General features: G+C 61.0%; 78 protein-coding genes and 7 pseudogenes. 47 read left to right on the plus strand and 38 right to left on the minus strand.

Translation table 11 applies throughout. From position 1 onward, the window contains the following. The 4 genes and pseudogenes from NKI17_RS26850 to NKI17_RS26865 form a co-directional block, all read right to left on the minus strand. Window positions 1–331: pseudogene (locus tag NKI17_RS26850) on the minus strand (molybdate ABC transporter permease subunit); the annotation flags it as partial. Window positions 332–343: 12 nt separating this feature from the next. After that, a complete protein-coding gene (locus NKI17_RS26855) occupies window positions 344–1,372 on the minus strand; it encodes a sulfate ABC transporter substrate-binding protein (protein ID WP_352907027.1) in 1,029 nt (342 codons plus the stop codon). Window positions 1,373–1,615: 243 nt separating this feature from the next. Then, on the minus strand, window positions 1,616–1,723 hold the full coding sequence (locus tag NKI17_RS26860) for a M15 family metallopeptidase (RefSeq protein ID WP_023722474.1): 108 nt from the start codon (window positions 1,721–1,723) through the stop codon (window positions 1,616–1,618). A gap of 29 nt (window positions 1,724–1,752) precedes the next feature. Further along, complete coding sequence (locus tag NKI17_RS26865; RefSeq protein WP_352579813.1) at window positions 1,753–1,977, minus strand: M15 family metallopeptidase domain-containing protein; 225 nt, start codon at window positions 1,975–1,977, stop codon at window positions 1,753–1,755. A 434-nt stretch (window positions 1,978–2,411) separates the two neighbouring features. On the opposite strand from NKI17_RS26865, the gene NKI17_RS26870 reads away from it, so the two are divergent. Then, window positions 2,412–2,723 carry a methyltransferase domain-containing protein gene (locus NKI17_RS26870; RefSeq protein WP_352797495.1) on the plus strand — a complete coding sequence of 104 codons (312 nt, stop codon included), beginning with the start codon at window positions 2,412–2,414 and terminating at the stop codon, window positions 2,721–2,723. A gap of 270 nt (window positions 2,724–2,993) precedes the next feature. On the opposite strand, the gene NKI17_RS26875 is transcribed toward NKI17_RS26870, so the two are convergent. The 3 genes from NKI17_RS26875 to NKI17_RS26885 all read right to left on the minus strand — a co-directional run bounded on the left by NKI17_RS26875 (window position 2,994) and on the right by NKI17_RS26885 (window position 7,769). Next, complete coding sequence (locus NKI17_RS26875) at window positions 2,994–3,938, minus strand: NAD(P)-dependent oxidoreductase (protein ID WP_352457236.1); 945 nt, start codon at window positions 3,936–3,938, stop codon at window positions 2,994–2,996. 55 nt (window positions 3,939–3,993) lie between these two features. Continuing rightward, on the minus strand, window positions 3,994–5,766 hold the full coding sequence (locus NKI17_RS26880) for an adenylate/guanylate cyclase domain-containing protein (RefSeq protein ID WP_352797492.1): 1,773 nt from the start codon (window positions 5,764–5,766) through the stop codon (window positions 3,994–3,996). Between the two features lie 563 nt (window positions 5,767–6,329). Then, window positions 6,330–7,769 carry a LuxR C-terminal-related transcriptional regulator gene (locus tag NKI17_RS26885; RefSeq protein ID WP_352725060.1) on the minus strand — a complete coding sequence of 480 codons (1,440 nt, stop codon included), beginning with the start codon at window positions 7,767–7,769 and terminating at the stop codon, window positions 6,330–6,332. A gap of 195 nt (window positions 7,770–7,964) precedes the next feature. On the opposite strand from NKI17_RS26885, the gene NKI17_RS26890 reads away from it, so the two are divergent. Beyond that, the gene (locus NKI17_RS26890; RefSeq protein WP_352797488.1) at window positions 7,965–8,255 is read left to right on the plus strand and encodes a hypothetical protein; all 291 of its coding nucleotides are present in this window, start codon (window positions 7,965–7,967) and stop codon (window positions 8,253–8,255) included. A gap of 187 nt (window positions 8,256–8,442) precedes the next feature. Here NKI17_RS26890 and NKI17_RS26895 read toward each other — a convergent pair whose 3' ends face one another. From NKI17_RS26895 to NKI17_RS26905, 3 genes and pseudogenes are all read right to left on the minus strand, one after another. After that, complete coding sequence (locus tag NKI17_RS26895; protein WP_352725063.1) at window positions 8,443–8,709, minus strand: hypothetical protein; 267 nt, start codon at window positions 8,707–8,709, stop codon at window positions 8,443–8,445. Between the two features lie 475 nt (window positions 8,710–9,184). Then, window positions 9,185–9,889 (minus strand): annotated as a pseudogene (locus tag NKI17_RS26900) (IS6 family transposase). 52 nt (window positions 9,890–9,941) lie between these two features. Beyond that, a complete protein-coding gene (locus NKI17_RS26905; protein WP_352725065.1) occupies window positions 9,942–10,838 on the minus strand; it encodes a LysR family transcriptional regulator in 897 nt (298 codons plus the stop codon). Between the two features lie 79 nt (window positions 10,839–10,917). Between NKI17_RS26905 and NKI17_RS26910 the strand changes: the two genes are divergently transcribed. The 5 genes from NKI17_RS26910 (at window position 10,918) to NKI17_RS26930 (ending at window position 16,270) form a co-directional block, all read left to right on the plus strand. Then, window positions 10,918–12,132 carry a trans-sulfuration enzyme family protein gene (locus NKI17_RS26910; protein ID WP_352725067.1) on the plus strand — a complete coding sequence of 405 codons (1,215 nt, stop codon included), beginning with the start codon at window positions 10,918–10,920 and terminating at the stop codon, window positions 12,130–12,132. Between the two features lie 28 nt (window positions 12,133–12,160). Beyond that, window positions 12,161–13,195: a transporter substrate-binding domain-containing protein gene (locus NKI17_RS26915; protein WP_352797486.1), complete on the plus strand. Its 1,035-nt coding sequence runs from the start codon at window positions 12,161–12,163 to the stop codon at window positions 13,193–13,195. A 70-nt stretch (window positions 13,196–13,265) separates the two neighbouring features. Further along, the gene (locus NKI17_RS26920; protein ID WP_352725071.1) at window positions 13,266–14,381 is read left to right on the plus strand and encodes an amino acid ABC transporter permease; all 1,116 of its coding nucleotides are present in this window, start codon (window positions 13,266–13,268) and stop codon (window positions 14,379–14,381) included. Window positions 14,382–14,384: 3 nt separating this feature from the next. Then, window positions 14,385–15,476: an amino acid ABC transporter permease gene (locus NKI17_RS26925; RefSeq protein ID WP_352907028.1), complete on the plus strand. Its 1,092-nt coding sequence runs from the start codon at window positions 14,385–14,387 to the stop codon at window positions 15,474–15,476. Window positions 15,477–15,520: 44 nt separating this feature from the next. Then, window positions 15,521–16,270 (plus strand): amino acid ABC transporter ATP-binding protein, encoded by a 750-nt coding sequence (locus NKI17_RS26930; RefSeq protein ID WP_502894626.1) that lies wholly within the window; start codon window positions 15,521–15,523, stop codon window positions 16,268–16,270. Window positions 16,271–16,318: 48 nt separating this feature from the next. Here NKI17_RS26930 and NKI17_RS26935 read toward each other — a convergent pair whose 3' ends face one another. After that, window positions 16,319–16,657 carry a hypothetical protein gene (locus NKI17_RS26935; protein WP_352453299.1) on the minus strand — a complete coding sequence of 113 codons (339 nt, stop codon included), beginning with the start codon at window positions 16,655–16,657 and terminating at the stop codon, window positions 16,319–16,321. 157 nt (window positions 16,658–16,814) lie between these two features. Between NKI17_RS26935 and NKI17_RS26940 the strand changes: the two genes are divergently transcribed. Then, complete coding sequence (locus NKI17_RS26940) at window positions 16,815–18,260, plus strand: hypothetical protein (RefSeq protein WP_352907029.1); 1,446 nt, start codon at window positions 16,815–16,817, stop codon at window positions 18,258–18,260. 151 nt (window positions 18,261–18,411) lie between these two features. Here the strand turns inward: NKI17_RS26940 and NKI17_RS37060 are convergent, their stop codons facing one another. The 8 genes from NKI17_RS37060 to NKI17_RS26980 all read right to left on the minus strand — a co-directional run bounded on the left by NKI17_RS37060 (window position 18,412) and on the right by NKI17_RS26980 (window position 26,033). Continuing rightward, window positions 18,412–18,741 carry a TetR/AcrR family transcriptional regulator C-terminal domain-containing protein gene (locus NKI17_RS37060; protein WP_502894623.1) on the minus strand — a complete coding sequence of 110 codons (330 nt, stop codon included), beginning with the start codon at window positions 18,739–18,741 and terminating at the stop codon, window positions 18,412–18,414. Beyond that, on the minus strand, window positions 18,738–19,070 hold the full coding sequence (locus tag NKI17_RS26950; RefSeq protein WP_352725077.1) for a hypothetical protein: 333 nt from the start codon (window positions 19,068–19,070) through the stop codon (window positions 18,738–18,740). The genes NKI17_RS37060 and NKI17_RS26950 overlap by 4 nt, the downstream gene beginning before the upstream one ends. Window positions 19,071–19,373: 303 nt before the next feature. Then, on the minus strand, window positions 19,374–20,360 hold the full coding sequence (locus NKI17_RS26955) for an ABC transporter ATP-binding protein (protein WP_352453304.1): 987 nt from the start codon (window positions 20,358–20,360) through the stop codon (window positions 19,374–19,376). Next, window positions 20,360–21,358, minus strand: a complete 999-nt coding sequence (locus NKI17_RS26960) for an ABC transporter ATP-binding protein (protein WP_352797478.1) — start codon at window positions 21,356–21,358, stop codon at window positions 20,360–20,362. Before NKI17_RS26960 ends, NKI17_RS26955 begins: the two co-directional genes overlap by 1 nt. Next, window positions 21,355–22,248, minus strand: coding sequence for an ABC transporter permease (locus NKI17_RS26965; protein ID WP_023680719.1), 894 nt, complete (start codon window positions 22,246–22,248; stop codon window positions 21,355–21,357). Before NKI17_RS26965 ends, NKI17_RS26960 begins: the two co-directional genes overlap by 4 nt. Before the next feature lie 2 nt (window positions 22,249–22,250). Then, the gene (locus tag NKI17_RS26970; RefSeq protein ID WP_352692764.1) at window positions 22,251–23,186 is read right to left on the minus strand and encodes an ABC transporter permease; all 936 of its coding nucleotides are present in this window, start codon (window positions 23,184–23,186) and stop codon (window positions 22,251–22,253) included. A 9-nt stretch (window positions 23,187–23,195) separates the two neighbouring features. Continuing rightward, window positions 23,196–24,794, minus strand: a complete 1,599-nt coding sequence (locus tag NKI17_RS26975) for an ABC transporter substrate-binding protein (protein ID WP_352757299.1) — start codon at window positions 24,792–24,794, stop codon at window positions 23,196–23,198. Between the two features lie 24 nt (window positions 24,795–24,818). After that, a complete protein-coding gene (locus NKI17_RS26980; RefSeq protein ID WP_352692766.1) occupies window positions 24,819–26,033 on the minus strand; it encodes a trans-sulfuration enzyme family protein in 1,215 nt (404 codons plus the stop codon). A 100-nt stretch (window positions 26,034–26,133) separates the two neighbouring features. On the opposite strand from NKI17_RS26980, the gene NKI17_RS26985 reads away from it, so the two are divergent. After that, entirely contained in the window at window positions 26,134–27,036 is a 903-nt protein-coding gene (locus NKI17_RS26985) for a LysR substrate-binding domain-containing protein (RefSeq protein WP_352692767.1), read from the plus strand. A gap of 57 nt (window positions 27,037–27,093) precedes the next feature. On the opposite strand, the gene NKI17_RS26990 is transcribed toward NKI17_RS26985, so the two are convergent. Both NKI17_RS26990 and NKI17_RS26995 read right to left on the minus strand, forming a co-directional pair. Then, a complete protein-coding gene (locus NKI17_RS26990; protein ID WP_352725085.1) occupies window positions 27,094–28,287 on the minus strand; it encodes a recombinase family protein in 1,194 nt (397 codons plus the stop codon). Beyond that, window positions 28,244–28,768 (minus strand): recombinase family protein, encoded by a 525-nt coding sequence (locus NKI17_RS26995; RefSeq protein WP_352692769.1) that lies wholly within the window; start codon window positions 28,766–28,768, stop codon window positions 28,244–28,246. The genes NKI17_RS26990 and NKI17_RS26995 overlap by 44 nt, the downstream gene beginning before the upstream one ends. A gap of 444 nt (window positions 28,769–29,212) precedes the next feature. On the opposite strand from NKI17_RS26995, the gene NKI17_RS27000 reads away from it, so the two are divergent. Next, window positions 29,213–29,641, plus strand: a complete 429-nt coding sequence (locus tag NKI17_RS27000; protein WP_352725086.1) for a putative toxin-antitoxin system toxin component, PIN family — start codon at window positions 29,213–29,215, stop codon at window positions 29,639–29,641. Continuing rightward, a complete protein-coding gene (locus tag NKI17_RS27005; RefSeq protein WP_352474558.1) occupies window positions 29,638–29,889 on the plus strand; it encodes a toxin-antitoxin system HicB family antitoxin in 252 nt (83 codons plus the stop codon). The genes NKI17_RS27000 and NKI17_RS27005 overlap by 4 nt, the downstream gene beginning before the upstream one ends. 197 nt (window positions 29,890–30,086) lie before the next feature. On the opposite strand, the pseudogene NKI17_RS37065 reads toward NKI17_RS27005, so the two are convergent. The 3 genes and pseudogenes from NKI17_RS37065 to NKI17_RS27015 form a co-directional block, all read right to left on the minus strand. Further along, a pseudogene (locus tag NKI17_RS37065) lies at window positions 30,087–30,245 on the minus strand (Y4oE-related protein); the annotation flags it as partial. Between the two features lie 40 nt (window positions 30,246–30,285). Then, a complete protein-coding gene (locus NKI17_RS27010; protein ID WP_352453311.1) occupies window positions 30,286–30,489 on the minus strand; it encodes a hypothetical protein in 204 nt (67 codons plus the stop codon). 22 nt (window positions 30,490–30,511) lie between these two features. Continuing rightward, entirely contained in the window at window positions 30,512–31,096 is a 585-nt protein-coding gene (locus NKI17_RS27015) for a hypothetical protein (RefSeq protein ID WP_352725088.1), read from the minus strand. Between the two features lie 277 nt (window positions 31,097–31,373). Between NKI17_RS27015 and NKI17_RS27020 the strand changes: the two are divergent. Then, window positions 31,374–31,609 (plus strand): annotated as a pseudogene (locus tag NKI17_RS27020) (helix-turn-helix domain-containing protein). A 339-nt stretch (window positions 31,610–31,948) separates the two neighbouring features. Here the strand turns inward: NKI17_RS27020 and NKI17_RS27025 are convergent. Further along, window positions 31,949–32,665, minus strand: a complete 717-nt coding sequence (locus NKI17_RS27025; protein WP_502894625.1) for a pentapeptide repeat-containing protein — start codon at window positions 32,663–32,665, stop codon at window positions 31,949–31,951. 1,024 nt (window positions 32,666–33,689) lie between these two features. On the opposite strand from NKI17_RS27025, the gene NKI17_RS27030 reads away from it, so the two are divergent. From NKI17_RS27030 to NKI17_RS27050, 5 genes are all read left to right on the plus strand, one after another. Then, a complete protein-coding gene (locus NKI17_RS27030) occupies window positions 33,690–33,902 on the plus strand; it encodes a DUF982 domain-containing protein (protein ID WP_352797476.1) in 213 nt (70 codons plus the stop codon). A gap of 265 nt (window positions 33,903–34,167) precedes the next feature. Then, window positions 34,168–34,440 (plus strand): hypothetical protein, encoded by a 273-nt coding sequence (locus NKI17_RS27035; RefSeq protein ID WP_352692775.1) that lies wholly within the window; start codon window positions 34,168–34,170, stop codon window positions 34,438–34,440. 25 nt (window positions 34,441–34,465) lie between these two features. Beyond that, complete coding sequence (locus NKI17_RS27040; protein WP_352797474.1) at window positions 34,466–34,675, plus strand: hypothetical protein; 210 nt, start codon at window positions 34,466–34,468, stop codon at window positions 34,673–34,675. Between the two features lie 837 nt (window positions 34,676–35,512). Continuing rightward, window positions 35,513–37,789: a hybrid sensor histidine kinase/response regulator gene (locus tag NKI17_RS27045; RefSeq protein WP_352692777.1), complete on the plus strand. Its 2,277-nt coding sequence runs from the start codon at window positions 35,513–35,515 to the stop codon at window positions 37,787–37,789. A 657-nt stretch (window positions 37,790–38,446) separates the two neighbouring features. After that, complete coding sequence (locus NKI17_RS27050; protein WP_352907030.1) at window positions 38,447–39,106, plus strand: cysteine hydrolase family protein; 660 nt, start codon at window positions 38,447–38,449, stop codon at window positions 39,104–39,106. A gap of 131 nt (window positions 39,107–39,237) precedes the next feature. Here NKI17_RS27050 and NKI17_RS27055 read toward each other — a convergent pair whose 3' ends face one another. Then, entirely contained in the window at window positions 39,238–39,354 is a 117-nt protein-coding gene (locus NKI17_RS27055; RefSeq protein ID WP_352692850.1) for an SH3 domain-containing protein, read from the minus strand. A 1,927-nt stretch (window positions 39,355–41,281) separates the two neighbouring features. Between NKI17_RS27055 and NKI17_RS27070 the strand changes: the two genes are divergently transcribed. The 3 genes and pseudogenes from NKI17_RS27070 (at window position 41,282) to NKI17_RS27080 (ending at window position 44,497) form a co-directional block, all read left to right on the plus strand. Then, window positions 41,282–43,027, plus strand: a complete 1,746-nt coding sequence (locus NKI17_RS27070; protein WP_352692781.1) for an adenylate/guanylate cyclase domain-containing protein — start codon at window positions 41,282–41,284, stop codon at window positions 43,025–43,027. Between the two features lie 727 nt (window positions 43,028–43,754). After that, window positions 43,755–43,916 (plus strand): annotated as a pseudogene (locus tag NKI17_RS27075) (hypothetical protein); the annotation flags it as partial. 146 nt (window positions 43,917–44,062) lie between these two features. Beyond that, window positions 44,063–44,497 (plus strand): ParB/RepB/Spo0J family partition protein, encoded by a 435-nt coding sequence (locus tag NKI17_RS27080; protein ID WP_352692856.1) that lies wholly within the window; start codon window positions 44,063–44,065, stop codon window positions 44,495–44,497. Between the two features lie 65 nt (window positions 44,498–44,562). Here the strand turns inward: NKI17_RS27080 and NKI17_RS27085 are convergent, their stop codons facing one another. The 7 genes from NKI17_RS27085 to NKI17_RS27115 all read right to left on the minus strand — a co-directional run bounded on the left by NKI17_RS27085 (window position 44,563) and on the right by NKI17_RS27115 (window position 51,463). Next, complete coding sequence (locus NKI17_RS27085; protein ID WP_352907034.1) at window positions 44,563–45,237, minus strand: protein-L-isoaspartate(D-aspartate) O-methyltransferase; 675 nt, start codon at window positions 45,235–45,237, stop codon at window positions 44,563–44,565. 135 nt (window positions 45,238–45,372) lie between these two features. Further along, entirely contained in the window at window positions 45,373–45,957 is a 585-nt protein-coding gene (locus NKI17_RS27090; protein ID WP_352725093.1) for a class I SAM-dependent methyltransferase, read from the minus strand. 75 nt (window positions 45,958–46,032) lie between these two features. Next, a complete protein-coding gene (locus NKI17_RS27095; protein WP_352453096.1) occupies window positions 46,033–46,881 on the minus strand; it encodes a sugar phosphate isomerase/epimerase family protein in 849 nt (282 codons plus the stop codon). Between the two features lie 5 nt (window positions 46,882–46,886). Then, window positions 46,887–47,882 carry an ABC transporter permease gene (locus tag NKI17_RS27100; RefSeq protein ID WP_352725095.1) on the minus strand — a complete coding sequence of 332 codons (996 nt, stop codon included), beginning with the start codon at window positions 47,880–47,882 and terminating at the stop codon, window positions 46,887–46,889. Then, window positions 47,879–48,880 (minus strand): ABC transporter permease, encoded by a 1,002-nt coding sequence (locus tag NKI17_RS27105; RefSeq protein WP_352692789.1) that lies wholly within the window; start codon window positions 48,878–48,880, stop codon window positions 47,879–47,881. Before NKI17_RS27105 ends, NKI17_RS27100 begins: the two co-directional genes overlap by 4 nt. Then, window positions 48,873–50,387, minus strand: a complete 1,515-nt coding sequence (locus tag NKI17_RS27110; protein WP_352692791.1) for a sugar ABC transporter ATP-binding protein — start codon at window positions 50,385–50,387, stop codon at window positions 48,873–48,875. The genes NKI17_RS27105 and NKI17_RS27110 overlap by 8 nt, the downstream gene beginning before the upstream one ends. 86 nt (window positions 50,388–50,473) lie before the next feature. Further along, window positions 50,474–51,463, minus strand: a complete 990-nt coding sequence (locus NKI17_RS27115) for an autoinducer 2 ABC transporter substrate-binding protein (RefSeq protein ID WP_352692793.1) — start codon at window positions 51,461–51,463, stop codon at window positions 50,474–50,476. A 161-nt stretch (window positions 51,464–51,624) separates the two neighbouring features. Between NKI17_RS27115 and NKI17_RS27120 the strand changes: the two genes are divergently transcribed. The 3 genes from NKI17_RS27120 (at window position 51,625) to NKI17_RS27130 (ending at window position 55,364) form a co-directional block, all read left to right on the plus strand. Further along, a complete protein-coding gene (locus tag NKI17_RS27120) occupies window positions 51,625–52,683 on the plus strand; it encodes a LacI family DNA-binding transcriptional regulator (protein WP_352692795.1) in 1,059 nt (352 codons plus the stop codon). Between the two features lie 1,672 nt (window positions 52,684–54,355). Further along, the gene (locus tag NKI17_RS27125) at window positions 54,356–54,712 is read left to right on the plus strand and encodes an ABC transporter permease family protein (protein ID WP_352692797.1); all 357 of its coding nucleotides are present in this window, start codon (window positions 54,356–54,358) and stop codon (window positions 54,710–54,712) included. A gap of 127 nt (window positions 54,713–54,839) precedes the next feature. Next, window positions 54,840–55,364, plus strand: coding sequence for a Ros/MucR family transcriptional regulator (locus NKI17_RS27130; protein WP_352692799.1), 525 nt, complete (start codon window positions 54,840–54,842; stop codon window positions 55,362–55,364). 91 nt (window positions 55,365–55,455) lie between these two features. On the opposite strand, the pseudogene NKI17_RS27135 reads toward NKI17_RS27130, so the two are convergent. Together NKI17_RS27135 and tssH are read right to left on the minus strand one after the other, a co-directional pair. Continuing rightward, window positions 55,456–55,638: pseudogene (locus NKI17_RS27135) on the minus strand (DUF736 domain-containing protein); the annotation flags it as partial. 661 nt (window positions 55,639–56,299) lie between these two features. Further along, a complete protein-coding gene (tssH, locus tag NKI17_RS27140) occupies window positions 56,300–59,050 on the minus strand; it encodes a type VI secretion system ATPase TssH (RefSeq protein ID WP_352907031.1) in 2,751 nt (916 codons plus the stop codon). A gap of 67 nt (window positions 59,051–59,117) precedes the next feature. On the opposite strand from tssH, the gene NKI17_RS27145 reads away from it, so the two are divergent. The 18 genes from NKI17_RS27145 to NKI17_RS27230 are packed head-to-tail and all read left to right on the plus strand — an operon-like array spanning window position 59,118 to window position 79,534. Next, window positions 59,118–59,339, plus strand: coding sequence for a hypothetical protein (locus NKI17_RS27145; RefSeq protein ID WP_352692803.1), 222 nt, complete (start codon window positions 59,118–59,120; stop codon window positions 59,337–59,339). Window positions 59,340–59,386: 47 nt separating this feature from the next. Then, the gene (gene tssA / locus NKI17_RS27150) at window positions 59,387–60,565 is read left to right on the plus strand and encodes a type VI secretion system protein TssA (protein ID WP_352692805.1); all 1,179 of its coding nucleotides are present in this window, start codon (window positions 59,387–59,389) and stop codon (window positions 60,563–60,565) included. A gap of 6 nt (window positions 60,566–60,571) precedes the next feature. Then, window positions 60,572–61,108: a type VI secretion system contractile sheath small subunit gene (gene tssB, locus NKI17_RS27155; protein ID WP_352452817.1), complete on the plus strand. Its 537-nt coding sequence runs from the start codon at window positions 60,572–60,574 to the stop codon at window positions 61,106–61,108. Window positions 61,109–61,110: 2 nt separating this feature from the next. Further along, the gene (tssC, locus tag NKI17_RS27160) at window positions 61,111–62,613 is read left to right on the plus strand and encodes a type VI secretion system contractile sheath large subunit (protein WP_023720342.1); all 1,503 of its coding nucleotides are present in this window, start codon (window positions 61,111–61,113) and stop codon (window positions 62,611–62,613) included. A gap of 46 nt (window positions 62,614–62,659) precedes the next feature. Then, entirely contained in the window at window positions 62,660–63,121 is a 462-nt protein-coding gene (locus NKI17_RS27165) for an Hcp family type VI secretion system effector (RefSeq protein WP_023678576.1), read from the plus strand. After that, window positions 63,108–63,863: a type VI secretion system baseplate subunit TssE gene (gene tssE / locus NKI17_RS27170; RefSeq protein ID WP_352692808.1), complete on the plus strand. Its 756-nt coding sequence runs from the start codon at window positions 63,108–63,110 to the stop codon at window positions 63,861–63,863. Before NKI17_RS27165 ends, tssE begins: the two co-directional genes overlap by 14 nt. Window position 63,864: 1 nt before the next feature. Continuing rightward, window positions 63,865–65,739, plus strand: a complete 1,875-nt coding sequence (gene tssF, locus NKI17_RS27175; protein ID WP_352692810.1) for a type VI secretion system baseplate subunit TssF — start codon at window positions 63,865–63,867, stop codon at window positions 65,737–65,739. Further along, window positions 65,703–66,764: a type VI secretion system baseplate subunit TssG gene (tssG, locus tag NKI17_RS27180; RefSeq protein WP_352692812.1), complete on the plus strand. Its 1,062-nt coding sequence runs from the start codon at window positions 65,703–65,705 to the stop codon at window positions 66,762–66,764. Before tssF ends, tssG begins: the two co-directional genes overlap by 37 nt. Next, the gene (gene tagH / locus NKI17_RS27185) at window positions 66,761–68,236 is read left to right on the plus strand and encodes a type VI secretion system-associated FHA domain protein TagH (protein WP_352692814.1); all 1,476 of its coding nucleotides are present in this window, start codon (window positions 66,761–66,763) and stop codon (window positions 68,234–68,236) included. The genes tssG and tagH (NKI17_RS27185) overlap by 4 nt, the downstream gene beginning before the upstream one ends. A gap of 3 nt (window positions 68,237–68,239) precedes the next feature. After that, on the plus strand, window positions 68,240–68,695 hold the full coding sequence (gene tssJ, locus NKI17_RS27190) for a type VI secretion system lipoprotein TssJ (RefSeq protein ID WP_352692816.1): 456 nt from the start codon (window positions 68,240–68,242) through the stop codon (window positions 68,693–68,695). A gap of 39 nt (window positions 68,696–68,734) precedes the next feature. Then, window positions 68,735–70,069 (plus strand): type VI secretion system baseplate subunit TssK, encoded by a 1,335-nt coding sequence (tssK, locus tag NKI17_RS27195; RefSeq protein WP_352725099.1) that lies wholly within the window; start codon window positions 68,735–68,737, stop codon window positions 70,067–70,069. A 4-nt stretch (window positions 70,070–70,073) separates the two neighbouring features. After that, window positions 70,074–71,396 (plus strand): type IVB secretion system protein IcmH/DotU, encoded by a 1,323-nt coding sequence (icmH, locus tag NKI17_RS27200; RefSeq protein WP_352725101.1) that lies wholly within the window; start codon window positions 70,074–70,076, stop codon window positions 71,394–71,396. Window position 71,397: 1 nt separating this feature from the next. Continuing rightward, window positions 71,398–74,934 carry a type VI secretion system membrane subunit TssM gene (gene tssM, locus NKI17_RS27205; RefSeq protein WP_352725103.1) on the plus strand — a complete coding sequence of 1,179 codons (3,537 nt, stop codon included), beginning with the start codon at window positions 71,398–71,400 and terminating at the stop codon, window positions 74,932–74,934. After that, on the plus strand, window positions 74,931–75,458 hold the full coding sequence (tagF, locus tag NKI17_RS27210) for a type VI secretion system-associated protein TagF (RefSeq protein ID WP_352725104.1): 528 nt from the start codon (window positions 74,931–74,933) through the stop codon (window positions 75,456–75,458). Before tssM (NKI17_RS27205) ends, tagF begins: the two co-directional genes overlap by 4 nt. Next, window positions 75,458–76,561 (plus strand): DUF2169 family type VI secretion system accessory protein, encoded by a 1,104-nt coding sequence (locus NKI17_RS27215; RefSeq protein WP_352725106.1) that lies wholly within the window; start codon window positions 75,458–75,460, stop codon window positions 76,559–76,561. The genes tagF and NKI17_RS27215 overlap by 1 nt, the downstream gene beginning before the upstream one ends. Next, window positions 76,558–77,583, plus strand: coding sequence for a beta-ketoacyl synthase N-terminal-like domain-containing protein (locus tag NKI17_RS27220; protein ID WP_352725107.1), 1,026 nt, complete (start codon window positions 76,558–76,560; stop codon window positions 77,581–77,583). Before NKI17_RS27215 ends, NKI17_RS27220 begins: the two co-directional genes overlap by 4 nt. Further along, window positions 77,580–78,698 (plus strand): DUF4150 domain-containing protein, encoded by a 1,119-nt coding sequence (locus tag NKI17_RS27225; RefSeq protein ID WP_352692830.1) that lies wholly within the window; start codon window positions 77,580–77,582, stop codon window positions 78,696–78,698. The genes NKI17_RS27220 and NKI17_RS27225 overlap by 4 nt, the downstream gene beginning before the upstream one ends. Beyond that, the gene (locus NKI17_RS27230; protein WP_352692832.1) at window positions 78,695–79,534 is read left to right on the plus strand and encodes a hypothetical protein; all 840 of its coding nucleotides are present in this window, start codon (window positions 78,695–78,697) and stop codon (window positions 79,532–79,534) included. Before NKI17_RS27225 ends, NKI17_RS27230 begins: the two co-directional genes overlap by 4 nt. Here the strand turns inward: NKI17_RS27230 and NKI17_RS27235 are convergent. From NKI17_RS27235 to NKI17_RS27245, 3 genes are read right to left on the minus strand one after another with little or no spacing between them, the layout of a single operon-like run. Then, a complete protein-coding gene (locus NKI17_RS27235) occupies window positions 79,504–79,896 on the minus strand; it encodes a hypothetical protein (protein ID WP_352692834.1) in 393 nt (130 codons plus the stop codon). The genes NKI17_RS27230 and NKI17_RS27235 overlap by 31 nt on opposite strands. After that, complete coding sequence (locus NKI17_RS27240) at window positions 79,896–80,321, minus strand: DUF6484 domain-containing protein (protein WP_352692836.1); 426 nt, start codon at window positions 80,319–80,321, stop codon at window positions 79,896–79,898. The genes NKI17_RS27235 and NKI17_RS27240 overlap by 1 nt, the downstream gene beginning before the upstream one ends. A gap of 12 nt (window positions 80,322–80,333) precedes the next feature. Further along, window positions 80,334–82,664: a type VI secretion system Vgr family protein gene (locus NKI17_RS27245; RefSeq protein ID WP_352692837.1), complete on the minus strand. Its 2,331-nt coding sequence runs from the start codon at window positions 82,662–82,664 to the stop codon at window positions 80,334–80,336. 242 nt (window positions 82,665–82,906) lie between these two features. Here NKI17_RS27245 and NKI17_RS27250 point away from each other — a divergent pair. The 6 genes and pseudogenes from NKI17_RS27250 to NKI17_RS27275 form a co-directional block, all read left to right on the plus strand. Next, a pseudogene (locus NKI17_RS27250) lies at window positions 82,907–83,128 on the plus strand (FHA domain-containing protein); the annotation flags it as partial. Between the two features lie 144 nt (window positions 83,129–83,272). Then, the gene (gene tagH, locus NKI17_RS27255; protein WP_352725139.1) at window positions 83,273–83,962 is read left to right on the plus strand and encodes a type VI secretion system-associated FHA domain protein TagH; all 690 of its coding nucleotides are present in this window, start codon (window positions 83,273–83,275) and stop codon (window positions 83,960–83,962) included. Window positions 83,963–84,251: 289 nt separating this feature from the next. Continuing rightward, window positions 84,252–85,760 carry a type VI secretion system protein TssL, long form gene (tssL, locus tag NKI17_RS27260; protein ID WP_352797468.1) on the plus strand — a complete coding sequence of 503 codons (1,509 nt, stop codon included), beginning with the start codon at window positions 84,252–84,254 and terminating at the stop codon, window positions 85,758–85,760. A gap of 22 nt (window positions 85,761–85,782) precedes the next feature. Next, window positions 85,783–89,346 carry a type VI secretion system membrane subunit TssM gene (tssM, locus tag NKI17_RS27265; RefSeq protein WP_352907032.1) on the plus strand — a complete coding sequence of 1,188 codons (3,564 nt, stop codon included), beginning with the start codon at window positions 85,783–85,785 and terminating at the stop codon, window positions 89,344–89,346. 173 nt (window positions 89,347–89,519) lie between these two features. Then, window positions 89,520–90,293 carry a PP2C family protein-serine/threonine phosphatase gene (locus NKI17_RS27270; RefSeq protein WP_352725110.1) on the plus strand — a complete coding sequence of 258 codons (774 nt, stop codon included), beginning with the start codon at window positions 89,520–89,522 and terminating at the stop codon, window positions 90,291–90,293. Between the two features lie 5 nt (window positions 90,294–90,298). After that, window positions 90,299–91,464, plus strand: a 1,166-nt coding sequence (locus tag NKI17_RS27275; RefSeq protein ID WP_352907033.1) for a serine/threonine-protein kinase, incomplete at its 3' end; no start/stop codon positions are given.

Here is a 91,464-nt window from a genome sequence, read left to right on the forward strand (position 1 = left end):
GGCAGGTCGACCATGGCATCGGCGATGCGGCGGCCTGGAAAGCTGTAGCGCACCAGCACCCACGCGACGATCGTGCCGAAGACGACGTTGACGGCGGCGGCAACGAAGGCGGTACCGAAGCTGATTTCAAGCGCGTTGATGGTACGGCGATCGGTGACGATCGCCCAGAAATCGGTCCAGCCGAGCGCCGCCGATCGCCAGACCAACCCTGAGAGGGGGATGAGGATGATGGCGTGAGGTAGGCAAGCGAGAAGCCGAGCGTCAATCCGAAACCCGGAATGACGCTCGGCTGCCTGAATCGCCACCTCGCCTTGGCGGGTGTCGTCCTGATCTAGATTTTATCTTACTGCGCTGGCTTGTAGATCTGGTCGAATATACCACCGTCGCCGAAATGGTAAGGCTGCGCCTTCGTCCATCCGCCGAAAATTGGATCGTCGATGCTGATCCGCTTGATTTCCGGCAGTTTGGCGAAATCCTCCGCAGGCACCAGGTCGGGCTTCGCCGGACGGTAGTGGTTCTTGGCGATGATCGTCTGGCCTTCCTTGGAATAGAGATAGCCCAGATAGGCTTCGGCAACTTTGCGTGTGCCCTTGGCATCGACATTGGCGTCGACAACGGCGACCGGCGGTTCGGCGAGGATCGAGGTCGGCGGGATGACGATTTCGAACTGATCGGCGCCGAACTCGTCCAGCGCCAGATAGGCCTCGTTTTCCCAGGCGATCAGCACGTCGCCAAGGCCCTTTTGCGCGAAGGTCACGGTAGAGCCACGCGCGCCGGTGTCAAGCACCGGAACATGGGAATAGAGGTTGCCGACGAATTCCTTGGTCTTGGCTTCATCGCCGCCATCGTTGGTGTTGGCCCAGGCCCAGGCCGCGAGGTAGGCCCACCGGCCACCACCGGAGGTCTTGGGATTCGGCGTGATCACCTGGACGCTGTCCTTTGTGAGATCGCCAAAATCGTGAATGCCCTTCGGGTTGCCCTTGCGGACGAGGAGGACGATGGTCGAGGTATAAGGAGCCGAATTGTTCTCGAACTTCGTCCGCCAGTCGGGATTGATCTTCTTCGTTTTCGAGACGATCGCGTCGATGTCGCCTTGCAGCCCCAGCGTCACCACGTCGGCGTCGAGGCCGTCGATCACGGCGCGAGCCTGCGCGCCCGACCCGCCATGCGACTGCTGGACGGTGACGGTCTCGCCCGTCTCGCCCTCCCAGTGAGCGGCGAAGGCCTCGTCGAATTGCTTGTAGAGCTCACGCGTCGGGTCATAGGACACGTTGAGAATGGTGGTGTCGGCAAACGCGAAACCGAGCGTGCCGAACTGGACAGATGTGGCGACCAGCGCGCCGAGCAGTTTCCTGAAATGAGGTTTGGTCATTTCCGCCTCCGTTGAACTCGCGCCAAATCTACCGAATTGATAGAATTTAGATGCATTCAATGTTGCCTTTTTTGGCCTACTGAAGCAATTTTTCGCCTATTTTACTCTAAAGGAGGAATGTTTTTCCTCACACAGCGTGACTCGGGGTCCTGGGCTCCCGGAGGCGATAATTAGAAACCGCCAGCCCTTCGGCAATGGCCGCGCAGGGGCAACGAGGGTTTCATCCCACGGTGGCCGGCGGAGCTACTCGGCGCCGACGGGAAAGTTGAAGCGTTCTCTTGGAAACGGCTCGTTTTCCAGCGTGAAATGCCACCATTCGCGCGCATAATTGTTGAAGCCGCCGGCGCGCATCGCCTCGACAAGTCTTTCGCGGTTTGCCGCTACTTCACTGGCGAGCGGTCGGTGAGCCGTTTCGCTCGCCGGGTCGAACACTCGAAGCCAGTGCCGAAATCGAGCATATCGACATCGGTCGCGCCGCAGGCCGGTTTCGGCGCGCTCTTGTGGTCGGTCCGCGCGATCGCGACCTCGACTGTCGAGCCGCGCGAATGGGTGGACAGTTCGCCGATATAGCCCTTGGCGATGAGATCCTTGGCGCTTGATGTCACGATGGCTGCCCGTATTGACGTCCGCTGCACTCACCAAGGACGACCCCAATTGGACTGCGCATATTACGCACGCATGGCAACACTGCGCCGCGGTTGCTAGGGGGGTCAAGCAGAGTTGAATGGCGAAAGATTGAGGGTCCAATCGTGATGCGGCGGCGCCCAAATTTGCGACAGCGCGCCAACGGGCAAAGACGACCCCGAGCGGAAGTTCGTTCGTCGAGGGCGAATTCACGCCCATGACCCGAACCCACCCTTCCCGGGGCGATTTGGCGGCCCGAAAGCTGACCTTTAGCGGAACCGGCGGTCGTGACCCTGAAGCGACATTCGCATTGAGGTGGACAGCGAGTCTCGTTGACTGGCTGCCGCATCGGCGCATAGTCGTCGACCAGCACGATGCCCCATTTGGGGAACAGTCGTATGAGGGGAGGCAGGCCATGGAAGTCGCCGGTGGCGCTGGTGCCGACGTTCACGTCCCGTATATTCTCGTCCATTCCGATCGCGAGATCAGGCGTCTCAGCCATCAGGCGGGCATCATTAACCCGATCACGCGAAGAATCTTGCTCTCTGCGGGCATGAGCCCCGGGATGCGCGTGCTCGACGTGGGCTGTGGCGCGGGTGACGTTACATTCCTGGTTTCCGAGATGGTTGGCAGCGGAGGTCAGGTCATTGGCGCAGATCGGGCTCCAGCGGCCCTGGCGGCGGCGGAGCGGCGTGCCACTGGGCGGCTGCCTCTCACGAACGACTAAGGCGCATGTCCGCTCTTGGCGCGATCGAGGCGATGCGGACTTCGCCTACTCAGCAGCCGCCAGTGCGGGTCAAACGGCTTGGTTGGGTGGTTCTCTGCCGTCTGTCTCGTCGAGCGGAACGAGCAGGCAGCGCCATTAACGGACTAAGAGTGGATTCTTAGCCCGCACTTAGGGTCCGTACAGAAATTTTCGAATCGATTAGGTTTATTAGGCCGCGGCAATTGGCCGAATCCCGTCAAGGAACTGAAGCAGTTATTGCCATACGGGCCCTTAGTAGCCCCGCTCAAGATTTACGAGATTGGTGATGTCATTGCCCAACTTGATCTGCTCGCACAGACCTGCCACCTGCGCTATGCCCGAATCGACCCAATAGCTTGCCACATGTGGTGTGATGGTCACCTTCGGATGGGCCCATAGCGGACTCGCCTGGTCGAGCGGTTCCGAGGTAAAAACATCGAGGCAGGCGCCTGACAGTTGCCCAGCGTCAATGGCGTGCAGAAGTGCAGCCTCGTCGACGTGTGCTCCGCGTCCGACATTAACGAGGTAGGCGCCGCGCTTCATCAGACGGAAAGTTTCGGAATTAAGTATTCCTCGAGTTTCGGTGGTCAGCGGCAGCGCGCACACGACGAAGTCTCGTTCAGCCAAGGCCTCCTTAAGCGCTGGGGCACCAGCGTAACAGGCCACATCGGCGATTTGCTTAGGGTTGCGGGACCATGCCGCCGTGCGATATCCCAGCTCGGCGAAGAGTCGCGCGGCCCATCCACCGATACGCCCAGCCCCAAGGATAACGATGCGGGTCTCGCTGGTCTTCCGTGGCGCGATCGGGCGCCATCTCTTCTGGGTCTGTTGGAGAGCATATTCAACGACATGGCGTTGCCGGCACAGTACTCTGAGAACAATGTACTGCACAACCTCAGAGGCAAGTTCGCGGGTCGCCAAACGTACGACGCCAACGCCCGCAGGCAGCTCACCCAGTTGCAAGCCGTCTATGCCCGCGCCGAGATAGGCAACTGCACGCAATCGCGTCATACCTTCAAAAAACCTGCGCGGCGTACCCTTATCGATCAGCACCAAGTCAATGTCGCCGGGATCGCCGTGATGGGGCCATAACCGGAAGTCGAGGCCCGAAACGCGCGCCTTGAGAGATCGCGCCCACTCCCCCGCGTCGATATAGTCGGGGTAGTCATTCACCATCAGTAAAGTGAGTGCTTTCACCACTACCTCCTAAACACTCTGTTCGACGTACATCAGCCGGAATGGATCGAAGCGGCTATCCGGGCACGCCAGCCATGCGCATCGCCTCTGCGAAGTGATCACGATCTTCTTGACGACGGAATGGGTTGTTGTCGAGCAGAAGCTGGATGCATCCTTTGGCTGCTTGCTCAACGCCCCCCGGCCTTGCTTTCAGCCTCGCTACTGCTTTTTCCGCCCATAGCTTTGCCTCGGCAAGCCTATCAAGCTTGGCAAGTATAGCTGCGCCGAAAAAAGTCGAATCGATAAAGTAGTCGGGGACTCTGATCCGCGCGGCTAGGGCCTCGGGATACCGCCTTGCGGTAAATAGGGCAGTCGCCTGAAAGGCGATATACCAATCGGGGTATCGTGGATTGAGACGCATTGCCGCTTCGCCGCAGGCAACCGCCTTTTCCCCTTCTCCATACATTGCGAGCATGTAGCTGGCATTGGCGAGGCTGTCGGCATCGTTAGGGTTGAACATGATGGCGCGATCCACATGTTTCTTCATGCGCTCATAGTCGCCCCGATAGAGGCAAGGCCATGCCAGCGCGATGTGGGCTTGATAATCGGCTTCATCGAGCGCGAGGGCCCGTTTGGCGCAATCAAAGGCCATGTCATAAGCGCCTCTACCTTCTGCCGCAATTAGCAAATCAAGCGCTTCCATCTGGTAGGTCACCGCTAAACCGGAATAGGCGCGCGAAAAGCTTGGGTCTGTGGCAGCAGCCTTTTCGAAGTGTTGGCGCGCTTCAAGATTGTTCTGACCCACCGTCCACAAGAGATGTTTGCCGCGCAACCAATGGTCATAGGCGATGAGGTTTTCAGGGTGCTTACGCTTAGCGCGTTCCAAGGAATCGTCTTCGAGGCCCACGGCCAGCATGCCCACGATCCTCTGGGTTATCTCGTCCTGAACCGCAAACATATCGGCAATTTCTCGATCATAGCGCTCCGCCCAGATGTGGCTGCCGGTCTCAGCGTCGATGAGCTGCGCGGTTATGCGCAGACGATTCCCGGCGCGACGAACGCTTCCCTCGAGTACATAGGTCACGCCCAAGTCGCGCGCCACGTCGGGGATCTTCATCGTCCGTCCCTTGTAGGTGAACGAGGAATTGCGGGCGATGACGGACAGCGACCGAAAGCGCGAAAGTTCGGTAATGATGTCCTCTGTGATGCCGTCGGAGAAGTACTCCTGCTCTGGATCGCCGCTCATATTGACAAACGGCAAGACGGCGACCCACGGCTTATCGGGTAGCGACAGTGCGCGACGCACCAAGGCAGAGGTATCGGCTGGGCGCACTCGGCAAACGCGCACCAGCTGCTCGATGTTCTTCAGCGCCTGCTCGCCCATATCCTCGAACTGCAGATCGAGCCGGTTGCCCAGGTGGTCACGCACTGTGCCCGACACCGCTATGCCACCGGCCGGGGCGACGCTCTCAAGCCTAGCCGCAATGTTCACTCCGTCTCCGAAGATGTCCTCGCCCTCGACGATGACATCGCCCAGGTTGACCCCGATCCGCAGTCGGATCGCGCGGTCCTCTGGCATGTCGGCGTTGCGCGCCTCCAGCCGCCGCTGGATGTCGACCGCACAGGCAACGGCGTTAACAACGCTGGGGAACTCAGCCAGAACCCCATCGCCGGTCGCCTTGAAAATCCTACCCATGTGTTCGGCGATCTTTGGATCGACCAGCTCGGCTCGCAGCGCCCTCAGCGTAGTCAGCGTGCCCATCTCGTCATGGCCCATGAGCCGGCTGTAACCGACCACATCGGCAGCGAGTATGGCGGCCAAACGGCGCTGCACGGCGCTCTCGACCACGCTCGGACTCCTCCCACGTGTGACGGCTCCGCTTTGGAGCCCAACCAACTACACAATACCAGCGCCTTATGTCAGGGCAATCGGGCGCTCGGATATGACGCCTCCCATCGGCAAGCCATTAGAAGCTACGACACGTACGGGCGGAATGACAGCTTTGGGTCATGGCCGTGAATTGACCCGGAGCAAGCGAGCTTCTGCTTAGGGTCGACTCCGGCCAGTGCGTGAAGGTCGGCTTAGGAGGCGCGACTCGAATGGCGCGAAATGGCGCGTCCCGCTGGTTCGAACATCCGCCCTCGAGAACGCCCTAAATGAGCGTCAAACGACTTGGTTGGGTGTTTTTTGCCTTCCCTCTCGCCGATTGGAACGAGAAAGGAGCGCCAAATCCTGACGTACAGACGAACGGTCGATAAGGTCGCGATCCTGACCCACATTTCCAGTGCTTCTTCAGGCGGCCTTCAGAACTGTCTTTCTGACGAGTGCGATTTTGCACTCATCGATGAAAGCTGGCAAGAAATGGAGCGCAATCCAAGAACTGGCTCCGGCCGCAAGCGCTAGCGGAGAAGCTATCTCAATCCGGCCCGCCGTGCACCTTCGCGGATGGCGACAAGCGCGGGAGGATTGGTGACCGGATAGGTTCTGATGAACCCCTCGACGGTAAAGCCGGGGAATTCGCTCGCCAATCGGGCGGCGATCTTCGCGGCCTGTGGTACTTCGTCGAGCATCGCATGTCCCATCGACTGGAACAACAGGGTGGCCGGCGAATCGGGCGGGCTCTGCTGGAACGCCACGACGCTCTCCCGGTAGCGCCCGACCACGAAATTCGTGCGACCAAGCATGCTGAAGTACCAGAGCGGAGCTAGCGGGTTGAGACGTAGAGCCCTCTGGATCAACACGCAGCCCTGCTGCGGATCACCTGTCACCAGTGCTCGGCTTCCGGCAATCATCGCCAGCGTATCGGCATCGTTTGGAGCGGCGGCCAAAGCGCGATCGAGTTCCTCGGCAGCGGCTCCCAAGTCGCCTCGCGCCGCGCGAATGTCGGCCATGCCCTGACGGGCCATGCTGTCTCCCGGATCGAGCAAAAGAGCTTGTTCCATGCACGAGTACCAGCGTTCCAGCGAGACGGATGGATTACTCGCGTACCAGGCTTCGACGGCGTAAGAAAATCCCAACGTCAACCAGGCTCGCGCCAGCCCCGGATCGAGTTCGACTGCGCGCGACAAGAGACGGATTGCTTCCACGTTCGAGGTGCGGGTGAACACATTGTGCTGTTCGACGCCGAGCAGATAGTAGTCATAGGCACCCAGGCTGGCGGGCGGCTTGCGCCGGATGACATCCCGTCCAAGGTGGGCAAGCTTGCCGCAGCAGCTGACAAGGACATTGACGACGTTCTCGGTGACCATGTCTTGCGTAGCAAACAGATTGTCGGCCGATTGATCGTATCGCGCCGCCCAAAGATCGGCACCACTCCTCACATCGACAAGCTGCACCGAAATGCGGAACTGCTCGCCGGTAGCCTGAAGGCTCCCTTCGAGCAAATAGTCGGCATTCAACTCCCGACCGATGGAGCGCAGATCATCGCGCCTTCCCTTGAACATCAGCATCGTCTGGCGGGCAATCACCGCAAGGGCGGAGTAACGCGCGAGATCGACAATAATATCGGCGGACAAACCGTCGGCCAGCCTTCCCCAACGCTCGTCCGAGCTCAAATTTTCAAAGGGCAGGACCGCGATGACCGGTGGCCCGGAGCCGCCGGGCGACAGACCCTCGAAACGAGCTTGTCCGGACTCTTGCCGGCTCTCACTCGAGAGCAGGCTTGCCAACGCCACTTTGCTGCTAACGCCAAGCTTTCGATAGACCACCGACAGATGGGTTCGAACGGTGGTCGGCGCGATGAACAGCGTCTCGCCGATCTCACGATAGGTCATGCCTTCGGCGAATTTCGCAGCGACCACCCGCTCCCGGTCCGAAAGCCCGGTCAGAGGATTGCCGACTGCGTCAAGCATTGCGTCATTCCGATCCGCGGCGCGTATGGTCGGGAACGTACCGATTTCGCGACACAGCGAAAATACTACAGATGCGACACCAAAAACACTCCATCTGTACGATCCCGCCAAGTCGTTGCCGCTCCTAGCATCCACGGATCCACAACACGTTGCCCGGTTCACTGTCCAGGCCAGGCAAAATGTCAGGAGGCATCCATGAGAAAGTCATCCGCAGTCGCCGGCATGCTGGTGCTGGCTCTTTCGACCGCGCCAAGTCTCTCCGGCGAAACGACGCCAGTGGGAACGCCAATCTCCATAGAAGCGGTAAGGCTTGCCAGCGACCGCGTCTATTCCGATCTCTTGCGCCGTGCCTTTGCGAATGGCTGGCGATACCCACCCGAGCAAATCAAGAGCGGCTTCAAGCGGCATTTCGAGGAAACGAGGCTGCAACTGATCGATCAGGGCTACATCATCGTGCCCGATGTATCGGAAAGTGCTTCGCAGTGACGTTTCTCCGGATCGGGTCTTTGATCACGGCGTGCCTTCATCGGTAATCGCACCCCGCGGCCTTCGTTACTCGTCTTTAGCTGGCGCTGCCGCCAATCCGCCGGACGCGGAGCGAGCGAATGCCACGATTGCCGTCAATCCGTGATGTAGTCGACTATGGCGGCCAGGCGCGCGGCGACGACCGCGCTCATACTGGTCTGTCCCAAAGAGCCGTGCGTGTGATGGCGAGCAAAACGAGATCGAAGATGTGCCGGCGGATGATCTCACGGGCTTCCGCAGAACCGTTGAGTGGATGCTTTTCGAGTGTGCAGAGGTAGCCGCGTAGCAATTGCAGCGCCTCGGATACCCCTGGCGCGCGCTGCATGACCGCACAGTCGAGCCCGGCGCCAAGACACCACTCCATCTGGCAAAACGCCAGGGGCAACGCGAAGTTGCCGACTATCTCATGTCGCACGGCGTCGTCTTGCCAACACCGGCCCCGATCTCAACGAAGTTGGCTTCTGCCGATGTCGAGAAAGGCCGGACCTACGTCACCCGCGCGTGTGACCGTTGCCACAATGCCGAGCCACTGGGAGGGAACAAAACGGGACCGAACTTGTGGAGCGTCGTCGGCCGCGATAAGGCATCCATGGCAAAAATGCGTTACTCCGACGCTTTGCTCGGCTGGGAAGGCGTGTGGAGGTAAGAGGACCTGAACAGATATCTCTTCGGGCCCATGCTCACCACGCCGGGCGTTAAGATGGAGATACCTGGTGTCTCGGACGAGACCGAACGGGTCGACCTGATCGCGTACTTGCGCACACTCGGTGACAAGCCGATGCCGCCACCCTGAAACGATGATCTCTTGCACAAGTACTGCTGCGGACCTGCGTCGGCGGTGATGTCACATAGACGGAGATGGGCTGTGGTTGTGACTTTTGGGAATGATTTCAGGCGATCACGCCGGCAGCAGGTTTCCATTGCGCCATGGCATTCAGGCGGTGAAGATGGATCTGAAAGGGGGCGCGTTTTGAACGGGGCGGGACGAAGAGATTGCGGGCTGCAGAGAAGGTCGAGACGAAACGCTGGAGGCTCCCCGGTGATCGAAAACCTTGCATCATCCGCTCTCGTTTTCGCAGTGGCACATGCGAATTCTCCGCTCTGTTGTTCAAGCCCTTGTGCGACCGGTGCTCGATGTCCATCATGACCTGACGCCGCGCTGCTCCATAGGAGCCGAGCTTGTCGGTGATCATGCGCTTGAGCACCTGGCCCTGCTTCTTCAACAGCCGTATCAGCAAGCGCTTGGCGGCCTTGGTGTTGCGCCGGGTCTGGACGATCTCGTCGAACACATAGCCGTCCTGGTCGACGGCGCGCCATAACCAATGCTTCTTGCCGGCGATCGTGATGGCGACTTCGTCGAGGTGCCAGATATCATTTCAACTGGGCTGCTTGCGGCGCAGGTGCCGGGCGTAGTCCGGCCCGAACTTCCTGCCCCAGCGACGGATCGTCTCGTAGGAAACGACGATGCCGCGCTCGAGCAGCATTTCTTCGACATGACGCAGGCTCAGCGGAAATCGATAATACAGCCACAGCGCGTGGGCAATGATCTCGGGTGGGAACCGATGCCGTTTGTAGCTGATCTGCGAAGTGTTCATCCCCCGCATCTATCGCAGCGATCCCTGACACGCAGTTGCCGTGACAACGCCCCTATGCCTCGCTCGATAGCATATTGCGAGCGGCATAGAGTTCGCCAATGAAGTCGGTGATCAAGGTCGAATTGATGCCGTCCGGCGGGCGCAGGAGTAGCGCGCGGAAATTGACGGCTGGCTCGAATGGCCTGGCCAAAATACCGCCGATCATGCCGTCCGCAATGACGGAGGGATTGACCAAGCCGATTCCCATGCCCTTCGCTGCAAGGATAGCGATGGTCAGGCCGTAGGGCGTTTCGATCAGGATGCGCGGTCGCACCCCATGCGCGGCCAGGATCTTGTCCATCGCGAGCCGCGCCGTATCTTCCGGCGACAATGCCAGGAAGGCCTCGTCGGCGAGATCGGCCGGTGTGATTATCTGCTTCCGCGCCAGCCGGTGGTTCTTCGGCATCACGCAGACGGCGCGCGGTGTGGTGAAGACGCTGTGCAGCACGCCGCTGGTGTCGACCTCGTCGGCCGCGAGCCCGATATCGAAACTGCCAGAGGCGACCAGGTCGCGCACGATATTGGAGGTGCGGACCTGATAGCTGATTCGCACCTGCGGATGCCGGTGCGAGAACGCTACGATGGCGCGCGGCACCAGCCCATGCCCGAGTGCCGACAGGGAGGCGACGCGGATGGTACCGGTGCCGACCTCCTTGATCTGGGCCGCCCGCAGCTTCAGCCGGTCGAGCCCGACCAGGTTGGCTTTCACCTCGGCATGGAACAACTCCCCTTCGCGTGTCGGCACCAGCCTGCCACGAATGCGGTCGAAAAGCCTGAAGCCGAGCTCGGCCTCTAGCTTGGCTAGCGAACGGCTGATGGCCGGCTGCGAGGTGTCGAGCAGCGCGGCCGCCGCGCCGGCGCCGCGCGTGATCATGATCGCGTTGAAGACATCGATGTCGCGCAGGTTCATAGTCAGCCCATATCAAAAGCGAATTAACTTTATCGCTGCGGTCATAGATGGCAATGGGTGAGCCGGCTAAGCTGCGCCTATGAACCGACGCGATGACACTTCACATGTCCATCCTCCCAAGCGCTCCGAGGAACCGTTCCAGGCGGTGGCGATGCCGGTCGAGCGAGCCTCGACCGTGGTCTTTGACGATCTGGAATCGTTCGAGCTTCGCGTCGAGCGTCTGTACGACGGGTTCAGCTACGGACTTTACGGCACACCGACCAGCCGGCAGCTCGAAGATCATATCGCCGTGTTGGAATGCGGATCGCGGGCTCTCGTCCTCCCGTCGGGCATGGCGGCCATGACGCTGGCGACCATGGCTGTCTGCCGTGGCGGCGAAAGCGTTCTGATCCCGGAGACGCTCTATGGCCCGGCGCGCGACATGGCCGAGCGTTTTCTCGGCCCACTCGGGATCGAGGCGGTTTCCTACGATCCACGGCTGGACGCAAGTATCGCGGCCATGATCGACGGCAGAACGCGGCTGGTCTGGGCAGAATCGCCTGGCTCAGCCACCTTCGAAGTTCAGGATGTGCCAGCCATCACGGCCGCGGCCCACAAGGCCGGCGCGCTCGTTGCGGCCGACAACACCTGGGCCTCGCATCTGCTGTTCAAGCCGCTCGCTCATGGCGTCGACATCTCGATGCAGGCGCTTTCCAAACACGCCGGCGGCCACGGCGACCTCTTGATGGGCTCGCTCGCAGTGCATGACCATGCCCTGTTCCGGCGCCTGAAGGATACAGCGCGTTTCCTTGGCTATGGCGTCTCGCCCGAGGATTGCGCGCTGTGCGAGCGTGGCCTGATGACCATGCCGGTGCGCATGCGTCATGCCGACGCCACCGCGCGGAAGATCCTCGCCTGGCTATCGGAACGCCAGGAAGTCGCGCAGATCTTGCATCCCGCGGAGCCTGGCCATCCCGGCCACGCGGTCTGGAAGCGTGACTTCGCCGGATCGGCGGGCGTGTTCTCCTTCGTGCTGCGGCCGGAACTGGCGCCACTGCAATCCGATGTCCTGCGCAGCCTGCGGCTGTTCAGGCTCGGCGCAAGCTGGGGCGGCGTGCATTCGCTGATTGCCGTCAGCGATCCGCGCAAAGGGCGCGCCAGCCTCGATTGGCTGAAGCCCGGCCCGGTCTGGCGCCTGTCGATCGGCCTTGAGGCGCTCGAAGATCTTCTGGCCGACCTTTCCCAGGCCTTCGAACTCTTTGCTGAAGCCCGGCGCAACGGAACCGCCGCGGCCGACGTCAACGCCGCAGAATGACGACAACTCAACGACAAGGGGAATGATTATGAAACATCAAGGTCTGAAATGGCTCACGGGTCTGGCGATAGGATTGGCCAGCCTGACTTCGGGCGCCGTGGACGCCAGCGCGCAGGCGGTTATCAACCAGATCAAGGAACGCGGCTATGTCAGCTGCGGCGCCAGCCAGGGCGTGCCCGGTCTCTCCCGGCCCGACGAGAAGGGGTATTATCGCGGCTTCGATTCCGATATCTGCCGCACTTTCGCGGTCGCCATCCTCGGCGACAAGGAGAAGATCCGTTACGTGCCGCTTAACGCAGGCCAGCGTTTTCCTGCGCTGCAGACCGGAGAGATCGACGTTCTGTCGCGCACATCCACCATCACCTACAGTCGCGATACGGTTGTCCGCTTCGTCTGGATCAATCTCTACGACACGGACGGCATGCTCGTGCGCAAGGCCGACAATATTACCGAGCCCAAACTGCTGGACGGAAAGACCGTTTGCCTGCAAGGCGGTGGCAGCCTGACCGAGAAAGCGATCGAGGAAACCGAGGAAGAGTTCGGGATCGCGATGGAGAAAGTCTATTACGACTCGACCATTCAGGCGCGCGACGCCTTCTTTGGCGGCCGCTGCGATTCATACGTCACCGACGGCACTGCGGCAGCCGGACAGCGTGCTTCGGTGGCCAAGAACCCCGACGACTACGACATCATCAAGGTCGGCAAAGCCGCCGAACCCAATGGCGTCGCGGTCGCCCGCGGCGACGATCAACTCTTCGACGTCGTGCGCTGGACATTGAATGCCCTGTTCTGGGCCGAGGCCAACGGCATCACCTCGCAGAACATCGATGAAAAGCTTGTGTCGGGCAGTCCGGAAGTCAAACGGGTGCTCGGCGAGGAACCCGGCTTCGGCAAGCCGCTCGGATTGGACGATAAGTGGGCCTACAACGTCATCAAGCAAATGGGCAACTACGCCGAGATCTGGGACCGCAATCTCGGCAAGGACAGCCCGCTAAAGGTCGAACGCGGTCTGAACGCGTTGTGGAAGGACGGGGGCCTCAACTATCCTTTCCCCTGGGATTGAGCCGCATGATGGAGGGGAACGGGCCCGGCGCTCCCCTTCCCTGCCAACGCCGCGAACCCTCGAGGTCAACATGCTGAGCGATGCCAAGACCAGATCGATCATCATCCAGTGTGCCCTGGCAGCCGCGGTTGCCGCTTTCGCTGCCCTGCTCGTCAGCACGACCTTCGCCAATCTGAGGGCCCGCGGCATCCCGATCGGCTTCGATTTCCTGACCATGCCATCCAGGATCGTCATCTCCGAAGCGATCCTCACCTATAAGTCGCGGGACCCGTATTACTGGGCGATCGTGACCGGGCTCGCCAATACGGTCTTCATCTCCGCGCTCGTCATCGTCTTTTCATCCGCGCTCGGCCTCGTCGTCGGCATCACCCGGCTGAGCAGCAATCCCCTGGCGGCGGGCACCTGCCGCGTATGGGTGGAGGTTGCACGCAATTCACCGCCGATCGTGCTTCTGATCTTTCTCTACTCGCTGTGGTGGAAGGTGCTGCCGCCGGTCGGCGAAGCGCTCAATCCGCTGCCAGGCGTTTACGCCTCCATGCGCGGCTTTGTGGTGCCGGCAGTCAGCATGGACGTCGCCGCCGCGGGATTGCTCGTCATTGCTCTCGCCCTGGCACTGGCGGCCGCTGGCTGGGCGGCGGCGCGACGAGGATGGTTGCCGCCGCTGACCGCGCCGGCGATCCTCGCGGTTGGCATTGCCGGGCTCTGGCTTGCCGATGCGAAGTTCTCCGTCGACTGGCCGACCTTCACTGGGTCGAACTTCAAAGGCGGCAAGGACCTGACGCCCGAACTCAGCACCATCCTCATCGGGCTGACCATCTACACCACCGGCTTCGTCGCCGAGATCGTGCGTGGCGGCGTGCTTTCGGTCGGCCGCGGTCAGTGGGATGCAGGTCATTCGCTCGGCCTGCCACGCGGCAAAATATTGCGTCTGATCATCATCCCGCAGATGCTGCGGGTGATCGTCCCGCCGCTCAACAGCCAATACATCAACGTCGTCAAGAATTCGACGCTGGCGATCGCGGTCGGCTATCCGGACTTCCTTGCGGTGATGAACACCATCATCAGCAAGTCCAGCCATTCGATCGAGGGCGTCTTCATCATCCTCGGCGTCTATCTCGCCCTCAACCTGAGCCTGTCGAGCGCGGCCAATTGGTACAACCGTCGCATCGCCATCGTGGAGCGCTGAACCATGAAGGCCCTGTCTCTTTCCCTTCCGGCCGAGCCAATGCCAGGACAGATCCGCTTCGGCGCCTTGCGGCGGTCAGCCATGCTCCTGTTCGGCACGCCGCTCAATGCCGTCCTGACGCTGTTGTTCGGCGTTCTGCTCGTCGCCACGGTACCGCCGATGCTGCGCTGGCTAATAATCGACGCCGTGCTGTTCGACCCCAATCCAGGCGCCTGCCGGGTTGCCACCGGAGCCTGCTGGAGCTTCATCTACGCCAAGTCCGGGCAGTTGCTGTTCGGCATCTATCCGCTCGACGAGCGCTGGCGCCCGGCGATCGTCTGCCTGCTCATCCTGGCGCTGCTTGCCTGGTCGGTGCGGCCCGCCAGTTGGGCCCTGCGGCTGCTGGCGCTCTGGGTGGCAGCGTTCGTGCTGATCTTCTGGCTGATGGGCGGCGGCATCGGCCTGACCGAGGTTCCGACCTCGTCCTGGGGCGGCCTGCCGGTGACGCTCATCCTCACCGTCGTTGCCATCGGCGTCGCCTTCCCGGTCGGCATTCTCTTGGCGCTGGCCAGGCGCTCGACTATGCCAGCGATACGCATCGGCGCCGTGGTCCTGATAGAATCGGTGCGCGGACTACCGCTGCTGTCCATCCTGTTCGTGGCGTCGATCATGATGCCGCTGTTCCTGCCCGAGGCCCTGTTGCCCGACAAATTCGTGCGCGCGCTGGTCGCGCTCACCATCTTCGCCGCGGCTTATCTCGCCGAGGTGATCCGCGGCGGCCTGCAGGCCATCCCGAATGGCCAGTACGAGGCTGCGGCAGCGCTCGGCCTGCCCTTCTGGCGCACGCAATATCTCGTCATCCTGCCGCAGGCGATCCGGATGGCGATCCCGGCGCTGGCCAACACCATCATCGTCATGATCAAGAACACCAGCCTTGTCCTGGTCGTCGGTCTCTTCGACCTGATCAGCTCCGGAAAAGCGGCGCTGGCTGACCCGGACTGGCCGTCGCCGGCGGCCGAGACATTCCTGTTCATCGGCGCGCTCTTCTTCGCGCTCTCCTTCTCGTTCGCCCGCTTCGCCGACTTCCTGGAGCGGCGCGGCCCGACCGCCCACTAGGAAATGCCTTGATGTTATTGTCCGCCCCAACGCGCGTTCCGTCCATGCCCGATCCCAGCGCTCCGCCCGCTATCCAAATGACCGGCATGAATAAGTGGTACGGAAACTTCCATGTGCTGAAGAATATCAACCTGACCGTCCATCGCGGCGAGAAGCTGGTGATCTGCGGTCCGTCCGGCTCGGGCAAGTCGACGATGATCCGCTGCATCAACCGGCTGGAGGAGCATCAGCAGGGGCAGATCGTCGTCGAAGGCGTCGAACTCAGCAACGATTTGAAGCAGATCGACGTAATCCGCAGTGACATCGGCATGGTGTTCCAGCACTTCAACCTGTTCCCGCATTTGACCATTCTGGAAAACCTGACACTGGCGCCGATCTGGGTGCGCAGGATCCGGCGCGGGCAAGCCGAGCAGACCGCCATGCACTATCTGGAGCGGGTGAAGATCCCGGACCAGGCGCATAAATATCCCGGCCAGTTGTCCGGCGGCCAGCAGCAGCGCGTCGCCATCGCCCGTGCGCTCTGTATGAGCCCGAAGATCATGCTCTTCGACGAACCGACCTCCGCTCTCGATGCTGAAATGGTCAAGGAAGTGCTCGACACCATGGTCGCGCTGGCTGGGGATGGCATGACCATGCTGTGTGTCACGCACGAGATGGGATTTGCCCGCCAGGTCGCCGACCGCGTCGTCTTCATGGACCAGGGCGAGATCGTCGAGATGAACACGCCCTCCGAATTCTTCTCGCATCCGCGTCACCAGCGCAGCAAACTGTTTCTTGCCCAGATCCTGAACTAGCGAACCTCTCCCGCCAGCCCATGCGCCGGCCGGATGGGCAGACGCAAATCAGAAATCCATCCGGGGCCTGGTCAGCGCGCAGCGACCTGCCAGACCGCGACGCCGGCCCAGGATCAGGCCGGCGACGCCTTCGATGCTGCGCGAGATAATGTCGAACAAGCGCGGCCGACTCTCGAAGGAATACACCAGGCGTTCGCGAAACAGGATCGACAGCGCCGCGAGTTCCGGCCATTGGTAGATGTTCGGCCCACAACTTCTGCACGTCGACGATCCGGGCGCCTGGCGGTGGGCGCTCCGGTCCTGTTTCGAAGATAATGCGCCGCCGGCCGGCGCAGGCACAGCTGCCACGTATTGCAGCAGACGGCAGAGGACGAGAACGTCGTCCACAACGCAACTCTCGACTCGAAGTCGTAGCTGCATCATATGGCCTGTTCACCAAGCGGGCTTGGGGGCTAGCACGAAGTCGGGCACCCACTTTGGCACCTCCACTTGCGCGAGCAGTAGTCCGCTTTCCTTCGCAAATGCCATGTGGCAAGACGGATGGATGGTGGCGGACAGCGAACATAAAAGCATCTCTGCGAGAGCGTTGGGCATCGCATTATCAGCTGCTGCCCTCGTGCCGCATTTCACAACCCCAGCCTTTGCCCATGCTTCCGAGCGCGGCTATGTCATGCTCCTGCCGACCGGATATTATGTCGTGGGCGGGGCGGTGGCCGTAGCCGCGAGTTTTCTGGTTCTGGCTGTCCTCCCGCCCAGGCTGCTCGAACGCATTTCGGCATCCCGCCTGCCAATTGGTCAATTCGGCGACGCCGCGCGCATTTGGATCAGCACGCTCGCCTTCGCGGTTCTCGCCATACTCGTGGCGGCGGGAATTCTCGGCAGCCGAGATCCGCTGTCGAATCCACTTCCGCTAACGGTGTGGACGCTGGTCTGGGTCGGACTGACATTGCTTCAGGGCGTATTCGGCAATGTTTGGTCGTGGACAAACCCGTGGTACGGGCCGTGGCGCATTTTCTCCAGCGTCTTCCCGGCATTCCGCGATCGCACAATGCCACAAGGACTGGCTTACTGGCCGGCGTTGATTTTGTTTGCAAGCTTCGCCTGGTTCGAGCTGATCTATCCGGCGCCCGAAGATCCGGCGCGGCTTGCGTTCGCTCTCATGGCCTACTGGCTCTCGACCTTCGTCTGCATGATCATCTTCGGCTACGAAGGCTGGAGCCGGCGCGGCGAGTTTCTGTCCGCGTTCTTCCGCATGGTGTCACACTTCGCCATCGTCGAAACGACGCCGGACCACCCAAGCGGGGGGCGCGCCCTCTCACTCTGCTGGCCTGGAGCGAAATTGTGGAGCGCGCAAGCCTTACCGGCGAGCGGTATGCTCTTTCTGTTGCTGACGTTGAGCTCGGTGTCCTTCGACGGTCTGTCGAAGACCTTCTCTTGGCTGGGCGCGAATGGTGTCAATCCGCTCGAATTTCCGGGGCGCTCGGCATTAGTTGGAATCAACAGCGCCGGTCTTGTGCTGATGTTTATCGCACTTGTCGCGGTGTTCTTCGCCGCAGTGTTTGTCGGTGAGCGGTTGGCCGGGAGCATCTCTTTCGGAAAAGCGGTCGGGCTCCTTGTCTGGTCGATCGTCCCGATCGCGCTCGCCTATCATTTTTCCCACTATCTGACGGCCCTCCTGGTGAACGGCCAGAATGCGCTCGTCGCTATTTCGGATCCGTTTGATCGGGGATGGAACCTATTCGGCACGGCGCACATGAATGTCGGGGCGGGAGTGATCATGGGCTCCGATGCAGCGTGGATCATCTGGAACTTTCAGGCGGCGGCGATCATCGGCGGCCATATACTTGCCGTTCTGGTCGCGCATGGGCTGGCGTTCCGTTTGCATCCGGCGCGCAGCCGCGCGGCGCTCAGCCAATTTCCGCTGACCGTTTTTATGGTCGGATATACGGTTTTCGGGCTGTGGCTGCTGTCCACGCCGACGGCCGTCTGACGGCCGCAAGCCACGTATCGGAGGCGTTGGTCGACAGACCTCACGGCGGTGTATCGCGACCTCAAGGACATGCGTCGAACAAAGCCGGTGGTTGGTGAATTGGCAACGCCGGCAGCACAACTGACTGCTTCACAGTTCTTCGGCCTGATATCTAAGCCGACGGGACGCCCTCGGTGGCCAGACGCCGGAAGATCTGGTCGACTTGTTGCGGCGGCAATTTGGCGCCGCCGTCGAGCCACCAGATCAGCACCGACAGAAAGGCACCCACGACGAACTGGACGATCAGTTCGTTCGGCACGACATCGAGGCGCGGAAACTCCTCGATGTAGCTCATGCCGTCGACAAGCATCTGGCCCCATTCCGGCGTCGGCGGTGCAACGCCCAGGCCGAGAAAGCTGAGCGTCGCGATGGCCAGCACGAGGGCGCCGGCATCGGCGCTGGCGGGGTCCTCACCCCGAAACGCGAAGATGAGGATCGTCAAAAGGTGCCGATCAGCCCCAGCCCGGCCATCCACCAGATGTGCCAGATCAGGGCGAAACCAATGACGACGGCAAAGAAGGCGTTGACGACCCCGACTGGACTGTTCTTCGGTACTTCGATCGGCTCGTACGGGCGCGGTGGCACCGGTTGAGCTTGCTGTGCGTTGGCGCGTTGCTTCGCGACCCAGTAGCTGTCGCGCTCGGCCACATGCGGCAAGACGGCAAAGTTCCAAGCCGGCGGCGGCGAGGCCGTGGACCATTCCAGTGTGCGACCGTCCCAGGGACCGCCGGTGACACGAAGCATCTCGCGGTCGCGGATCGAAACAACCAACTGCACGATCTGGCAGACGATGCCGCCCAGAATGATAACGGCTTATTCGACCACTCGCAACCAGTTTGACCTGCCAACCATGTCTCACGAGCAATGGCAGGCACTTAAGCCAACGCTACAAGAAGCGGAATAATAACCGGCAAGAGGTTCCTCTCGGCCCGCCTGAGTAACCAGGGCTGCCGACAGAGCGCTTTCCCACTCACTGCCGGCCCGGTACCGGAAGGAAGGAGCGCAAATCTCTGCTTCGCCACCAGAATGCGCAACGCATCAGGTCCCGCACGCTCAGCTAGATCTGACGTTTAATCATGCGGCCGAGACCCGCTTCGCGAATAGGTCGCCGGCGAACCTGCACGCCGCCTTGTGCATTGAGCTTACTTCTTGCGACACAGGCTCAGCCTCCGCACAAGCTTCCACTGAAAGGGGACACCGCGTCCTGAAGAAACAGCCGGAGGGCGGATTCGTCGGACTTGGGATTTCGCCCGTGATCAACGGAGGGTTGCGCCGACGTTCGGTGGCAGGATCAGCCTCGGGGACAGACGCGAGAAGGAGTTGGGTGTAGGGATGGCTCGGATTCCGGTAGACCTCTTCCGAGCTACCGCTTTCCACCACCTTGCCGAGATACATCACGTAGACCCGGCTCGCCGCCTGCCGGACAAGCGCGAGGTCATGCGCGATGAAGAGGCAGGACACGCCGAGCTTCTCTCTGAGGTCGAGGAATAGGTTCATGACCTGCGCCCGTATAGACAAGTCTAGCGCGCTGACCGGTTCGTCGCAGATTAAAACCCGCGGCTCTACGGCCAGCGAGCGCGCGATCGCGATGCGTTGCCTCTGGCCGCCTGAGAGTTCACGGGTGAATCTGTCCCGGACCGTCGTCGCCAGACCGACTTGGTTGAGGAGCTCAGCGATCCTCCCCTCGCGTTCCGTTTGCGAACGCAAACCTGCAATTATGAGGGCTTCGTTTATGGCTTCGCCCACAGTTTGGCGATCATTCAGCGATGCATAGGGGTCCTGGAACACGTACTGAACTGCCCGACGCGCTTCCCGCAGACGGCGTCCACTCAAGGAGCCGAGGTCGATGCCATCAAAAACGACACGTCCGGATTGGGGTTTTTCCAAGCCGACGATCGAACGGCCGAGCGTGGACTTGCCGCAGCCAGACTCCCCCACCAAGCCGACGATCTCGCCTTGATTGAGGTGGATTGAGACGTCGTTTACCGCTTTGATCGTTTGGCCACGTTTGGCGCTTGGAAAGCTGGTGACCAGATGCTCGACTTCGAGTACCGCGCTCATTATGCGCACTCCTTCGCCCGAATATTCAGAACGGGACAGGCGGCTGACACACCCGGAACTGCCGTCGGCAAGAACGGCGGTCGCCGCTCGCCGCAGGCATCCACAGCGCATCCGCAGCGGGGCATGAAAGCGCACCCTGTGATCGGCGCGCCAAGGATGGGCGGAACGCCCGGCAATCCACGGAAACGCGATCCGATTGCGTCCTGTTTCCTCGGAATTGCCTCGATGAGGCCCATCGTATAGGGATGCTGCGGCTGAGAGAGTACACGCTCGGTCGGTCCGGTTTCGACGTGGCGCCCCGCGTACATCACCATTACGCGGTCGGCCGCGCCCGCCACGACACCCATGTCATGCGTGATCAAGATCATGGCCATGTCCATTCTGGACTGGATTTCCTTCAGCAGTCGGAGGATTTGCGCCTGGACCGTCACGTCGAGCGCGGTGGTCGGCTCGTCGGCTACGAGAAGTGTCGGCTCGGCGGCAATGGCGATTGCGATCATGACACGCTGTCGGAGACCGCCCGAAAGCTCATGGGGATACTGCTTGAGGCGTATTTCGGGGTCGGACATCCCGACCATCTTGATAAGTTCAAGCGCCCGGGTTTCCGCAGCTCTTGCGGTCATGCCGAGGTGAAGCTCGGCTACTTCGGCTATCTGCCGTCCGACCCGGCGGGCGGGATTGAGCGCGCTCATCGGGTCCTGGAAAATGAAGCCAATGGATTTTCCGCGCAGGCTGCGAAGCGTTTCATTGTCCGATCCGACGAGCTGGCGGCTGTCGAACAAAATGGTGCCCGATATATCCGCCTGGACGCCCACGGGCATCAGGCCGAGAGGCGCAAAGCAGGTGACCGTTTTGCCGCTACCGCTTTCTCCCACAATCGCGAGGGTCTCTCGGCGGCTCAGTTCATAGGCTACTCCGTCGACTGGGCGGACCACGGTATGCGCCGTCAGCAGGTCTATGGTCAGATCTTTGACGCGGAGTATCGGTTCAGAACTCATGGCCGTGCCTCCTTGGCCCAGAATGCGGTTACCCGGCGGCGGGCCGCGAGCATCCGGGAGGTCAGCGGCTTCGGAACTCTGTTGAGGGCGACCGCTTCACCGAGGATGTTGAATCCGATGACAGCTAAAGTCAGGGTCAGTCCCGGCAGGATGACCTGGCGCGGATCGGACTCGAGATATGGAAGCGCGTCGACCAACATCTGTCCCCATTCAGGCGTCGGCGGCTGGATGCCCAGCCCGAGGAAGCTCAACGTTGCGATTGCGAGCGCGACTGCTCCGGCGTCGGCCGTGGCATATACGAGCACCGCCCCGATCGTCGTGGGAAGAAGATGGACAAAGTAAATGCGAACGGGACTTGCGCCCAATACTCTTAGGGCCTCCATGTGGGGCTTGTTCATGGTGTTGACAGCCACGGCCCGGCTAATGCGGGCGCTACCCGGCCACCAGGCGAGCGCGAGCGCGAGGATCATGTTCCAGTAGCTGACTCCGGCAATGCCGATCACCGCAAGTGAGACGATGAGGCTGGGGATTGCCTGGCCGACGTCAACGATGCGCATCAGCAGTTCGTCCGTCCAGCCCCGCCGGTATCCGGCAATCGTGCCGATGGCGATGCCGATGGCGTGCGCGCACACAAGGACGAGACAGACTCCGACCAGCGACGTCCGAGCCGCCACAATCAACCTGCTCAATGTATCGCGCCCGAGATGGTCGACTCCGAAGGGATGGGCGAGCGTCGGGCCCTGGCCAGCGATCAGCAGGTCTTGCGCATTGGGATCATGTGGCGCGATGTAGGGTGCGAGCAGTCCCAACAGAACGAACGCGCCGATAGTAAATACCGCCGAGCGCGGGAAGGCGCCAATGGCCTTCAGGAGTGGTCTGACTGGCTGCATGTTCAGCTCCTTTGAAGTCTAAGGCGCGGATCGGTCAGCGTAATGCAGATGTCGACCACGACGTTCAGGATGATGAAGAACGTGATGAAGACCAGAAGGCAGGCCTGCACGACCATGAAGTCGCGGAATCTCACCCCGGTCAGGAAGAGGTCGCCGATGCCCTGCCAAGCGAACAGAGGTTCGACAACGACCGCGCCCACGACCATCGTCCCGATCTGCGTTCCCAAGGCGTTCAAGTACGTCGGCGCGATGTTCGGGATCGCGTCGCGAACCAGAATACTCGTCCTTGACAGTCCTTTGCTCATGGCCGTTAGGACATAGGGTTTGGCCATCGCCGCCTCGAAGCCAACTCGGACGACGCGGCTCAGAACTGCTGCGGGAAGAAATCCCAGAGTGAGCCATGGAAGCACCCAACTGACGGGTCCGGCAAACCCGAAGGTCGGAAAGACGTGCCACGTGACCGAAAAGGCGTAGACCAGCAGTGCTCCGACGAAGAAGGACGGAGTCGAAGCGCCCAGAAGAGCGCTCCCTCGGGTGACCACGTCTGGCGCCCTATGTGCCCAGAGCGCGCCTACGAAGCCGACGAACAGGCTCAGCAAGAAAGCCACGACCGCTCCGCCCGCAACGAGGGTGGCGGTCGCGGCAAGGCGGCTCTTGAGGGACGCGCCGACCGCCTCGCCCGTCTTGTAGGAAATGCCGAAGTCGCCGTGGATCGCTCCGTTCAGCCAGAAGCCGTAGCGTTCGAGAAGCGGCTTGTTGAGCCCCAATTCCTCCTCGACCTTGGCGATATCGGCTTTGGTGGCCGTCGGCGTCCGCAGCTCGGCGATGAGTATCGCCACGTTGCCCGGAGCGGATACCACGAGCGCGAAGCATAGAACGGACGCCAGAAACAGCAACAAGACTGCGTTGCGGGCCCTTTTAGCGATGAAGGCGAACACGGCCGTATCCTACTCCGCCAGTGTGATATTCTCGTAGGGCATGTCGTACTCGGTCGCGGGGCTCTGGAAGCCCTTCACCCGAGCGGCATGCGCCCATATGCCCGGAACGAAGAGCAGCGGCGCGATGGCGTCGTTGTCGTGCAGCCAGTCATAGACCTTCTGTAGAGCTGCTTCCATCTCGCCTTCGGGCGCGGACATCGCGGCGAGCACCAACGGATCGAGGTGCTCGGGGTCGATGAAGAGCTTGCCGTCCACGCCGTTGTCATAGGTGGATAGGAACAGGCCCACCACAGTCCCGAAAGGTTCGTATGGCGCGCCGAACGTCTGGAAGAAAGCGAGATCGAACTTGCGCTCCGGAATGTCGCTGTGCCGCGACGCATGATCCACCGAGCGGATCGTGAGCGTGACGCCAATCTCCTGGAGCTCGGACTGGATCACTTCCGCGACGGATCGGGACCCCGGTACTTGCTCCTCGCTAACGACCAGTTCAATGGCAAGGTCCTTGCCGTCCTTCTGCCTGACAGGCCCCCCGACCCAGCCTGCCTCCTCGAGCAGCGACTTTGCGGTCTCGGTATCCCGCCTAGGCACATCGAAGCGCTTCCCCGAATACGGAACGGTTTCGGAGAACAGGTTGCCAGTGGAGGTCGCCAGACCGCGGTAAAGCACTTGCGAGATCGCAGCCCGGTCGATGCCGAGGTTGATCGCCTTGCGGACTTTCGGGTCCCTCAGCGCTTCGACGCGGGAAGTGTTGAAGGCCATAATCATTGTGGTGGTGCCGGGATGGATGACGACGTCGATGCCCGCTCCCTTCAGCGTCTCTGCTTCCGTTGCGGTCAAAGGCGACACAAACGCTCCGCCGATCAGATCCACGTCGCCCGCGCGCAACGCTGCCATGCGGCCGCGCGAGTCCGGAAGGACTTTTACCTCAAGATATTTGAAAGAGGGTTTGTCACCCCAGTAGGCGTCGAAGCGCTCGAAGGCACTGCCCTCATTCCCGGCAGTCGCTTGATGCCACGGTCCCGTGCCGACGGGTGCCTTATAGCTACCGTCCCCAGAGACCGACTTGGGGCTGAGGAGCCTGACTGGCCGGACGTAAGCGAACTCCTGGAGCAGGCCGAGGACCGGTTCCTTGAACCGGACGTTGACGTGATCGTCGTCGACGATGTCCGTTCCGGCGTAAAGCCGGGACGAATTCATCCAGTTGTTCGCTTCGAGTCCGATCCACCTCTTCAGGTTCCATTCCACCGCCGCGGCGTCGAACGGAGTGCCGTCGTGGAAAGTCACGCCCTTGCGCAACGTGAGCTTAAGCAGCCTGCCCCCGTCTTCGACCGACCATTCGGTCGCCAGCCCTGGCTCGATCTTACCGTCATGGCCGTATTTAACCAGCGGCTCGAAAACGAGGTCCTGAACGCCCCACAGGCCGGTGTATTTGTGAGGATTGATATCCCCGGCGGGCTTGGCGATCGCGATGCGAAGCGTGTCCTTAACCTCTGATGCCGCAACGATTGACGGCAGGATGGAGGATAGCGCCGAAACTCCCAGCAGTTTTGAGACGTCCGCCAGCAAGGAGCGCCTATCTATTCGCATGAATTCGTTGTTGTTGTTCATTGTCATTCCCCTTTTTGTGTTCACTCACAGCATTGATTGCCGGATGTTTTCTTTGCCGAACCGCTCGTCGTCGATCCGTGCTTGGATTTGGGCCAACATTTTCTCGAGATCGGCCATGAGATCGTCGTGCGATTCCAACCCCACGCTGAACCGCAGAAGGAGGTCCTGCCCACTCCAGGTCGTCGCGGAGCGGTTGCTCTTCACGGGCATGGGGGCAACGAGGCTGCGTGTCCCACCCCACGAGGCGCCGATGGCGAACGTCTCTAGCGTATTGAGCGCCTCCGGCACGTGCGGCAGTGCTTCGGGAACCAATTCCACGCTGAACACTCCGCTCGCGCCGAGGAAGTCGCGCTTCCAGAATTCGTGCCCGGGACAAGACGGCAGGGCGGGGTAGAGCACACGCTCGACGGCTGGGTGGCCGCGGAACCAGTTGATCATCGCCGTCGCGCCGTCGTGCGCGTGTTTCATTCGCACGCCAAGAGTCTCCATGCCCCGCAACACCAAAGAGGCGTCGTCGGGGGAAACACCGATCCCGGCGCGCCCCATAGTCGCCTTGAGCGCGTTGAAAAGCTGCTCGGAAGCCACCGTGATCGACCCCATCAGCACGTCGGAATGGCCCGAGATATATTTGGTGAGCGCTTCGGTCACGATGTCGGCCCCATGTACGAGGGGCTTGAAGTTAAGAGGGGTCGCCCAGGTGTTGTCGAATCCGACGAGCGCGCCGTGCCGATGCGCGATCTCGGCAATCCGCGGCAGATCCTGGACTTCCATGGTCGTCGAACCGGGGGACTCGCACCACACCAGTTTCGTGTTCCCGTCGATCCGACGTTCGAGCCCCTCGGGCGAAGTGGGATCGTAGTACTCCGCTCGGACGCCAAACTTTGCCAGATCGGTGTTCACAAAATCACGGACCGGGGGATAGGCCGTGTCCGCCACCAGTACCTTGTCTCCGGCATTGAGGACGGCGAGCATTGCGATTGCGTTTGCGGCCTGGCCCGATGGCGCGAGAAGCGTCCGGTGACCCTGCTCGAGCTGAGTGATCTTTTGCTCCAGTGTACGCGTCGTCGGGGTGCCGTAGAGGCCGTAGGAATAGCCGTCAGGCCCTCGCTGGCCGCGAGTGGCGTAGGCTGCGGCATCCGCGAATACGATCGTCGAAGCCCGATGGACGGCTGCACCCAGAGCCTCGAAGCCGTCTGTTTTGACTTTGGGGGTCACAACGCATTGGGTGAGATCGTTCATGCTTGCTCCTCATGTGTTCGAGACAGTTACAGCATGACAAAACCTATTCCGTCCAATATCAAGATCGGGATGTGCTATTCTCTCAGGTTATAGGTGCGCCATGAATCTTCGCCAGATCGAGGTCTTCCACGCCGTGATGACGATTGGAACCGCCTCACGCGCCGCGGAGATACTACGCATCTCACAACCTGCGGTGAGCAAGGCCGTCCAAGAACTGGAGCGCGACATCGGTTTCGCGCTCTTCCACCGCATCAAAGGACGGATGTCGCCGACGGCAGAAGGCAACCTGTTTTTCAGGGAAGTGGAGACCTCATTCTCCGGCCTCATCCATTTGAAAGGGGCCGCGGCGCGGATTCGCGACTTCGGTTCGGGGGAAATCCGGATCGCAAGTCTCTCCGCATTAAGTACGAATGTAATGCCAAAGGCATTAAAGGCATTTCAACACCGTCACCCTGACGTTGCGATCACCTTTCAGGCAAGGCTATCCTCGGAAGTCAAAGAACTCGTCGCCTCCGGCCAGTTCGACGTCGGCCTGGCGGCGGACGAGATCGATCTTGCGGGCGTCGAAGCCCACCCATTCCGGAACTACCGGGTCGCGATCGCCATGCCCAAGGGCCATCCGCTAGAGGGGAGGGAAGTGATCCGTCCCGCCGATCTCCATGGGCAGGCCTTCATCGCGTTGGCTCCGGAGGACACTACGAGACGGGAAGCAGAGGCCATCTTCGCTGATCACGGCATCAAGCCCAAAGTGGTTCTAGAAACCCCCTATTCCACCACCATCTGCTCGATGGTCAATGCGGGGCTTGGATGCGGAATGGTCAATCCTTTGACTGCCCTTCCCTATCTCAACGGAAACCTCAGCCTCCGTCCATTTCTCCCGGGAATCTCCTTCCGAACCCTTCTGTTGTTGCCACCCAACCGACGTCCATCGAGAGTAGTTAGCGAGTTTATCGAGCAGCTGATGCGTATCGCATTGGAAATTGATGGGGCTGTCCAAACTTGACTTCACTTTCGTGAACGTCGGCTTCTGGGCCCCATGCCGTCACCCGCCAGGCCGCAATTAGGATAGCGCGCCTCGCTCAGCCGCAGCAGCGAAATTGGAACTGGGAGTTCGATGAGTGTGGGGAAGGCGGTAGCGCTCTCCCGCTGCCATCACTGCAGCGCTAGGCGCTGTTCCTGGTTTACGATTTGGCAGGTTGAGAAGCTCCGCCAGTGCACCGCGAACTTTCAGCTCAACCTGTCCCCTACCCTCCATCGGAATGATCTCGATCCCTGTGACCAGTGAGCGGATGATCCTCGCCGCCTCGTGCCGCTCACACTCGTCGGATTGCAACGCGTCCTGGAGCTCGGATACTTGCCGACGGTAAATCGTTACCGCAGCCGGATGAAACTCCACAATGCTTTCCGCGGCCGCCATCGCCTGAAGCTCTCGGGCTAGATTCTCCTTTTCGCGCTCGAGGTCCAGTAGCTTCGATTTCATGCTGGTCGTCGCGACACCGTCAGCGATGGCATCGACGATGTTAGCGATCTGCCTGTCGATGCCGGCATGCCGCCTTTCGACTTCCCTTTGCCGCTCGCGGTTCATGGCGTTCAGTCGCTTATGCTCAGCATGATATTCAGCAAGGAAGCCCGCAATGGCATCTGGCGCCAGCAAGCGCCGCTGGATGCCTTCCAGCACACGCTTCTCACGCTCGCCAACACGGATCGTCCTGTTATTGGCACAAGTGCCTTTCTCACGGTGCGCGGCACAAGCAAGCTGGTCTCTGTTCTTCACCGTATACGAAGCGCCACAGCAGCCGCACCGCACAAGCCCCGAGAACATGTGCTTCGGCCGTCGGCGGTGATGGAGTTTCATGCCTCCATAAAGCTTCTTGCGGACTTGCACCGCATCCCACAGCTCATCGTCGATGATACGCAGATGCGGTACTTCGACGACCTGCCAAGTTTCCGGCAGATTCGGCCGCGAGATGCGCTTCCCAGTCTCGGGATCCTTGCGCATTTGAAGACGATTGAAGACGAGCAGCCCGATATAGGCTTCGTTGTAGAGAAAGCCGCTTCTCCGCTTGAGATTGCCATTGATGGTCGAGGCGCCCCACGCACCCCCAAAGGGTGATGGGATACCTTCCTTGTTGAGGCTTCCAGCTATCGTACGTGCCGATTGACCAGCCGCGAACTCCCGAAAAATCCGACGCACGACCTTGGCTTGATCCTCATCGATCTCGCGCCGACCGCGGATCGGTTCGCCGCGTTTCATCGAGCTTTTTGACCACGCGATAGCCGTAGGAGAGGCCGCCGGCGTTGTAGCCGTTCAATATGCGGCCGCTTTGGCCCCGCCTGATCTTGGCGGCAAGATCGCGCAGGAACAACGCGTTCATAGTTCCTTTGAGGCCCACGTGCAGTTCGTCTACGGCACCCTCAGAGAGAGTGACGATCCTGACACCGGCAAAGCGCAGTCGCTTGAAGAGGCCGGCTACGTCTTCCTGGTCGCGTGACAGGCGATCGAGTGCCTCGGCTAGAACGATCTCGAATTGCCCGCTTTGAGCATCGGCTAGAAGCCGCTGGATGTCTGGTCGACGGATGATGCTTGCACCGGATACGGCGGCGTCGGCATAGGTCCCAACGACAGTCCACCTCTCCCTGGCCGCGCGCTCTCGGCAAAGCCGCAGCTGATCCTCGATAGAGGCTTCGCGCTGGTTATCGGATGAGTAACGAGCGTACAGCGCGACACGGGTCATGAACCGCTCCTCTTCCTCTCGTTGCTATTGTCCGCCGCCGTCCCCATCCTCCCCTTCTGACGGTGTTTTCTCAAGAGGATGAACTTTGTTGCCGTTGGCCGCCTGCAATTCCTCGAATGCTCCCGAGCAACCCGCCGACCCAACAAGCGGGCGATCGACAGGACGGCTCGTTCAGCCATGTCTCGTGCCGACATGTCAGCCCTGTAGTCGTGGCTTGCACTGTCGTTCCCAGGTTTGGCCTCGTCCACCATGGCATGCCCGCTCTTCTGTGTAGATCGAGGGCATTGAGCGGCGTGATGGATCAGCAAGACAAGTTCAGTTGTCGCGCCGTCGTAGTGTGGCGTGCAAATACTTAAGCGCTGCGATTTGGAATACCGAAGGCAGACTAAATTGCCAAAAGCTCGGCCCCCTTGCAATATCGCACGCGATATCCAATATGTCTGCATGAGACTGCTTCTCGATACGGCGACCATGGTGGCTGGGATCCGAAGTGACGCTGGCGCCTCGCGCCAACTGTTGGTCGCAGCTTTGGAACGCCGGCTGACGCTCATCGCTTCGGTGACGTTGATGATCGAGTACCAGGCGGTGATGACAAGGCCCGAGCACCTTGGGGCCTCCGGCCTGTCGGCCGAGGATGTGAACGCGTTGCTAGATGCCGTGGCGGCCGTCGCCGAGCCGGTTCGCCTTCTCTTCCTCTGGCGACCCGCCGTGCGCGACCCGGACGACGACATGGTGCTGGAAGCTGCGGTAAACGGACGGGCGGACGCTATAGTGACGTTCAACCTACGCGACTTCGGCAAAGTGGCCGAGCGCTTCGGTATCTTGGTCCTGTCGCCGGGCGAGGCGCTGAGACGATTGGAGGGAAAGACATGAGGAGAAGCAATTTCGCGCTGCGGCTTCAGCTCTCGCTTCTCGATGAGGCGCGCAAGGTGGCGGAGAGCGAGGGCGTGCCGCTCAACCAGTTCATTAACGTGGCAGTCGCCGAGAAGCTTTCGGCGCTGCGCACGGAAAGCTACTTTCAGGAACGCGCTGCCCGTGCCGACATCCCCAAGGCGCTGCACATCCTGAAGCGGGCCGGCAAAGGGAAGGCGCCAATCAAGGGCGACGAACTGCCGGAGTAACCCAGCCTGAGGGGTGGAGCGGTATCGTTCGTATCGCAGCCTTGCCTGCGTCCGAAGCGGCCGCCGGGCCGAAGACTGCCAGTCAAGGCTGGCGCAGCACGCGCCACAGCGATGCGGCTCTGGCCTTGACGGGCTGGCTTCGGTCCGGCGTTCTCTCGACAAGCGGGCAGTTCTCTTGCCGGACATAATCTCCCCATCTATCGGGAAGAGTCTGGACGAGCCTTGCCGGACGCTGCTTCCGCCACGGCATTGGGCGAACCCGCTTGAAGATGGGCGAATACCCGAAACCAGAATCGATACTCCTGTGTCCGCCCGTCGCAACGCGCCGACACGGCGCCCCAGGCGATTGCGGTTGCGGCTGTCTTTCCTCACAGGGCTGTCGCTGCCTCTGCAGCTTCAGGCCACGGTCCATTTGTGCACGGCGGCATCGCGGTTGAAGGCATCCAGCAGATCGGGATCGCTCACCGCCGGATGGTGAGATGCCGCAAGAGTGCTCTGTGCTGGCAATTCCTGGCGGTTGAAGGGTGACGTGAGGCAGACGCTTCGCGCAAGTTGAGGGGTTCTCGGCTGAAGCCGGAAGTTGGGTTGGATGGGCTTCATAGCTCGCCTCCTTCTTCGTCTTTCAGGCGCGGAAACAGCAGCCAGCCCGCCGCTTGCCGAGCTTGCGACGCTGCTCGCCGCGAATGAACTGTTCCGGCATCGTCTGCTCGGCGATGAGCACCAGATCGCTGAGCGCCGAGCGGATTTGCGGCCAAGGGAACACGGAGCATTCCTCCCAGGCTTCGCCCTCGCGCAACACGGCATCGAGCTTGCCTGCCACACCGGCGAGAGTCGTAGCGGGGGTCGTTGAGAACGCTTCCAGCAGATCCTGTGCCCGGTCGCCAGCCTCGCACTCGGCCTTGAGCGCGGCGGTGTAACCAGCCTCCTCGGCAGCTGCATCCCAGCGAGCCTGATGTGCCGCAAAATCAGCTTCGGCCTTCTCGCGGAGAGCTGCCATATCCGGCCCCTCGCCGAGCACTTCATTGAGCGCCTCGATCGAGTGGACCGCCACGTCCTCACCCTCGGGCACGCAGACGGTCGCACAAGGAAAGCCGACGCTCGAGACAAGCCTCGCCTCCAGGCGCTGCTGCTTGCGGCAAAGCCGCTCGGTCAGCTTGTGGGCGGTCTCCCATTCCCGCCAAAGCGCCAGCGCAGGGTCGGGGAGCATACTCGTTGCCGCTGTGTTGCCGACAAGCGCACTTTTCTCAAGCACCAAAGCGGTGGACGTGATCATCCCTCCCGCAAGCACTCGCCTGCGGGTGACGAAAGCCAGAGTCATGCTATTGTCGGAATCAGCCACGATCCGAGCTCCTATCAGCTTGGGTTGTGGTCAGGCTGCTGAGGGTGGTTGCACACCAACAGCAGCCGCTTTCAAGCGAAAAAATCGTATCAGCGGTACGATATTGAAAAAGCGGCTACAACAAGAATCGTATCACGGTTACGAAATGAATGCAGTTCAGTGCAAAATGGCACGTGTCGCGTTGGGCTGGGGAACTCGAGAGTTAGCCCTAAAGGCAAACGTATCTCCCGATACCATCGCGCGGTTGGAAAGAGGCGAACAGCTAAAGAATTCAACCCTCGCCGAAATTCGTGCAGTTTCGAAGCGGCCGGGATCGAATTCATTCCAGAGAACGGTGGCGGCGCTGGTGTTCGCTTGTCACAGCGTTCCGCTGGCGAATGACAATCGGCTTTTTTGAGCCGCCGCACATGTGCGGCTAGCGGCCCAAATGGGCGCTTCAGCGCCAACAGGCGAACCAAGACGTACGTCCGCAATGGGCCTGATCCCGGACCTTCGCACCGAACTCTCACATGTCCGCTCGCGTGCTGGGTACCCTAGCAGCGGACGGTCTGCTCGGCCCCATTTCTGCCCCCTCGGACCGCGTGGGTAGTGGGAGAAATACGGCCCGATTCCATTCATCCGCTCCCGGCTGTCGCAAAAGTTATATAGCGCAAACGATGACATAGGGGTTCTCAGTTTCATCCTGTCGGGTGCAGCATTGCACAGTTCGCTTGCCGACAACTATTCCTGCTGGAATTGACAGGGCCAATCTTCAGGCCTCGTCAAGCCAGAAGGCAACTCGGTCCGGGCGTCTCCGCAAGCCATGTTGAGCTGCCACTGGGACAGACCCGCCGAATTGGAAAGATCGACGCCCTCGATACGGGTCAGAAAGAAAAAGGCGCGGTCAAAGTCTATCGGCGCGGTGAACGTCGCTCCTCGGAAGTCCGCCCGTGCGAGATTGGCAAACGAGAAGCGGCTGCCGCTGATATCGGCGTCATGGAACTGCGCACGCCCCAATTCTGCCTTTGTGAAATCAACATTGGTCAGATTGGCGCCCTGGAAATTTGAGCGCTGTATTTCCGCGCTCGCAAACACAGCGCCCTGCGCGTCCATACGGCTGAAGTCGGTCCTGTAGGCCTCGATTCTGTCGAACCGGGCGCCTTTGGCGGTCGAGTCGGCCAGGGAAGCACGCACAAGCGTTGCCTTCTCAAGATTTGCCTCAAGGAGATTGCTGTTCCTGAGGTCGGTCGAAGTGAAATCAACACCGAACAGGTTCGCCCCGCTCAGGTCCTGTCCTTCTAGCATGAGAAGCTTCTTGTCACACTCGTGCCAATTGACGCCAGGCGTCGCGGCTGCCTGGCAATTGTGAGCAGCAGTGGCGTTCTGCCAAGCAAACACCGTGCAAACCGCTAGAACCAAGCCGGATGCGCCGTAAGCTCTGGTTCGCCTCAAAGTCATTGTTGCTCGACCTCTGCTACTCGCCGACACTCAACCTTACCACATCTGCTGACACTCGAGCCACGGTGACCACCGCCGTCACAGTTAGCGCATTTCTCATATTCAAGCTTTGATGTTGATCAACCGATCAACCCGCGCGTAGGGCGCGATTTGCGAGCGCCTCCCCATATCATCGGCGGTCCAGCAGAGATTCATTTGTCACAGGCCAGGCGCTTCATTCCGCAGGTATGCTTGACTAAGCCGAGGAGAGCGGTCGTTAGGATGGCGCGGTCGCGTGCCAAGATTGGCCTCCGCTCTGGACGTTTGTGTCGCTAATGAGGAGCCTGCTCGGGTGCTGATCGCCACCGCCGGCGTCCGCTGCCGACAAGCGTGAATCCGCTTGGTTCCGCACCGATCGGTACTTCCCGACGGCGAGGTTGACCCCGCACGGGGTGCTCGTCGCGTATCCTGATTCCGCTGTCGCATGAACCCCACGACTTCGCTTAGCGAGGCCGAAGTTGATCTCTGCCATCTACCAGGTCGAACCATCAACCCCGTATATTTGTGTCGTAAGCTGACGTGCCGCGAATACCCCGTTTTCGGTAGGCGGGCTTTATGGCGGGCGCCCAACCTATTCTTGTATTTTTATTAATGTAAACAATGACTTATGGCGGTGAGGGAGGATTCGAACTCCGCGCTTGGAAGAGCGTCCTTCTCGTCTTCACCGTGCAGGCCGGTTACTCTGGGCGGCAGAGTGCCCTTCCGCGCTTCGTTTCCGATATCAGCGCCGGCAACTGACCAAGGCATAGCGGGCTCGTAACGATAAGGACGGTTCTCGCTATTTGAGGACCGCAACGGGTTGGCGAGTCTAGTCTGAGCGATCAAGCCCGCGCTCTGGACGAGGTCCCATCCTCACAGAATGTTCGCCCACCGGGCCAAACGTGACGCAACGGAACGGATGGTTCACCCGTAAGGTCTTGGGGAGATTGCGAAAGGAGACCAGCATATGACCTGCGAACGAGACGTCGGCACGTTCGAAGAGCCCGTGACCGTTTTGCTGTCCTCCGGCAAAGTCAGTGTTTCGAGCACCCGCGAAGCCGCCGAAATGCTGCTTTACCACTGGCCCATTGGAGAAACCGGGCGCCGCATCCAGGCTCGCATGGCGTGCATGAAGGTGCTCGGCGGCGGCAGCGCACCGGAGATAGCGCGCGTGGCATTTCTCAACGCCGCCAAGGAAGCGAAAATCCTGACTGCTTGACATCTCGTCAACGCGTGCCCCACCACTGTCCATCGTGCATCACTCTTGCAGCGGCCATTACATTTGTGCAAACATCGTGCGTCGATCATGCGGAGACGCCGAATGCTTGCGCGAGAAGGCTGGAGCCGCGGAGCTGCACTCTACGTCGACCCGCGAGTTGACGCGCTCTGTGGCGAATTCCACGTAGAGATCGTCCCCAAGGGCCGCTATCCGAAAGAAGGCCAGACGCGCGCCGTCGGCTCCATCCGCCGGCTGATCGACAATCATGGCGCTGAGCATGCACGGTTGGTCCTGTGTGTTCTGGCTGAGGGCCGCGGCGAACCACGCGCTCACCGAAGAAAGCAGCCTGACGGTCGTCTCTGACTTGCTGCTGGCCGGTCCGGACCTGGTGGAGCAGGGCATGGCCGCCGTGCTCGAGATTTTCGACGCGATCCCGCTCGGCGCATACATGGCGATCGTCAATGAGCTGCGCGGCCGCGTTCATCAGGGGCATGCGCTAGCTGGGATCCTTACCGGCGCCTCCGGGAGAGCTCGCTAACGCAAAGGAGACTATTCGGTCCCGGATGGCCAAGGCGGACGCCAGCGAGACTGAAAAGGGCCGGCAGGGCTTCACCAAGCGCCAGCGCAGCCGCGAGGAACTGATCGCATTCGGCAAGAGGATGCTCGCGGTCAAGGCGTCAGTGCCTCATGGCGAGTTCGGACCATGGCTGCGCGATCAGCCTATCACGTACGATTTGGCTTTGCAGGCGATGCGGCTGGCCCGCGGCTGCTGACTAGAAGCGATCGGCCGAACCAAAGAAGAGGCGCTCCCTTGTTTCGCGCCGTATCCCCATCTAGCCTGCACTATTGTCAGTTGAGGTGACGGGTATGAAACAGAATCAGGTTGGCATTCAGCGATCATTCGCAAGCAACGCATTGGCCATCGGGCTTTTTGATATCGAGCATATCTCTGGCAGGGTGCACTACAGTCTCAAATAGCGGTGCGGACGGTCGACGCCGCCGTCCGGCACCTATACGGATATTGTCGTTGTGACGGTCACCTTTTGAGATAGGCGCATGGAGCCGGCGCTTGCTGGGGATTGCTCAGGCCCGGCACGATGCTCCGCCCGACCCCCTACTCGTGCCGGGCACACTCCTCCGGCTCGTTAGTCACTGCTCTCAAGCGGCTCCCCTATCTCGAAGACGCTCCCGCGTGCTGAGCAGGCGGTTGATCAATTGACAAGCAGCGTGTGATCGTAAGGTTTCGCCAGCAGTGGTCCTCCATCGCACCAGCCTCCCGCATCGGCTGCGGCGTCCGATACCCTGACGTGAGGATCACCTTCACGCAAGGAGATCGGTGGGCGTATCCGGGCGGGCGCGTTGCGCAAGTCTATCAACTTTCGGAAGGCTCCTGAAGTCCTGGCGCTTACATCGTCGTTCCCGAAGGTCTGCATTCCGGCGTGTAACCAAACGTCGGCAACTGGCGCTCCTTGTCCTGCTGGTGCAAGCGTTTCCCCACCCCCGCACCGTACTGCGGTCGGATTCAGGCATCTTGCCGGAACTCACGATAATCGTCATCCTTGCCAGCCCGACGGCCAGCGTTCCGACCGGTCGTCACGGAGTGCCCGCCCTTGCAAGAAGACGACGCCGGAAACGCATTCCAAGAGGCGATCCTCGCTTCGGTGGTTCGCTCATCGCTCGACTGCGTGATCGTCACGGACGAAGCCGGATTGGTTGTGGAATTCAACCCGGCGGCCGAGGAGACCTTCGGCTATTCGCGCGCTGAAGCGGTCGGCAGACAGATCTCGGAGCTCATCGTCCCGCCGCATCTGCGCAAGGCGCACGCAGATGGGCTTGCGGCCTATCTTGCGGGTGGCGTCCCGCTGTTGCTTGGGCGTCGCACAGAGCAGACTGCCATGCGAGCGAACGGCACCGAGTTTCCGGTGGAACTCACGATCACCGAAGCCCGGAGCGGCAAACGTCGCTTCTTCACGGCGAGCTTGCGCGACCTGTCGCAGCGCCAGGCTGCCGACGCCGCTCTGCGTGCCAGCGAAGCCCGATTGGCGGCGTTTATGAAGCATGCTCCCGTAGGCATGTACCTGAAGGATACCGACGGTCGCTATCTGGTCGCCAATCCGGAAATGGGAAAGGTCTTCGGCCGGCCGGCCGAGAGCGCAATCGGATTAAGCGCGGCCGACATTTTCGGGCCCCAGGAAGCCGCGATGATCGCGGAAAACGATCGCCGCGTCCTGGAATCAGGACAGGCGATTGCAATTGAGGAATTCCTAAGCAACGCGGCCGACTATGCCTGGAGCCTTGTCGTCCGCTTTCCCGTTCTGGGAGCCGATCAGCAGCAGGCGCGCATCGGCGGCTTCGATATCGACATAACCGAGCAGAAGCGCGCAGCCGAGCGCCTGCAGCAAAGCGAGCGGCGCTTCCGAGACCTCACTCACTATCATCCGGTTCCGGTCGTTTTCATAGACTCGCGAACGAGGCAGCTGATTAACGCCAATCCCGCCTTCCGCGAGATCATGGGTATAGGCCCGGATGACGAGGACAGCTTCCGGCAGCACCGCTGGTTCGCCACACGGGAAGACTATCGGCGCCTCAAAACCCTGTCACGTCAGCAGCCGCGCGCCGACGGCGTGGAGGCTCAACTTCGGCGACTGGACGGCTCCGCGTTTCCCGTGTCGCTGAGTTGGCGCCACATCGAGATGGACGAGCGACCGGTGATCGTCGGCAGCATTCTTGATCTCACCGCAACCAAGGCGGCTGAAGCCGAACTGGCGCGGTCGCGTGAGGCATTGGCTCAGAGCGAGCGGCTCAACGCACTTGGTTCGCTGCTTGCCGGCGTTTCGCACGAACTCAACAACCCCTTGGCGGTCGTCGTCGCGCAGGCCCAGTTGCTGGAAGAATTTCTAGGCGGAACCGCCCACGCACAGCGGGCCGGCAAGATCAGACTCGCCGCCGAGCGCTGCGCACGCATCGTGAAGACCTTCCTGGCAATGGCGCGACAACGCCAGCCGGAGCGCCGCAGTACCAACATCAACGATCTGATCCGCGCAGTTCTCGATATCGCCGGCTACGGTTTGCGCACGGCGGGCATCGAGGTGCAATGCCGGCTCGCCGAGGGCCTGCCGCCTCTGGAAGTCGACCCTGACCAGATGCATCAGGTGTTCTACAACCTGATTGTCAACGCGCAACACGCCCTGCAGGAGATACCCGCACCGCGGCGGATCGAGATCGAAACGTCGCTTGAAGGCAATGACCTCCAGATCGTGATCGCCGACAATGGCCCCGGTGTGCCCGCCGAGATCCGGAATCGCATTTTCGATCCGTTTTTTACCACCAAGGCTCAGGGTGCCGGCACCGGGATCGGGCTCGCTTTCTCGCTCAGCGTGGTGCAGTCGCACAATGGACGGCTGGCCCTGCTTGACCGTGCGGACGGCGCGCATCTCCGGTTGCTGTTGCCGGTGGAGGCCTGCACTTCGTCAGATTCAGTCGAAGGTGTTGCGGCGCACTCGGTCGCGGGCATCGGTTGCACCGCCCTTGTGGTCGATGACGAGCGGGAGGTTGGAGAAACGATGGCAGAACTACTAGAGGCTGAAGGTTTTGCCGTCAGGATTGTCGAGGACGGCGCCGGCGCCAAGGCAGCGCTGATGAGTGCTGTTTTCGATGTGATCTTTTGCGATCTGCGGATGCCGAACATCGACGGCCCCGCCTTGTTCGACTGGGCCTGTCAGGCAACCCCGGGCATAGCGGAGCGATTCGTTTTCGTTACCGGCGACACGCTCGGCGGCGCTGCGGCGCGCTTCGTTGAACGGGCCGGTCGACCAGTTGTCGAGAAGCCGTTTTCGCGCGATTCTATCCGCCGGGCACTAAGCTCGTTGGCAGACGTTCCGCGCTAGCCAACGACCCTCTTTGCGCGCTGGCGCCTTCGGACAACACCGCAGCGTCAGCGAACACGCATCGCAGTCCAGCTTGCTCGCGCAATACCGCATAAAACCTTTTTCTTCGACACTGCGTTGGCGCATGGGCTCGGATTATATCGCGATGGAGCGTCCTCCGTCTCAATCGGGTCGACTCAAGCCGTAGCGCGAAGGTCAGGTTTGGAGAAGCGCCGGGAATGGCAGCTCCTGGCGCTACCCGGGCGGCGGGCGATTCAGCTGCTCTGAAGGCCGAGGTGAGCGTCAAAGGGCCGACTCGGGTCAGTGCTTGCCTTAGAAGTTCTCCGAACGAAGGGCAGAGAAGGGTCGGAACGTTGCCATTCGTCTCATCGATGGGAACGAGCAAGTGGCGCCAATTCCCGACCTTGGCAGTCAACGTTGCGAGTGTCGTGATCCGACCCCCAAAGCGGTCGTCACATAGTGCGGCGAGCAGGGTGAATTCTACGGCTATGTCAGGAATGCCCTGGCTGCTAACAAAGTACTGTCAGGAGCAGTGTGCGATAAGGCTTGTCGGGGCCTTCTGGGGGTGAGACGATGACGAGCTAGCCCTACGTTCGTTCCAGCGATGCAGCGAACCAGTTGCTGGCAACACAGCAAACGCATCATAGGAGGGTGATCATGGCGGACTTTCCGGTCAATCCGCTGAAGCTGGTGCTGGTCAACATTGACTTGCAGAACGTGTTCGTCGAGGGGACGCCGGCTGCGGCTCCCGATGGCCCGGAGGTGGTGGCCCGGGTCAACAAGCTCGCGGCCGTCTGTCGCCAGGCAGGCGTGCTGGTCATCCACACCGCCCACGTCATCCGGCCCGACGGTTCGAACGCGGGAGTGATGGGCGAACTTATCCCGCCTACCCACGAGGGGATGCTCGCCGAAGGCTCGTTCCCCGCCGCGTTCCACAAGGACCTGAAGATCGAGCCGAGCGACATCGTGCTGAAGAAGCCTCGCTACGGCGCCTTCCACGGCACCGACCTTGAGGTCACCTTGCGCTCGCGGGGCATCGACAGCGTGATCATCACCGGCATCGCCACCAATGTCTGCGCCGAAACCACCGCCCGCGAAGCCGCCGTGCGCGACTTCCGGGTCTTCTTTCTTAGCGACGGTACCTCCACCGCCGGTATCGATGGCGTCCCCCGGGACGTTCTGGTGCGGACGACCTGCGCAGTACTAGGCCTGGCCTTCGCCCAAGTGCTCACTGTCGATCAGATGATCGACAAGATCAAGCTGGCTTCATCGGCCGTCTCGGAGCGAGTGACGGCTCCCCACCCAACCGCGACGTAGAACGCTTCGTGGCTGTGCAGCAGAGCCGAATCCTTCGGGCGGTTCGGTCGTGTGGGGAACGGAAGCCCAGGGCTGGCACGGGGAACAGCCGCATTGCGGACAGAGCGGACGTCGGCCAGCCGATCCCGAACCTATGCCGTGCGGACCGCAAGATGGTTCTTCGGAACCCAGCCGGTCCGGCCTTCCGCGCGGCATAGAACCCTCCTCGACGCCGTCACGATCTGTCCCCGCTTACATGTGAGTTCCATGGCCGAGTAGTCTTCTCCTGCGACGTGCTTGCCGTTGATCGTTTTCACCAGGCTGTCCGGTATCCACCCTTCCTTGCCAGCCGGGCTTTTTGCCCAAAGCCAAATGTGGCCATCCCAAATATCTGGCGACCGCTCAGTTCAATCGTTTCACCGGCACTAAGAACTACCGGCGCATGATACGTCGCCGTCCAGTCTTCTGTGACCTCATATTGCATCGCCTGAGCGCTCAACCCTTCTCATCAAGGCCATATCCGTGTGGGCAGTGCTACCAAAAGTTGAGGCGGAGCAAAGGCTGCAAAGCGCTCAATCGAGCCGTTCATCATCCCGGACGCCAATGACAGCAACGGGTCAGATCGCGTCATGCGACGTTCCCAACTGGATGACGGCAAAGGGTCGAACTCGGTCGTTCAGAGTGATTTGGGTTTTGGCGGCTAGAGCGACCCGGCATGAGGTGGTCCGGACTGTGAACGAGGGTGTCGGCAGAGCGCGTCTCATAGGGGGCCACAAGCCAGTGCCCCCCCGCCGACAAACCCCGGCGGGCGGGTGCCTCGGGGACACGATGGTAGATTGCCAATGCGTTCGCGCGTGTGGCCTTAAGTCGCAAACTATTGGCTTCAGAAGCAGGACGTCGGGCTTCATTGACGGTGCTACCAACACCATATGGTGATCCATAGCCCTCCAAAACGAGACAAGCTCGCCCCGACGGGTCGCACTGCGGCCGTCAGCCGGCAATTGCTGTGAACTAGGAAACCATCATGCCTGAAAATATCAGATTAACTTCGAGAGATGTCCCCCTCATTCAGCTAGGCCTCTATCAGTGCCGCTTCCCGGTGAGCGAAGACCCGTCAGTACCCGGCGGTTATCGTTTTTGTGCTGGGCCAACTTCGCCGGATCGCGTCTACTGCGATCACCACCACCACATTGTGACCGCCGTGGACCCTCGTCGAGCCCGTTCGGGTCTTCACCTCGCTCAACGACGCGCCGCGTAAGTCTGGCTGGCGGCGGCCTCCCGGCCAGGCGCTATGCGCTCCAAGGCCTTGGCTACGTCCGTCGGCTCGGTCTGGCCCATCCTCCCTTATGCCGTCTTCGCCGATGTATCCCCCGTCGCCCGATTGAGAACGACGACTTCTCGCCGAAGCGATCGCTTCGGAATGCCGTCGTAGCCCGACCAGAAGCTCCGTGTGCTTTTGTAGAGGTCGAGGGTCCAATCCAACGTCTCCGACGGTGATCGTGACCAGGTCGCAACCCCGCAACTTGCTGTCGATCGCGAGATTGAACAGTCAATCTGGTATGCGGTGGGCATGTCGAGGGATGGATGAGTAGCAGTCAACAACGGGCGCCGATTGGCCCGTGCCGAAAAGTCCTGCCAATGCTGCTGCTTCCGCTTCGATGTCGAGCATGCGATATTGTACCTGTCTGAAGCGCGCCGCGAAAGTGGTGTCCGCTTTGGGTCATTCTTTCGCCTCCAGCAGGATTCGGTACTCGGGCGGCGCCTTCAGCAAGGAGTCGATAGCGCCACTTGCCAACCTCAGCACCTCTAAGCGCGAACGTCTGGTGTGATGCCCGATGCGCGAGTTCGTAGGGCATCTCGCTGTTACATCGCGGTGACAAAAGCACCGCCACGGTGGCATCAATCGGTTACGCAGGGCAGGAAATATCTCCGGCCTTCTGGGAGTGGCGTGTCAGCGTCTCTACAGGCTGCGTGGGCGTGTCGTCGCTTGGCTGTTAGCGCGGCGACTGGAACGCTCCACGCCTCGCAAGCGGGATAGCGAAATCTCGTGAAGGCAAGGTCGAGCTGCGTTCTGCGTTCTGAATCGTCGACGGGCGGCGACTGGGAGAGATGGATACCATGCACACGGGGAGTCAGGAAGTTGGCAGGACATGGACGCGGGGCGGCCCGCGTGCAGGCGCTTGGCTGAGTGGTGCAATGGCCACGCAGCGCCACCTCGCAGCGATCCTGGCTTGCGACGTGGTCGGCTATTCGCGCCTGACGGAGCGGGACGAGCGCGGCACGCTCGAGCGGCTGAAGACGTACCGCAAGGACCTCCTCGAACCGCTGGTCTCTGAGCACCGGGGTCGGATCGTCAAGCTCACCGGCGACGGCATGTTGTGTGAGTTCGCGAGCGTCGTCAACGCGGTGGCCTCGGCGATGGCGATCCAGCAGGCCCTGGCAGAACACGAGGCGGAGATGCCCGAGGAAGAGCGGATTCGCTTGCGCATCGGCGTCAATCTCGGCGACGTGGTCTGCGAGGAGGACGGCGACCTCTACGGCGACGGGGTCAACATCGCCGCCCGCCTCGAAAGCATCGCCGATCCCGGCACCGTGGTCGTCTCGGGCACCGCGTACGACCACCTTCAGGGCAAGCTCGACTGCGGCTTCACGCCGCTCGGCAACCTGCGCCTCAAGAACATCGAGCGGCCTGTGCGCGCCTACCGCGTCGAGAGCGACGCCAGCGCCTCGGTGGCTGCACCGCCTCCCTTGCCCGAGAAACCCTCGATCGCGGTTCTGCCTTTCACAAACATGAGCGGCGATCCCGACCAGGAATACTTCGCCGACGGGCTGGTGGAGGACATCATCACGGGATTGAGCCGGGTGAACTCCTTCTTCGTGATCGCCCGCAACTCGTCGTTCACCTACAAGGGCCGGGCGGTTGACCTGCGCCAGGTCGGGCGCGAGCTGGGCGTCCGCTACGTGCTAGAAGGCAGCATCCGCAGAGCAGGATCGCGGGTGCGCATCAGTGGGCAGTTGGTGGACGCGATCAGCGGGCACCATGTCTGGACCAACCGCTTCGAGGGCGACGTGAGCGACATCTTCGACCTGCAGGACAAAGTGACCGAGAGCGTCGTCGGCGCAGTCGAACCGAGCATCCGGCTGCAAGAGATCAAACAGGCGCGCATGAAGCCGACCGAGTACATCAGCGCCTACGACCTCTACCTTCGCGCGCTGCCGCGCTTCTACAGCATGACGCGCGAAGGCTTTGCCGACGTGCGCCGGCTCACCAACGAGGCGCTCAGCATCGACCCTGGCTTCATCCTGGCGAAGGCACTCGGCGCCTATATCCGCAGCCTATCCGTGAGCCAGTGCTGGCACGAGCCGGACGATACCCGAGTCGCCGCGCGCATGGCGCGCGAGGTACTGGCGGAAGCGCGCGACGACCCCACGAGCCTACGCTTCGCCGCGCAGGTGCTCGCCTACAGCGCGAAGGACTACGAGGTGGCGCTGGGCGCGATCGAGCGATCCCTGATGCTCAACCCCAATTCGGCGCAGGGCCATACGGGCAGCGGCTGGGTGAACGCACATTCCAGCCGCCCGCTCGTCGCCATCGAGCACTTTCACAGGGCAATGCGGCTGAGCCCGGTCGACCCCGAAAAGGGCATCGCGCTCTCCGGCATCGGGATGAGCTACCTGATGCTCGAGCGCTACGAGGAAGCGCTGGCATGGGGAGAACGTGCGCTGCACGAGATGCCTAACTACGGCTCCTCGCACCGGGTGGTGATCATGGCGCTGATCAAACTCAACCGGCTGGACGAAGCGCAGGCGGCGGCGCGGCGGCTTATGAAGGCGTTCCCGACCTACACGCTCACCCTGCAGAGACAGATCAACCCGTGGCTGGACGAGGTGTTCGCCGAGCGTTACGTCGAGGCGCTGGGCATCTCCGGCGTGCCGGAGTGATCGTCGCGGTTGCAATGCCCGGCGAGGCGACGTTCCCTTGACCCCTTCGCTTCTGGAAGGACAGTTCTCTGGCCGGCTTGTCTGAGGACTGAGCGCGTAGAGCAGCCGTGAACAGCCGGCAAGCTCTCCGTTGGGTTCGCGTCGAACTTCCGGTTTCCAGCCCACTGCGACATTCCGACAAAGGCGCTCGTCTCTCCCTTTAGGAGAGCATGACTTTTCCCGCCACCGGCGCTAGCTGCTGCCGTGGTCCCTCACGACTTGGCTGAGGTAGAGCACTGGCCAGGCGCAGCTGGTCGGGGTTGCGCAGCCTGGTCGGGTGCGGTTGAGTTCAAGGGCAAATCCGGCAACGACAACCAGCCGTCGTGACCGACGGCGCCGCGCCTGCTTCCACAGGGCGGCGGCCGCCAGCCCAGCCGGGTCAGGGTTAGTAGTGAAAAGAGGGGGGAAAGGGCGGCTCTGCCCCCTCTCCCCTGCAAGGGGAAAATCGGTCTCCCCGTCCTTCCTCCGCGCGGCCAGGGCCGCGCTCTGTGCAGGATCGACGCGGATCCACATACGCGGATCGGCGCCGACCCCCGGCTTCGCCTTCGGGCGGGTGATCCCCGTCCGATTTGTCGTCTTGCCCCCTCTCCGCCGCTGTTCCGCACGAGCTCGGGAGCAGGAGCGGGGCTCCTGCCCCTTCGGGCAGGATTTCGCTTCGCGGGAAAAAGGGAAATCAGGAGAAAGCATCATGACCGAGACCATAACCATTTCATTGAACAAGCTGGACGTAGACCCGAAGAACGTCCGCAAAACCTATAGCGCCGAGGGTATCGCGGCGCTGGCAGCGAGCAACAGGGCCGATGGCTACAGGCTGCTGCAAAACCTTGTCGTCAGGAAGGGCGACAAGAAGGGCCGCTATTTCGTGAGCGCTGGCGGGCGACGCCGCGCAGCACTCAATCTGCTGGCCGAGAAGGGAGAGATCGCGAAGGATTCCCCGTTGAATGCAAGGAGCGAGCGGGAGGGGACGCGAAGGCGACCAGTCTTGCCGAAAACGTCTTGCGCGAGGACATGCACTCGGTCGACCAGTACGAGGCGTTCCGCGATCTGGCGGACGAAGGCAAGTCGGTCCCCGACATTGCCGCACGGTTCGGCGCGGCCGAAACGATTGTGCGCCGCTGCCTTGCCCTTGGTCGCGTGTCGCCGCGCCTCTTGGAAGCCTACCGCAACGAGGACATGACCTTTGAGCAGCTTTCGGCCTTCACGATCAGCGACGATCACGAGGCGCAGGAACGGGTGTGGAATGAACTGCCGGCGTGGAACCGTTACGCGCAAAACATTCGTTCCGCGCTTGCTGGCGGGGCGTTCGGGCAAGCGACAAGAGGGTCAAATTTCCTGGGTGGGCTGGACGCCTACGAGGCGGCAGGCGGGAGCGTCAGGCGCGATCTGTTCGATGACAAGGAAGGCGAGGCGGTTTCGCCGTCGATGTCGTGAAGCTGGACGCGCTTGTCGCAGCCAAGCTTGAAAGCGCTGCCCGTCGCGGCTGTCTGCACCTTCCATTAGGCCGTTTCGAGCCGGCTGAACCGAACCGGGATGAGTTTCCGGGTCCCGAGCTGCCCTGCCGCATCCTTGTCGATGACAGTCAGAAACTGTGCTTCTTCAGATCCCAAAGGCAGAATCAGGCGTCCCCCCGGCTTGAGTTGCTTCAGTAAAGCCGGGGGGGTCTGCTCAGCCGCCGCCGTGACCAGGATCTTGTCGAATGGGGCGTGCTCGGGCCAGCCACGAGACCCGTCTCCGACACGAATGCCGACATTGGCTAAGCCGAGGCCCTGCAGGAGAGCCTTCGCATGGATTGCGAATTCCTCGATGATTTCGACGCTCCAAACTTGCCCGGCGAGTTCCGCAAGAATTGCGGTTTGATAGCCCAGGCCGGTGCCGATCTCGAGCACCGCCTCGTGCGGTTGCGGCGCAAGGAGATCGGTCATGAGAGCGACGATGAACGGCTGCGAGACGGTTTTATCGAAGCCGATCGGCAGGGGCATGTCCTGGTAGGCATAAGCTGCAACCGAGGCTGGAACGAAGAGATGCCGCGGCACTCGCCGCATCGCTGCCATCACCCGCTCATCGAGCGCCGCCTTGCCGAGTTCTTCGCTTGCAAGGTCGGTATGGATTGCAATCATCTCGACCATGTGCCTGCGTAGGACCGCGAGGTGCTCTTCGTTCATTGGCTTCATGACGGTGGGGCTTTCCTCAACCAGCTTGCTGCCGGTGAGCATTATATCCTGTTCGTCACGGTAGCGCCCGCCATCGTTTCCAGTTGCGGGTGCCCAACGGCAAGTGGAGGTGATTTGGGCGTTGCGTTTTGGTCGTTATCGACCACGGCGCGTTCGCAGAAACGAACTCAGACGAACGCACGACTGTTGAGGTGAGGGAAGATGCCGAGTGCAGCCCTCATCGGCAAGCGTTTCGATGAATTCGCCATCCGTTCCAGGCGGAACGCGGGCAACGACGTTTGAGGTGCGCCTCACAATATTGGAAAGCACCCTTCGCGCCTTGCCTGGGCCGATGTTGCGCTGCATGTGCTGATAGACGGCCAGCAGCAGGACGATATCGTATTTCGGCAGAAGGATATTGCCGAGGCGCCGGCTGCCAAGATTTAGGCGATCGAACCGGGCATGTACCGGGGAGCCCCTCAATAACATTTTTGCCGTTTCGATATGAGGTTTGGCAATGTCGATCCCATGGATCGAACTGGGTCTTAGCTTGGATATCTCATAGGCGACGACACCCATGTTGCAGCCAATATCGAGAATTTCCTTGTCGGCACAAAGTGGCAAGCGAGCCGAACAGCCAGTCGCTAATGCCCTTGAGGTCGTGGTTCCCGCCAAGGTTGTACCGGGCCGAACCTCGTTGCGGACAGAAAGACTCTCGGCGAGCACGCCGTCGAACGTCATCGCCGAGAGCTGGTTTTGCCAACGTCGAAGACGGCGATATTCGCGCCGTCCGCCTCCTGCCCGTCATGCATTGGGTCAGATCAGACCGTATTGGCGAGCCTTGTTGCGCAGGAAAGGCAAGCCATTGCCCATCACTTCGGCCTCGTCCTTCGCGACCGGCCGCCAGACGGAGAGGCCATAGGAGACTTCCGGCGGCATGTTGATGAAGCTTTCCATGGCAAGTCCGCCCTTGAAGCCGATCGCCGCGAGCGTTGCGTAGATCTCGTCCCAGGGGCAGTTGCCGGTGCCCGGGGTGCCGCGATCGCTCTCTGACAAGTGAATGTATTTCAGGTGCTCACGAGCGGCCAGAATACCATTGGCGGCCCCCTTCTCCTCGATGTTCATGTGATAGGTGTCGAGATGGACAAAGATGTTGTCGGCGCCGACTTTCTCGAGCATCCAGACGGCCTGCGCCCCGGTATTTATCAGGTGGTTCTCGTAGCGGTTCACCGCCTCGATTCCGAGCTCTATGCCGCGCGTCTTGGCGTGCTTGGCGGCGACGGTCAGCACATGCGCGATGTTGTCGTATTCCTTGTCGGTGGGTGGCACGCCGGTGCGTTCACCGATACCACCGAAAATCACACCGGAAAGCGCCAGAGCGCCCATCTCTGCAGTCTTGTCGATGGCCACTTTGAGATGTTCGATGGCGGCATCCGGCCGCACCGAGGCCCAGGCCCGCTCCGGCAAGCCAAGCGAGCAAACAGCTGGAAGATTGTGCTTTTCGAGCAAGGCGCGCGTATGCGCGGCATCGACCGCCGGCGCGTTCAGAAGCGCGATCTCGATAAAGTCCATGCCGTATTTGACGGAAGCGGCGATCGCCTTCTCTGCGCCCGCCCGGTCCCAGTTCATCGTCCACATCGAGGTGTGGACCCCAAAACCATGCATCTAACTCACCCTTTGTTTGTGTTTAGGAACTTTAGGCGCCCAGCAAGCCAGCGCAGGATCATCACGGTGATCATCAAAATGCCCCAGACCGCCGTCGCCAGATGCTGGTTGGCGCCCATCAGATTGAGTCCCGAGGACAGAAGCTGGAGCACCACGAGCGCGACGAAGACAGGGATCACGCGACCGAAGCCGCCGAACGGATTGACCCCGCCAAGAAAGCAGGCAAGCACAGTGATCAGCAGGTAGGACTCGCCGTGGCCGACACGCACCGAATTGAAGCGCGCCAGCATGATGATACCGGCGACCGCGCACATCGCACCGGACAGTGTGTAGACCAGAACCTGCACCTTGCGTGTATTAATGCCGGAGTAGCGCGTGGCCTCGATGTTGGAGCCGATCATATAGGTGTTGAAGCCTAGCTTCATGCGTGTCAGCAGGAGCTGCCAGATCAGCACACAGGTGATGAAAATGAGCAACGGAACCGGGATACCAAGAATCGAACCGTAGCCGATCGGCGCCAGGAAGCTGGGAAAGCCGGACACGTCGCCGCCATGCGTCAGGAACTCACCGAGACCGCGCAGGAAAATCATCATCGACAGCGAGACCAGGATCGGGTGAGCCTTGGTGTTGGCGATGACGAGCCCCATGATCAGTCCACTAAGTGCTCCGACCGCAAGGGCAAGGATCGCGCCAAGGACAAAGGCACCGATGCCCGCGTCGACGCCGCCCTGGCTTTGAAGGATCCAAGCGAGCGTCAGCCCGGCGATGTTGGCGGTGAAGGTGATGGCCAGGTTCAGGCCGCCGGTCAGGATCGGGAGCAGCATGGCGAGTGTGAGCAGGCCGAGCTCCGGCAGCTGGTAGGCGACGGAGCCAAAAGTGGCCCGGGAAAGGAAGTTCGGTGCGGCAATGCCGAACACGATCATGACTACCACGAACGCAGCAAGCGGACCTGCCAGTTCGGGGCCAAGCAAGTTGCGGACGCGTTCAATCACAGCCGTCATGAAGGCACCCGCCGGCTTTTCAGGAACGGCAGCAGGCGTTCGATGCTGGTGTTCGACAGGGTAATGGCGGCTAGGATGATGGTGCCGACGATCATCTTGAACGCGAAAGGCGACACGCCCATCAAATTAAGTCCGTTCTGGGTGATCGAGACCAACAGAACGCCAAGAATGCAGCCGAGCACGCTGCCTTTGCCGCCGCCAAGCCGTGCACCGCCAAGGACCACGGCTGCCAGGACGTCGAGTTCGCGCCCATATAGGGCGTTAGGCACGACTTCCTGCGCGTAATGCGCTTGGACGAGACCGGCGATGCCTGCCATCAGGCCAAGCCAGCCGAAGGCGATAAATTGCATGGCCCCAACATTGATGCCGAAGCGGCGCGCGCCTTCCGGATTGTCGCCAAAAGCGTAGAGTTGGCGACCAGTGGTCGTGCGCGTGATCAGCCCCCAGGTAGCGAATACGCACATGGCCATAATGAGCACGGGTAGGGTGATCTCCGCCCAGGTGCCGTCAGCCATCTCGCGCTCGAACAGCACCACGCGGGTGGTGAGCCAGTCCGGCAGATTGTAGATCGAAACGCCGCCTGTGAAGAACATCAGCAAGCCGAAAAAAATGTTGAAGGTCGAAATCGTGGCGACGATCGAGATGATCCTGAACCTGTGGATCAGGAAAGCATTGATGCAGCCCAACGTGACGCCCAATGCGCCAGCGATGGTGAGGCCGACAATCCAATTCCCGCCGCCGATCCAGCCAAGGACTATTGCCGTCAGATATTGCACCACGGAGGCGGCAACCGCGAAGGAGATGTCAATGCCGCCGGCAATCAGCACGACGAGCAGACCGACGGCGAAGATGATGTTGACCGAACTTGTGTTCAGGAGGTCAAACGCATTGCCGAGGGTGAAGAACCGGTCTGTCGCAAACGACAGAAAGGCGCAGATGACCGCGATCACGGCGAGCAAAGCCAGCTCTGTTGCATGAGAGCGGACAAACCTACGCATAGACCGCCTCTTCGATCGCCTGGAGGGACGTGGCGCCGGGAATATATTCGCTGACAACGCGCCCCTGAGCCATGTGCAGCACACGGTCCGCGTTGAAATAGACTTCCGGTACCTCGTCCGAGATCAGGATAATCGACAGGCCGCTGTCGGCCAGCTTGGAAACGATATTGAATATGCCGGCACGCGCGCCAACATCAACACCGACCGTCGGTCCGTCGAGGATCAGCAGTTTCGGTTGAGTGGCCAGCCATTTTGCAATGGCGACACGTTGCTGATTTCCCCCCGACAGGGTCGAAACCGCGTCTTCCTGCATTCCGATCCTAACGCCGAGATCCCTTATCCAGCTACTGACCAGGGACCTTTTGCGATCGCTCGAAATGAAACCGCCCGAAAGAACCTTGTCCAGCGAGGCAATGACAATGTTGTCGGCAATTGATTGGGGCTGAATGAGGCCGAGCGACAGCCGGTCTTCCGAAAGATAGGCGACGCCGGCGGCGATCGCGTCACGGTTGGAACCGAAGCGAACGGGCCTGCCATCCAGCACAACAGAGCCGGACCTCGGCTTGCGCATGCCGAACAAGGTCAACGCCAGCTCGGTGCGCCCTGCCCCAAGCAGGCCGGTGACGCCGAGCGTCTCGCCGCGCCGGACCGTCAATGACACATCCTCGAATTCACCGGGCCGCGACAGCCCTTTAACCTCAAGCATGACCGGGCTCGTGCTCAAATCGCGATGCAGGACGGAATAGTCGAAGGTCTTACCGGTCATCAGCTCGGTGATGCGCGATTGGGTCAGACCTTTGGTCGGATACACGCCAACCAAGGCGCCGTCGCGCAGCACCGTCACACGGCTGGAGATTTCGAGAACCTCCGCCAGGCGATGACTGACGAACACAACGGCAACGCCCGACGCCGACAGATTGCGCACAATGTCCAGCAGATAGTCGGTTTCAGATTGGGTGAGCGAGGCCGTCGGCTCGTCCATGAAGACAAGCTTCGCTTCGCCGACGAGCGCGCGCGCTATAGCTACGATCTGCCGCTGTGCGATTGGAAAATTGTGGAGTGCGAGATCGACATCGAGGGTAACACCAAGACGTTGCAAGGCGTTGGTCGCGACACGCCGCATTTCGGCATAGTTCACCAGTCGCGGCCAGCGGCCGATGACAGTCTGGAACGCGATGTTCTCGGCGACGGTCATCTCGGGGAACAGGGCGAGGTCCTGCCAGATGACCTGAATTCCGCCGGCCTGCGCCGTCACCGGTGACATATGGGCGTAGCTCTGGCCGTCATAGTCGATCTCGGCGCCGGCCTCGGGCCTGTACACGCCAGTGATGACCTTGATCAGCGTGCTCTTGCCTGAACCGTTCTCGCCGGCGAGGCAATGCACCTCGCCCGGCAGAACCTCGAAGCTGACATTCTTCAGCGCCTTGACGCCGCCAAACGTCATGTTGACATTTCGGAGCGATAGCAGCGGCCGTGACGCGGAGCCATCGGGTGCCTGATCAGCCATCGAGTTGAACCTGGATCTAATCGCGTTGACACATCCTCAGCCGGGCCGGCTCGAGGCCAGCCCGGCTGCCACAGCCTTGCGAGGCTTTACAGGCCCATCGCCGCAAGGCCGTCGACAGTGTCCTTGTTGATCGGGACCAGCTGATCGACGATGATGTTATGGTTTTCGAAGTCGGGCTTGACTGTCCCTAGCCCTTCGATCGTATCGCCATCCTTGACTTCTTTGCCCTTCATGAGCTGGTCGGCCAGCGTGACGAAAACCTCACCCGCCTGCTTCGGATTCCACATGAAGCCGCCGGAGATCGCGTCGCTCTTGATGAGCTTCTGTCCCTGCCCCGGCGAGAATGGGCCGAGCACGAATATCTGGCCCACCTTCCGGCGCTCTTCGATTGCGCGGCCAGCGCCGATCGGGCCTTGGCTGCCGAAGGCAAGGAAGCCTTTCAAGCCGGGATTGGCGGAAATCAGGTCAAGTGCAGTGCTGCGGCTCTTGTCCACATCCTCGGCGACGCCATAACGATCGCCGACAAGCTTCATGTCCGGATGGTTCTTCTTCAGATACGCGATTGCCGCATCGGCCCAGGCATTGTGCAGCGGCACCGTCAGCGAACCAACGAAGACTGCATATTCACCTTTGCCGCCCATCTTGTCCGCCAAGAGCTTGGCATGAGCCTCGCCGAAGCCGGTCGCGGACGCGAGTTCGAAATCCCAGTCGGCGCCCTTCTGGCCGGGCGATTCATGCGTGATCACGATGATGCCGGCGTCCTTCGCCTTCTGCAGGACAGGTTCAAGCACCTTCGCGTCATTCGGCACGACACCTATGACCTTGACGCCCTGTGCGATCAGATCCTCGATGGCGCGAACTTGCAGTGCCGGATCGGCACTAGTCGGGCCAACCATGAATGCGTCGACGCCGAGCTTCTGGCCGCGCTCCTTGATCCCCGCCTCCATTGCGTTGAACCAGGGAATGCCGCCGATCTTGACGACGACGCCGACTTTGCCGGCCTGCTGAGCCATGGCAGCGATTGATCCGCCAACCATAAGGGTCGCGGCGAGCGCCGCGATCATGATTTTTTTCATCTGTACTCCTCCCATAGCGTTCCCAAAGGGAACATACGTCCGCCACCGATTTGTGCTTGCACAATCGATGGTGCAAAAACTATCTTGCATCAAGATGCGCTCGTCAAGGGAGATATTGCTCCAGCGGGATATTGCTCTAAAGAGACCCTCCGGAGGGCCACATGGATCAGCAGGTCAAGAAGAAGGCGACGATCTATGATCTGTCCGTGCTATCGGGCAGTTCGCCGTCGACCGTGAGCGCGGTGCTGAATGGCACTTGGCGCAAGCGCCGCATCAAAGAAAGCACGGCGGAAACAATTCTCAGCCTCGCCGAACGCCACCAGTACACCACCAATCTGCAGGCGCGAGGCTTGCGACGGTCGCGATCGGGCCTGGTCGGCCTGATGCTGCCCATCCACGACAATCGCTACTTCTCCTCCATGGCGCAGACATTTGAGGGACATGTGCGCAGCCGCGGTCAATGCCCGGTCGTGGTCAGTGCCAGCCGCGACCCGGAAGAGGAACGGCGGACCGCGGAGACGCTGATTTCCTACTCAATCGACCAGCTCTTCATCGTCGGCGCCACCGATCCGGACGGCGTGCACGAGGTCTGCGAGGCGGCGGGACTGAGGCATGTCAACATCGACCTACCGGGAGCAAAGGCGCATTCGGTGATCAGCGACAACTATGAGGGCGCGCGGATGCTGACGGAGGCAATCATCCGCCAATTCGGCAATGATGACCCCCTGCGGCCGGACGAGCTGTTTCTGTTTGGCGGCCGCAACGACCACGCAAGCCGCGAACGCATCGCCGCTTTCCATGCGACCAAAAAGGCACTGTTGGGCGCCGACCCTGATGACGGAGTACAGTCCTCCGGCTATTCGCCCGACATAACGTTGCGTGCCTTCGAGGCATTTTGCCAACGCCGTGGCAAGCTGCCGCGCGCATTGTTCATCAATTCGTCGATCAATATGGAGGGTCTGCTGCGTTTCATGGCGGGCCGGCCGGCGGAGATGTTTAGCGAGCTTGTCGTCGGTTGCTACGACTATGACCCATTCGCCTCTTTCCTGCCCTTCCCCGTAATCATGGTGCGGCAGAATTTTGAGGCGATGATTGCGAAAGCGTTCGAACTGATCAATGAACCGCCGACGGCCCCGCAGATTTTCCTGATTGCGCCGGAGTTGATCCAACCGAGGTCCGCTTTGAAAGGGCCGCTCGACACGCTGAAGGATATAGCGTGAGCGCCCCGAGAACGGGTCTTTGCACAGCTCCCCGCACGCAGGTATCAAGACCCGAGACGTGTAGCGTCGTTATGGAAACCAGCGGCGGTTCGTACCTCACAGGGGTGCGCGGCTTTGCCTGTTCATGACGTGTGCACGGCTCTGATCTGAACCGGTCGGATGCAGCCGGCGTCGATCCCGTCGGGCAGGGCTCCGGGAACTGTCCTGTCCCTTGACAGTGGAAACCTGATTTCGGGCCAGTCCAACTGGCGGTTACTAGACGTATGGCCAACTCATGCGCCTAAGTTTGTCTACGGCTCGCGCGCACCTGGCAAGCCCGCCCACCCAAGTCCCCGCTTGGTGCAACAGCGCCCGTCCGGCCCCGCCGCACCCAACCGTGCGGCGGGCTTTTTTCCGCGGTGGAACACCGGCGCGCAGGGAAGTTCGGCAAAGGCAGCAAACCCTTCGCCTCACAGTATTGCTGCGGGATCGCTTGTCCTGTCGCCCACGTGTCGATCGACGAGGTCATATCGACCGACAACGCTCGCTAGGGCTTCCCGATGATGGGAGTCATGCTTGGTCCTTTCTCGGCAGAGAGCCGGCCACAAGCCGAAGGCGTTCATAAAGAACAGCCTCGTCGAACTCGCCGTCCGAGAAGAGTGCCATTGCGGTCATGCTCAGGCGCTCCGCTTGCTGGCTACTAACCGAGATACCGGCCTCGGCGCAGACACGATGAAAGACCACTGTTTCAACAAGGCCAAATCGCCAGGATAATATGCCACTCATTGAGACAGGCCCATGGCAGCTGCTTCGACGATCGCCTCGGTTGCTCTTCGTCGGATGCGACCAAACAAGGCGCAGCCTGCCTAATTTGCTTCAGTGCCGTTTTCATCGAAACTGTGTCGCCATACTCGGCCCTATTTAGAAATGCAGCGATGCTCCTAGAACTGGAGTCCCCTTTGCGCATTGCTCATCCAATCCATCCCCAAAGACACGCCCCGTTGGGACTATTCCCGATTGGCTTCAATTGGATGTAACAAACGTACGGTTGCTCCACCGTTGCTTAGCCGCTCAGTCCGGAATATTGGCGAAAATTTATTCGGCCTGCGTCTTAATGCGATGGCTGTATTTGGAGTGCGGGTGCATGCTACGGAGCTCTGGCCTTGGCCGGCTGTCCTTTATCGAATTCCAAATGCCCACATTGGTCGAGAAGCCACCCAGGACCTTGCAGGCCTTCAACCTCCCACACCTACGGCAAGGGTGGTCCTGTTCTAAGCGCTCGTTCGACGAACCTCGGCAGATCATCGTCGGTAGCGGGCCTACCTCTTCCGAGGCGGCGCCACGTCCTCGAGTCCAACATTTGCGAGTAGAGCGTCAGAGCCTCATAGCGAAGCCAGATGCCACGTCCGTCCAGCTCAGCGTCGTGAACAACAATGTCTCGCTATATGGGGACTATGACTTTGACGTCGCTATTGGCCTGGTCGAGACGGACGCGAACGGCGCCATCAGGTATGAAGATGGCGGCAGGCACCGTGCACGAGTTCGCTATACTATCCGGCATATGTGAGCGTAGGTGCGCGAAAATATCCCATGGAGATGCCTCTGCACCGGTCCAGTATGCTGCCGTGGTCTTCGGCGGCCTGATGGCGGGGCTGGCAGCGCGTTTCTTTCTGTCGGCCAAGCGGCGCGTTTCGTGCCGGACATGACCAACCGACGCGGCTGGCTGGCGATCATCATCGTCATCGCCGGCCTGTGGCGGCCCTACCCGATTTTGGTAGCGGCACTAGTGTTTTCCTTCCTCGATGCGCTGCAATTGCAAATCCAAGGCATCGGCATAGCCATTCCCTACCAATCTATGTTGATGATGCCCTATGTTGCGGCGATCATCGCGCTGATGATCCGTCGCTCGCGGGCCAGCGCCCCGGCCATGCTCGCGTGCCGTACGCACGGGAATAGGGCAGCGCTGTCCGAAGTCGCTGCTCGCTTTCAGTATTCCCGACCAGCACGGCTGCCGACATCGAGCGCGTCCAAGCTTGTCTGGAGGCGATGAAAGCGAAGCTTGCCGGCTTGATATTTGCGGGGAATAGGGTTTGTTGCGGAATAATGAATTATTTGCCTGCTTGGCAATAAACAGTTCATCCATTTCAACGTGCGCCATTAGACAAGAGGAAAACTCGATGACCGTTTCTCCAGACCAAAACGACCAGGCTGATCTCGTACGAATTACCGCCGACATCGTTTCCGCCTATGTTTCGAACAATCCTCTGCCGGTCGGCGAGTTGTCGAAGCTGATCGGGGACACCCATGCCGCTTTGCAAGGGGTCGGCAAGCCCGTGGCTCCGGCCGCAGTCAAACTGGAGCCCGCGGTGTCGATTAAGATATCGGTGACACCTGATTTCATCATCTGCCTGGAAGACGGGAAAAAGTTCAAATCTTTGAAGCGGCATATCAGAACGCATTACAATCTGAGCCCTGACCAATACCGTCAGAAATGGAACCTGCCCTCGGATTATCCGATGGTGGCGCCGAACTACGCGGCTACCCGCTCGGCCCTGGCGAAATCGATAGGCCTGGGGCGCAAGGCAGCAGTGCCAGCAATAGCTGCGGCAGAAAAACCAAAACGAGCTGTTCGCACCGCGGCAGCGACAACCGCAATCAAGTCGCCGGTGAGGAAGGCGCGCAAGGCACCCGTTAAAGCTTAGAGTGCTGCACCCGACGTATGTGCTAGTCAGCAGCGGACCTGAACATGGCGAAGCCCCGCCTTTTGCGGCGGTGCTCCGTTTGGGCGGATGACTCTGCGGTGGGGCGGGACCAGATGAGGGAGAACTCGCCCTCGGTCCCGGTTTCGACCAGGCTCGCATAGATCGGAGCGGGGAAGCTCGGATCATCGAGCTTGACCGAGTGATAGTCGCGGCCCGCGCGCGAGGTCTTCTTCCATGCGGCGCCGAACTCGGTAGCGCCGGCGAAGATGCGGAAGCATTTCTCATTCGACTTCGACCGGGGTGAACCTCACCGTCCTTCACGCCGAGGTGGCGGCGATCCGAAGTGACGCTGGCGCCTCGCGCCAGTTGTTGGTGGCGGCTTTGGGGCGCCGGCTGACGCTCATCGCTCCGTGCCGTTGGTGATCGGTACCAAGCGGTCAAGACAAGGCCCGAGCGCCTTGAGGCTCCCAACCTGTCCGCCGAGGATGTGAACGCGTGCTAGATAAGCGCGGGGTTCTGTCGGCAATTTGTCAGTAGGCGCGTAGAAGCCTGCTTCGATCTGGTCACGCGGCGCATCTGCGACCTCCGAAACGAACGACCTGCGGGACGTTCGATGTTCGACCTGCTGCATGGGTCCTCCAACTTTTGCGGGCCATGACGTCGCATACTCCCGGCGCAAGATAAAATCGAAGTCATCATACGAAAATTCAGCTTCCGAGGGCGAGATTGCTAAAGTCATCATGTGCCCTCTGCTATGCACCGCATCTCGCTCGCCGGTCGGCTGCGCGCTTTTCCAGCAGGCAGAACTGCGGGCGATGGCGGCGATGATTGTCCTCGGATAGCGAGCTGAGCGCGTGCAAGCCGCAGGTATCAATTAGCGGACATCAGCTCAATGCAGTAATCGGCCGAAAGGGGCCCGCCATAATTCGCCTGGCCTATTCGAAGGAATAGGTAAACCCTTGGCCTGAGGCGCCAACCGTGACCTTCGTCATCTTTTCGCCCGTGAGCGACCGGTTCAGCACGCCGCGGCTCAGTTCCGGAAGAAGCGTGTTGGTTAGGATGGCGTCAATCATTCTGCCGCCGGATTCGATCTCCGTGCAGCGGGTCTTGACCAGATCCATTACACCGTCGCCGATCACCAATTCCGCATCGTTGGTCGCGCGCAGCCGGCGAGCAATCTTGGCGAACTGATGACGGGTGATCGCTTCGATCATCGAATCCGAAAGCGGAAAGTAGGGGATGGTCACCACCCGGCCGAGAAAGGCCGCAGGGAAGACTTTCAGCAATAAGCTGCGTAATGCGGTGTCCAGTTCGTCGAGCCCTGCCCGGACCGTGCCATTCCTTGTCCGGTCCATAATCACTTCGGAGCCGACATTCGACGTAAGAAGGATCAGCGTGTTCTTGAAATCGATGCGTCTACCTTCACTGTCGTCCATCATCCCTTTGTCAAAGACCTGGAAGAAGATTTCGTGCACGTCTGGATGCGCCTTCTCGACCTCGTCGAGCAGGATCACCGAATAGGGTTTGCGTCGCACCGCCTCGGTGAGAATTCCTCCCTTGCCGTAGCCGACATAGCCGGGCGGCGCGCCCTTCAAGGTAGAGACCGTATGCGCCTCCTGGAATTCAGACATGTTGATCGAGATCAGGTTCTGCTCTCCGCCGTATAGCGTTTCGGCCAGTGCCAAGGCGGTTTCGGTCTTGCCGACGCCCGAGGGGCCGCAAAGCAGGAATACACCCACCGGCTTTTCCGGAGCGCCGAGACCGGCGCGGCTGGTCTGCACGCGCTTGGCGATCATCTCCATGGCGTGATCCTGTCCGACAACGCGCTCGGACAGAGTGGCCGCGAGCCGCAGCGCCTTCTCGGTCTGACTCGACAGCATCCGCCCCGTCGGGATGCCCGTCCAGTCCTGGACCACGGCCGCCACGGCGTTGCGGTCGACCGATGGCAGGATCAGCGGTGTTTCGCCTTGCGCCTCGGCCAGTTCGCTCATCAGTTCGCGCAGCCGAGCGAGATCGGCAGCCGGATCGGGAGGAGAAGTACCGCCTCCCGCCGCAACCTTCGTCCCGGCGTTGGACCGTTCGGTCTCCGGCAGGTCCACGCTCTCTGTCTCAGTGGCGGCCTCCTGCCCTTCCACGGCATCGAGAGGCACGCCGTCACCGCGTAGCCTGGCGCGCAGTTCGAGTATCTCGGCCACCAGCGCCTTTTCGCGCTCCCAGCGCTGTTGCGCGGCTGCTAGCGTGCGTTCGGTCTCAGCAAGCCCAGCCTCGACCCGTGCCTGCCGCTCAGCCACTTCGATGCCGATTGCAGCCTCGCGGCCGATAATGCCGCGCTCGACCTCCAGCGCCTGACGACGGCGCATGATGTCCTCGACCTCGGCCGGCGTGGCGTGCTGCGATACGGCGACACGCGCGCAGGCGGTGTCGAGAAGGCTGACCGCCTTGTCCGGCAACTGCCGCGCCGGGATGTAGCGATGCGACAGGGCGACCGCCGCGTCGATCGCCTCGTCCAATATCTGCACTTCGTGGTGCTGTTCGAGAACGCCGGCTACGCCGCGCAACATGAGGATGGCAACCGATTCCGAAGGCTCGTCGATCTTTATCACCTGGAAGCGGCGGGTCAGTGCCGGGTCTTTCTCGATGTGCTGCTTGTATTCCGACCAGGTCGTTGCCGCTATCGTGCGAAGTTCGCCGCGCGCCAGCGCCGGCTTGAGCAGATTGGCAGCGTCGCCGGTTCCGGCAGCACCACCGGCACCGATCAGGGTATGAGCTTCGTCGATGAAGAGGATGACCGGCGCTTCAGAGGATTGAACTTCGTCGATTACGGCCTTCAGCCGCTTTTCGAATTCACCCTTTACGCTAGCGCCTGCCTGCATCAATCCAACGTCGAGCATGCGCACGCTCACTCCCTGCAGTGGGGGCGGCACATCGCCTTTGGCGATGCGCAGAGCAAAACCCTCCACGACTGCGGTCTTGCCGACACCCGCCTCCCCGGTCAGGATCGGGTTGTTCTGGCGGCGCCGCATCAGTATGTCGACAATCTGCCTGATCTCCGGATCGCGGCCGACGACCGGATCAATCTTTCCGTCGCGGGCGCGCTGAGTCAGGTCGGTGGCATATTTGGCCAGTGCCGAATCCCCGCCCGGAACCCGCCGCGGCGCCTCTGCCGCGGCGACCGTAGGCGAAGCGCCGGCTTCGAGTGAGCCCTCCGTGATATCGGCGAAGCGCGCCACTACGGCGTCGGCGTCAATTTTGTCGAACTCGCCGCTGATCTTCGACAGCAGGCCTTCCAGTACCGGTGTCTTCAGGCAAGCAAGCAGAACATGTGCGCTGCGAACCTCCTCCACGCCGAATTCCAGTGTTGCCAGATTCCATGCCTCCTGGACGGCGTGGAAGATATGGTCCGAAAACTCTTCGATCGAGGTTGCGCCATAAGGCAGTTTGTCCACCGCGCGCGTCATATCGGCCGTAAGTCGGCTCGCATCCAGTCCCGCATCGGCGATCATCATTTGCACATCCGAGCGGTCGGAGAGCACGAGCTGCTCAATGAAGTGGACGAGTTCGACGTAAGGATTGCCGCGCAGCTTGGCGCTGTCGGCCGCTGCCTTGAAGGCGCGCAACCCTAGAGGATTGAGCTTGCCGACCAGTTCCTTGCGCTTGAAACTCTGCGATGACCGGCGCTGTTCCATCGAACGTGCTCCTGCACTCTGCAAGTGGATAACCTGCCACATAAGCAGCCGCTTGACAAAGTGCGGGATGAACAAAGGTTTCGATCCCCGATTATGCGGGCTCCCATCATTGGTGGAAGATCCTGCATCGCCGGCTGCAAACAACCACGAGCCTGAGATCCCAGGCACGACATTTCCGGTCCAGGGCTCGGCAATCACGCCTTTCGGATTCCACAATCAAGACAAGGCTGCATTAGCTTTTGTTAATTTTTCCGCACTCGCTGAATTGTGGAAAAGCGCAACCGTGTGATAACGTAGGGGCAGGTCGGCCTCAGGGCCGGCGACTGGGGGATCGGTGTGATCGACGTCGCACTCTGGCTTGCTCCGCTCGACGGTGAAAATCCGTCGGGAGAGGATTTGCGTAACGATCCGGCGTTTCACGAACTGGAGCGCCTGACGGAGCCCCAGGTCAAGGTTGTCCATGACGGCAACAACAGGCCGGTCTCGCAAAGCACCATTCCCGTTGACTGGCCAGCAGTGCTCACCAAGGCTGAGGAATTGCGCGCGCGTGGCCGCGACTTGCGCCTGATTGTAATTGTCACACGCGCACTGGCCAACGAGCAGGGACTGGCCGGGTTGGCGCAGGGTCTGACGCTTATTGGGCGGACGTTCGACCTGCATTGGGAAACCATGCACCCGGCGCTGCGCCCCAACACGTCGCCTCGCGAGGCCGCCTTGCGCCGCATCAACGCGCTGCTCGACCTTCAAAATGGTCAGGACGGGCTGCTGGCCAACCTGCGGCAAATGACTTTCTTTGCGCCACGCTCGATCGGGCCGATCAGCGGACGCGACCTGGAACACGCTGCGCTCGACGACCGCGTCATGCTGCAAGAAGCAGCGTCAGGATTGAATGCGGCCGAAAAGGCAGCGCTTGTCAGTGCGCACGGACAACTGTTGAATCGGGTCCGTGCCGGGTGCGCGGCACAGGCGGATCAAGCCAATGAGGAAATGCAGTCGCTCATCGCCAATGCGCGCGCGGCGGTCGCGGCACTGGAAGCCATCGAGACAGCCCTCAACGCTCGCCTTGAAGGCAGCGGCGGGACCACCGTTCCGGAATTAAAACGGTTCCTGCAGCGTTTGTTGACAACCCTCGAGCGCAACTCGGCTGCCGGCGCGATGGCGAATGGCTCGGCAAAGCCGTCCCCTTCGCTTGCAGAACCGGTAATGCCTGCCCGAAACGGTCATGGAGCCGATGCAATGGCAAGTGTGGCTGGCTGCGCGGACTCGAGCACCGGACTCCCTGACAGGATTTCATCGCGCGACGACGTGGTGAAATGCCTGGACCTCGTAGTCGCCTTTTATGACCGCACCGAACCGTCGAGCCCGATTCCCCACCTCGCCCGCCGTGTGCGCCGGATGGTGCATATGGATTTTGTAGAACTGATGGAAGATCTCGCCCCGTCGGGATTGAAGGAGTTCCGGCTTCTTGCCGGCGTTCCCGATGCCAAGAAGACGGCTCAGAAGGATGAAAGGTAGCAAGCAATGCCAGCCGAAAGCAAAGCCAAGGTCATCGAACGAAATCGCGCGCCGCGGGTGCAGATCGCCTATGACGTGGAAACCTATGGCAGTCCAACGACAATCGAGCTGCCGTTCGTCATGGCCGTCATGGCGGACCTTTCAGGCGCTTCGCAGACCAAGGAAGCGTCGAAGTCGATACTGGACCGCTCCCTTGTCGAGACCGATGCGAACCGTTTCCCGCGTTTCATGGAGGCACTTGGACCACGCGTGAAAGCCCGCGTGAAGAATACGCTGCCCCAGGCCGAAGGCGCCGAGCGGGACGAGGAGCTGGCGCTCGACCTCACCTTCACCAAGATGGGCGATTTTGCGCCGGACAAGATTGCCGAGCAGGTGCCCCAATTGGCCGAAATCCTCAAGATGCGCCGCCAACTCGAGGAACTTCTCGGCTTCATGGACGGGCGCGTCGACGCCGAAAAGCGTATTGCGCAACTGCTGAACAATGAACCGCTTCTTGGCCAGATCGCCAGCCAGGCACTGGCGGACGACAAGGCAGGGGAATGACCATGGCCGAACAGCAAAAAACCGCCGCCGTCGCCGAGGCGGAAACCATTGATCTTGGAGAATTCAGCGGACTCCTCGAGAAGGATTTCAAGGTCAAGAAGGACGACAGCGAAAAGCTGCAGCAATTGGTGCGCAATCTCGCACTTGCAGCGCAGACACGTTCCGATACCACGACCATCTCGTCGAATGCGATCAAGTCGATCAAGTCGCTGATTGCCGGAATCGACAAGATGCTTTCCGAACAGGTCAACGAGATCCTGCACGCGCCGGAAGTGCGCGAAATGGAGGGCACATGGCGTGGCCTGTGGTATCTCGTAAACAATACCGAGACGGATCAGAAGCTGAAGATCCGGGTGATGAACATCTCCAAGGAGCAGCTGGCCGACACGCTTGAGGATTATGAGGGCCAGATGTGGGATCAGAGCCCGATCTTCAAGAAAGTCTACACGGACGAGTATTCGATGCTTGGCGGCGAGCCGATCGGCTGTGTGATCGGTGCGTACGAATTCTCCAACCACCCGCGCGACGTCGGTCTGCTGCGCAACATCTCCGGCATCTGCGCCTCAGCGCACACGCCTTTTATCGCAGCTGCCTCGCCTCGCCTGTTCCGCATGGATAGCTGGCAGGAATTGCCGAATCCGCAGGACCTGCAGCAGATCGTCTCCAACCCCGCCTATGCCTCCTGGCAGTCGCTGCGCGAGAGCGAGGATGCACGCTACATCGGCCTGACCATGCCTCGCGTTCTGGCGCGGCTGCCGTATGGCACCGATACCGTTCCGGTGAAGGGCTTCACCTTCGAGGAGGAGGTGCATGGCGACCACAATAAATATGTCTGGATGAACGCTGCCTTCCCGATGGGCGTGAACATAAACCGCAGCCACAAGCTCTATGGCTGGGGTACGCAGATCCGCGGCGTCGAAAATGGCGGCACGGTCCTCAACCTGCCAGTGCACAGCTTCCCGACCGATGATGGCTCGATAGCGATGAAATGTCCGACGGAGGTCGCCATCGACGACCGGCGCGAGGCGGAGCTGGCCAAGCTCGGCCTGATGCCCATCCTGCATCGAAAAAACACCGATCTCGCCGCCTTCATTGGCGCCCATTCGCTGCAGGACGACGAGACAAGGGCGGGACGGCTGGTCGACCCCGATGCGCAGGCCAACGAGCGGCTGAGCGCCAACCTGCCCTACCTTTTCCCGGTCTCGCGCTTTGCCCACTACCTCAAGGCGATCGCGCGCGACAAGGTCGGTTCGTTCAAGGAGCGCTCCGACATGCAGATCTGGCTGACCGAATGGATCAACCGGTATGTGCTGGCCAACCCGGCGTTTGCCGATGACAAGGCGCGCGCCAAGCGCCCGCTCGCCGCCGCCGAGGTTCAGGTGGACAGCGTGGAGGGACGCCCAGGCTACTACAATGCCCGCTTCTATCTGCGCCCGCATTATCAGCTGGAGGGTATCAATGCCTCGCTCCGGCTGGTTTCGGAACTTCCGTCCGTAAAGACTTGATTTGCAGCAACAACATCTTGGTTTTTGAAAGCGGTGGAGAAAGACAATGCCCACAAATACGAAGATTGATGGCTTTCTAAAGGTTCCGGATATCAAAGGTCCAAGCACTCGTGATGGCCATGAGGACGAAATCGAAATCCATGGCGTCGATTACAAGATGATCGCACCCTATGATCCAAACTCGCTCTCGCGCCGCGGTCGTGTATCCTTGGGTATGATCAAGTTCACCAAGCATTATGACAAGTCCTCGCCCTACCTGAAAAAGGCGCTGTTCGAAAACAAGGCCCTGGACGAAGTCGTGTTTTCGGCACGGCGGACCATTGATGGCGAGACCAAGGATTACCTGGTCGTCACACTCACCGACGCCTCGATCATGGAATACGACATGTCGCAGGCCGAGGATGAGGAGGACCTGATCGAGGAAGAGGTCAGCTTTGCCTACAAGAAAATAAAGTTCGTCTACGACGACAACGACGAAATCGAAATGGATGTCTATGTCGGCAAGTGAGGCCCGGCGGCCCGGCGCGGACAAGTCGCTGGGTAGCGGCAGCTCGCGAGCAAAGCGCGAAGCCGTCCAGCCCTCTCTATGGGACCGCCTCGTAAACGATCTGCCGGGTATGACCTCCGAGATAGACGGGCTGCGCCAGGCACTGCAGGACGAGCTTGGCGCGGAGCGGCTGGACAATCTTGTTGCGGCCAGCGCGCGGCTCATCGACGCCGACGCGGAGTTGGCGGCCGACCAGAAGCGGCGTCTGCATCGCCTGGCCTTTCAGAGCCAGCACCGCGCTGAAATCGAAAGCCGCGGCGTGGTGGTGTCGGCGCGTGTGCTCAAGGAAGCCGTGCGGCGCGATGTCGAGGCTTTGTTCAATACCGAGCGCTTCGAGGCCGTTCCGCTGCTTTCCGACCTTGAAAGCGAACAGGCCACGGACAACCCACCGTCGCTCGCCGATTTTCCGGAGGTGCGTCGCAGCGTCGTCAATTACGGAGTGCCTTCCTTCTCGGGCCGTTCTTCCCGCGACTTTGATCGCGAGGCCCTTGCGCGCGAGATCCGCTCGGTGCTTGCCACCTTCGAGCCGCGTCTCAAGGACAGTGCAACAAAGGTTGCCGTAACCCTTGGCGACAAAACCGTGGGCCTGAGGATCGAGATAGATGCGGTGTTGATCATGACGCCCACGCCCGAACGTATGCGCCTGCGCACCACGATCAATCTCGATAACGGCTTGGCTCGGACCGAATTTAGGGAAGCCTGAGATGGACCGGGTCTTCGTAGAATATTACGAGGAGGAACTGACCCATATCCGCGCGCTCGCGGCAGAATTTGCCGACATGCATCCCGCGGTGGCGCGCAACCTTTCACTCGATACGGTCCCCTGTCCGGACCCTTACGTCGAGCGGCTGCTTGACGGCGTTGCTTTTTTGGCCGCGCGGACCCGACTCAAGGTCGATGCGGAACGCTCGCGTTTCTCGCGCGCCGTCCTTGATGTTCTCTATCCCGATCTTGTCACGCCGGCGCCGGCAACGGCCGTGGTGGTGTTCAAACCCGGCCAGCAGGTCCAGACAATGATTGGGGGCCATGTCGTCAAACGCAATACGCGTCTGGTTTCCAGCCTCCAGCCAGGCCTGTCGACGCGTTGCACGTTCACCACCGCCCAGGACATCACGCTGTGGCCGATTGCCATCACCTCGGTCGGCTATTTTCAGGATCGCAGCGCCTTGGCTGCAGCCGGCATCGCGCGGATCGGCGGTGTGGATGGCGAGGCGGCGCTTCGCATCACGCTGGCTCGTACCGGAAAAGGCAAGCTCGACGAACTGTCGCTCGACCGGCTTGATCTCTACTTTTCCGCGCGCACCAAGGCACCACTGCTTTTCGACGCGATTTTCGGCGCCTGCGCGGCCGTTGGTGCACGGCCGGAAGGCAAGGCCAACCCGATATCGCCGTTGCCGGTACCTGAAATGGTCGGCATCAACGATGACGAGGCGCTGATGCCTCGTACACGTCCGACCTTCGAAGGGTACCGTCTTCTGCGCGAATATTTCATGATGCCGGAGCGCTTTCATTATGCTCGGGTTTCGGGATTGCAGCCCATCGTGCGCACATGCACAGCCGAACTCGAGATAATCTTCATCTTCAGGCGTCCGGTGCCTGAAGTTGCCGATGTGACGGCGGCCGATTTTGAACTTTTCGCAACGCCGATCATCAATCTGTTCGAACGTGAGTGCAACGTCGTCGAGCTCGATCCACGCAAGACGCGGCAGGTGCTGCATGCCGACCGCACGCGAGCGCGGGACTTCGAAATCTATCGGGTTATCCGCGTCGAGGACGCCGACAGCGAGGGGAGCGACGCCGCAATCCCGGAGCTCTTCAGCCTGGGACAGAACCGCGGCAGCGGTTGGGTTTATTCCACCGAACGGCGCCCACGCCGCCCGACGGAGGAGGAACGGCGCGACGGCCTCACCCGTACTTCATACACGGGCGACGACGTTTTCCTGGCGATTTCGCGTCCCGCGGAAAGTCCTCCGAACCGGCCGCTGAAGCGCGTCGACGTCGTGGCGCTCTGCACCAACCGCGATCTGCCGATTCTTGACGACAACCCTACCTTGACTCTGGAAGCCGGCGATCCGGTCGAGACGATCCGGCTTCTCGGCGCATTGCGCCCGCCTCGCCCAGCCATCCCCGCAGCGCTGCCGGCGGGCGCGGCGGGTGAATCGCGAGCCGACAATCTCGCCTGGCGGCTTGTAGCGCAGCTCGCGCTCAACTTTCTAAGCCTTGCAAAAGAAGGTCGCGGCGTCGATCCGCTGCATGCGCTGCTTGAGCTTTACGCCGACAGGGGAGACCCGAGCCTCGCCCGCAATGTGCACTCGATCGTGCGCATCGACTCCCGGTCGGTCATCGAACGGCTGCAGATCGATGGGCCGATGTGCTTCGGACGAGGCACGGAGGTGACATTGCATGTCGATCAATCGGTTCTGGCGGGGCAGAGCACCTTGCTGCTTTCGGCCTTGCTGGCACGGCTGTTTGCCCGTCATGCCGGAATAAACGGCTTTGTGCGAACCCGCACATGGCTGCTGCAGAAGCAGGAGGATGTGCCATGGCCCATGACGCCCGGCAATCGCTACCTGATCTAGACAAGCCTGGCCGGTCCGAAGAGCTGTCGGATGCATTCGACTTCTTCGAGTTGTTGCGGCGACTCGAACGAAGAGGCGGGCTGTTCGGCTATTCCGGCCCGCCGGAGCGCGAGCCGTCGCGGCTCGGGCAGCATGTCCGTCTCAGCTTTTTCGCCAAGGACTTGGCAGAATTCCGCGAAGCGACTGACAAAGCGCCCGCTCGGGTCACGGTCGCAAACATTGGTCTGATGGGGCCTGAAGGTCCGATGCCCCTGCATTTGACGCGCTGGGTACTCGATCGCCTGTCGCAACGCTGGTTCACCGGCGCCGATGCGCAGCAGACCAGCGACACGACGTTCATGGACTTCGTCAACATTCTTCAGAACCGCATGATTGCGCTGTATTACAGGGCGTGGGCGGATGCGCATCCGGCGGTTCAGGTCGAGCGCCCGGTAGGTGGGCGCGTTCGCGCCATGCTTGAAGCCATGGCGGGAATAGGGCTTCCCGGCACCTACAACCCCGAACTGGACGCAGTGAAGCTGCGCCAGGCCGCTTCGCTTGCCAATCAGGTCGACGGCCCCGAGCGGCTGACATTGTTCCTGGCTGAGGCGTTCAAGGTGCCGGTCCAGATCAGGGAGTTCATCGCTGCCTGGATGACCATACCAGCCGCGCTCCAGACCCGCGTTGGCAAAGCCTACGCAGGGCTCGGTCGGGAAGCGACGATCGGTCCGCGCGTCTTCAACCGTCAAAGCAGGATCGAGCTCCGCGTCGGCCCGCTGGGCTATGAGGAGTTCAAGGCGTTCCTGCCGGGCGGTCAACGCCTCAAATTGTTCAAGCAAGCCGTTAGGGACATGGTCGGCGCATCGCTCGACGTCGATCTGCGCATCGTGCTGGCGCGCGATGCCGTTCCGCCGCCGCGTATTGGAACCGTGCAACTCGCCCGGACCGCGTGGCTTGCGCGGCCCGCTGAAAGGGGCGATGCTGACGACATGCGGCTGCGGACACTAGTCGGCTGGCGGCAGGAAGGGGCGGAGGTCGCGGCATGAGTCTGCTGCTGACGCTGGAGCAAGGGCCACGCACCCAGGCGGTACGGCAGACCCGGCTTGACGAGGGGGAACTGGTGATCGGCCGCAGCGCGGACGCCGGCTGGCAGATCGACGATCCCGACATGTTCGTTTCGCGCGCCCATTGCAGGATCAGCGGTGGGCGCGACGGATATTTCGTCACCGATACGTCGAGCAGCGGATTGTTCATAGACGACTCCGACAGCCCGCTCGGCGCCGGCAAGTCGACGCGTCTTCGCAATGGCATGCGGCTGAGACTGGGCGATTACATCGTGCATGTCGATCTGCAGACGTCTAGTGCCCAAGCTACAGCAGCAGCCGCAGCGCCGGTTCCGGAGCGCTCACCGCTGGCGTCTCGGGCGCCGGTCAGCATCGGCCGTGACGATTTCTTTTCAGCCGCCGTGGAAGAGGAGCCGCAGCGGCCACGTCCAGCCGAGCTGCCGAACCCGTTCGAGCAGCCGATCCCGGGTGCGTTCGAACGCGCCAATTCCAGACAGCGCAGCTCGCCTGCTTTCGACGACCCGTTCAGCCTCGATCCGATCGCAACACCAGTATCCAAAGGCACCGCAAACTATCCAGAACCAGCCAGCGCACCCAAGCAGACAGACCCATTTGGCCTCGAGTCGGTGTCGTTCCCCAACGGCGCTACGGAGCCTGCGACGGCAAAGCTGCCGGAATTCAGCGACGACTTCGGTTTTGGTCCAGCCACAGCGCCCAACCCGGGAAGCGGCGCCAGCTCAACCGGGCAGCGCGAGGGCGACGCCCAGCCACAGCAAGCGGCCAATCCCTGGGACGTGCCCGTGCGAGGGGCAGATGCCCCTCCCCCAATACGGGCAGGCGCAGCCGCCAGCCCAGCCCGCCAGCCGCCTGCGAGGCAGCACGCCGACATGGCGCTTCGCACCGCATTCCTGCGCGGTATGGGTGTCGCGGAAGCCGATTTTCCCGGGCGCGACGCCGTCGCCGAGATGGAAAAGTTCGGCCGCGAATACCGGCTTATGATGGAAGGATTGATGCAGCTGCTGCGCAAGCGTGCCGAAGAAAAGGGAAATGCCCGCGTTGCCCAGACAATGGTCGGAGCCTCCGAGGTCAATCCACTCAAGTTTCTGCCCACGGTCGACGACTCAATCGTGATGCTTATCGCCGAACGCAGCCCCGGATTTCTCGCCGGCGAAGCGGCTATCGCGGATGCGGTTCGCGATCTGGCACAGCATCACGTGCGCGCCTGGCGCGGCGTGCAGGCTGCCTTGCGGCGGATGGTCGACCGTTTTGAGCCGGCAGCCATCGAAGAAGAGCTGAAATCGAGTTCCGCGATCGGCACGCTGTTGTCGGGCGGGCGCGGCGCCAGGCTGTGGGAGCTCTACCAGAAACGCCATCGTGAAATCGCCGAGAGCGCGGAAAAGAGCTTTCTCGGCGAAATCGGCGCCGATTTTCGGGATGCATATGAGGAGGAGTAAGACATGATCGATCGACGAGAATTTATCGTTGCCTTGGGTGCGACCGGGCTGCTTACGGCCTGTCAAAGCGCCGGGCCGCCAAAACCGTCGGTCATCACGGTCAAGCTGACAGGAGCGGCCGGCATGAACCCTGGACCAGGCGGCGGCGACCGGCCTGTGACGATGCTGGTCATGCGGCTGCGCAGCACCGGTAAGTTCAACTCTGCCGACTACTTTGCCTTGCAGGGGGATGCCGGCTCGGCACTGGCAGGTGATCTCATCGGATCCGACCAGATTGCCGTCGCGCCTGGAAAAACTGCGACCAAGACCATTACGGTCGAACCGGATGCGACGGCCCTGGGCTTCGTTGCACTTATCCGTGAGCCTGGCGGGCGAAACTGGCGGACGACCAAATCGGTTTCGTCCGGATCAAACTTTACGATCAATGTCACACTCGGCAGCGGCGGCATTTCCGCCTGACGGCCAAGGCAAGGGGAGCTCGATGCAGAGAGTAGCCGGATGAGCGATGCAAACAGGGTGCTGTGGTCCGAGGGCCTTTTTCTGCGGACCCAGCATTTCCAGCAGCAGGATCGTTTCTTCGAGGCGACTGTGCGCGGCGCGTTGCAGGCCGGCCAGTTGCATACGTTCGGCTTTCAGCAATTGACCCTGGATAAGGCATTGCTCGATGCCGGCCAGATCTCGATCCTGTCTGCACGAGGCATTTTCCCGGACGGAACCCCCTTCTCCATTCCGGATCTGATGGACGCGCCGCGTCCGCTGCCGGTCACCCCGGATACAGGCGCCGGCCCAGTGCTGGTCGCCCTGCCCCTCGAGCCGGCCGGCGGCGTTGGCTTCGATCCGGCGCATGCGTCACCCAGCGGTGCGCGCTATCATGGACGGATCGTTTCGGTGCGCGATGCCGTCCAGGGCGGTTCAGATCCCGAAGAAATCGAAATCGCCCGACCGCAATCGCTGTTGCTTGCACCCGGCAAATCGGTCGGCGGCTATACCGCCCTGCCGATAGCCGGCATCAAGGGGGTTCGTGCCGATGGCGGCGTTTCGCTAGACGAGACGTTCCTGCCACCGGCCCTGGTTACTGGTGCAGTGGCCTGGTACCGGCAATTGCTTCTGGAAGTCGTCACAGGCCTTGACCAGATCGCCGAGGCGCATGGCAAGATGGTCATGGGCGGGCCAGGGCGCAGCGTCGAAGACCTGTTGATGCTCAACCTCGCCAACGCGGCGCGTCCGCGACTGGCCCATATGCTGGCGCAGGATGTCTTCCATCCGGCCGAACTTTACTTGGAACTGGCCGGGCTTGCCGGCTCGATGGCGACCTACGGCTCGAGCGCGCGGCGACTGGGCGAGCTGCCGGCTTACGATCACATGGCGCCCGGCCCACCGTTTTCGGCGCTGGCGGATGCATTGCGCTCACTGATCCTGAGCCTGCGCTACATCGAGCCGAAATCGCGCGCGCTGCCCGTCATGCGCCATTCGACCAATGTTTGGAAAATCCGCATCGACAATCCGAAGCTGCTGGTGGCCAGCCGGATCGTCATCCGGGTCGGTTCGGAACTGTCGGAGGACGCGCTACGCAAGATATTCGTCAACCAGGCGACCGTGGGCTCGGCGGATGAGTTCGAGGGCCTGTGGAAGTCCCGCCTGCCCGGCATCCCGCTGAAACCGCTTCATTCGCAACCGCGCGAGATTCCTTACGACGGCGATCGGCTGTGCCTTGAGCTCGACCAGAAAAGCGAGCACTGGGCATCGCTGCTCGGTGCCCCAGGCTTCGTCATTGGCGTTTCGGGTGTACTGCCGAGCGAACCGCAGGTGGACTGCTATTCGGTGAACAGGTGAAACCATGAGCCGGGATGATCCTTTCGGACTGTCGGAGGATCGCGAACGCACTCGCATCAGGCTGACCGGCACGCCGATGCCGCGACCGATGGCGGCATCCTTGCCGGGCGGGCCGGTAAAACGCTCGCGCACCCACCCGAACGGCCTTGTCAACGCCTTCGCGCCCCTGCTCGAGTTTGCGCCGGAGCTTGAGAGCGCGCTGCCACCGGAGAATCCGGAAGTGTTACGCACTCGGCTGCTCGAAGAACTGGTTCGGGCACGCGACACGGCAATGGCGGCGGGGTCGTCGATGGAACGGGCCGATCAGGCAGCATGGGTAGTGGCTGCCTTGCTCGACGATCTGGCCCTGAACACGCCCTGGGGCGGGGCCAGCGTATGGCCGCGTCAGCCGCTTGTGGTCATGTTGCGCGGCGACGTCGACGCCGGCACGCAGTTCTTCACACGGCTCGACGAACTGGAACGCCATCCGAACCGCGATCGCGAATTGCTGGAACTTCAATATGACTGCCTGGCACTCGGTTTTCGCGGCAAGTATCGCGTGCCCGGCCGGTCGGGCGATCGCTCGCTCAATGCCGTTCGTGTGGCGGCGGCACGTTTCCTGCGCGATGCCGACGCCGAGAATGCCCCGCTGTCGCCAAACTGGAAAGGCGTCATCACATCCGATGAGCCGCAGCGCTTCATCGTTCCGATCTGGGTGATGGCCCTGGCCGCAGCGGTTATCGCCACCGCGACTTATGTCGGGCTCTCGGTGGGACTAAGCAGCCAGGCGGTTGAGCTTTCAGCGCTGGTCCGCGCCTTGCCGCCGCCGACACGGGGCGACATCAGGCGCGTGTCGCCAACGGTCGATGTCCCGCCGCCGGAGACCGTGGATTTCGCACTGCTGCCCGAATTTGAGGCCGGCGCGCCGGGCAATCTCAGATCGGCTCTGAGCGGCACGGAGAGCGTTTCGCTGGCCAAGCTGGTCATCCAGGCCTCCAATCCCGAACTGTTCCAGTCGTCGCGGCCAACGCTGACGGAAGGATTCGAGCCGCTGATCGGCTCGATCGCCAAGGTGATCCTGGCCAATCAGGACCTGATCGGCAACATCACTGTGCTCGGACATACGGACGGCGTCCCTCTGCAAAGAACCAATCCGCTGTCGACCAACCAGCGACTGTCAGAGGCTCGCGCCCAGACCATTGCCGACATGCTGGTACAAAACGGAGTGCCGCAGGAACGCGTCCATTCCGAGGGCCGGGCAGCCACGGATCCAGTGGCCGACGACGGCACGCGCGACGGCCGGGCCCTGAACCGGCGCGTTGAGGTGCTGGTCGAAAAGAGGCTGTGAGATGTTCATCCTGCGCTTCCTCTGGGCGGTCCTGACATCGCGCTGGCTGTGGACACTGATTGGGATCACGCTGCTTTCGTTGGTGATCTGGGTATTCGGGCCGATCGTCAGGGTCGGGCCCTACGACCCTTTCGCCTCGGACAATGTGCGCATCGTCATCATCGCGCTGCTGGTCATCTTCTGGCTGATCTGGCTGATCGTTGCCCAGCGTCGGGCGATCCGTGCCAACCGGATGTTCGTCGCCGAAATCGCCGCGCCGGCGGTAGAGAAGCCACTCAGTCCCGGCGAAGAGAATGTCGCTGCCGTCGGTGCCAAGTTCGCCGAGGTCATGGCCGAGTTGAAGCGCCGCAAACTGGGCGGTCGCAAGTTCCTGCGCGAGATGCCTTGGTACGTTATCGTCGGGCCGCCGGCCACCGGCAAGACCACGGCCTTGCGCCAGTCGGGGTTGAATTTTCCGATCGACCTGACCGACGACCTGCAAGGGGTCGGCGGCACGCGCAATTGCGACTGGTTCTTTTCGGAGAGTGCGGTTCTGATCGACACTGCAGGCCGCTATGTCCAACAGGAGAGCCAACCCGACGTCGACGCAGTGGAGTGGCTGGGCTTTCTCGACCTTTTGAAGAAGCACCGGGGCCGTCGCGCGCTCAACGGTGTGATCGTCGCGCTTTCGATCGATGTGCTTTCGGAGGGCGACGACACCATCAAGGCGCATGGCCGCAAGATCCGCCGTCGGCTGGCCGAGCTCAACGATCGCCTCGAAATCCGCCTTCCGGTCTATCTGATGCTGACCAAAGCCGACCTGATCAAGGGGTTCGAGGCTTTCTTCGGCGGTTTGTCGACGGCTGCGCGCGAGCAGGTCTGGGGGACTACGTTCGCACTCGACGCGCATGTCGATGCAAGGACCATCGAGCGGGAAATCGCGACGTTAGCAACCGAGCTCGAGCGGCGGCTGGTGCCCCGGCTGGAGGACGAAGACAAGCTTGCTGCCCGCGCCGAAATCTTCAGGTTTCCCGCCCAACTCGCCAGCCTGTCCGAGCCGATCCAGGTACTGATCGAGGCGATGTTCGGCGAAAGCCGGTATGAGGAGGCCGCTTGGCTGCGTGGCCTTTATCTGACGTCGGCGACCCAGGAAGGGGCGCCCATCGATCGGCTGACCGCAGCGCTGTCTGCCTCCTTCGGCCTTCCGCCGCGCCGGGCGTTGGCCGCGCCGCGTGTCGAAAAACGCAGCTTCTTCCTAAAGAACCTGCTCACAGAAGTCATCTTCAAGGAAGCCGGCCTCGGCACCTTCGATCCGCTGGCGCAACGCCGCCGCGCCTGGATCTGGCGTGGCGCGGCCGCCGCATGTGCCGCAGCCGCCCTGCTGGTCAGCGGCCTATTCACCTGGTCCTACTACGACAACCGCAACGCGATCACGGCCCAGGCAAGCCAGTTCGAGGCGCTGCAAACGCCACTGACCTCGGCCGCGGCAAACCCGGCATCCGTAGAACAGCCTGCCATCGATGTCGCCCTCAGTGCCCTGGATGAGGTCGCAAATGCCCGCACCCCGCCGCCTGGCGCAGCACAGGATTTGCTGGGGCCATCATCCTCGGCGGAACTGGTGCGGGCACAGACCGACACTTACGACCATGCTTTGCGTAACGTTCTCGAGCCGCACATGGTGGCGCTGCTCGAAGCGACGATGTGGCGGCAGATCCGCGATCCGGATTTCATGCTTGGCGCGCTGAAGACCTATCGCATGATGACCGGCCTTTCTCAGATGGATCCAGACTTCGCCCAGAGCTGGTGGGTCAACAGTCTGCCTGAATTCGCCGCGGCTGCCCCCTTTCCGACAGCTGACGCCGAAGAGCACCAGCTTGCCGCGATCCGTCGCATGGCGGTTGACGCCAGTTATATCGCCCCGGACCAGGCACTGGTTGCAGAGGCACTGAAAACCGTCTGCACGATTTCCTTGCCGGCGCGTGCCTACAAGCAGCTGCTGGCCGACCCGGCGGTGGCTGCGCTCAAGGAATGGATTCCTGCCAACTTCGCCGGCCCCAACGGCGCCAAGGTCTTTGCGCGGCGTTCCGACAAGACGCTTCGGGTCGGCATTTCGGGAGCATTCACCTATGCCGGCTTCCATGACGCCATTCTCGACCGGGTCGAGGATGTCGCCGCCCAGGCAGCACTCGACCGGGCGGTGTTCGCCGGCGGTTGCTCGGAAAATTCCGAAACCTCGGTGTCGGCGCTGTCAGAGGATATTCTGAAGCTTTATTACGACGACTATATCGCGCAATGGGACAGCTTCCTGCGCGACATGAGGCTCGCGCCATTGACCGACCTCAATGTCGCCAGTGAGAACCTCAAGGATCTTTCAAGCGCCGACTCCGCGCTGAAGCGCCTGGTTACCGCGGTGGTCCAGGAGACCGAGCTTACGCGATCCGATGAAGCGCCGACAAACGACAAGGCCGCGGCGGCAGGTGGCTCGAAACTGCTCGGCAAGCTGGGCAAGCTTGGCAAGATCGTAAAAACCGGAGCAAAGCTTTTGCCGCGTGCGGGCTCCGCCGACGAAGTGGATCTTACCGGCAGTCTGGTAGCCGAGCATTTCAAGCCGCTCAAGGGTGCCATCGCCGAGGTCGACGGCCAGCCGCCGGCGCTCGACGCCGCCATTGTCGCGCTCACCGCACTGTCCAACGTGCTGCAGACGGTGACGGCCAATCCCGATCCCCAGGACGCCATCAAGAAACAGGGCGGCCTCGCCGAACTGACTGGAGCGGTTGCCAGGCAGGCGCAGATCCTGCCCGACCCGGTCGACGACTGGTTGGGCGGCATTGCTGGCGATACCAGCGGGCTGACGCAGAAGGCGGTCACCTCGGAGCTCAACGCCATCTGGCGCGCCGACATCCTGCCGTTCTGCCAGGCAGCACTCAACAACCGCTATCCTTTCAGCCCGGACAGCGCCGTCGACGTCAATGTCCGCGACTTCGCCCGCCTGTTCGGACCAGCAGGACTGATCGACACCTTCATCAACGACCACCTGATCAGCTATGTCGACACGTCGGCGCAGCCATGGAAATGGCGCGCTGATTTCGGCCTCGACCCCTCGGCACTGGCCGCGTTTGAACAGGCAAGGCGGATCCGCGATGATCTCTTTCCCGGCGGTACTGGCCCGCTTATGAGCTTCACGCTCGAACCGAAGGATCTGTCGCCCAATGTCGCGCGCGTGACGCTCAATCTCGATGGCCAGAACCTCGTCTATTATAACAACGCAACGAGGCCGCAGCCGATGACGTGGCCTGGCAAGGACGGCACGGGCGTCATCTCGCTTGCCTTCCAGCCGATCGATGGCTCGCCCGAAATCTTGCTCAACGAGACCGGCAGCTGGGCGTGGCTGAGAATGTTGCGCAGCGGTCGCTTCACAGGCACCTCGCTGTCGGACGTCTACAGCCTGCGCCTTGGCACAAAAGGCATGTACGCCGATTTCCAACTCAAGGCCGCCAGCGTCGAAAACCCGTACAACCTGCAAATGTTCAAGAAATTTTCATGTCCGCCGCAGATATGATCCTGCCCGGCTTTTACGGCAAGATGCCTGCCACCGGCGATTTCGTCACGCGGCGGCTGCCGGGGGATTTTGTGCGCGTCTGGGACCGCTGGCTGGCGCAGCACATTGTGCCGCTGATGGGCTCGGAAACCTGGCCGCGCGGCACGGCGCTACGGTTCCTAACGGGTCCGGGCTTTGTCGACGCGTCGGCGGGCATTATCTTGCAGAGCGTCGATAGGGTTGGCAGGCAGTTTCCGTTGAGCGTCGTCGCGCAGCTTTCTGAGGCTTCCGTTCAGCTGGCTCGCGCCGATGCGTGGTTTTCCGGGATCGAAGAAGCGGCCGTCGCCGCCCAGCAGGGCGAGCTGACGCCTGGCGAATTGGATACCGCTTTAAGCGCGCTGCCAGTACCGCCTGTCGAGCCGGGCGAAGAGGTCATCAGCGATATGGTGATGTGGACAGCGCGTTCGGACATTTTCGACGTCGATCCGCTGTCGCCGCAAGCTACGCTGGAGCAGATCTTTGCCGCCAACTGGGAGACCAGTTGATGCAGATCTGGAACCAGATGGGGTATCCGCACGAATTCACCATGGGCATGGACAAGGCCGGCCATGAGTGGATCGTCGTGGTGGTCAAAGGCACGTTCGACTTTCCCGCCACGCCCGGCGGACCGGTACAAAAATCGGTGGAACAGATTCCGCTGGTCATGGCCGACACGCACACCGGCGTGCCTGGTTATTCGGCCACGTTATGGGAAACCGATTTCGCCTTCCGCAAGCCGCGTTGTGACGTGATTGCCAATGCCTTTGCCTATGCGCCGGGAGGACGTCCGGCCGAACGCGTGCCGGTCGGCATCAAGGTGGGCAATTGGTCGAAGCTCTTCGAGGTCGTGGGCCACCGCGAGTGGCGCTCCGTCGGGCCAGTGTTTACTGCCACGTCGCCACAGCCCTTCTTGCGCATGGCAATTTCCTACGATGTCGCCTGGGGTGGCACCGACCGGCTCGATCCAGAGGACAAACTGCCAGCGAGTCACAAATACAACCCGGTCGGCACCGGCTGGTCGCGAACCAAGAACCAGCGCCTCATTCCCGGCCTGCGGCTACCGAATACGCAAGCTGTCGGTGAAGAAATCCGCTCGCCATTCGGCGACTATAAGCCGATGAGTTTCGGTCCGATGGGCCGCGGCTGGCCGGGACGCATCGAATTTGGCGGCACCTATGACCAGAACTGGATCGACAATGTCTTCCCCTTCCTGCCCCAGGATTTCGACGAGCGCTACTTCCAGATGGCACCGCCGGACCAGCAGATCGACCTGCCAAGAGGTGGCGAAGAAGTGCAACTGGTGAATCTGACACCTGACGGGCGGGTGAGTTTTCGGCTGCCATCGACAGCATTGCCGTTGACGCTGTTCGAGGGTAGGCAGAAGGCCCCCGAGCGCGTCACCTTTCCAGACACTGTCCTCTTCGACCCGGAGAACAGACGCTTCTCGTTGGTCTGGCGCGTATCGCAGCGCATTCACCGTACTATTCTCGATTTCAGCGAATGCTGGATCGGCCCGCCGACCGAGGCAATGGTGCGGATACGAGCTGCGGCTCGTGCTTATTCTCTCTTCGATGAAACGACTGCGGCGCAGAAGGCGGAGAACACGTGAGGCCGGCACTCGACATTCTTTCGGTCGGCATGGTTACGGCGGTTGGCCTTGACGCACCATCGGCTTGCGCAGCGATCCGGGCTGGGATTGATGGCTTTCAGGAAACGCGTTTCAAGGATGAAAATGACGAGTGGCTGATCGGCGCGCCGGTACCTCTGCCACGCAATTGGATCGGCGAGAAACGAATGGCGCATCTCGCCGCAGGCGCAATTGTCGAGGCATTCGAAGAAGTTCCGGAAGCGCGTGGGCAAGCCGCGCTGATCCTTTGCTTGGCAGAGGAAGACCGCCCAGGGCGGCCGGTAAGAAGCACGCTGCGTCTGCTCGACCGTATCGCCGAGATCACCGAAGTCGAAAAGCATTCGCGGTCACGGGTGGTTGCCCATGGGCGACCGTCCGGACACGTGGCGCTTGATCATGCGCGTCGGATGATTGTATCGGGCGAAATACCATACGTGATGGTTGCCGGCGTTGATAGCTATTTGACGACCTTGGCCACGACGTATTACCTTAAGGAGCGTCGACTCCTAACGTCCGACAATCCAAACGGGTTTATTCCTGGGGAAGCGGCGGCGGCAGTTTTGTGCGGGCCACCGAGGCGGGGGGGATTTCGGCTAGCGGGACTAGGCCTTTCGCGCGAGGCGGCCTCTATTTACAACAAGCAAGACTTGCCGCTCAGGGCGGACGGTATGACGTCCGCTTATCGCCATGCGTTGGGTGAGACTGGAATAGAGATGAACCGCCTCGGCTATCGAATTTCAGATCTCATCGGCGAACAGTATTGGTTTAAGCAGACGGCGCTGGCATCGATACGGCTGGTGCGCAATCCGTGTCCGTCCCAGGATCTGTGGTCGCCTGCGGAAACCCTTGGCAATGTTGGTGCGGCGGTCACGCCTCTGATGCTCGGAATGGCACTAATGGCGGCAAGAAAGAACTACGCGACGGGGAACCCGGTGCTTGTCGAGGCTTCCAACGATGCAGGCGCTTGTGGAGCTGCCGTGCTGGCTGCGAGGGCCGCCTGGTGACTGTCTTCGCCAACGGACTGGAGGTGGCCGCAAAGGCCCAGGGCAACAAGGTCATCGCGGCCTTTCCAGATGTCTGTTTCACTCCGCCCGAAAATCCAGCGACACCGCCAGGGGTACCGATCCCGTATCCGTCATTTGGAATGGACTCGGATACTGAGAAGGGCACCGGTACCGTCAAAATCGGCGGAGAGAACATCACCCAAAAGGACAAATCGGACTACAGCAAGACCACTGGCACGGAAGCCGGCAGCGCAGCCAAGAAAGGAGTCATCTCGTCCACTAACACCAGTAAGGAATACGCGCGAGCGTGGTCAAGCAATGTAAAGGCGGACAGCCTCCCTGTCAGCCGGTTCTCAGATATCTCGACAAACAATCATACAAGCGATCAGGTTGGAAACACACCTCCGCAGGCTAAGGTGGGGAGACCGGGACCTGGTGGCGGGTCGGCGCCAAAGACCAAGTGCCCGTGCTGCGGGACAGAACCCGCCCACGCCAATCAGGTGAAAGCCAACGGCGAGATGTGTGATACTGTCCCCGAGGCCGAATACTACAAGGAGCGCATGCAGCGGGCGAACGCTAAGATCGTCAATATTGAGGAAACAGCCAAAGCCGGTACGTTAGGCTTGGTGCCTCGCATGAAAGCGTGGGATCAGTACGAAAAACGCAAGGAGGCGTCTAAGACCGTAGCAAATGCACGAGCAACGGGAGAAAAATGCCCAAACCTGCATGAGGAGGATAAAGATTGCGGTGTCCACTTCAAGGGAACGCGTAGCTATTCCGAAATTCTTGAGCAAGCAGACCCGGAAAAGAAGAGAGAATTAGAAACCAAGCACGCTGGAAGAAAGAACGAAAAAGACCTTATTCACGTCGACATACTGCATCATGTCCGTACAAAAATACTTGGAATTACCGATTCTGTGAAAAAAGCGATAATAAAACGGGACGGCAAAGGCACCGGAACAAACACGGGCAAAGTGCACCACATGACCCCCATAGATGCCGGTGGATGTCCCGATTCCCCCAAGAACTTGATAGGCCAAGGCGCCCTTTCCGGCGAATGCGACAAAATCAATGAGGCGCAAGGCACGCTTCAAGGAATAAACCCTTATCCATGACATTCTCGGCGCGCGGCAAACTTTTCCACTTCGGGACGAACGAGTTTCGCAGCCGTTCGACGCCAGCCGGAGCGCGGCTGCTGCAGATATTTGAAGAGTGCAAGAAGGGAAACTTCGCATCATCTGCAATGTTTCCAACAGTCTTCGAAGCCTCCCCCTCGGTGGAAGTAGTTATCGACGCGTTTGCGCTGTTGCCGTACGTCACACCAAGGACCTTGCTCCTGGATGTGGCGGACCCAATTCGCCAATCGCTGCAGCAAGATAGCCAATCCATTGAATGGCTCTGCATCGCTCTCTCAAGGAGCGGCATTTTGGATGCGACGCAGAAGGCGGTCTGGTTCTACAGAGATGAAGTCACCGTCGACAGCGATACCGACCTTCCATACCATTTGTCGATCACCTTGGAGGCTTCGGTCGGAGATATCTTCGATGGACCGCAAGTTGTGCCGGATTCGATCGATGAGTATGAACCTGGGCGTCGCCAATATGACGTAGTTGAATACGCGAAAGCCGTTGAGCTAAAAATCAATGAGATCCGTGCAAATTTTCCTAATTCTTCGCGCCAGTCCTTTCTCTACGGCAAGCCCGTAAACATTGAGGATCTGGCGCTCAATTTGTTGAATACCCTTGGGGAGACCTATGACAACGAAGACGTCGTTACCGCCAGAAACCTAATAGAGGCATTCACCGGATTCGACCTTTCGCAATTTTACAAGAATATTCAGCTGAACCGAAAACCTGCGGCCGCTGCCCTTGAGCAACTCTTCGACGAAGTCGACCTGTTCGAATTCAGACCGGGAGTTCGCTATTTCTTTGGGAGGGAAATACCAGACTGACCAGGAGCACGTACGCTAGCCGCAACCGATGTGCCCGCATTGGTGAGATATTTTCGAACCTTCTCAAGATTGAGATCGACGATGCGAACAGTCGATCTGGTCGTCAGCATTCGAAGGACGAAAAGCTCTCCAGCCTCAGGAAACTCGTCGTAGCGCTCCTTGACGATTTCCTTTCCCGCATCTCCGGCCAACCGCAGCCCATCCAGATGTGCTTCTAGTCTCTCGACCAATCTAGCCATCCGCTCATCGTCCATCTCGGGATTTTCGCCGGGATGCAGCAGATTGTAGTCGTAGACAGTCCATAGAAACGCCGCCATTTCGGCGTGCTGGCGGACGATTTCGCGTAGGATGGGCGCCGGCATCAGTTCAGATTCACGGAACCGCCCCGGATACGATTCGCGGCACTGGCATGACTCGTCACATAGGTGCCGCGAATGGTGATGCGGCCATCCTTTTCCATGATGATCACGGCCTTGCCACAGCGCAGTTCGATGCGTTCCTCGCCTGTGATTCTCACCCGTTCGCCGTCGCGGACGACATGAGGAGCTACCGATTTTCCCTTTGGTTCAACGATACGCCCGACAATTAGTGGCCGGCCTAGGTCGCCGTCCTCAAACAACAATGCGACCTCGGAGCCAATCATATCGGAATTCAGCTCAGCGAGACTACGAGCCGGAAGGGCCGTATCCTTCGGATTGCCCGGAAACACAACGAGCGGGCCACCTTCGCCGAAACCGAGAAAAATCCCGATTACGACGCCTTCGATTCGTTCGATGATCTTTGCCACCTGACGGTTTCCTCAGTTTTGTTTGATTTCCGAACCCTTCATGACAATGTCACCGGACGCTTTGGCGAATATCTTGCCGCTGCCGGTTATTGTTATGTCCTTTCCTTTGATGCCGATCGTTCCATCCTTCTTCATTATAATGGAGGCGTCGCCGCATTTGATCGTGATCTCGTCTCCGGCGTCTATGACCAGCTTCTTCCCGACACCAATCGAGCCGTCCTCGGCAATGGTAATCCCGCTGCCCTTTGCTATCTTGAGCGCGTGGGCTCCGCCGATATCGGTGATATCATCCGCGGCTACCTTGGCTGTCCGAGCCTTGCCGATCTCTGTTGATTGCCCACCGCCGATGTTGACGCTCTGGTTGCCAGTTATGTCGATGCCCTGGTTGGCTCCGATCTTCCAACTGTCGGAAGCGCCGATGTCGTGACTTTGGCCGAGACCCACGCTGACCGACCGTGTCGCCCCGATAGTGTTCATCTGCACCGCCCCGACGGTTCGGGTCTCGGCGGCGCCGACCGAATCGATACGAGCCGCGCCAACAGTGATTGTTTGAACTAATCCTACGGTCTGCGAATGGTTGGCATCGATATTCTCGGTCGAATTCGCCACAACGTGAATCGTCTCGTTCGATCCGACCGTCAGCGACCTGTTCACCCCCACCGTCTCGGTATCGTTGTTGCCGATATCCGTGGTCTGGTCGACGCCCACCTTGACCGTCTTGTTGTTGCCGACGTCCTCGTCGAGGTTGTGGCCGACGGAGTGCTTGGCGTCGTGGTCGATGCGGTCGGACTGGTCGTGCTGCACAAGCTTGGTGCGGTCGTTCTTGATCAGAAGGTTGTGGTCCTTCTGCGCCTGGAAATTGACCAGTTCGGAGCCGGCCTTGTCCTCGAACATCAGCTCGTTGTAGCCGCCGCCGCCTTTCGACGAGTCGGATTTCCAGCCGGATTGCGTGGCGCTGCCCGGCAGTCCGTAGGGCGGCATCTGCGAGGCGTTGTAGACCCGGCCGGTGATGATCGGCAGATCCGGGTCGCCTTCGATGAAGTCGACGATCACCTCCTGGCCGATGCGCGGGATCTGGATGAAACCCCAGCCGCTGCCGGCCCAGGTCTGCGAGACCCGCACGAAGCAGGAGCTGTTCTGGTCCTTCTTGCCGAGACGGTCCCAGTGGAACTGCACCTTCACCCGTGCATATTTGTCGGTGAATATTTCCTCGCCGGACGGGCCGACCACCGTCGCCGTCTGCGGGCCGCGCATGATCGGCCGTGTCGTGACCCGCGGCGGGCGATAGGCCAAGGCGGTCGGCGCCACGCCGAGGATCACCTTGAAGTTTTCGCTTTCGACATCGGCAAGGGCTCTGTAGCCCGGATCGAACAGCCTGTATTCGGCGCTGACCACCAGATACTCCTGGTTCTGGTCTTCGCGCGGAAAACCGTCCAGCTTGAACGTGCAGCCGGAATACAGGCCGCGCACGGTGCCGACTGCAGCAATGCGCTGGTGCACCGCCTGGATTTCCTCGCGCCGGATTGCCGCCAGGCTGTCGCCGCGGCCTACTTCGAGATGCGCGCCGGGCTGACGGTAATTTTCACCCGTAGCCAGCTTATGACTGAACGGCTGGGCCGATTTGGCCATCAGGTCGGCGCCCGGCTTCTTGAAGTCATAGTCGGTATGGACATAGGCGCCCGGCCGCACGGAGCTGCCCGGAATCCATTCGGTGATGTATTCGACATCGCGCCGGGAGCCCTGCCCTTCAAAGTGATAGGGCACCTTCTCGTACCCCGGCGCCGGCTTGAGCTTGTTCATGGCATCGGCGAGCACAAGCGTGTGCTTGCCCTCGCCATGCTCGAAGAAATACAGGATGCCCTCATGCTCGAGCAGCCGCTGCACGAAGTCGAGATCGGTCTCATCATATTGCACGCAATATTCGCGCGGCGGATAGGAACCTTGCAGGCGTTTCTCGAATTTTGCCGTGCTGTATTTCGAGAAAACCTCTTCGACGATTTCGATGACGCTCATGTTCTGGAAAATACGGCAGTCGGTCGTATTGCCGAGAAACCAGAGCCATGGCCTGACGACTGCTTCGTAATAGGCCAGTCGATCCTCGATCCGGGTGAGGCGAAACTCCGACACGATGCCGCTGAACCAGCGCTGGGGGTCGGCTTCACCTTCGATCGAGACGGGGCCACCCAGCATCTCCAGCGGATCGATATCGTGGCTGGGGCTCACGAACCCGACCGTATAGGCCAGACAACGACTGATCTCATCGCGCCCGACGAGATGTGTAAAGGTCAACAGTTCAGCGCCAACTGGCGTTTGCACAACCGTGGCACGTTGTTCACTTGGCATGGGTCGTGCCCCTCCTCGGCCTGGCGGCCAGCCCAGTGGATTTGAAGATCCTAATCAGGAACTCGAAATCACATCAAACCCTGATGGTTGCCAGTCCATTTCGAGCGTACCACATGTTTGTTGTGCAGGCCAAAGCTGACCACGAATAGGACCGACTGGGATGCGAATATTGGGATTAGCCACGCTAAAAACATGGAGTATCCTGTCGGCAAGGCCGCCAGCGATCACACAGGCGATTTCGCATGTTAATCAGTCTGCAGATCAGCAACGTCGATGCCCTGCCCGCTGGCGTGTCGCCCGGTTACAGATCGCGTAATCGCAGCTTCAAAATCGGGCGCGAACATTGCGACTGGATCTTGCCCGACCCTGACAAGTTCATCTCCGGCCGGCATTGCCAGATCCGATACGAGGCAGGCGCGTTTTGGCTGCACGACATTTCGCGCAATGGCACTTTCATCAATGGATCGAGCCAACGCATCACCGGTCCGCGCCGGCTAGACCACGGCGACAGGCTCCTGGTCGGCCGCTATGTCATCCTTGTATCGATTGACGACGAGCACGCAACGCCAGGTCATCCGGAGGCTGACCGAGGTTCGACGCAACGACACATGCCGGTCGCGGCCGATCGGCTGCCCGATTCCGGAGGCGAGCCTTTTTTCAGTTCGGCAGAGCGATGGCTCGGGCAAGCGCCGCCATCGACATCGTCGCTGCCTGCAACCTTGCCTTCGACGACAGACGAGGTGCTGCGGGAAATTGCAATCGCCGCAGGCATTTCGCCGGAATTGTTCCAGTTGCGTGATCCGCATGAAGTCGCTGCCGAAATCGGCGCGGTGCTGCGCACGGTGGTCGAGCAACTGGCCATGCTGCTGAAGGCACGTGCGGCTGCAAAGACATTAGCCAAGAGCCCACACCGGACGATGATAAGCTCCGCTGAAAACAATCCTCTCAAATTTGTCCCAGGCACCGACGACATACTCGAAATCATGTTCGCGCGGCGCAGGGCCGGCTATCTCGATGCCAGGCACAGCGTCGAGGACGCATTCCGCGATCTCAAGGCGCACGAATTTGCCACCTATGCCGCCATGCAAGCAGCGCTCTCGCGACTGCTTGATGACCTTTCGCCGGAGGCGATCGGTAAAAAGCTCCCGCCGACATCGTTTACCTCGAAGAAGGCCCAAGCATGGGACGCGTTTGTCGGGACGTGGAGGAGCATGGAGGAACCACACGAAAACGGCATGCTTGATATATTCTTGGCCTATTTTGGCGAAGCCTATGCAAAAGCTGACAAGCAAAAATAGACCGGCCCAACAGACTGCGGCGCTTTAGCAGACGAAGAAAGACGCATCGGCGCGCCGCATCATGTTCCAATCGACAACATCTGGGATTACGATCACATACGACAGTTCGCCAAGCGGGTAAGCCTGATTGACCTGGGGGTCTGCGGCAAATGTCACATTGCGGCGCCATAGTTTCTTGTAGCTCCGGACCGCCTTGCCGGAAGGACCATTGCCTGCCCTATCCAGCCAGGAAAGATCTGGCGCCTCTCGCACGCGAGCGCGGACACTGCACGGCAGCGGCATATCGGCGATGAGCTCGAAGGACGATCCTTTCGGCCCGGTCCGCAAGACCGTCATCCGCACCAATCCACGACGCGGGCAGAATGCGAAACCAGCCGCAAACGAACCGATTGCGAAGACCGTCGCGCCCCCGCATGTCAAGGAATCGACAGTTTTCGATCCTGACATAGGTCGGCATATGCCGCCGGACTGGAGATCCGGAACCATTCTTTATCAGGGAGCATCGTCCGGTACAGCGGCCAGAGCCGAGGCGGCCGGGTCAAGGCCGAGCATTCAGCAGGAGGTGCTGCTCGGCGCCACAGACACGGTAAAATATTCGACGGCAAATCCGATCCTCGCTGGGTCAGCACCGTTGCTCGTCCTGTTCGGGCATCTCAGGCTCGTGCCGGTCGAAAGACAGGCGGCGCCATTGGCCGAACATATCGCCGATGCGATCGAGAGGTTCGACTGGACGCTGGAGAAGTCAGGGGTTCCCGAAGAGGATACGCGGATCGCGAAGTTTGCCCTTTGCGAAACGGCCGACGATCTTGTCGGCAACCTGCCTTGGGCCGGCGAGGACACCTGGGCACAGCACAGTATGCTGTCGCGGTTCTTTCACATCGAGCCCACCGGCGCCGGCTTTTACGAAGCACTGAACAAGGTGCTGGCCAATCCTGAGCCACACTTAGACCTGCTCGAGCTGATGCATGTCTGCCTATCCCTGGGATTTGAGGGCCAGTATCGTGGCCTGGCGCGCGACGATACCAGTCTCGAACCTGTGCGGCGCGACGTCTACGAGACGCTTCGCTACTTCAGAGCCCGCGCCGGAGAGGACATCTCCCCCCGCTGGCAAGGCATGGCCGCTATGATGGTGCCGTCTTCGACCCGCCTGCCGCTCTGGGGAGTTGCTGCAGCGGCGTCAGCCCTGGTGACGGCCGCGTTCTTCACGTTGCGGGCGTTCATGACCGATGAAGGCGATGCTGCAGCCAGACAATTGCTGGCGCTCAATCCCTCGACGCCTGTGACGATCGAGCGCGCCAGTGTGGTACCCCCACTCGCCAAACCGGTGACAGCCGCCTCGCCTGCCGTGACCGGCCAGATCGACCGCATCCGCTCAGCACTGCCCACGCAAGTTGAGCGCGGCGGGATGACCATCGGCACAAAAGGCGACTTCATCGTAGTGGAGATCAACAATCAATTGTTGTTTCAGCCAGGCAAGACCGAAGTGAAGCCCGAGTTTCTGCCACTGGCCACACAGATTGCCGCAGCCCTTGAGCACGAGCCAGGGCCAATCACGATCGTTGGCCACACGGATAATGTGAAACCACGGAAATCAAGCACGTTCAAATCGAATTTTGACCTTTCGGTCGCCCGCGCGAAGGCTGTTGAGACAATGATCGCCGCGAAGCTTAGCGATCCCTCGCGAGTAACCGCCGAGGGCAAGGGCGAAGATGAGCCAATTGCCGACAATGCGACGTCCGAGGGCCGCGCCAAGAACCGCCGTGTCGACGTGATGATCCTCAAGGAGGAAACGCTGTGAACACCGCCGGTGGGAAACGCCAATGATGCGTTGGCTGCCGCGGATATTCAGCACGGCCGCGTTGGCCGGTTTTGCGGCGGCGATCTGGTTTGCTGGACCTTTGATCCGCTTCGCCGATATCCGGCCGCTGGGACCTGTCTGGTTGCGTGCGACAATCATCGGCACGATCATGGCGACCGCGGCCCTCGTTTACGGAGTGCGCGCTTGGCATGTGAGAAAGGCGCAAAAAGCGATCGAGACGGTCATTGCCCGCAACGACCGGCGCAATGACGATTCACCGGTGCTCGAGGCGCGCATGAGTGAGGCCATCGCAACACTCAAGCGGTCGAGCGGCAAGCGCAATTTCCTTTACGACATTCCCTGGTACATCGTCATTGGCCCGCCGGGCGCCGGCAAGACGACGGCACTGGTCAATTCGGGTTTGAATTTTCCGCTTGCCGGTTCAGGACACGCCCAGCCGGTGGCCGGTGTTGGCGGCACCCGCTCCTGCGACTGGTGGTTTACCGAAAAGGCTGTGCTGATCGACACGGCGGGACGCTACACCACGCAGGATTCCAATGCTGGAAGCGACAGCAAGAGCTGGCTTGCGTTTTTGTCACTGCTCAAAAAACACCGCACCAGACAACCGATCAACGGGGTTATCCTGGCCATCAGCCTTGCCGATCTCATCAGCCTCGATGACCAGCAGCTTGACGCCCATGTCGTTGAAATGCGCAGTCGCCTGAGGGAGATCCACGAGACGCTGAAAATCCAGTTTCCGGTGTACCTGCTGTTCACCAAGGCCGATCTTGTTGCCGGCTTCATGGATTATTTCGGCAGTTTCGAGGAGCCGCGCAGGCGCAAGGTCTGGGGCGCGACATTCCAGACCACGGACCGCAACAAGAACATGGCCGGTGAGGCTTCGGCCGAATTCGATGCACTGGCGATCCGCTTGGCGGACGAGATGCCTGATCGCCTGCAGGAAGAGCCTGACCCGGTCTCGCGCATATCGATCTTTGGCTTTCCGGCCCAGTTTTACGCGCTCAAGGGCCGAATTGCCAATTTCGTGACCAGCCTGTTCGATCCGGTCCGTAGCCAAGTGAACGTCAGCTTGCGTGGGCTCTACTTCTCGTCGGGGACCCAAGAGGGAACGCCGATCGATCAAGTGTTGGGCGCAATCGGCCGCAGTTTCGGCAACAATTCCCGCCCCCACCTGTCCGGGACCGGCAAGAGCTTCTTTTTGCACGATCTCCTGACTGATGTCATTTTCGCCGAATCCGGATGGGTTTCCTATAACCGAGCGAGCGAGAGGCGGGCAGCGGCCCTCAGATATGGCGGCTTTGGCATCATAGCCTTGATCACTGCAGCGGCCCTTGGCGCGCTCGGGATGAGCTTCATGGCCAACCGCTCGCTGATTGCCTCCACGACGCAGGCCACGAGCCAATATCGCGAGACAGCCGACGCTCTGCTCAAAAGCACGACGGTCACCGATGTCGACCTTGAAAACGTCATCGGGCCGCTCGACCAGTTGCGCAACATGCCGGCCGGTTTTGAAACCAGTGACTTACCGACCCCGATCGAGGAAACGATCGGCCTTAGCCAGCGGGAAAGGCTTCTTTCGGCATCGACAACGGCCTACCGGCAAGCACTGGAACGAATGTTGCGGTCGCGTCTGCTTGTGCAGGCGGAGCGGACCGTCCAGGCGACGACGGCTGAGCCCGCCGCGCTCTACGAACCGCTCAAGATCTACCTGATGCTCGGCGGCAAGGCACCCAAGGTCGATGACGCATTGATCATCTCCTGGATGAAGCAGGATTGGGAACAGAACCGGTATCCAGGCGAGAGCAACCGCGAAGGACGTGCGCAGCTCGAAAAGCACCTGCGCGCCATGCTTGCGTTGGACGATGCCTATGATCCGGTTTTCGAACTCAACCAGCCGCTTGTGGAAGCCGCCCAACGTTCACTCGGGCGCATGAGCCTTACCGATCGTGCGTCCGCATTGATCAAGTCGGCGGTGTACGCGGCTGCGCTGGACGATTTTTCTGTTTCGCAAAAAGGCGGGCCGGAAGCGCAGCTTGTGTTCGAGCGCGTCGATGGCGGCGATCTGTCGAAGCTTCGTATTCCCGGTCTCTACACCCATGCCGGATTCAACAGCTTTTATCTCGGACAGCTTTCGCGCATTGCGCAGACGCTCGTCGACGACCAGTGGGTCCTGGGCGGTGGCGGCGAGCAAGGCGGCATCGATCAGGAGTTGCTCCAGCTCGGCCCCGAACTTCTCGATCGCTACGGCAAGGAGTTCGCAGCCGCGTGGAACAGCGTTCTCGATGGTTTGAAATTCAAAGCCATGCTGAACGACAAGCCGCACTATGTCGCGCTTTCCGCCGTTGCCGCACCAAGCTCGCCGATCGAACAGCTTTTTACCGCGATTGCCGAGGAAACAGCCCTGGCGCGCGACCCTGTCTCCGGCGAAGACTCGGGCACTGGGGTGATAGCCGGCACCCTCATGCGCCAGTATCAGGATGTCGCGGACATGGCCAAGGGCCTGGCTCGCATCGGCATTCAAATTAGCTCCGCAAAGTCGCAAAGCCGTGCCGGTACGGGGTCCGCGAAATTTCAAAGCCAGAGCCCTGGGGCAAACATCGAAGCGCAGTTCAGGTCCTTCCAGGCTCTGGTAAGCGGGCCTTTTGGACACCGACCCATCGATGCGCTGACCCAGAATTTTCGCGACATCCACCAGAGTCTGCAACTGGCAACCGAGGTCCCCTTGCAGACGGAACGTGTCAACGCCAACCTGCAGCTGCAGATAGCCACCCTTCGCGCCAATGCATCGCGTCTGCCCAAGCAACTCGGCAGAATGGTCAACGCAACTGCAAACGAATTTGAGGGCAACGCGGCTGAAATTTCCTTGACGAATTTGAACGAGATGCTCGGCCAGGCCGTCACGCAGCCCTGCGAGGAGGCGGTCAACGGCCGCTACCCCTTCGCCGGCGATGGTACCCAGGATGTTGCGATGGCGGACTTCGCCAAGTTGTTCTCTCCAGGCGGCCTGATGGACCGGTTCTTCGCACAAAACCTTGCTTCCTTGATCGACATGAGCGGCCAGGACTGGAGCTGGAAACGGGATGCGCGCTTTGGGCGCGACCTGTCGAAGTCGACGCTGAAAAACTTTCAGCTGGCTGCTGAGATCCGCGGCGCATTTTTCCCGTCGGGTGGGTCAATGCCGTCGGTCAACCTGACCTTTACCCCGTTCTCGCTGAACGGTGATGCAGATACTGCGGTGCTCGACGTCGATGGCCAGATCGTCCAGAGCAATCAGGCGGGTAACACGCCAAGCACTGTGTCCTGGCCGAGCGGTGCGGCCTCGGCATCCGCCAGTCTGAGACTGATGCCGGAAATGCCGGGCCGCGAATCCGCTATCAGCTTCGAAGGGCCGTGGTCGCTCAAGAGGTTGCTGGACAAGGCGACGATCACCAGCAAAGACGGCACTGTTGAGGCGCGCTTCGTAATCGGCGGACGCGACGTCAGCTACACGATCCAGACCGGTTCCGGACCCAGTCCCTTCTTACTTCCCGCACTTTCCGCATTCAGCTGCCCGAAGGCGTTTTGAGAGGATTTGAGCCTCACCTGGTGCAACTAGGGCGCCAAAGCTGGCTGCGATCCCGCGTCACGGGCTCAAAGCTAAATTTCGATACTTTAATATTCCAGCCTGTGGCAAAGTGGCAGCAGCGAGCGCCTGAAGATGCGCCGCAGAGGACGCTTTGAGAAGCGCTTGGTGGCAAGGTGAGCGATGTCGCCCTTTCCTTTGAAAGCTTCGGCGTGAGCCACAATGGCTGTGTCCGTGAGCACAATGAAGACAACTATCTAGTCGAGCCACGAACCGGCCTGTGGGTGGTGGCCGACGGAATGGGTGGACATGAAGCCGGAGAGGTCGCTTCAGCCAGCATTGTCGATCATCTGGCCACGATCGGCATTGCTAGTTCCGCGCCGGATCTTCGTGCGCGCTTCGAAGACAGGCTGAGCCGCGCCAACGCCGACATCCGCAGGATCTCCGAATCTCGCGGCATAACCATCGGCTCCACCGTTGCCGCCCTGTTGGCGATGGATGGGCGATTTGCCTGCCTGTGGGCGGGCGACAGCCGGGTTTATCTGGTCCGTAATGCCTCGATCTCGCAGATCTCGAGGGACCACACCGAAGTTCAGGAACTTCTCGATCGCGGCATGATCAGCGCAGCCGAGGCGCTCACCTGGCCGCGCCGCAATGTCATCACGCATGCGGTCGGCGTCAGCGACGAAATCGTCATCGATTTCCAGCAAGGCGAAATTATGCCGGGAGACATCTTCGTGTTGTGCACAGATGGGCTGACGGCGCATTTGACCGACGCCGAAATCGGGGCCGTGGTGGTGTCTGCGACCCCTCAGGCGGCTTGCGAAAATCTGCTGCAAATGGTGCTGGCGCGGGGCGGAACAGACAATGTCACCATTGTGCTGGTGAAGTTCGCAAACGGGCACAACGGACACCCCCCCTACCCTGATCTGTCCAGAGCGGAGGGTTGAGGCTGATGAGCGCCGACGACAAGACGCGAATATCGCCGCAACTGGCCAATACCGCGGTCGGCACGCAACTCAGCGGCATCTACGAACTTGACGAGCGGATCGCATTCGGTGGCATGGGCGAGGTCTACCGTGGCCACAACATCCAGACTGGCGACCACGTCGCGATCAAGATCGTCCTGCCCGAATTTGCCCGCGACCCGACGATCTTGTCCTTGTTCCGCAAGGAAGCGTCAATCCTCAATCACCTGTCGCATGATGCGGTCGTGCGATATCACGTCTTCACCATCGATCCAGGCATCGGCCGTCCCTACCTTGCCATGGAATTTGTCGACGGCGAGTCGCTGTACGACATCATGCGACGTGGCCCGATGCCGACTGAAGAGGTACGCAAGCTCTGCCATCGCCTCACGTCGGGTCTGAGCGCCGTGCATCAAGCGGGAGCAATTCACCGCGACCTCTCGCCCGATAACATCATCTTGCCAGGGGGTAGAGTCGACCACGCCAAGATCATCGATTTCGGTATTGCGCGATCGGCGACCGTCGGCGGGGAGACCCTGATCGGCGGAAAATTCGCGGGAAAGTACAACTACGTTTCGCCCGAACAGCTGGGGCTGTACAGCGGCGACGTCAGCGAGCAATCCGACATCTACAGCCTGGGGCTGGTGCTGGTTGCCGCTCTGCGCGGGAAGCCGATCGACATGAGCGGGTCGCAATTCGAGATCATCGAAAAGCGCCGGACCGTGCCCGACCTGTCCGACATCGAGGACGATTTTCGTGGCATTGTTGAAGCCATGCTGCAGCCGGATCCGCGAGACCGCCCAGTGAGCATGGCGGAAATCGCCAGAATGACGCGTGACGAGGACGAAGGGACAACGCCACCAACGTTCGTCCCGACCCGCGATCGGCCGGGTTTGCCACGAGCGGGGCAAACCCTTGCGCCTGAGCCCAAGGCCCAGCCTTCCTATGATTTGGGGCGCAACGCGCCTGTGACGGCAGCTTCCGGTGGGCAGCGCTTCGTCCCGCATGTCCGGCCTGCGCTGCTGTCCGAACCGCGGGCTTCAGCAGTCGCCAGCCCGCCCCCCGCCGGGGCGCGGGGGGGGGCGGGGCAAGGCCCACCACCCCCCACCCACGGGGGGTGGGGCGTCGGGCCCCGGGCACGCGGGGCGGGGGG

Origin of the sequence: Mesorhizobium sp. M0816 (genome assembly GCF_040320005.1) — a bacterium.
Lineage (GTDB): Bacteria > Pseudomonadota > Alphaproteobacteria > Rhizobiales > Rhizobiaceae > Mesorhizobium.

Excerpts from the sequence above, each read along its gene's own strand:
- NKI17_RS26855 (WP_352907027.1), bottom strand. The coding sequence starts at position 1,372 with ATGACCAAACCTCATTTCAGGAAACTGCTCGGCGCGCTGGTCGCCACA.
- NKI17_RS26860 (WP_023722474.1), bottom strand. The coding sequence starts at position 1,723 with ATGCGCGCCGGCGGCTTCAACAATTATGCGCGCGAATGGTGGCATTTC.
- NKI17_RS26870 (WP_352797495.1), top strand. The coding sequence starts at position 2,412 with ATGGAAGTCGCCGGTGGCGCTGGTGCCGACGTTCACGTCCCGTATATT.
- NKI17_RS26885 (WP_352725060.1), bottom strand. The coding sequence starts at position 7,769 with ATGCTTGACGCAGTCGGCAATCCTCTGACCGGGCTTTCGGACCGGGAG.
- NKI17_RS26890 (WP_352797488.1), top strand. The coding sequence starts at position 7,965 with ATGAGAAAGTCATCCGCAGTCGCCGGCATGCTGGTGCTGGCTCTTTCG.
- NKI17_RS26905 (WP_352725065.1), bottom strand. The coding sequence starts at position 10,838 with ATGAACCTGCGCGACATCGATGTCTTCAACGCGATCATGATCACGCGC.
- NKI17_RS26910 (WP_352725067.1), top strand. The coding sequence starts at position 10,918 with ATGAACCGACGCGATGACACTTCACATGTCCATCCTCCCAAGCGCTCC.
- NKI17_RS26915 (WP_352797486.1), top strand. The coding sequence starts at position 12,161 with ATGAAACATCAAGGTCTGAAATGGCTCACGGGTCTGGCGATAGGATTG.
- NKI17_RS26920 (WP_352725071.1), top strand. The coding sequence starts at position 13,266 with ATGCTGAGCGATGCCAAGACCAGATCGATCATCATCCAGTGTGCCCTG.
- NKI17_RS26925 (WP_352907028.1), top strand. The coding sequence starts at position 14,385 with ATGAAGGCCCTGTCTCTTTCCCTTCCGGCCGAGCCAATGCCAGGACAG.
- NKI17_RS26930 (WP_502894626.1), top strand. The coding sequence starts at position 15,521 with ATGCCCGATCCCAGCGCTCCGCCCGCTATCCAAATGACCGGCATGAAT.
- NKI17_RS26940 (WP_352907029.1), top strand. The coding sequence starts at position 16,815 with ATGGTGGCGGACAGCGAACATAAAAGCATCTCTGCGAGAGCGTTGGGC.
- NKI17_RS26955 (WP_352453304.1), bottom strand. The coding sequence starts at position 20,360 with ATGAGCGCGGTACTCGAAGTCGAGCATCTGGTCACCAGCTTTCCAAGC.
- NKI17_RS26960 (WP_352797478.1), bottom strand. The coding sequence starts at position 21,358 with ATGAGTTCTGAACCGATACTCCGCGTCAAAGATCTGACCATAGACCTG.
- NKI17_RS26965 (WP_023680719.1), bottom strand. The coding sequence starts at position 22,248 with ATGCAGCCAGTCAGACCACTCCTGAAGGCCATTGGCGCCTTCCCGCGC.
- NKI17_RS26975 (WP_352757299.1), bottom strand. The coding sequence starts at position 24,794 with ATGAACAACAACAACGAATTCATGCGAATAGATAGGCGCTCCTTGCTG.
- NKI17_RS26980 (WP_352692766.1), bottom strand. The coding sequence starts at position 26,033 with ATGAACGATCTCACCCAATGCGTTGTGACCCCCAAAGTCAAAACAGAC.
- NKI17_RS26985 (WP_352692767.1), top strand. The coding sequence starts at position 26,134 with ATGAATCTTCGCCAGATCGAGGTCTTCCACGCCGTGATGACGATTGGA.
- NKI17_RS26990 (WP_352725085.1), bottom strand. The coding sequence starts at position 28,287 with ATGAAACGCGGCGAACCGATCCGCGGTCGGCGCGAGATCGATGAGGAT.
- NKI17_RS26995 (WP_352692769.1), bottom strand. The coding sequence starts at position 28,768 with ATGACCCGTGTCGCGCTGTACGCTCGTTACTCATCCGATAACCAGCGC.
- NKI17_RS27000 (WP_352725086.1), top strand. The coding sequence starts at position 29,213 with ATGAGACTGCTTCTCGATACGGCGACCATGGTGGCTGGGATCCGAAGT.
- NKI17_RS27005 (WP_352474558.1), top strand. The coding sequence starts at position 29,638 with ATGAGGAGAAGCAATTTCGCGCTGCGGCTTCAGCTCTCGCTTCTCGAT.
- NKI17_RS27010 (WP_352453311.1), bottom strand. The coding sequence starts at position 30,489 with ATGAAGCCCATCCAACCCAACTTCCGGCTTCAGCCGAGAACCCCTCAA.
- NKI17_RS27015 (WP_352725088.1), bottom strand. The coding sequence starts at position 31,096 with ATGCTCCCCGACCCTGCGCTGGCGCTTTGGCGGGAATGGGAGACCGCC.
- NKI17_RS27025 (WP_502894625.1), bottom strand. The coding sequence starts at position 32,665 with ATGACTTTGAGGCGAACCAGAGCTTACGGCGCATCCGGCTTGGTTCTA.
- NKI17_RS27035 (WP_352692775.1), top strand. The coding sequence starts at position 34,168 with ATGGCGCTGAGCATGCACGGTTGGTCCTGTGTGTTCTGGCTGAGGGCC.
- NKI17_RS27040 (WP_352797474.1), top strand. The coding sequence starts at position 34,466 with ATGGCCAAGGCGGACGCCAGCGAGACTGAAAAGGGCCGGCAGGGCTTC.
- NKI17_RS27050 (WP_352907030.1), top strand. The coding sequence starts at position 38,447 with ATGGCGGACTTTCCGGTCAATCCGCTGAAGCTGGTGCTGGTCAACATT.
- NKI17_RS27055 (WP_352692850.1), bottom strand. The coding sequence starts at position 39,354 with ATGGAACTCACATGTAAGCGGGGACAGATCGTGACGGCGTCGAGGAGG.
- NKI17_RS27070 (WP_352692781.1), top strand. The coding sequence starts at position 41,282 with ATGGCCACGCAGCGCCACCTCGCAGCGATCCTGGCTTGCGACGTGGTC.
- NKI17_RS27085 (WP_352907034.1), bottom strand. The coding sequence starts at position 45,237 with ATGAAGCCAATGAACGAAGAGCACCTCGCGGTCCTACGCAGGCACATG.
- NKI17_RS27090 (WP_352725093.1), bottom strand. The coding sequence starts at position 45,957 with ATGACGTTCGACGGCGTGCTCGCCGAGAGTCTTTCTGTCCGCAACGAG.
- NKI17_RS27095 (WP_352453096.1), bottom strand. The coding sequence starts at position 46,881 with ATGCATGGTTTTGGGGTCCACACCTCGATGTGGACGATGAACTGGGAC.
- NKI17_RS27100 (WP_352725095.1), bottom strand. The coding sequence starts at position 47,882 with ATGACGGCTGTGATTGAACGCGTCCGCAACTTGCTTGGCCCCGAACTG.
- NKI17_RS27105 (WP_352692789.1), bottom strand. The coding sequence starts at position 48,880 with ATGCGTAGGTTTGTCCGCTCTCATGCAACAGAGCTGGCTTTGCTCGCC.
- NKI17_RS27110 (WP_352692791.1), bottom strand. The coding sequence starts at position 50,387 with ATGGCTGATCAGGCACCCGATGGCTCCGCGTCACGGCCGCTGCTATCG.
- NKI17_RS27115 (WP_352692793.1), bottom strand. The coding sequence starts at position 51,463 with ATGAAAAAAATCATGATCGCGGCGCTCGCCGCGACCCTTATGGTTGGC.
- NKI17_RS27120 (WP_352692795.1), top strand. The coding sequence starts at position 51,625 with ATGGATCAGCAGGTCAAGAAGAAGGCGACGATCTATGATCTGTCCGTG.
- NKI17_RS27130 (WP_352692799.1), top strand. The coding sequence starts at position 54,840 with ATGACCGTTTCTCCAGACCAAAACGACCAGGCTGATCTCGTACGAATT.
- tssH (WP_352907031.1), bottom strand. The coding sequence starts at position 59,050 with ATGGAACAGCGCCGGTCATCGCAGAGTTTCAAGCGCAAGGAACTGGTC.
- NKI17_RS27145 (WP_352692803.1), top strand. The coding sequence starts at position 59,118 with ATGAACAAAGGTTTCGATCCCCGATTATGCGGGCTCCCATCATTGGTG.
- tssB (WP_352452817.1), top strand. The coding sequence starts at position 60,572 with ATGCCAGCCGAAAGCAAAGCCAAGGTCATCGAACGAAATCGCGCGCCG.
- tssC (WP_023720342.1), top strand. The coding sequence starts at position 61,111 with ATGGCCGAACAGCAAAAAACCGCCGCCGTCGCCGAGGCGGAAACCATT.
- NKI17_RS27165 (WP_023678576.1), top strand. The coding sequence starts at position 62,660 with ATGCCCACAAATACGAAGATTGATGGCTTTCTAAAGGTTCCGGATATC.
- tssE (WP_352692808.1), top strand. The coding sequence starts at position 63,108 with ATGTCGGCAAGTGAGGCCCGGCGGCCCGGCGCGGACAAGTCGCTGGGT.
- tssF (WP_352692810.1), top strand. The coding sequence starts at position 63,865 with ATGGACCGGGTCTTCGTAGAATATTACGAGGAGGAACTGACCCATATC.
- tssG (WP_352692812.1), top strand. The coding sequence starts at position 65,703 with ATGGCCCATGACGCCCGGCAATCGCTACCTGATCTAGACAAGCCTGGC.
- tagH (WP_352692814.1), top strand. The coding sequence starts at position 66,761 with ATGAGTCTGCTGCTGACGCTGGAGCAAGGGCCACGCACCCAGGCGGTA.
- tssJ (WP_352692816.1), top strand. The coding sequence starts at position 68,240 with ATGATCGATCGACGAGAATTTATCGTTGCCTTGGGTGCGACCGGGCTG.
- tssK (WP_352725099.1), top strand. The coding sequence starts at position 68,735 with ATGAGCGATGCAAACAGGGTGCTGTGGTCCGAGGGCCTTTTTCTGCGG.
- icmH (WP_352725101.1), top strand. The coding sequence starts at position 70,074 with ATGAGCCGGGATGATCCTTTCGGACTGTCGGAGGATCGCGAACGCACT.
- tssM (WP_352725103.1), top strand. The coding sequence starts at position 71,398 with ATGTTCATCCTGCGCTTCCTCTGGGCGGTCCTGACATCGCGCTGGCTG.
- tagF (WP_352725104.1), top strand. The coding sequence starts at position 74,931 with ATGATCCTGCCCGGCTTTTACGGCAAGATGCCTGCCACCGGCGATTTC.
- NKI17_RS27215 (WP_352725106.1), top strand. The coding sequence starts at position 75,458 with ATGCAGATCTGGAACCAGATGGGGTATCCGCACGAATTCACCATGGGC.
- NKI17_RS27230 (WP_352692832.1), top strand. The coding sequence starts at position 78,695 with ATGACATTCTCGGCGCGCGGCAAACTTTTCCACTTCGGGACGAACGAG.
- NKI17_RS27235 (WP_352692834.1), bottom strand. The coding sequence starts at position 79,896 with ATGCCGGCGCCCATCCTACGCGAAATCGTCCGCCAGCACGCCGAAATG.
- NKI17_RS27245 (WP_352692837.1), bottom strand. The coding sequence starts at position 82,664 with ATGCCAAGTGAACAACGTGCCACGGTTGTGCAAACGCCAGTTGGCGCT.
- tagH (WP_352725139.1), top strand. The coding sequence starts at position 83,273 with ATGCCGGTCGCGGCCGATCGGCTGCCCGATTCCGGAGGCGAGCCTTTT.
- tssL (WP_352797468.1), top strand. The coding sequence starts at position 84,252 with ATGAGCTCGAAGGACGATCCTTTCGGCCCGGTCCGCAAGACCGTCATC.
- tssM (WP_352907032.1), top strand. The coding sequence starts at position 85,783 with ATGATGCGTTGGCTGCCGCGGATATTCAGCACGGCCGCGTTGGCCGGT.